This is a genomic window from Allobosea lupini (assembly GCF_900109525.1).
Taxonomy (GTDB): Bacteria; Pseudomonadota; Alphaproteobacteria; order Rhizobiales; family Beijerinckiaceae; genus Allobosea; species Allobosea lupini.
In genome coordinates this window covers 331,180-442,596 of record NZ_FOAN01000006.1, presented here as the reverse complement: position 1 = coordinate 442,596, position 111,417 = coordinate 331,180, and the positions used below count along the sequence as shown (strand labels likewise).

At 67.3% G+C, this 111,417-nt stretch carries 107 protein-coding genes and 2 tRNA genes (1 of these 109 only partly in view); 48 read left to right on the top strand and 61 right to left on the bottom strand.

Going from position 1 to position 111,417, the window contains the following annotated elements; genetic code table 11:
* Positions 1-125: 125 nt before the first annotated feature.
* Positions 126-200, top strand: a tRNA-Val gene (locus BMZ21_RS19950).
* A 62-nt stretch (positions 201-262) separates the two neighbouring features.
* Here BMZ21_RS19950 and BMZ21_RS19945 read toward each other — a convergent pair.
* Positions 263-1,153 carry a LysR family transcriptional regulator gene (locus tag BMZ21_RS19945; protein ID WP_091838101.1) on the bottom strand — a complete coding sequence of 297 codons (891 nt, stop codon included), beginning with the start codon at positions 1,151-1,153 and terminating at the stop codon, positions 263-265.
* 186 nt (positions 1,154-1,339) lie between these two features.
* Between BMZ21_RS19945 and bla the strand changes: the two genes are divergently transcribed.
* Together bla and BMZ21_RS19935 are read left to right on the top strand one after the other, a co-directional pair.
* Entirely contained in the window at positions 1,340-2,209 is an 870-nt protein-coding gene (gene bla, locus BMZ21_RS19940) for a class A beta-lactamase (protein ID WP_091838099.1), read from the top strand.
* Between the two features lie 114 nt (positions 2,210-2,323).
* Positions 2,324-2,575 carry a hypothetical protein gene (locus tag BMZ21_RS19935; RefSeq protein ID WP_425285457.1) on the top strand — a complete coding sequence of 84 codons (252 nt, stop codon included), beginning with the start codon at positions 2,324-2,326 and terminating at the stop codon, positions 2,573-2,575.
* 4 nt (positions 2,576-2,579) lie between these two features.
* Here the strand turns inward: BMZ21_RS19935 and maiA are convergent, their stop codons facing one another.
* The 15 genes from maiA to BMZ21_RS19860 all read right to left on the bottom strand — a co-directional run bounded on the left by maiA (position 2,580) and on the right by BMZ21_RS19860 (position 18,735).
* Positions 2,580-3,212: a maleylacetoacetate isomerase gene (gene maiA, locus BMZ21_RS19930; protein ID WP_091838094.1), complete on the bottom strand. Its 633-nt coding sequence runs from the start codon at positions 3,210-3,212 to the stop codon at positions 2,580-2,582.
* Between the two features lie 37 nt (positions 3,213-3,249).
* Positions 3,250-3,855 (bottom strand): acyloxyacyl hydrolase, encoded by a 606-nt coding sequence (locus tag BMZ21_RS19925; protein ID WP_091838091.1) that lies wholly within the window; start codon positions 3,853-3,855, stop codon positions 3,250-3,252.
* Between the two features lie 99 nt (positions 3,856-3,954).
* The gene (locus BMZ21_RS19920) at positions 3,955-4,143 is read right to left on the bottom strand and encodes a twin transmembrane helix small protein (protein WP_091838089.1); all 189 of its coding nucleotides are present in this window, start codon (positions 4,141-4,143) and stop codon (positions 3,955-3,957) included.
* An 80-nt stretch (positions 4,144-4,223) separates the two neighbouring features.
* Entirely contained in the window at positions 4,224-5,093 is an 870-nt protein-coding gene (locus tag BMZ21_RS19915) for an ABC transporter permease (RefSeq protein WP_244543919.1), read from the bottom strand.
* Entirely contained in the window at positions 5,090-6,148 is a 1,059-nt protein-coding gene (locus tag BMZ21_RS19910) for an ABC transporter substrate-binding protein (protein ID WP_091838083.1), read from the bottom strand. The genes BMZ21_RS19915 and BMZ21_RS19910 overlap by 4 nt, the downstream gene beginning before the upstream one ends.
* A gap of 34 nt (positions 6,149-6,182) precedes the next feature.
* On the bottom strand, positions 6,183-7,235 hold the full coding sequence (locus tag BMZ21_RS19905) for an ABC transporter ATP-binding protein (protein WP_091838081.1): 1,053 nt from the start codon (positions 7,233-7,235) through the stop codon (positions 6,183-6,185).
* Complete coding sequence (locus BMZ21_RS19900; protein WP_208862328.1) at positions 7,235-8,035, bottom strand: ABC transporter permease; 801 nt, start codon at positions 8,033-8,035, stop codon at positions 7,235-7,237. The genes BMZ21_RS19905 and BMZ21_RS19900 overlap by 1 nt, the downstream gene beginning before the upstream one ends.
* A 63-nt stretch (positions 8,036-8,098) precedes the next feature.
* A complete protein-coding gene (locus tag BMZ21_RS19895) occupies positions 8,099-9,334 on the bottom strand; it encodes a metal-dependent hydrolase family protein (protein ID WP_091838078.1) in 1,236 nt (411 codons plus the stop codon).
* Between the two features lie 99 nt (positions 9,335-9,433).
* The gene (locus BMZ21_RS19890; protein WP_091838075.1) at positions 9,434-10,714 is read right to left on the bottom strand and encodes a glycosyltransferase family protein; all 1,281 of its coding nucleotides are present in this window, start codon (positions 10,712-10,714) and stop codon (positions 9,434-9,436) included.
* Between the two features lie 94 nt (positions 10,715-10,808).
* Positions 10,809-11,600 (bottom strand): polysaccharide deacetylase family protein, encoded by a 792-nt coding sequence (locus BMZ21_RS19885; RefSeq protein ID WP_091838072.1) that lies wholly within the window; start codon positions 11,598-11,600, stop codon positions 10,809-10,811.
* Positions 11,597-12,736 (bottom strand): glycosyltransferase family 4 protein, encoded by a 1,140-nt coding sequence (locus tag BMZ21_RS19880; protein WP_091838069.1) that lies wholly within the window; start codon positions 12,734-12,736, stop codon positions 11,597-11,599. The genes BMZ21_RS19885 and BMZ21_RS19880 overlap by 4 nt, the downstream gene beginning before the upstream one ends.
* A 29-nt stretch (positions 12,737-12,765) precedes the next feature.
* Positions 12,766-13,944 carry an ABC transporter permease gene (locus BMZ21_RS19875; RefSeq protein WP_425285453.1) on the bottom strand — a complete coding sequence of 393 codons (1,179 nt, stop codon included), beginning with the start codon at positions 13,942-13,944 and terminating at the stop codon, positions 12,766-12,768.
* Positions 13,941-14,939 (bottom strand): ABC transporter permease, encoded by a 999-nt coding sequence (locus BMZ21_RS19870; RefSeq protein ID WP_091838364.1) that lies wholly within the window; start codon positions 14,937-14,939, stop codon positions 13,941-13,943. The genes BMZ21_RS19875 and BMZ21_RS19870 overlap by 4 nt, the downstream gene beginning before the upstream one ends.
* 5 nt (positions 14,940-14,944) lie before the next feature.
* Positions 14,945-16,858, bottom strand: a complete 1,914-nt coding sequence (locus BMZ21_RS19865; protein ID WP_091838066.1) for an ABC transporter substrate-binding protein — start codon at positions 16,856-16,858, stop codon at positions 14,945-14,947.
* The gene (locus BMZ21_RS19860) at positions 16,858-18,735 is read right to left on the bottom strand and encodes an ABC transporter ATP-binding protein (RefSeq protein WP_091838064.1); all 1,878 of its coding nucleotides are present in this window, start codon (positions 18,733-18,735) and stop codon (positions 16,858-16,860) included. Before BMZ21_RS19860 ends, BMZ21_RS19865 begins: the two co-directional genes overlap by 1 nt.
* Positions 18,736-19,056: 321 nt before the next feature.
* Here BMZ21_RS19860 and BMZ21_RS19855 point away from each other — a divergent pair, with 321 nt between their 5' ends.
* The 3 genes from BMZ21_RS19855 to BMZ21_RS19845 are packed head-to-tail and all read left to right on the top strand — an operon-like array spanning position 19,057 to position 23,994.
* Complete coding sequence (locus BMZ21_RS19855; protein ID WP_143079741.1) at positions 19,057-21,795, top strand: ABC transporter transmembrane domain-containing protein; 2,739 nt, start codon at positions 19,057-19,059, stop codon at positions 21,793-21,795.
* A complete protein-coding gene (locus BMZ21_RS19850; RefSeq protein WP_091838059.1) occupies positions 21,792-22,241 on the top strand; it encodes a cyclic nucleotide-binding domain-containing protein in 450 nt (149 codons plus the stop codon). Before BMZ21_RS19855 ends, BMZ21_RS19850 begins: the two co-directional genes overlap by 4 nt.
* Before the next feature lie 16 nt (positions 22,242-22,257).
* Positions 22,258-23,994, top strand: a complete 1,737-nt coding sequence (locus tag BMZ21_RS19845; protein WP_167561682.1) for an adenylate/guanylate cyclase domain-containing protein — start codon at positions 22,258-22,260, stop codon at positions 23,992-23,994.
* A gap of 4 nt (positions 23,995-23,998) precedes the next feature.
* Here the strand turns inward: BMZ21_RS19845 and BMZ21_RS19840 are convergent, their stop codons facing one another.
* The gene (locus tag BMZ21_RS19840) at positions 23,999-24,604 is read right to left on the bottom strand and encodes a hypothetical protein (RefSeq protein ID WP_143079740.1); all 606 of its coding nucleotides are present in this window, start codon (positions 24,602-24,604) and stop codon (positions 23,999-24,001) included.
* A 24-nt stretch (positions 24,605-24,628) separates the two neighbouring features.
* Between BMZ21_RS19840 and BMZ21_RS19835 the strand changes: the two genes are divergently transcribed.
* From BMZ21_RS19835 to BMZ21_RS19800, 8 genes are all read left to right on the top strand, one after another.
* The gene (locus tag BMZ21_RS19835) at positions 24,629-25,294 is read left to right on the top strand and encodes a hypothetical protein (RefSeq protein WP_091838051.1); all 666 of its coding nucleotides are present in this window, start codon (positions 24,629-24,631) and stop codon (positions 25,292-25,294) included.
* Complete coding sequence (locus tag BMZ21_RS19830) at positions 25,291-26,562, top strand: glycosyltransferase (protein WP_091838049.1); 1,272 nt, start codon at positions 25,291-25,293, stop codon at positions 26,560-26,562. Before BMZ21_RS19835 ends, BMZ21_RS19830 begins: the two co-directional genes overlap by 4 nt.
* Positions 26,559-27,698 (top strand): glycosyltransferase family protein, encoded by a 1,140-nt coding sequence (locus BMZ21_RS19825; protein WP_091838046.1) that lies wholly within the window; start codon positions 26,559-26,561, stop codon positions 27,696-27,698. Before BMZ21_RS19830 ends, BMZ21_RS19825 begins: the two co-directional genes overlap by 4 nt.
* 157 nt (positions 27,699-27,855) lie before the next feature.
* Entirely contained in the window at positions 27,856-28,848 is a 993-nt protein-coding gene (gene cobS, locus BMZ21_RS19820) for a cobaltochelatase subunit CobS (protein WP_091838043.1), read from the top strand.
* A 65-nt stretch (positions 28,849-28,913) separates the two neighbouring features.
* Positions 28,914-29,264: a GFA family protein gene (locus BMZ21_RS19815; protein ID WP_091838041.1), complete on the top strand. Its 351-nt coding sequence runs from the start codon at positions 28,914-28,916 to the stop codon at positions 29,262-29,264.
* 10 nt (positions 29,265-29,274) lie between these two features.
* Positions 29,275-29,712, top strand: coding sequence for a GNAT family N-acetyltransferase (locus BMZ21_RS19810; RefSeq protein ID WP_167561681.1), 438 nt, complete (start codon positions 29,275-29,277; stop codon positions 29,710-29,712).
* Entirely contained in the window at positions 29,709-31,604 is a 1,896-nt protein-coding gene (cobT, locus tag BMZ21_RS19805; protein ID WP_091838036.1) for a cobaltochelatase subunit CobT, read from the top strand. The genes BMZ21_RS19810 and cobT overlap by 4 nt, the downstream gene beginning before the upstream one ends.
* Complete coding sequence (locus tag BMZ21_RS19800; protein WP_091838034.1) at positions 31,601-32,611, top strand: esterase-like activity of phytase family protein; 1,011 nt, start codon at positions 31,601-31,603, stop codon at positions 32,609-32,611. The genes cobT and BMZ21_RS19800 overlap by 4 nt, the downstream gene beginning before the upstream one ends.
* 157 nt (positions 32,612-32,768) lie before the next feature.
* Here BMZ21_RS19800 and rpmB read toward each other — a convergent pair whose 3' ends face one another.
* Positions 32,769-33,056 carry a 50S ribosomal protein L28 gene (rpmB, locus tag BMZ21_RS19795; RefSeq protein WP_091838032.1) on the bottom strand — a complete coding sequence of 96 codons (288 nt, stop codon included), beginning with the start codon at positions 33,054-33,056 and terminating at the stop codon, positions 32,769-32,771.
* Positions 33,057-33,309: 253 nt separating this feature from the next.
* On the opposite strand from rpmB, the gene BMZ21_RS19790 reads away from it, so the two are divergent.
* Complete coding sequence (locus BMZ21_RS19790; RefSeq protein ID WP_091838362.1) at positions 33,310-34,140, top strand: DUF3108 domain-containing protein; 831 nt, start codon at positions 33,310-33,312, stop codon at positions 34,138-34,140.
* 9 nt (positions 34,141-34,149) lie between these two features.
* Here BMZ21_RS19790 and BMZ21_RS19785 read toward each other — a convergent pair whose 3' ends face one another.
* The 3 genes from BMZ21_RS19785 to BMZ21_RS19775 all read right to left on the bottom strand — a co-directional run bounded on the left by BMZ21_RS19785 (position 34,150) and on the right by BMZ21_RS19775 (position 36,020).
* Positions 34,150-34,824, bottom strand: coding sequence for a hypothetical protein (locus BMZ21_RS19785; RefSeq protein WP_091838030.1), 675 nt, complete (start codon positions 34,822-34,824; stop codon positions 34,150-34,152).
* Complete coding sequence (locus BMZ21_RS19780; RefSeq protein WP_143079739.1) at positions 34,821-35,444, bottom strand: hypothetical protein; 624 nt, start codon at positions 35,442-35,444, stop codon at positions 34,821-34,823. Before BMZ21_RS19780 ends, BMZ21_RS19785 begins: the two co-directional genes overlap by 4 nt.
* Positions 35,445-35,696: 252 nt before the next feature.
* On the bottom strand, positions 35,697-36,020 hold the full coding sequence (locus BMZ21_RS19775; protein ID WP_091838025.1) for a hypothetical protein: 324 nt from the start codon (positions 36,018-36,020) through the stop codon (positions 35,697-35,699).
* Positions 36,021-36,208: 188 nt separating this feature from the next.
* Between BMZ21_RS19775 and BMZ21_RS19770 the strand changes: the two genes are divergently transcribed.
* The 5 genes from BMZ21_RS19770 to BMZ21_RS19750 all read left to right on the top strand — a co-directional run bounded on the left by BMZ21_RS19770 (position 36,209) and on the right by BMZ21_RS19750 (position 42,565).
* Positions 36,209-37,099, top strand: a complete 891-nt coding sequence (locus tag BMZ21_RS19770; RefSeq protein ID WP_091838023.1) for an alpha/beta fold hydrolase — start codon at positions 36,209-36,211, stop codon at positions 37,097-37,099.
* Positions 37,100-37,419: 320 nt separating this feature from the next.
* Positions 37,420-40,755: a helicase-related protein gene (locus tag BMZ21_RS19765; protein WP_091838360.1), complete on the top strand. Its 3,336-nt coding sequence runs from the start codon at positions 37,420-37,422 to the stop codon at positions 40,753-40,755.
* A gap of 19 nt (positions 40,756-40,774) precedes the next feature.
* Complete coding sequence (locus BMZ21_RS19760; RefSeq protein ID WP_091838020.1) at positions 40,775-41,086, top strand: RNA-binding S4 domain-containing protein; 312 nt, start codon at positions 40,775-40,777, stop codon at positions 41,084-41,086.
* Between the two features lie 158 nt (positions 41,087-41,244).
* The gene (gene fdxA / locus BMZ21_RS19755; protein ID WP_091838018.1) at positions 41,245-41,580 is read left to right on the top strand and encodes a ferredoxin FdxA; all 336 of its coding nucleotides are present in this window, start codon (positions 41,245-41,247) and stop codon (positions 41,578-41,580) included.
* 388 nt (positions 41,581-41,968) lie between these two features.
* Positions 41,969-42,565, top strand: coding sequence for a CarD family transcriptional regulator (locus BMZ21_RS19750; protein WP_091838016.1), 597 nt, complete (start codon positions 41,969-41,971; stop codon positions 42,563-42,565).
* A 61-nt stretch (positions 42,566-42,626) separates the two neighbouring features.
* Here the strand turns inward: BMZ21_RS19750 and BMZ21_RS19745 are convergent, their stop codons facing one another.
* The 3 genes from BMZ21_RS19745 to BMZ21_RS19735 form a co-directional block, all read right to left on the bottom strand.
* Positions 42,627-43,496, bottom strand: coding sequence for a dienelactone hydrolase family protein (locus BMZ21_RS19745; protein ID WP_091838014.1), 870 nt, complete (start codon positions 43,494-43,496; stop codon positions 42,627-42,629).
* 73 nt (positions 43,497-43,569) lie between these two features.
* Positions 43,570-45,045 carry a M48 family metalloprotease gene (locus BMZ21_RS19740; protein ID WP_091838011.1) on the bottom strand — a complete coding sequence of 492 codons (1,476 nt, stop codon included), beginning with the start codon at positions 45,043-45,045 and terminating at the stop codon, positions 43,570-43,572.
* A 6-nt stretch (positions 45,046-45,051) separates the two neighbouring features.
* On the bottom strand, positions 45,052-45,882 hold the full coding sequence (locus BMZ21_RS19735) for a hypothetical protein (protein WP_091838009.1): 831 nt from the start codon (positions 45,880-45,882) through the stop codon (positions 45,052-45,054).
* A 28-nt stretch (positions 45,883-45,910) separates the two neighbouring features.
* Between BMZ21_RS19735 and BMZ21_RS19730 the strand changes: the two genes are divergently transcribed.
* Positions 45,911-45,987, top strand: a tRNA-Arg gene (locus BMZ21_RS19730).
* 256 nt (positions 45,988-46,243) lie between these two features.
* Here BMZ21_RS19730 and BMZ21_RS19725 read toward each other — a convergent pair.
* The gene (locus BMZ21_RS19725; RefSeq protein ID WP_091838007.1) at positions 46,244-46,432 is read right to left on the bottom strand and encodes a DUF3008 family protein; all 189 of its coding nucleotides are present in this window, start codon (positions 46,430-46,432) and stop codon (positions 46,244-46,246) included.
* A 230-nt stretch (positions 46,433-46,662) separates the two neighbouring features.
* On the opposite strand from BMZ21_RS19725, the gene BMZ21_RS19720 reads away from it, so the two are divergent.
* Positions 46,663-47,406 (top strand): aspartate/glutamate racemase family protein, encoded by a 744-nt coding sequence (locus tag BMZ21_RS19720; protein WP_091838357.1) that lies wholly within the window; start codon positions 46,663-46,665, stop codon positions 47,404-47,406.
* On the opposite strand, the gene BMZ21_RS19715 is transcribed toward BMZ21_RS19720, so the two are convergent.
* Genes BMZ21_RS19715 through BMZ21_RS19705 form a run of 3 tightly spaced genes read right to left on the bottom strand, consistent with a single transcriptional unit; the run spans position 47,403 to position 49,891 of the window.
* Positions 47,403-48,128: a polyamine aminopropyltransferase gene (locus BMZ21_RS19715; RefSeq protein ID WP_091838005.1), complete on the bottom strand. Its 726-nt coding sequence runs from the start codon at positions 48,126-48,128 to the stop codon at positions 47,403-47,405. The two genes, BMZ21_RS19720 and BMZ21_RS19715, sit on opposite strands and share 4 nt — an antisense overlap.
* A gap of 6 nt (positions 48,129-48,134) precedes the next feature.
* Complete coding sequence (locus BMZ21_RS19710; RefSeq protein WP_091838002.1) at positions 48,135-49,370, bottom strand: metal-dependent hydrolase family protein; 1,236 nt, start codon at positions 49,368-49,370, stop codon at positions 48,135-48,137.
* A 41-nt stretch (positions 49,371-49,411) separates the two neighbouring features.
* Complete coding sequence (locus tag BMZ21_RS19705; RefSeq protein ID WP_091838000.1) at positions 49,412-49,891, bottom strand: DUF2938 domain-containing protein; 480 nt, start codon at positions 49,889-49,891, stop codon at positions 49,412-49,414.
* A gap of 159 nt (positions 49,892-50,050) precedes the next feature.
* On the opposite strand from BMZ21_RS19705, the gene BMZ21_RS19700 reads away from it, so the two are divergent.
* Complete coding sequence (locus BMZ21_RS19700) at positions 50,051-51,184, top strand: ROK family protein (protein ID WP_425285452.1); 1,134 nt, start codon at positions 50,051-50,053, stop codon at positions 51,182-51,184.
* A 74-nt stretch (positions 51,185-51,258) separates the two neighbouring features.
* On the opposite strand, the gene BMZ21_RS19695 is transcribed toward BMZ21_RS19700, so the two are convergent.
* The 7 genes from BMZ21_RS19695 to BMZ21_RS19665 form a co-directional block, all read right to left on the bottom strand.
* A complete protein-coding gene (locus BMZ21_RS19695) occupies positions 51,259-52,197 on the bottom strand; it encodes an alpha/beta hydrolase (protein ID WP_208862327.1) in 939 nt (312 codons plus the stop codon).
* Between the two features lie 210 nt (positions 52,198-52,407).
* A complete protein-coding gene (gene soxA, locus BMZ21_RS19690) occupies positions 52,408-53,127 on the bottom strand; it encodes a sulfur oxidation c-type cytochrome SoxA (protein WP_208862326.1) in 720 nt (239 codons plus the stop codon).
* 178 nt (positions 53,128-53,305) lie between these two features.
* Positions 53,306-53,632, bottom strand: coding sequence for a thiosulfate oxidation carrier complex protein SoxZ (soxZ, locus tag BMZ21_RS19685; RefSeq protein ID WP_091837998.1), 327 nt, complete (start codon positions 53,630-53,632; stop codon positions 53,306-53,308).
* 4 nt (positions 53,633-53,636) lie between these two features.
* Entirely contained in the window at positions 53,637-54,131 is a 495-nt protein-coding gene (locus tag BMZ21_RS19680; RefSeq protein WP_091837996.1) for a thiosulfate oxidation carrier protein SoxY, read from the bottom strand.
* Positions 54,094-54,408 (bottom strand): sulfur oxidation c-type cytochrome SoxX, encoded by a 315-nt coding sequence (soxX, locus tag BMZ21_RS19675; RefSeq protein WP_208862325.1) that lies wholly within the window; start codon positions 54,406-54,408, stop codon positions 54,094-54,096. The genes BMZ21_RS19680 and soxX overlap by 38 nt, the downstream gene beginning before the upstream one ends.
* A gap of 236 nt (positions 54,409-54,644) precedes the next feature.
* Positions 54,645-56,834, bottom strand: coding sequence for a xanthine dehydrogenase family protein molybdopterin-binding subunit (locus tag BMZ21_RS19670; protein WP_091837994.1), 2,190 nt, complete (start codon positions 56,832-56,834; stop codon positions 54,645-54,647).
* 78 nt (positions 56,835-56,912) lie between these two features.
* Positions 56,913-57,380 carry a (2Fe-2S)-binding protein gene (locus BMZ21_RS19665; RefSeq protein ID WP_091837991.1) on the bottom strand — a complete coding sequence of 156 codons (468 nt, stop codon included), beginning with the start codon at positions 57,378-57,380 and terminating at the stop codon, positions 56,913-56,915.
* Between the two features lie 434 nt (positions 57,381-57,814).
* Here BMZ21_RS19665 and BMZ21_RS19660 point away from each other — a divergent pair, with 434 nt between their 5' ends.
* Positions 57,815-60,406: a DUF3772 domain-containing protein gene (locus BMZ21_RS19660; RefSeq protein WP_167561680.1), complete on the top strand. Its 2,592-nt coding sequence runs from the start codon at positions 57,815-57,817 to the stop codon at positions 60,404-60,406.
* A 49-nt stretch (positions 60,407-60,455) separates the two neighbouring features.
* A complete protein-coding gene (locus BMZ21_RS19655; RefSeq protein WP_091838346.1) occupies positions 60,456-60,938 on the top strand; it encodes a CAP domain-containing protein in 483 nt (160 codons plus the stop codon).
* 19 nt (positions 60,939-60,957) lie between these two features.
* Here the strand turns inward: BMZ21_RS19655 and BMZ21_RS19650 are convergent, their stop codons facing one another.
* Complete coding sequence (locus tag BMZ21_RS19650) at positions 60,958-61,845, bottom strand: M15 family metallopeptidase (protein ID WP_244543917.1); 888 nt, start codon at positions 61,843-61,845, stop codon at positions 60,958-60,960.
* A 178-nt stretch (positions 61,846-62,023) separates the two neighbouring features.
* On the opposite strand from BMZ21_RS19650, the gene BMZ21_RS19645 reads away from it, so the two are divergent.
* The 6 genes from BMZ21_RS19645 (at position 62,024) to BMZ21_RS19620 (ending at position 67,798) form a co-directional block, all read left to right on the top strand.
* The gene (locus BMZ21_RS19645) at positions 62,024-63,844 is read left to right on the top strand and encodes a glucan ABC transporter ATP-binding protein/ permease (RefSeq protein ID WP_091837985.1); all 1,821 of its coding nucleotides are present in this window, start codon (positions 62,024-62,026) and stop codon (positions 63,842-63,844) included.
* Between the two features lie 80 nt (positions 63,845-63,924).
* Positions 63,925-64,899: a TRAP transporter substrate-binding protein gene (locus BMZ21_RS19640; RefSeq protein ID WP_091837983.1), complete on the top strand. Its 975-nt coding sequence runs from the start codon at positions 63,925-63,927 to the stop codon at positions 64,897-64,899.
* Between the two features lie 141 nt (positions 64,900-65,040).
* Complete coding sequence (locus BMZ21_RS19635) at positions 65,041-65,370, top strand: DUF1330 domain-containing protein (RefSeq protein ID WP_091837980.1); 330 nt, start codon at positions 65,041-65,043, stop codon at positions 65,368-65,370.
* A 128-nt stretch (positions 65,371-65,498) separates the two neighbouring features.
* Positions 65,499-66,671, top strand: coding sequence for a calcium:cation antiporter (locus BMZ21_RS19630; protein ID WP_091837977.1), 1,173 nt, complete (start codon positions 65,499-65,501; stop codon positions 66,669-66,671).
* A gap of 89 nt (positions 66,672-66,760) precedes the next feature.
* On the top strand, positions 66,761-67,234 hold the full coding sequence (locus BMZ21_RS19625) for a nuclear transport factor 2 family protein (RefSeq protein WP_091837975.1): 474 nt from the start codon (positions 66,761-66,763) through the stop codon (positions 67,232-67,234).
* Between the two features lie 6 nt (positions 67,235-67,240).
* Positions 67,241-67,798, top strand: coding sequence for a TetR/AcrR family transcriptional regulator (locus tag BMZ21_RS19620; RefSeq protein ID WP_091837973.1), 558 nt, complete (start codon positions 67,241-67,243; stop codon positions 67,796-67,798).
* A 15-nt stretch (positions 67,799-67,813) separates the two neighbouring features.
* On the opposite strand, the gene BMZ21_RS19615 is transcribed toward BMZ21_RS19620, so the two are convergent.
* The 3 genes from BMZ21_RS19615 to BMZ21_RS19605 all read right to left on the bottom strand — a co-directional run bounded on the left by BMZ21_RS19615 (position 67,814) and on the right by BMZ21_RS19605 (position 71,038).
* The gene (locus tag BMZ21_RS19615; protein ID WP_091837970.1) at positions 67,814-69,127 is read right to left on the bottom strand and encodes an HlyC/CorC family transporter; all 1,314 of its coding nucleotides are present in this window, start codon (positions 69,125-69,127) and stop codon (positions 67,814-67,816) included.
* A gap of 175 nt (positions 69,128-69,302) precedes the next feature.
* Positions 69,303-70,451, bottom strand: a complete 1,149-nt coding sequence (gene aroB, locus BMZ21_RS19610) for a 3-dehydroquinate synthase (protein WP_091837968.1) — start codon at positions 70,449-70,451, stop codon at positions 69,303-69,305.
* On the bottom strand, positions 70,448-71,038 hold the full coding sequence (locus BMZ21_RS19605; protein ID WP_091837965.1) for a shikimate kinase: 591 nt from the start codon (positions 71,036-71,038) through the stop codon (positions 70,448-70,450). Before BMZ21_RS19605 ends, aroB begins: the two co-directional genes overlap by 4 nt.
* A 122-nt stretch (positions 71,039-71,160) precedes the next feature.
* Here BMZ21_RS19605 and BMZ21_RS19600 point away from each other — a divergent pair, with 122 nt between their 5' ends.
* The 3 genes from BMZ21_RS19600 to BMZ21_RS19590 are packed head-to-tail and all read left to right on the top strand — an operon-like array spanning position 71,161 to position 74,102.
* Entirely contained in the window at positions 71,161-72,993 is a 1,833-nt protein-coding gene (locus tag BMZ21_RS19600; RefSeq protein WP_091837962.1) for an aminodeoxychorismate synthase component I, read from the top strand.
* 30 nt (positions 72,994-73,023) lie between these two features.
* A complete protein-coding gene (locus BMZ21_RS19595) occupies positions 73,024-73,170 on the top strand; it encodes a histidine kinase (protein WP_091838341.1) in 147 nt (48 codons plus the stop codon).
* Complete coding sequence (locus BMZ21_RS19590) at positions 73,167-74,102, top strand: site-specific tyrosine recombinase XerD (RefSeq protein ID WP_091837960.1); 936 nt, start codon at positions 73,167-73,169, stop codon at positions 74,100-74,102. The genes BMZ21_RS19595 and BMZ21_RS19590 overlap by 4 nt, the downstream gene beginning before the upstream one ends.
* A gap of 6 nt (positions 74,103-74,108) precedes the next feature.
* Here BMZ21_RS19590 and BMZ21_RS19585 read toward each other — a convergent pair whose 3' ends face one another.
* The 4 genes from BMZ21_RS19585 to BMZ21_RS19570 all read right to left on the bottom strand — a co-directional run bounded on the left by BMZ21_RS19585 (position 74,109) and on the right by BMZ21_RS19570 (position 77,727).
* Positions 74,109-75,899: a cation:proton antiporter domain-containing protein gene (locus tag BMZ21_RS19585; RefSeq protein ID WP_091837957.1), complete on the bottom strand. Its 1,791-nt coding sequence runs from the start codon at positions 75,897-75,899 to the stop codon at positions 74,109-74,111.
* Between the two features lie 124 nt (positions 75,900-76,023).
* Positions 76,024-76,350: a polyhydroxyalkanoic acid system family protein gene (locus BMZ21_RS19580; RefSeq protein ID WP_091837954.1), complete on the bottom strand. Its 327-nt coding sequence runs from the start codon at positions 76,348-76,350 to the stop codon at positions 76,024-76,026.
* 243 nt (positions 76,351-76,593) lie between these two features.
* On the bottom strand, positions 76,594-76,803 hold the full coding sequence (locus BMZ21_RS19575; RefSeq protein ID WP_091837952.1) for a hypothetical protein: 210 nt from the start codon (positions 76,801-76,803) through the stop codon (positions 76,594-76,596).
* A 138-nt stretch (positions 76,804-76,941) separates the two neighbouring features.
* A complete protein-coding gene (locus BMZ21_RS19570; RefSeq protein ID WP_091837949.1) occupies positions 76,942-77,727 on the bottom strand; it encodes an IclR family transcriptional regulator in 786 nt (261 codons plus the stop codon).
* Between the two features lie 155 nt (positions 77,728-77,882).
* Between BMZ21_RS19570 and BMZ21_RS19565 the strand changes: the two genes are divergently transcribed.
* The 6 genes from BMZ21_RS19565 to BMZ21_RS19540 all read left to right on the top strand — a co-directional run bounded on the left by BMZ21_RS19565 (position 77,883) and on the right by BMZ21_RS19540 (position 82,902).
* Complete coding sequence (locus BMZ21_RS19565) at positions 77,883-78,542, top strand: amino acid ABC transporter permease (RefSeq protein WP_091837946.1); 660 nt, start codon at positions 77,883-77,885, stop codon at positions 78,540-78,542.
* Positions 78,539-79,189 carry an amino acid ABC transporter permease gene (locus BMZ21_RS19560; RefSeq protein ID WP_091837943.1) on the top strand — a complete coding sequence of 217 codons (651 nt, stop codon included), beginning with the start codon at positions 78,539-78,541 and terminating at the stop codon, positions 79,187-79,189. The genes BMZ21_RS19565 and BMZ21_RS19560 overlap by 4 nt, the downstream gene beginning before the upstream one ends.
* A complete protein-coding gene (locus tag BMZ21_RS19555) occupies positions 79,176-79,907 on the top strand; it encodes an amino acid ABC transporter ATP-binding protein (protein ID WP_091837941.1) in 732 nt (243 codons plus the stop codon). Before BMZ21_RS19560 ends, BMZ21_RS19555 begins: the two co-directional genes overlap by 14 nt.
* Before the next feature lie 46 nt (positions 79,908-79,953).
* Positions 79,954-80,736, top strand: coding sequence for a transporter substrate-binding domain-containing protein (locus BMZ21_RS19550; RefSeq protein WP_158673482.1), 783 nt, complete (start codon positions 79,954-79,956; stop codon positions 80,734-80,736).
* 184 nt (positions 80,737-80,920) lie between these two features.
* Positions 80,921-81,961, top strand: coding sequence for a succinylglutamate desuccinylase/aspartoacylase family protein (locus tag BMZ21_RS19545; RefSeq protein ID WP_091837936.1), 1,041 nt, complete (start codon positions 80,921-80,923; stop codon positions 81,959-81,961).
* Positions 81,958-82,902, top strand: coding sequence for a threonine ammonia-lyase (locus tag BMZ21_RS19540; protein ID WP_091837934.1), 945 nt, complete (start codon positions 81,958-81,960; stop codon positions 82,900-82,902). Before BMZ21_RS19545 ends, BMZ21_RS19540 begins: the two co-directional genes overlap by 4 nt.
* A gap of 123 nt (positions 82,903-83,025) precedes the next feature.
* Here the strand turns inward: BMZ21_RS19540 and BMZ21_RS19535 are convergent, their stop codons facing one another.
* The 11 genes from BMZ21_RS19535 to BMZ21_RS19485 form a co-directional block, all read right to left on the bottom strand.
* Positions 83,026-83,772 (bottom strand): transporter substrate-binding domain-containing protein, encoded by a 747-nt coding sequence (locus tag BMZ21_RS19535; protein WP_091837931.1) that lies wholly within the window; start codon positions 83,770-83,772, stop codon positions 83,026-83,028.
* A 73-nt stretch (positions 83,773-83,845) separates the two neighbouring features.
* Positions 83,846-85,021 carry a Gfo/Idh/MocA family protein gene (locus BMZ21_RS19530; RefSeq protein WP_091838339.1) on the bottom strand — a complete coding sequence of 392 codons (1,176 nt, stop codon included), beginning with the start codon at positions 85,019-85,021 and terminating at the stop codon, positions 83,846-83,848.
* Between the two features lie 11 nt (positions 85,022-85,032).
* On the bottom strand, positions 85,033-86,088 hold the full coding sequence (locus tag BMZ21_RS19525; RefSeq protein ID WP_091837929.1) for a sugar phosphate isomerase/epimerase family protein: 1,056 nt from the start codon (positions 86,086-86,088) through the stop codon (positions 85,033-85,035).
* 174 nt (positions 86,089-86,262) lie between these two features.
* Positions 86,263-87,462 (bottom strand): HD-GYP domain-containing protein, encoded by a 1,200-nt coding sequence (locus BMZ21_RS30630; protein WP_091837927.1) that lies wholly within the window; start codon positions 87,460-87,462, stop codon positions 86,263-86,265.
* Positions 87,463-87,636: 174 nt separating this feature from the next.
* The gene (locus tag BMZ21_RS19515) at positions 87,637-88,689 is read right to left on the bottom strand and encodes an ABC transporter substrate-binding protein (protein ID WP_091837924.1); all 1,053 of its coding nucleotides are present in this window, start codon (positions 88,687-88,689) and stop codon (positions 87,637-87,639) included.
* Positions 88,686-89,876 carry an NAD(P)/FAD-dependent oxidoreductase gene (locus BMZ21_RS19510; protein WP_091837922.1) on the bottom strand — a complete coding sequence of 397 codons (1,191 nt, stop codon included), beginning with the start codon at positions 89,874-89,876 and terminating at the stop codon, positions 88,686-88,688. The genes BMZ21_RS19515 and BMZ21_RS19510 overlap by 4 nt, the downstream gene beginning before the upstream one ends.
* A complete protein-coding gene (locus BMZ21_RS19505) occupies positions 89,873-91,273 on the bottom strand; it encodes an FAD/NAD(P)-dependent oxidoreductase (RefSeq protein ID WP_091837919.1) in 1,401 nt (466 codons plus the stop codon). Before BMZ21_RS19505 ends, BMZ21_RS19510 begins: the two co-directional genes overlap by 4 nt.
* On the bottom strand, positions 91,270-91,560 hold the full coding sequence (locus BMZ21_RS19500; protein WP_091837917.1) for a (2Fe-2S)-binding protein: 291 nt from the start codon (positions 91,558-91,560) through the stop codon (positions 91,270-91,272). The genes BMZ21_RS19505 and BMZ21_RS19500 overlap by 4 nt, the downstream gene beginning before the upstream one ends.
* A gap of 1 nt (position 91,561) precedes the next feature.
* A complete protein-coding gene (locus BMZ21_RS19495) occupies positions 91,562-92,356 on the bottom strand; it encodes an ABC transporter permease (RefSeq protein WP_091837914.1) in 795 nt (264 codons plus the stop codon).
* A gap of 5 nt (positions 92,357-92,361) precedes the next feature.
* Entirely contained in the window at positions 92,362-93,219 is an 858-nt protein-coding gene (locus tag BMZ21_RS19490) for an ABC transporter permease (RefSeq protein WP_091837912.1), read from the bottom strand.
* Complete coding sequence (locus BMZ21_RS19485; RefSeq protein ID WP_091837909.1) at positions 93,216-94,271, bottom strand: ABC transporter ATP-binding protein; 1,056 nt, start codon at positions 94,269-94,271, stop codon at positions 93,216-93,218. Before BMZ21_RS19485 ends, BMZ21_RS19490 begins: the two co-directional genes overlap by 4 nt.
* A gap of 179 nt (positions 94,272-94,450) precedes the next feature.
* Here BMZ21_RS19485 and BMZ21_RS19480 point away from each other — a divergent pair, with 179 nt between their 5' ends.
* The 3 genes from BMZ21_RS19480 (at position 94,451) to pgi (ending at position 97,949) form a co-directional block, all read left to right on the top strand.
* The gene (locus tag BMZ21_RS19480) at positions 94,451-95,260 is read left to right on the top strand and encodes an IclR family transcriptional regulator (RefSeq protein ID WP_091837906.1); all 810 of its coding nucleotides are present in this window, start codon (positions 94,451-94,453) and stop codon (positions 95,258-95,260) included.
* On the top strand, positions 95,257-96,210 hold the full coding sequence (locus BMZ21_RS19475; protein WP_091837904.1) for a carbohydrate kinase family protein: 954 nt from the start codon (positions 95,257-95,259) through the stop codon (positions 96,208-96,210). Before BMZ21_RS19480 ends, BMZ21_RS19475 begins: the two co-directional genes overlap by 4 nt.
* 110 nt (positions 96,211-96,320) lie before the next feature.
* Entirely contained in the window at positions 96,321-97,949 is a 1,629-nt protein-coding gene (gene pgi, locus BMZ21_RS19470; protein ID WP_091837902.1) for a glucose-6-phosphate isomerase, read from the top strand.
* A gap of 6 nt (positions 97,950-97,955) precedes the next feature.
* On the opposite strand, the gene BMZ21_RS19465 is transcribed toward pgi, so the two are convergent.
* The 3 genes from BMZ21_RS19465 to BMZ21_RS19455 all read right to left on the bottom strand — a co-directional run bounded on the left by BMZ21_RS19465 (position 97,956) and on the right by BMZ21_RS19455 (position 100,728).
* A complete protein-coding gene (locus BMZ21_RS19465; RefSeq protein WP_091837899.1) occupies positions 97,956-99,227 on the bottom strand; it encodes an NAD(P)/FAD-dependent oxidoreductase in 1,272 nt (423 codons plus the stop codon).
* An 86-nt stretch (positions 99,228-99,313) separates the two neighbouring features.
* Positions 99,314-99,694, bottom strand: coding sequence for a cupin domain-containing protein (locus BMZ21_RS19460; protein WP_091837896.1), 381 nt, complete (start codon positions 99,692-99,694; stop codon positions 99,314-99,316).
* Complete coding sequence (locus BMZ21_RS19455; protein ID WP_091837893.1) at positions 99,691-100,728, bottom strand: LacI family DNA-binding transcriptional regulator; 1,038 nt, start codon at positions 100,726-100,728, stop codon at positions 99,691-99,693. The genes BMZ21_RS19460 and BMZ21_RS19455 overlap by 4 nt, the downstream gene beginning before the upstream one ends.
* A 147-nt stretch (positions 100,729-100,875) precedes the next feature.
* On the opposite strand from BMZ21_RS19455, the gene BMZ21_RS19450 reads away from it, so the two are divergent.
* From BMZ21_RS19450 to BMZ21_RS19430, 5 genes are all read left to right on the top strand, one after another.
* The gene (locus BMZ21_RS19450) at positions 100,876-102,153 is read left to right on the top strand and encodes an ABC transporter substrate-binding protein (protein WP_091837890.1); all 1,278 of its coding nucleotides are present in this window, start codon (positions 100,876-100,878) and stop codon (positions 102,151-102,153) included.
* A gap of 5 nt (positions 102,154-102,158) precedes the next feature.
* Positions 102,159-103,187 carry a carbohydrate ABC transporter permease gene (locus tag BMZ21_RS19445; protein WP_091837887.1) on the top strand — a complete coding sequence of 343 codons (1,029 nt, stop codon included), beginning with the start codon at positions 102,159-102,161 and terminating at the stop codon, positions 103,185-103,187.
* The gene (locus BMZ21_RS19440) at positions 103,184-104,236 is read left to right on the top strand and encodes a carbohydrate ABC transporter permease (protein ID WP_091837885.1); all 1,053 of its coding nucleotides are present in this window, start codon (positions 103,184-103,186) and stop codon (positions 104,234-104,236) included. Before BMZ21_RS19445 ends, BMZ21_RS19440 begins: the two co-directional genes overlap by 4 nt.
* Positions 104,233-105,303, top strand: coding sequence for an ABC transporter ATP-binding protein (locus tag BMZ21_RS19435; protein ID WP_425285456.1), 1,071 nt, complete (start codon positions 104,233-104,235; stop codon positions 105,301-105,303). The genes BMZ21_RS19440 and BMZ21_RS19435 overlap by 4 nt, the downstream gene beginning before the upstream one ends.
* Before the next feature lie 152 nt (positions 105,304-105,455).
* Positions 105,456-107,732 (top strand): glycoside hydrolase family 31 protein, encoded by a 2,277-nt coding sequence (locus BMZ21_RS19430; RefSeq protein ID WP_091837879.1) that lies wholly within the window; start codon positions 105,456-105,458, stop codon positions 107,730-107,732.
* A 60-nt stretch (positions 107,733-107,792) separates the two neighbouring features.
* Here the strand turns inward: BMZ21_RS19430 and BMZ21_RS19425 are convergent, their stop codons facing one another.
* The 4 genes in view from BMZ21_RS19425 to BMZ21_RS19410 are tightly spaced (at most 54 nt apart) and all read right to left on the bottom strand, a layout consistent with a single transcriptional unit that may run on beyond the window.
* The gene (locus tag BMZ21_RS19425; RefSeq protein ID WP_091837876.1) at positions 107,793-109,115 is read right to left on the bottom strand and encodes an MFS transporter; all 1,323 of its coding nucleotides are present in this window, start codon (positions 109,113-109,115) and stop codon (positions 107,793-107,795) included.
* Between the two features lie 54 nt (positions 109,116-109,169).
* Positions 109,170-110,246, bottom strand: a complete 1,077-nt coding sequence (locus BMZ21_RS19420) for an Ldh family oxidoreductase (RefSeq protein ID WP_091837873.1) — start codon at positions 110,244-110,246, stop codon at positions 109,170-109,172.
* 43 nt (positions 110,247-110,289) lie between these two features.
* Complete coding sequence (locus tag BMZ21_RS19415; protein WP_091837870.1) at positions 110,290-111,021, bottom strand: SDR family oxidoreductase; 732 nt, start codon at positions 111,019-111,021, stop codon at positions 110,290-110,292.
* Between the two features lies 1 nt (position 111,022).
* A protein-coding gene (locus BMZ21_RS19410; protein ID WP_091837868.1) for a mandelate racemase/muconate lactonizing enzyme family protein crosses the window boundary here: on the bottom strand, positions 111,023-111,417 show its end. Its footprint extends 736 nt past the window's final position; only the last 395 of its 1,131 coding nucleotides appear in the window; its start codon lies off the right edge, out of view; it ends in the stop codon at positions 111,023-111,025.

Here is a 111,417-nt window from a genome sequence, read left to right as displayed (position 1 = left end):
AAGAGCTTCTTGCAAAGAAGCCGACGAAGCGCCTTGCAAGGTGCGCAGGTGTCCGCTATAGCCCCTCCACCTCGCAGCGATATCGCCCTCGGGCCGGTGTCGTTCCGGACGCTTTCGGGCGAAACGGGCGCGTAGCTCAGCGGGAGAGCACTACGTTGACATCGTAGGGGTCACAGGTTCGATCCCTGTCGCGCCCACCATTTTCTCCTTGGATCCAAGGACAGACGGCCGCCCGACAGGGCGGCCGTTTTGCTTTGGCCGGTCACTCCGCCCGGGACGCAATCCCTTTGCGGCTTTCATCGGTGAGCCAGTCGCGGAAGGCCAGCATGGCCGGTGTGAGCGAGCGCGATTGCAGCCAGGTCAGCCAGTAGCTGCCGAGCGAGACCTCGATCGGAAAAGGGCGGAGCAGCCTGCCATCGTCGAAATAGCGCGAGAACAGCAGCGCCGGCACCAGTGCGACGCCTTCGCCGGCCGCAGCGACCTCGGCAAGGGCGATCGAGCTGTCGAAGACCGGTCCGCGGGCCTGCAAGGGCTCGATGCCGGCCGCCTCGCTCCACAGCGTCCACTCATCGGCACGATAGGAGCGAAGCAGGGCATGGTCGGCGAGATCGGCCGGCTGGTCCAGCGCTGCGGTCAGCGCCGGGGCGCAGACCGGCGTCATCGGCGCCTCGAACAGGCGCAGAGCCGCCGTGCCGTGCCAGGCGCCGCCGCCGAAGCGCAAGGCGTAGTCCAGCCCTTCGGCTGCGAGGTCGACGCGGTTGTTGTTGGTCGTGAGGCGCAGGTCGATCTCCGGATGAGCCAGCCGGAAGCCGGCAAGGCGCGGCAGCAGCCAGCCGAGCGCGAAGGTACCGACCGCGCCGACATTCAGGACCTCGACCGGCCTGCCGGTCTCGAAGCGCTCGAGCAGCCCGGCGATGCGGTCGAAGCTCTCACGCAACGTCGGCAACAGACTGCGGCCTTCATCGGTCAGGGCAAGGCCGCGCGGCAGGCGGCGGAAGAGCTCGACACCGAGCCTCTCCTCCAGCCCCTTCACCTGATGGCTGATCGCGGCCTGGGTGACGCAGAGCTCGATCGCGGCCTTGGTGAAGCTGAGATGGCGGGCCGAAGCCTCGAAGGCGCGCAAGGCGTTCAAGGGGAGATGCGGGCGCAGCATGACAAGGCCTTAGGAAATCTAATGGCTCCGTAGAGATATCATCGTTTGCGATTGGGCAAGCTTGCGGCGAGAACGGCGGCGGGCACTGCCCCGCTGCCTCGAACGCGGCGTCCTCCCCAAAACCCATCTCTGCCTGACGCGCCAGCATTCCGCTCGGGCACGAGGGCTCGCGCATGGAGACAACCGATGATCCGACGCCGAGAGCTGCTGATCGGCTCCCTGATGGCCGCTCCTATGCTGGGCTGCCTGCCCAGTCTGGCGCAAGAGCGCGAAGACAAGCTGCGCGAGGGCCTGTTCGCGCTCGACCGCAAGCATGGCGGGCGCCTCGGCGTCGCCATTCTCGACAGCGGCAACGGCCGCATCGTCGCCCATCGCGGCGAAGAGCGCTTCGCCATGTGCAGTACGTTCAAGTTCGTGGCCGCGGCCTGCGTGCTGGCGCGGGTCGATCGCGGCGAAGAGGAGCTCGAGCGGCGCGTGAGCTACAGCAAGGCCGATCTCGTCACCTATTCGCCGGTGACCGAGAAACATGTCGAAAAGGGCCTCACGCTCGCCGAGATCTGCGATGCGGCGGTGACGCTGAGCGACAACACTGCCGGCAACCTGCTGCTCGATTCCTTCGGTGGCCCGAAGGGGTTGACCGCCTATATGCGTTCGCTGGGCGACGACGCCTCGCGGCTTGACCGGCGCGAGCCGGACCTCAACGAGGCCAGAACCGGCGATCCGCGCGATACGACGACGCCGGTCGCCATGGCCGGCGTGCTACGCCAGACCGTTCTCGGAGGGGCATTGTCGCCGGCCTCGCGGCAGCAATTGACGACCTGGCTGGTCGCCAACAAGACCGGCGACAAGCGCCTGCGAGCCGGTGTGCCGAAGGGCTGGCGCATCGGCGACAAGACCGGAACCGGCAACAACAACGCCACCAACGACATCGGGGTGATCTGGCCGCCCGGCCGAGCACCGCTGGTCGTCACGGCCTATTATGCGGAAGCGTCTGCAGCATTCCCCGAGCGCGAAGCCGTGCTGGCGGAAGTCGGGCGGCTCGCCTCCTCGCTCTGAAAAAGCAGGAAAAGCTTCCGAAACAGGCGCTGGTCGCAGGCCGTCCCTGAAAGCTAGCGTCAAAGCGCTGCTTTCATGGCATGATCTCCGCGAATCCCCCACGGCCTGGAGGATCTGAAGATGCGTGCGACATGGCTCATCGCTTTGGGGCTGGCAGCCGCGCTCGGCGGCTGCATGACGGCGGCCGAGCAGCGCAGCGCGGATGAAGCGCGCTGCCGCTCCTACGGGTTCAAGCCGGGTGCGGAGGGCTTCGCCAATTGCCTGATGGAGGTCGATCTCGATCGCTCGGCCTCGCGCCGGGCGCGCCTGGAGGCCTCCGGCTTCTATGGCCCATATTGGGGGCCGTGGCCCTATCGGCGCTGGTGACGCATTATTCTGCGTCGGCCTGACGGTCGGGCGTCGCATCGCGGAAGGCGGCAAGCTCCATCGCGGCCGCCTCCGCCCGCAGCAGGCGCGGGAATTGAGCGACATCGACCTTGAAGCGCCGGGCATTGCCGAGCTGCGGCACCAGGCAGATGTCGGCGAGGCCGGGGCTATCGCCGAAGCAGAACGGGCCGGGAGTGTTCGCCACGAGCTGTTCGCAGGCCGACAGACCGTCGACATTGACGCTTGCCGCCCAGGCCAGGGCCCTGTCGCCATCATGGCCGAGCTCCCGCAGGCGGTTGAGCACCTTGAGATTCTGCACCGGATGGATGTCGCAGGCGATCGCCTGGGCGAAGGCGCGGACTTTGGCGCGCTCGAGAGGGTCCTTCGGCAGCAGGCCCGGTTCCGGAAGGGTCTCGTCGAGCCATTCGATGATGGCGAGCGATTGGGTCAGCGCCGTGCCGTCGTCGAGTTCCAGGGTCGGCACCAGCCCCTGCGGGTTGAGAGCGAGATAGGCAGGGTCGCGCTGCTCGCCATGGCGCAGATGGTGCGAGACGTGCTCGACGTCGAGGCGCTTGAGATTGAGCGCGATCCGCACGCGCCAGGCGGCCGAACTGCGGAAATAGCCATGCAGCTTCATGACGCCGCCTCCCATGAGCCGGCGCCGAATGGCCGGTTCAGAAGGTATAGCCGAGGCGGGCGCCGAAATTCGAGGGGCCGCGCGGATTGCCGGCGTTGACGACGGGGTTGTCGGAGCAGCCGGTGGTGCTGAAATGCTCCAGCGTCGCGATCAGGCTCCAGCGGTCGCTGAGGCGGAAGCCGAGGGCGGCGGCGCTGCGCGCGCCGGCGTTGCAGCCGACATTCAGGCGGTTCTCGGGAACGACGAAGCCGGTCTTGCCATTGTTGACGGCGGCGCCAAGGCTCGCCTCGAGGAAAACCGATTGCGAGACGTCGAAGGTCCAGGTCGCACCGGCATAGGCGTATTGCGTGCCGTTGACGTTGAGGCTGGAGCCGAGATGGAAGCGCGGGACGAAAGCGTTGGCGAGGCGGTCGTTCAGGCTGGCGATGCGCGGCGTCAGGAGTTCGCCGCCGACATTGACCAGGCCGCTCTCGCGCCCGCCGGGATTGGCGGCACCGAGGCCGAAGCGGGCTTCCCAGGCGGGAGCGGGCGCTTCCGTCGCGGGGGCATAGCCGAGCGCGCGGGTGCCGCCGCGGTCGTTCTGCGCCAGCGCGGGCGCGGACAGGACCGAGAGGACAGCGAACAGCGACGCGACGCGAACCATGACAGGGAAACGGGCTTTCAGCGGAGCTTCAAGGATTGGAAAAACGCAGGGAGTAGTGGCCGCAATGTGACGACGCCGCCCTTGCGCACTGCGTCATGATCAACCGGCACGCCACCAGAGCACGCCGAGGATCACCAGGATCGCGATGAACTGCAGCACCACGCGCAGCCGCATCAGCTTTTGCGAGGTGTTCGAGCTGCCGCCGCGCAGCATGTTGATCAGGCCGAGCAGCAGCACGACGGCGACGGCGCCGACGGCGATCGGGACGATGGCGGAGGAAACGTTCATCGCCGTGCTTTAATCCTCGCCGGGGCGGTTGACCAGCAGGGCCGTGGCGGCGAAGCGCCACAGCTCGGGATAAGTCCGGCCTAGCGATAGCGTCGCTGCACGATCAGATTGGCGGCGATCGTGAGCAGCAGCGTCGCCGTCATCAGGATGAAGGAGATCGCGCCGCCAAAGGGCCAGTTGTTCTGCTGGGCGAACTGGCCGTAGACCAGCGGGCCCATGGTCTGGAATTTCGGGCCGCCGAGCAGGACCGGCGTGGCATAGGCGTTCATCGCCAGGATGAAGGTCAGGATCGTGCCGGCGAGGATGCCGGGCATGGCCAGCGGCCAGAGCACGCGGGCGAACATCGCTGCCGGGCCGGCGCCGAGGCTGAAGGCGGCTTCCTCGACATTGCGATTGATGCCCTCGATCACGCTCTGCAGCGTCAGCACCATGAAGGGCAGGTTGACCGCGATGATGCCGATGATCACGGCTGTCTCGGTGAACATGATCTCGAGCGGCTGGTCGATCAGGCCAAGGCCCATCAGCGAGGCGTTGAGCGCGCCCTTGCTGCCGAAGGCGGTCATCCAGCCGGCGGCGCGCACGGCATTGCCGACGAAGAGCGGCAGCACCACCAGCATGATCAGCAGGTTCTTGAAGCGGCTCTGCGTGCGCGCCAGTACATAGGCGAGCGGGAATCCCATGATCAGGCAGACGATCGTGCAGATCACGGCGACGCGGACCGTGCGCCAGAGCACGTTGAGATAGAAGGCGTCGGTGAAGAACTTGACGTAGTTCTCGATCGTCAGCCCGTCGACCATGAACTGGCCGGGGATGAACTGGTTGAGCGAATAGCGGAACAGGATCGCGATCGGGCCGATCAGCCCGATCGCGACGAAGATCGTCGCCGGGACGACGAGCATCCCGGCAAGATTGGTGCGGGCACCCGCGACTGGTTCGGGCGCTGCGCTCACCCCTTGAACACCTTGTCCCACCACTCCTTCATGCCTGCGTCGTTCTTGGCCAGGAAGGCGTAGTCGAGATCCTTGATGCGCTTCTCTTCCTCGGGCGTGAAGCCGATGCGCTTCTGCAGGTCGGGTGCGACGGAAAGGCCGGAGACGGTGCCGTTATAGCCCATGTCGACGGCGAAGGCCTCCTGCGGCTCCTTGGCCAGCATGGCGTTCATATAGGCGTAGGCGTTGTCCTTGTTGGGCGCGTTCTTGGCGATGACGAAGCCGGAGACATAGGCCGGGATGCCCTCGACCGGCGAGACCGCCTCGCAGGGGATGCCCGCGTTCTGCCATTGCACCACGCGCGCCTTCCAGATCGCGCTGATGCCGACCTCCTCGTTCTTCATCGCCTGGGCGAAGGCCTCGTTGGTCGGATAGACGCGCGCGCCGGCCTTCTTGACCGCGAGCAGGATCTCCTTGGCCTTCTCGATGTCGTTCATGCTGGCGCCGTTCGTGGCGGCCATAGAGGCAGCGATCATGATCGCCTGGTACTGGATGTCGATGAAGCCGATCTTGTTGCCCCATTTCGGGTCGAGCCAGTCCTTGAAGCCGGTCGGGGCCGGGCTGATCAGCTTGGGATTGTAGATGACGACGTTGCCTGAATAGATGTGCCCGATGCCGTACGGGTACTTCATCGTCGGCAGGAGGTTCTTGGCGTTCGGGATCTTCGAGTAGTCGAGCTGCTCGGTCGCGCCGGCCTCGTTCATCTCGAACATATTGGCCGCCGAGAAGCCCTGGATGTCGACCGTGCCGCGCGGCAGGCGGCGCTCGGCCACCATCTTGGCGCGGCGCGGCGCGTCGCCGGCCTGGTCCTGCACGACCTCCAGGCCCTTGGGCTTGAGCAAGGGGTCTTCGATGTTCTTGGTCAGCAGGCGGGCATAGTCGCCGCCCCAGGTGCCGACCACGACCTTGCCGGCCGACTGCGCCAGCGCGCGGCCGCCGAGCGCCGGCATTGCAACCGTAGCGCCGGCACCAGCAGCCAGGCCTTTAAGGACATCGCGTCTGTCGATCTTTTTCATGTTCGTTCCCCTGTTGGACGCCTGTCGAGCGGGTTCAAGGCTCGCGCGGATAGACGAGCCCGGCGTCTTCGGCCCAGCCTATCGTGATCATGTCGCCCGGCTTCGGCTCGGCCGCGCCCTGGCGATTGGGCACCTGCAGCAAGATGCGGTCCTGCTCGGTCAGCCGGACGTCGATGTCGAGCAGCGCTCCGAGATAGGAGACGTGCTCGACCCGGGCCGGGAAGTGGTTCGCGCAAGCTTCCGCTTGCGCGCCGATGGCGAGGCGTTCGGGCCGCAGCGCCAGCGTTGCCGGGCCTGCCGCAGCCGTTCTGCAGCTGATGTCGAGGCCGCCGCCGCTGCGGAAACGCCCGTTCGCCGCTTCGCCATCGAGGAAGGCACTGCGGCCGATGAAGCCGGCGACGAAGCGGTCGGCCGGCTTCTCGTAGAGCTCGCGCTGCGTGCCGATCTGGCGGACCTTGCCCTTCTCCATCACCACCAGCCGGTCGGCCATGGTGAGGGCCTCCTCCTGGTCGTGCGTGACCATGATGGTGGTCAGGCCGAGCTTGCGCTGCAGGTCGCGGATTTCGACACGGACCTCCTGGCGCAATTTGGCGTCGAGATTGGAGAGCGGCTCGTCGAGCAGCAGGACATCGGGCTCCACGGCGAGCGCGCGGGCGAGCGCGACGCGCTGCTGCTGGCCACCGGAGAGCTGGCGCGGGTAGCGCTCGTCTAGGCCGGTCAGGCGCACGAGCCGCAAGGCCTCGGTGACGCGCGGACCGCGATCGGCCGGCGCGACCTTGCGCATCTCCAGACCGAAGGCGACGTTCTCGGCGACCGTCATATGCGGGAAGAGCGCGTAGGACTGGAAGACCAAGCCGCAATTGCGCTTCCAGGGCGGCAGGTTGGTGACGTCACGCTCGCCGATGGTGATCTTGCCCGCCGTCGGCTGGATGAAGCCGGCGACCATGCGCAGCGTCGTGGTCTTGCCGCAGCCGGATGGCCCGAGCAGGACGAGGAACTCGCCCTCCGCGATGTCGATGCTGCAATTGTCGACGGCGGTGAACTCGCCATAGACCTTGCGCAGATGCTCGATCGACAATCTGGCCATCAGACCACCCGGCTCAGCTTGACGTAACGGTCGGTGATGATCATCGCCGCTCCGATCAGGACGATCTGGATGACCGAGGCGGCTGCGACCGTCGGATCGATCTTCCATTCGAGATATTGCAGGATCGCGATCGGCAGCGTCGTGCGGCCGGGCCCGACCAGGAACAGGCTCATCTCGAGATTGCCGAAGGAGGTGACGAAACCGAACAGCGAACCGGCGACGAGGCCGGGCCTGATGCTCGGCAAGGTGACGCGGCGAAAGGTCGTCCAGGGGCCGGCGCCCAAATTCTGCGCGGCCTCCTCGATGGTGCGGTCGAAGCCGGCGAGGCTGGCGGTGACGAGCTTCACTACCCATGGAATGACGACGAGGCTGTGGGCGGCGACGAGACCGCCGGCCGAACCCATCACCGGCAGGCCGGTCGCGATCTCGGTCTCGATCTGGAAGACATAGAGCGAGGTGCCGAGCACGATGCCCGGCATCACCAGCGGCAGCAGCAGAAGCGTGTTGATCGCGGGCCCGAGCGCGATGCGATGGCGCATCAATGCGAGGCTGGCGGGCACGCCGAGCACGAGCCCGATCAGGGTAGCCGACACGCCGACCTGCAGGCTGAGGATGAAGCCGTCGACGAAGGGCTTGTTGTTCGCCGCCGCCTGGAACCACTTCAGCGAATAACCTTCCGGCGGGAAGGAGGGGATCTCCTGGCGGAAGAAGGCGAGCCAGAACACGAAGAACAGGGGCAGCAGGATGAAGCCGAGCGAGAGCGTGGCAGCGCCGTTCAGCGCAAGGCGTCCCAGGCTCAAGCGTGCGGCGCTCAAATTCCAGCCCTCTTCATCGCCATGTGCTCGCCCTCACAGGGCTCGCTCTCAATGCAGCGCATTCTTGTGGAAGGCGCCACCCTTCATGATCACAGGCAGCTTCGCGCCCTGATCCTGGAACAGCTCCAGGCTCTTCAGCGGATCGCCGTCGACCAGGATGATGTCCGCATAAGCCCCTGCACGCAGCGTGCCGAGCTTGCCTTCCATGCGCAGCAATTGCGCGCCGATCGTGGTGGCCGAGCGGATGATCTCGACAGGCGACAGCACCTCGCGGCGCAGCAGGAACTCTCGCGACTGGTCGACCTGGAGCTGGCCGAGCAGGTCCGAGCCATAGGCGACCGGCACGCCGGCGCGCTTGCAGATTTCCAGCGACTTCAGGCCGCCGTCGATGACAAGGTCGTTCTTGGCGAGCATCTCGGCATTCATGCCGAACTCGGCGGCGCGCTCGCGCATCGCGTAATAGGCGACGAGGTTGGCGGTCAGGAACATGTTGTTCTCAGCCATCAGCTTCGCCGAGGCCTCGTCGATCAGGTTGCCGTGCTCGATGGCGCGCACGCCGCATTGCGCGGCGCGGGTGATGGCTTCAGGCGTATAGGCATGGGCGCAGACATAGCGGCCGAAGGCCTTGGCCTCGGTGACGGCGGCCGTGACCTCCTCGACCGTGAACTGCATGGAATCGAGCGGGTCGTACGGACTGGCGACGCCGCCCGACATCATGATCTTGATGTGGTCGGCCCCGAGCCGCATCTGCTCGCGCGTCGACTTGATGACGGAGGAGACGCCGTCGGAGACGTTCATCGTGTAGGCCATGGCGTTGCAGCAATGGCAGCGCGCGCCGAAATCGGTGCGCCGGCGCGGGTCGCTGTGGCCGCCCGTCGGGCCGATCGCGGCGCCGGCGATGAACAGGCGCGGGCCGGGGACGTCGCCCTTCTCGACCGCTTCCTTGATGCCCCAATCGGCGCCGCCGGTATCGCGCACCGAGGTGAAGCCCCGGTCGATCATGCCCTTCATCAGGCGGGCGGCGCGGGCGGTGGCCAGCGTCAGCGGCACTTTTTCGAGCAAGGGAATCGAGACTTCCGACAGCATGACGTGGACATGGCTGTCGATCAGCCCGGGCATGAGGGTACGCCCGCCACAATCGATGGCATCAGCCTTGTCGGCCTTGATCGGCTTGTCGGAGACCTCGCGGATCAGCTCGCCTTCGACAAGCAGCTCATAGCCCTTGCGCAGCTCGCCGTGGTCGGGCTCCAGCATCGCGAAATTGCGGAACAGGACCTGAGTCATGGCGGCGTCTCCCAACGGTCGTCGTGATATATTACGAACTTCGTTGGCCCTGTCCATCGCGCCATGCGCGCAATGATTCGCTAGAATCTCCTCATGCGATCAGCCGGCTGCGGCGTTCTGCGCCAGCGCCCGGCCGCGGACCGGCGGCGAGAGATCGTCGGCCAGCGCCCGATTGATCGCCGGCAGCCCGTCGAGCAGGTCCGGCAGGAAGGCCTGCGAGGGTGGCAGGCGCTTGGGCAGCGCGTGCAGCGCCTTGGCCATCTGCCCGGGATCGCGGGCATGCGCGCCGGTCTGGGTCGGGTCGAACAGCACGTCGATCAGGCGCAGGCTGTCGGCGCGCTCGGCTCGGATCGCCTGCTCCAGGCGCGGCCGGACGCGCGGCACGATCAGCGCCGGCTTGTCGAAGGAGAGGATCTCGCAGAAGGTGTTGTAGCCGCCCATGGCGACGACGCAGTGGGCGCGGTTCATCAGGAGTTCGAGACGCGGCTCGAAGCCGATGCTTTCCAGCTTCGGCAGCCTGGCGATGCGCTCGGTGAACTCCTTGCGCTTCTCACGCGACAGGAACGGGCCGAAGACGATTAGCGCCGGCAATTCGATTGTCGGATCGGTTTCATAGGCCGAAATCACCCAGTCGATCACGCCGGCGCCGTCGCCGCCGCCGCCGGGTGTCACCAAGATGAACGGGCCCTTGGTGATGCGCGGGTGCCGGTTCGGCGGCATCGGCGAGGGCACGGCGCGCTTGAGATAGCCGGTATAGCGGATCTTGCTGGCGAAGAGATGCTGGTTCGGCAGCCCCTCGAGCGGCCGGTAGATGCTGTCCAGCCCGTAGACCCAGATGTCGTCGTAGATGGTGGCGAGCGCGTCGAGCGCGCCGCTCTGGCGCCACTCATCATGCAGCTTGGCCGGCTCGTCGAGCACGTCGCGCACACCGAGCACGATGCGGGCGCCGCGCCGGCGCAGGATTTCGAGCGAGGGGATGAGCTCGCCGCGCAGGCCGATCGGCTCCTTGTCGACGATGACGATGTCAGGGTCGAAGGAGAGCACCGTCTGCTTGATCAGGTCGGTGCGCAGGCGGATCGTATCGGCGAGGTCGAGATTGAGATGATGCGGCAGGTAGCGTCCGTCGCTCTGCTTCTCGATGCCGGGAATGCGGACATAATCGACGCCGTCGCCGAACTGGAAACTGGAGATCATCGACGAGCCCGAGACGATGATCACTGATATATGAGGATAGCTCGCGACGAGCGAATTCGCGATCGCCCGGCAGCGGCGGATATGGCCGAGACCGAAGGTGTCGTGGCTATAGATCAGGACGCGCGGCGCATGCGGGCTGCATGGCGGGCGGCGCACCCCGCTATCATCGATCAGACTGAGGCCCATGCGCGCGTCGCGTCCTCTGCTTGAAGGTCAGATGGCCTCCGGGGGACGCAAGGAACGCACCCGAACTGGCCAAAACCATAGCGCCGGCGGCGCGTCAATCCAAGTCCGTTGCCAAGTTTGTTGCAGCGCCGAAGAGCGCATCGGGACTGGAGAATGCGACAGCGGCGTGACCGGAGAGCCGTTCCAGCAGATTCGTGAGAAAGTCCCAGGCCGTGGCATCGTGATCGTGATGGTGCAGCAGCAGGCCGAAAGGCTGGTTCGATCTCGGGTTCGCGCGGCGAATGGCGAGCGTTTGGACCATCTCGGTCAGGAGATCGCCGGGCTGCCGACCGACACGGCCATTGGGCCAGTCGATCAGGTCGAGATCGGTGTTGACGAGGCGAGGGCCGCCGGCTGGCCCGAGCGCGAAACTGCGGAAGCAGGACAGACCGACAAAGCCGAGGCTCGGCAATTCCGCCGCGATATCCGGATGAATGCGATTCCAAGGCGGCACGAAGACAGGGAGGAAGGAACGGCCGAACAGCTCCCGAAGGCGCTCCCGGCTGGCCGCGATCTCGGCGGCGATGTCGGCAGTTGGCCGGTGCAGGCCGAATTCGTTTTTCTTCTCGCCCGGTGGGGCATGGCTGCGGTGCCGGGCGCCGTGCTGACAGGGGCGCAGCAGCGGTGCGGTCTCGAGCCGCCTCGCCAGAGTGTCCTGTGCCATCAGCGGGATCGAGGCCAGCAGTACGGGGATCGTGAAGCGCTCGGCAAGGGCTGCCAGCCGGTCGAGCTGGTCGCTGGGAGCGGTCGCGTCGTCGTCGCGGAGCCAGAGATCGAGGCGTTTGCCGGCGATTGCCCAGCCGTCGAGTTCGGTCACTAGCGCGGACCAGGCGGCATCCTCAGTCACGGCGCGATCTCCAAGGTCTTGCGGCCGTGCCGGGCGATGGTGGCATCCAGCGCGCTGGCGAGAATTTTGCGGGCGCCATCGCCGTTGCGTTCCTGGCGCGCGAACACTTGCGCTGCCGAACCCATGCAGGCGCGAAGTTCAGCATCGCCGATCAACCGTGCGATCGTCGCGGCCAGCGCGGCCTCATCGCCGTGGGGGGCGAGGAGCGCGGTGCGATTGCGGTCCACCACAGCCGGAACACCGCCGCTGTCGAGTGCGGCAACGGCAAGTCCTGCCGCCTGCGCTTCGAGATACACGACGCCATAGGCCTCGTTCAGGCCCGGCCAGACGAAGAGGTCGTGGTTCGTGAGTTCGGTGAGGATGTCGGGGCGGGCCTGCTTTCCGAGGAAACGGACGCGGCCAGGCGGAAATTCAGCGAACGCGGCTTCGATGATGGATCGCTCGGGGCCGTCGCCGATCAGTGTCAATGTCCAGGGCAGGTCGGCCATGTGGGTGAGCGTGCGGGCAAGGAAGAGGTAACAGGCGGCCTTGTTGCCCTGGCGCATCATCGCGACGGCGATCAGCCGGATCGGTTCGTTTCCGTGGCGGGGAGCTATGGAATGCTGCGGAACCGCCTCGACCCCGAGCAGGAAGGGCGGCAGGTCGATCACGCGCTCCGGCTCCGGGATGAGCCGGGCAAGGCCTTCGCGGTCGCGCTCGGTCATGCACAGGTGCAGGTCGGCACGCAGGATCGCGGTGCGGGCGAGCGCGGCGGCCTCCGCCCAGGGGCCGTCGAAGCGCTTTTGCGCATCGCTGGCCTCGGCGACGAGGTAGGGCAGGTCGAAGCGTGCGGCCAAGGCAGGGCCGATCAGGTCCGGGGCGCGGTAGTGGCAGTGATAAGTGAAGATGAGGTCGGGCCGGGCTCGCGGCATCTGCCAGCGCTCTTCCAGCGCGGCAATCACGCCCTGCGCCGCCTGCTTGTGCGCGGTGAGCAAAGCCGGATCGGGCTCGCGCATGAAGCTGCGCTCGGCCGGGACGATCTCGACGGCATGGCCGAGGTCTTCCAGCAGCGCCACCAGCTGGCGCGCCATCAGCCGATCGCCCGAGGGGGCGCCGTCGCCATAGCGGTTGAGCGGCGTGTGGAATGCGATCTTCACGAAAGGTCTTGCGATGGCGCGAGCAGGCTTCAGCGATACGGATCAGCTGCGTCACGCAGGCCGTCACCGAGGAAGTTGAAGGCGAGGATGATGACGATTACCGGGACGCAAGGGTAGAGCAGCCAGGGATAGAGCGCGACGACATTGATGTTCTGCGCCTCGTTCAGCATCACGCCCCAGCTGGTGATGGGCGGCCGCAGGCCAAGGCCGAGGAAGGACAGTGCGGTTTCGCCCAGGATGGTCTTGGGGATCGTGATCGTCGCGGCGGCGATGAGATGGCTCATGAAGCCGGGCACGAGGTGCAGGCCGATGATGCGGGCGGGCTTGGCGCCCATCAGCTGGGCAGCGACGACATAATCCTCCTCGCGCAGCGCCAGCAGCTTCGAGCGCACGGCGCGGGCAAGTCCGGTCCAGTCCATCAGCCCAAGGATCACGGTGATGCCGAAATAGACCAGCAGCGGGCTCCAGGAGGGCGGCATGATCGCCCCCAGCGCCAGCCAGAGCGGGATATGCGGCAGCGACTGCACGATCTCGATGATGCGCTGGACGATGAGATCGACCTTGCCGCCATAGTAGCCGGCGATGCCGCCGATGATGATGCCGAGCACGAAGGAGACACTGACGCCGAGCAGGCCGATGGTCAGCGAGATCCGCCCGCCATAGAGGATGCGCGAGAACATGTCGCGCCCGAGCCTGTCGGTGCCGAGCAGATAGAGCGTGCCGCCTTCGGGTGGGCAGATCAAATGGAGATTGCCGGGGATCAGGCCCCAGAACTCGTAAGTGTCGGCGCGGCAGAAGAAGCGCAGCTTCTGCGGCTTGCTCTCGTCAATGTCGTATTCGCGCTTCAGGTTCTCCATGTTGAGGCGCTGGGCATACGGGTAGACGAAGGGCCCGATGAAGCTGCCCTCGTGGAAGAGATGCAGCTCCTGCCGCGGGGCGCGGATGAAGTCGGTGTTGCGCGTCGTGTAGTGATAGGGCGCCAGGAACTCGCAGATCGCGACCGACAGGTACATCAGCAGGATGACGATGCCGGAGATCACCGCGAGCCTGTGCTTGCGGAACTTCCACCACATCAGCTTCCATTGCGGCGCGAGGTAGACCCGCTCCTGCTCGGGCGACATCTTCTCGATCGCATAGGGCTCGAACGGCGCTGTCGACCAGCGATGCGGCAGCGGCTCGGAAGCCTGCGGGGCGGGAGGCGTCGTCACTTGGTCGCCGTCCCCTGCAGGCGGATGCGCGGATCGAGGATGGCGAGCGCGATGTCGGAGATCAGCACGCCGATCACGGTCAGGAAGGACAGGAACATCAGGAAGGAACCGGCGAGATACATATCCTGGCTCTGCAGCGCCCGGATCAGCAACGGGCCGGTGGTCTGGAGCGAGAGCACGATCGCGACGATCTCGGCGCCGGAGACGATCGACGGCAGGATATCGCCGATATCGGAGATGAAGAAGTTGAGCGCCATGCGCAGCGGATATTTGCGCAGCGCCTTGCCCGGCGGCAGGCCCTTGGCGCGGGCGGTGACGTAGTACTGCTTCTGCAGTTCGTCGAGCAGGTTGGCGCGCAGCTTGCGGATCATGCCGGCGGTGCCGCCGGCGCCGATGATGATCACCGGTATCCAGAGGTGCTCCAGCACCGATTTGAACTTGGCCCAGCTCATCGGCTGGTTGAGATATTGCGGGTCGACCAGGCCGCCGATCGAGGTGCCGAACCAGATATTGGCGAAGTAGAGGAAGATCAGCGCCAGCAGGAAATGCGGTATGGCGAGTCCGAGCATGCCGATGAAGGTGAGGCCGTAATCGCCCCAGCTGTACTGGTGCGTCGCCGAGTAGATGCCGATCGGAAACGCGACGATCCAGGTGAAGATGATGGTGAAGAAGGAGACGATCATCGTCAGCAGCAGGCGATCGCCGACGACGTCGCGCACAGGCAGCTGATATTCGAAGGAATAGCCCATGTCGCCGCGCAGCAGGCCGGTGACCCACCAAAGATAGCGCTCGGCCGGCGGCTTGTCGAAACCGTATTCCTTCTTCAGGAACTCGACGCGGCTCATATCCGCCTTCTCGCCCTGGGCCTGCATTTCGGCGACCATCGTCTCGAAATAGTCGCCCTCGGGGAGGTTGATCACGGTGAAGATCAGGACGCTGGTGACGAACAGCGTCGGGATCATCACCAGAATGCGCTTGAAGATGTACTTCAGCAGCACGATTACTTCCCCTCGAACCAGAACGTGTCCGGCATGTAGCGGCCGAAGAAGGCGCCGGGCTCGAAGCTGTAGAGGCCTTTCTCAGGCAGGTTGCGTAGCGTCCTGGCGACGACGACCGGCTGCAGCGTGGCGTTGACCACGCCGATGGTGAACAATTGCTCGGCGTTGATCTTCAACATCCTCTGCCAGATGTCCCGGCGCTCCTCATGGGTCGCCGAATGCCGCCAGCCCCGGTAGAGCTCGACCAGCTCTTTCGCTTCCGGAATGGTGGGCGCTTCGCCTTCGCGGCCGCCGCTCTCGAAATACTGGCCCCAGCGCGGCCAGTTGAACTGGGCGGGCGAGGTGGGCGCCAGCGCGTCCGGCTCCATTTCGGCGGCGACCAGCGCATTGTCCATGCCGGTCCAGCCGGACATGATCGTCTGGCCGGCGAGGATGCGGCGGCGGAAGACATCGAGCTGGCTCGAACGCGGGTGGATCTTGATGCCGATCGCGATGAAGTCCTGCTTGATCAGGTCGAGGATGTCGGTCTCCTCGGTCGAGGCGCCGGCGGTCTCGATGGTGAATTCCAGGCGCCGCCCGTCCGGGAACAGGCGGATCTGCTCGCTGTCACGCTTGGAAAGGCCGATCTCGTCGAGCAGGCGGTTGGCCTCGGCGAGATCCGGCGTCATGTTGAGCTGCGCCAGTGCGGCATCGTAGAGCGGGCTCTCGGGCAAAGCGGTGTTGCCGCTCTCCTTGGCGAGCCCGAAATAAATGACGCGGTTGATGTCGCGGCGATTGATCGCGAGCGATAGCGCGCGGCGATAGCGCACATCGCGGTTGAGGTCGCGCCAGATGGGATCGATCGCGTTGAGATTGGGCATCAGCGCGAACGAGGCGCCCTCGGCCCGTTTCCACAGCTTGACCTCGAAATTCATCCGCTTCGCAGCGCCTTTGAGGAAAGTGTAGTCCTCGAAGCGCAGATAGCGGGCCTGCAGGTCAGAATCGCCGGCGGCGGTCTTGGCCGGGATCAGCGCCGAGCTGCCGATGGTCAGCGTGACCTCGTCGACATAGGGCAACTGCCGGCCGTTCTCGTCGATCCGGTGGAAATAGGGATTGCGGACGAAAGTGAAGCGCTCGGCCGGGATCGCCGTGGTGTTGCGCCAGGGGTCGAGCGTCGGCAGATCGGGGTTCTCCGGCCGATACTGGCGCGAGAAGCGCTCGTGCAGCGAGCCCCAGTCCTTGACCCGGCCGGCCTTGACCTTCTGCTCCAGCTCTTCCTTGGGGGCATAGCGCTGGTGGAACTGCTTCAGATAATGCGCCGGCATGGCGATATAGAGCGGCTGGGCGCCGGCGAGCGCCGGCAGGAAGACCGGATTCGGCTCGGCCCAGCTGTAGCGCAGCGTCAGCCCGTCGACGATCTCGAAGCGGCAGGTCTGGCCGGAGATCACCATCGCCTGCGGCGGCCCGCCCGGCGAGAGCCGCTTGTTGTTGGCGACGTCCTCCCACCAATAGCGGAAGTCCTCGGCGGTGAAGGGATGCCCGTCCGACCAGCGATGACCGGCCCGCAGCCGCAAGGTGAAGACGCGGCCGCGCTCGACCTCGAAACTCTCCAGCAGATCGGGCGCGAGCTCCAGCTTGTCATCGTAAACGACGAGACGGGTGTAGCCATAGATCGTCATCATGCGGATGTCGCGCTGGTCGCCCATCAGCATGCGCATGGTGCCGCCGTGCCGGCCGGGCGCACGGCCCATCGCCGCCACGTTGATCAGCCGCGGCGATTTCGGCAGGCGCTCGGCGAGACCGGGCAGTTCGCCGGCCGTGACCTTGGCGGCGAGCGCCGGACTGTCGATCAGCGTCTCGACGCCGGCGAGGCCGAGCCGCGGTGCGAGGAGGGCGGCGCCCGACCCGACGAGAAAGCTCCGCCGCGCGATCCGCATCAGGCGAGCTCCCTGACATCGGCGCCCGGCTTGGCGAGAACGAGATGTCCGGCCCCGAGATCGAGATGGGCGAGCGGCTCGCCTTGCGCGTCGGGCTTGAAGGAGGCCGGCCAGTGGCGGGTGTCGGAGGCGCCGCCGGGCGCCGCCAGCTTGAAGTCGAGCTTGCGGTCGAGATCGGCGAAGGGCACCGATTTCAACAGCGCCTTGGTGTAGGGGTGGACCGGCGCGGTAAAGAGCGTATGGCGCGGCGCGAGCTCGACGATGCGGCCGTTCGCCATCACCGCGATGCGGTCGGCCATGTAGTTCACCACGGCGAGATTGTGCGAGATGAACAGGAAGGTCAGGCCGCGTTCGGCCTGCAGGTCCTTGAGCAGGTTGAGGATCTGCGCCTGGACGGAGACGTCGAGCGCCGAGACCGGCTCGTCGCAGATGATCAGCTCGGGATCGAGCGCAAGCGCGCGGGCGATGCCGATGCGCTGGCGCTGGCCGCCGGAGAAGGAGTGCGGGTAGCGCGAGAGGAAGCGCTGATCGAGCCCGACATCGTCCATCAGGGCCTTGACGCGAGCCTTCTGCTCGGTGCCGTCGCCGCGCTCGTGGATGACGAGGGGCTCGCGCAGGAGGTTCATCACGGTCATGCGCGGCGACAATGACGAGACCGGATCCTGGAAGATCATCTGCAGCTTGGGGCGGAAGCGGCGCAGCGCCTCGCCCTGCAGCGAGAGGAGGTCGACGCAGTCCTTGCCGTCGTCGAAGCGGATCTCGCCCGAATCCGGTGTCAGCGCCCGCATGATCAGCTTGCTGAGCGTGGTCTTGCCGCAGCCGCTCTCGCCGACCAGTCCGAGGCATTCGCCGCGCTCGATGTCGAAGCTGACATCGTTGACGGCTGTCACGGTCGAGGTCGTGCCCTTGCCGAAGAAGCGGCTCGAATGGGTCGTATAGGTCTTGTGGACGTTGCGCACGGCAAGCAGCGGTGCCCGCTGATCGCGGCGTTGCGGCGGCGGTCTCGGCGCGGCCGGCGCGCGCGGGCGCGCCTCGCGCAGGGCGACAAGCCGCTCGCCTTCCTGCATGTCGAAATGCGGCGAGGCCTTGAGCAGCGCCTTGAGGTAGGGGTGCTGCGGGCGGCGGAAGATATCCTCGGCCGGCCCGCTCTCCATGATCTCGCCATGGTAGATCACCACGACCTCATCGGCCATGTTGGCGACGACGCCGAGATCATGGGTGATCAGCAGGATCGCCATGCCCATCTCGGCCTGGAGATCGCGCATCAGGTCGAGCACCTGGGCCTGGATGGTGACGTCGAGCGCGGTCGTCGGTTCGTCGGCGATCAGCAGGGCCGGCTGGCAGATCAGCGCCATGGCGAGCATGGCGCGCTGGCGCAGGCCGCCGGAGAGCTCGAAGGCGTAGAAGTCATAGGCGCGGGTGGGATCCTTGAAGCCGACCCGCTTCAGCATCGCCTCGATCAGTTCGCGCGCCTGCGGTTTCGGCATCGGCCGGTGCAGCTGCAGCGCTTCCTCGATCTGGTTGCCGATGGTGTGGACCGGCGAGAGCGAGGACATCGGTTCCTGGAAGATCATGCCGATGCGCCCGCCGCGCAGATCGCGGATCTCCTTGCCTTCGGCGGGAAGGGTGGCGATGTCGGTGACGGCATCGGCCGTCTGTGGGTCGCGGAACAGGATGCTTCCGCCGGTCACGGCGCCGGCGCGCGGCAGCAGCCCCATGATCGCCTGCGAGATCACCGACTTGCCCGAGCCGGACTCGCCGACGAGCGCTACGGTCTTGCCGGCCGGAATCCGGAAATCGACGCCCTTCACGACATCGCGAGCGAAGCCGTGAATGGTGAAGCCGATCCGCAGGTCGTTGATCTCGAGAATATTCATCTGCGGCTGACGCCGTCGTCCCCTGATGTTCGTTGTCCGGACCAACGGCCGAGACCGCCATCCGGATCCATTTCCCGCCCAAGCTTGTTTGCCGCTGCAACGCAGCGCCCTCATTCTCTGCGGTCCCGCCGTCCTTGTCCCGTTCCGATGACGATCTTGCAACAGGGCGGCGCTGCCTGCGCGCCGCATCGTTCGATGCGAACTTGAAACGGCCGGGCTTGTCGAGTCCAGCGGCATGTTGCGCCGCGTCGTGAACTGCCCCCATATGGGGGACAAGCCGGCAGAGTGTTCGCTCGTCCGGATGCGGGATGGGAAAGCCCCTTGGAGAGAAGCCTCTTCCGTTACGTCTGGCAGAAGAGTCGCCGGGAGCAGATCATCGTTCTGCTCGTGATCCTCGTCTCGATCCCGTTCAACTGGCTGTCCTTCGACGTCCCCAAGCGCATCGTCAACGACGCCATCCAGGGCGGCGCCTTCAAGGATGGCAAGACGACGGCGACGGTGTTCGACTGGACGCTGCATTGGCCCGATATCCTCGGCGGCGGCAGCATCCAGATTTTCGAGGGCATCAAGGTCGGCCAGCTCGGCCTGCTGCTGACGCTGAGCTTCTATTTCCTCGCGCTCGTCCTGATCAACGGCGGCTTCAAATACATCGTCAACCTGCAGAAGGGCGTGCTCGGCGAACGCATGCTCCGGCGCATGCGCTACGACCTGTTCAGCCAGCTCATGCGCTTCCGGCCGGAAGAGATCCGCTCGGTCAAGCCGGCCGAGGTCGCCAGCATGATCAAGGACGAGGTCGAGCCGATCGGCAGCTTCGTCGGCGACGCCTTCATCCAGCCGGCCTTCCTGCTCAGCCAGGCGCTGACCGCGCTCGCCTTCATCATGATGCAGAGCGTCTGGCTCGGCTCGATCGCCCTGGTCATCGTCCTGATGCAGGCGGTCATCATCCCGATCCTGCGCAAAGAGCAGCTGCGTCTGGGCCGCGAGCGCCAGATCGCCTCGCGCCAGCTCGCGGGCCGCATCGGCGAGATCGTCGATGCCGGGCCGACCATCCAGGGCAATGGCGCGACCTCCTATATCCAGTCGGACATCGCGGGCCGGCTGGGGACGCTGTTCGACATCCGCTATGCGCTCTACAAGCGCAAATTCGCGGTCAAGTTCCTCAACAACCTGATGGCGCAGATCACGCCCTTCTTCTTCTACGCGGTCGGCGGCTTCTTCGCCCTGCAGGGCCGGCTCGACATCGGACAGCTCGTAGCGGTGATCGCGGCCTATCGCGACCTGCCGCCGCCGATCAAGGAACTGATCGACTGGGAGCAGCAGCGCAATGACGTCACCATCAAATACGAGCAGGTGATCCAGCAGTTCAATCCGAGCGAGGTGGTCACGCTCGAGGAGAAGGGCGAGATCGCGCCGCTGCCGCCGCGCGGCGAGATCAGGCTCGACAAGCTCGAGATGGTCGACAATCGCGGCCAGCCCTTGCTGGCACCGCTGAGCCTGAGCTTGCAGCGACCTGGGGAGGTCGCGCTGATCGGGCCGGCGGGCAGCGGCCGCGACACGCTTGGCCGCATCCTCGGCCGGCAGACGATGAGCTATGGCGGGCGTGTGCTGATCGACGGCGAGCCCCTGTCCGCCATCAGCGTCGAGCGTGCCAGCCATCTGATCGGCTATGCCGGCCCCGAGATCGAGATCATCAACGGCTCGCTGCGCGACAACATCCTGCTGCCGCTGAAGCGCAGACGGCCGGTGGTCAAACCCGACCGCGCCGTCGACCAGGACGAGCATCGCCGCTTCATCGAGGCGCTGCGGGCCGGCAACACGCCATTGCCCTTCGGCGCCGACTGGAACGACTATGAAGGTGTGGGCCTCGACGGCGAGGAGGCGCTGGAAGAGCGGATGCTCGCCGTGCTCGACACGCTCGGCTGCGCCGACGAGATCTATGAGCTCGGCCTCGACGCCAAGGTGATCGCGCCGCTGCCAGAAGGCGCGGCCGAGCGCATCGTCGAGGCGCGCAAGGTCGTCGCGGCCGAACTGACCAAGACCAAGCTCGGCGGATTGATCGAGACCTTCGACCTCGACCGCTACAACGCCAATGCGACGATCGCGGAGAATCTCGTCTTCGGCGCGATGCGCAATGGCCGCCAGCCGGCCGAATTCCTGCTCGAGGACGCGTACGCCCGCTCGGTGCTGCAGGCCGAGGCGCTAGAGGAACCGCTGGCCGAGATCGGCGGGCGCATCGCCTCGACCTTGGTCGAGATCTTCGCCGGCCTGCCGCAGGGCCACGTCCTGTTCGAGCGCTACGCTTTCGGCGGGGAGATCGACCTGGAGAAGCTCGGCGAACTCGCCGAGGCGCTGCGGCGGCATGACCGGCGCAGCCTGCTCGATCCGACTGTGCAGCGCGAGCTCGTCGCGCTCGCGCTCGGCTATATCGAGCCCAAGCACCGGCTCAATCTGCTCGATGTCGCCCTGCGCCGACGGGTGCTGCGGGCACGGCACAGCTTCAAGACCTATCTGCCCGGCGAGAAGGCCGACGAGATCGAGTTCTACGATCCGGCCGATGTGATCCACGGCGCGAGCGTGCGCGACAACCTGCTGTTCGGGCGTATCGGCTTCGGCGTTCCCGATGCCGGTCGCAAGGTGGCGGAGATCGCCCGGGCGGCATTGTCGCGCGCCGGGCTCGACACGGCGGCCTATCGCCTGGGACTGGGTACCGATGTCGGGCTGCGTGGCCGCCATCTGCCGCTGCGGCTGCGGCTGATGGTGCCGCTGGCACAGGCGCTGATCAAGCGACCCGATATCCTGGTGCTCGATCTCGATGCCTTCGCCGTCACCTGTGCTGATCCCGGCGGCCTGATCCAGCGTATCGGCAATTATTGCCAGGACAAGACGGTGTTCCTGCTCTTGACCGATCAGGGGCTGGCTGCCGATATCCCTGAGAAGATCGTATTCAACGGAGCTGTGGCCCGCGTGGGCAGCAAAAGCGGAGCCAGCGACGAGGTGGAGGATCTGCAGGACGATCTGCCGGTTCCCAATGGCGCGGTTCCGATCGAGGCAAGGACATGACGCTCGAGAGCGATATAGGCTGCCTGAAGTCGATCCCCCTGTTCCGCGGGCTGCCGGGGCCGCGGCTGAAGCTGCTCGCCTTGATGGGCGAGCGGCTGCATTTCCCGGCCGGCACCGTCATCACCGAAGAGGGCGACAAGCCGGAGGAGGTCTATTGCGTGCTGGAAGGCGAGGTCGAGCTGTCGCATGAGGCGCCGGAAGGACCGTCAAAGACCTTCCGGCTCGCGAGCGGCAGCCTGATCGGCGATGTGCCCCTGCTCTGCAACCAGACCTATGCGGCGCGGTCCACCGCCAAGACCGACGTGGTCGCGCTGCGCCTGCCGCGGACATTGTTCTTCGAACTGCTCGACAATATTCCGGAGTTCTCGGTCGCGCTGTCGCGCGATCTCGCCGGGCGGCTCTACCGCCTGGCCGACTCCGTCCTGCATGGCGAGAAGACACATTGAAGCGCCGGGTGCGCCGATGACAGCGATTCCGAGCACGCCGGCGGGGCGCAAGCCCGCCTCGGGCTTCGACCAGATGTCGTCCTGGAGCCGCGACGTGCGCTTCGCCTCGGGCTGCATCCTGATGGTCTTCGCGACCACGCATTTCCTCAACCATGCGCTCGGCATCTTCGGCGTTGCGGCGATGGAGGCGGCGCAGGAGTGGCGCTACTGGTTCTGGCACAGCTGGGTCGGCACGGTCGCGCTCTATGGCTCGCTCATCGTCCATCCGGTCTTCGCCCTGCTGCGCGTGGCGCAGCGGCGCACCTTCCGCATGCCGATGCGCGAAGTGATCCAGATCATCCTCGGCGTCGCGATCCCGCTCCTGCTGATCGACCATATCGTCGGCACGAGGGTCCAGGGTTCCCTGTTCGGCCAGGACGAGAGCTATCACGCGGTGCTGCGCCGGCTTTGGCCGGGCCTCGCCTTGTCGCAGAGCTTCCTGCTCCTGCTCGTCTGGACGCATGGCGTGATCGGCCTGCACTTCACATTCCGGGCGCGCGACGCCTATGCGAGCTGGCGCGATCCGTTCCTGCTCGTTTCGATCCTGATACCGCTTCTGGCCATCATCGGCTTTTCGGTGGCAGGCCGCGAAGCCCAGATGATGGCGCTCCCGCCCGAGCTCTATACAGCCAACCAGGTCGACGCCTTTAATCTGCATGTGACCTGGGCCAAGCGGGCCTTCTTCGGCCTGATCGGCGGCTTTGCCGGCTTCGTCGTGCTGCGCGAGCTTCGCGCGCGGGCGCTAGGGGCCATCGCGGTGCGCTTCGTCGGCCACGGCGTGCGCCGCGTCGTTCCCGGCCCGACCCTGCTCGAGATCTTCCGGCGCTTCGGCATTCCCCATGCTGCGCTCTGCGGCGGGCGGGCGCGCTGCGCCACCTGCCGCGTTCTGGTGCTCGACGGCGGAGATGACCTGCCGCCGCCCGCTCAGGCGGAAGCGCGCCTGCTGCGCCGGATCTCGGCCGGCGACCATGTCCGGCTCGCCTGCCAGATCAGGCCGAAGCGCGATCTCCAGGTCCAGATCCTGCTCGCCGCCAAGCAGCGTGGCGCCGGCCCGTCGGGCACTGTCGATCCCGACGACCGGATCGGCAAGAGGGGGCTGACGGTGATGGTCGCAGACCTGCGCGCCTTCACCGCGCTCTCCGAGCGGCAATTGCCGCACGAGCTGATGACCCTGCTCAACCGCTTCTATGACGAGATGTCCCAGGCGATCGCGGCGCATGGCGGACGGATCGAGGCGATCTATGGCGACGGTTTGATGGCGGTGTTCGGCCTTGAGACGACGCCGGGGCGGGCGGGCGCGGCGGCGATCGCGGCGGCCGGCGACATGGTGCGCGCAGTCGATGCGCTCAACCGCGAATACGCCAATGGCCTGCCATTGCCGCTGCGCATCGGCATCGGCATCCATGGCGGCCAGACGATCGTCGGCGCGGTCGAGAACGAGAGCATGGGGCGGCGCGAGATCACCGTCGGCGAAACCGTGATGATCGCGAGCCAGCTCGAGGCGGCGACGCGGCGGCTCCTCTCGGACATCGTCGTCTCCGCCGAGACGGTGAGCGCGACCGGCCGCAGCTATCGCGACACCGTCCCGCACAAGATCGCGGTCAAGGGCCGCGACAAGCCGATGCAGGTCTATGGTTTCGGCAGCACGCCGGCAGGCGCCGCGACTGTTATCGAGTCGGCGCCGGGGGCGCCGGCGGAGCAGAAGCCCATATAATCAGTCAGGGTGCGCCGAATGCGAGCCAGCGGCGGCGATCATAGCCTGCTCGCGCCATCGCCGCGTCATTGATTGTGATCTCGAGATCGATTGTCGGAGCGTCCTCGCGTGTCGCCAGCAGAGTTCCGATGAGGTTCTTGGCCCGGTGGAGGTCGAGCGCGTAGTCGATCACCAGCACGCTGGCGGCTCGCGCCAGCGCCAGCAATTCCGGCGGCATGGCCGCCTTGGCGCCGAACGGCTTCAGCGACAGGCCGAGCAAGACCAGCGCGAAAGGTCGGTCTGGCGGCGCCAGTGGCACCTGTTGCAGCTTCGCGGCCAGGTGCCGGACGCGGCAGGGCGCACCGTTCAGCGTCTCGGCAGCGAAAGCGGGAATCTTCGGGTCGATCACCGTCACCGAGGCTGGGCGATGATGCAGGAAACCGGTGATCGGCAAGCCGGCGCCGCCGATCTCGATCACATGCGGGCAGTGGCGCACGGCATGAGCGGCCAGGACCTGCCGCAATGGCGCGGCTGGATTCGACAGATGCGGCAGCAGCACACCCGGCGCGGCCGCGCTGGCGTTTGTCGGCGGCTGTGCATATGGTCCCGCCGCCCGCAAATCCTCCGGCATCATGGTATTCCGTTCGTCGCCCGCATGATCAGCGCACCGCCTGCCGACACTCTCTATGACATCCTGCGCGGTGTTGCAGCTTTGACCGGCGATGCGGTCGTCGCCGACCTGGCGCGGCTCGTCGGCAAAGGCGTGCCGGCTGATCTCTCGATTGCCTTCAACCATAAGCAGATCGCTTCGAAGCGCTGGTTGGTGGACGAGTTGACCAAAGTGCTGCCGAAGCCGGACGGACCGGTCTTCGTTCTCGGCGCCTGGTACGGTGTCCTCGGCGCCCTGCTGCTGGCCGCGCCGCGCCTCGACATCGCCGAGCTGGTCAGCCTCGACATCGATCCCGATTGCGCGCCGATCGCCGAAATTCTCAACTATCGCCATGTCGCTGCGGGGCGTTTCCGGGCCGTGACCGCCGACATGATGGGGCTCGATTTCGAGCAGGTCGAAGGCGGGCGTCCGGGGCTGGTGATCAACACCAGCTGCGAGCATCTCGATGATGTGCCGGGCTGGATCGCCACCCTGCCGGCCGGGTTGCCGCTGCTGCTGCAATCCAACGACTATGTCCGCGAGCCGGACCATCGCAGCTGCGTGCCCTCGCTCGATGCCTTCAAGGCGCAGGCCGGGCTGTCGGAGCTGTGGTTCGCCGGCGCGCTGCCGACGAAGAACTACACCCGCTTCATGCTGATCGGCCGCAGATGAGCAGCGCCGAGTCCGAAGGGCCGGCGGTCGCGATCGCGATGAAGGGCTATCCGCGCCTGTCGGAGACCTTCATTGCCCAGGAGCTGCTCGGCCTGCAGCGGCTCGGCCTGCCCTTCGCGATCTGGTCGCTGCGTCATCCGACCGATGGTGCGCGGCATATGATGCATCGGGAGATCGCGGCGCCCCTGCACTACCTGCCGGAGTATCTGCATGACGACTGGCCGCGGGTGCTGCGCGGCATTGGGCGAGCCTTCACGCGGCCGAGCATCGTCAGGCTGCTTGGCGTCTTCCTTCACGACCTGTCCCGAGACCGCACGCGCAACCGCCTGCGCCGCTTCGGCCAGGCCTGCGTGATGGCGCGCGAGCTGCCGGCGGACACGCGCCATCTCCATGTTCACTACCTGCATACGCCGGCCTCGGTGATCCGCTATGCCGCGCTGAGCCGGGGTCTCTCCTGGTCGTTTTCGGCCCATGCCAAGGACATCTGGACGACGCCGGACTGGGAGAAGCGCGAGAAGATCGCCGACGCGCGCTGGGGCGTGACCTGCACCCGCGACGGCCATGCCGAGCTCAGCCGGCTCGCCGAGCGGGCGGACAAGGTCGCGCTGCTCTATCACGGGCTCGACCTCGCGCGGTTTCCGGCCCCGCCCGAGGCGCGCGCGCCGCGCGACGGCTCAGATCCGGCTGAGCCGGTGCGGTTCATCACCATCGGGCGGGCGGTGGCGAAGAAGGGCTTCGACGACCTGCTGGCAGCGCTGGCGATCCTGCCGGCCGAGCTGAACTGGCGGCTCATCCATATCGGTGGCGGCGAGATGCTTGCCGCCTTGAAGGCGCAGGCGGACAAGCTCGGCCTCGCGGCGCGGATCGAGTGGCGCGGGCCGCAGGCGCAGGATGCGGTGGTCGCGGCGCTGCGGGAGGCTGATCTCTTCGTGCTACCCTCGAAGCAGGCGGACAACGGCGACCGCGACGGTCTGCCCAATGTGGTGATGGAGGCGGCGAGCCAGGCCCTGCCGATCGTCGCCACCGATTTCGCCGGCATCCCGGAATTCGTGCGGCACAGCCGCGAGGGATGGCTTTTACGGCCGGGCGACGTCACGGCCCTGGCCAAAGCGCTGGAGGGGCTGGCGCGCGATCGGCACTGGCGCGCGAAGCTCGGCGCCGCGGCCTTCGACAGGTTGCGGACCGAGTTCTCGGCACAGGCCGGGCTGGAACGGGTGCATCGGGCGCTGCTGGCGGCGGTCGCCGGTAAGGATGATGGCGCGCCATGAGCGCACGCATCCTGGTTGCGGTCACGCATCTGCTCGGGATCGGCCATTTGGTGCGGGCGCGGCAATTGGCGCGGGCGCTGGCTGGAGCAGGTCACAAGGTGACGCTTGCCAGCGGCGGCATGCTGGACGGCAAGGCGGCGGCGGATTATCGCTTCGTGCAATTGCCGCCGGTGCGCACGCAAGGCACGGATTTCCGCAATCTGCTCGACGAGGACGGAAGGGCCGCTACGCCGGAGCGACTGGCCGCAAGGTGCGAGCAACTGGTCGCACTGGCGCGCGAGATGTCGCCCGATATCGTCGTCACCGAGCATTTCCCGTTCGGCCGGCGCCAGCTCGCCAGCGAGTTCCTGGCGCTGATCGCGGCAGCACGCGATGCCAATCCGGATGCGCTCGTCCTGTCGTCGATCCGCGACGTGCTGGTCGCGCCGCAGCGCCCGGATCGATCGGCCGAGACGGCCGAGCGGATCGCCAAGTTGTTCAATGCGGTGCTGGTCCATGGCGACCCAGGCGTCCTGCCGCTCGAAGCCTCCTGGCCGGTGACGCCGGAGATCGCAGGCAAGCTCATCTATACTGGCTATCTGGCGGAGCCGCCTGGGTCATCGAGCGGAGCCGCCGGCTCTTCAGGGGCGATCCTCGTCTCCGGCGGCGGCTCTGCGGCGGCGCTGCCCCTGTTCGAGACCGCGCTCGCCGCTGCCCGGCTGCTGCCGCAGCGGCCTTTCCATCTCCTGATCGGCCGCGGCGTCTCCGAGGCCGACTTCGCCACCCTGCGACAATCGGCTCCGGACAATGCCGTCGTCGAACGGGCCCGGCCGGATTTCCCCGGCCTTCTCGCCGGCTGCGCGCTCTCGATCAGCCAGGCCGGCTACAACACCGCGCTCGACTTGTTGCAGGCCGGGCGGCCGGCGCTGCTCGTCCCCTTCGACGCCGGCAACGAGACCGAGCAGGCCCTGCGCGCCGCCGCGCTGGAACGGGCCGGGCTGGCTCGCGTCGTGAAACTTGCCGACGGGGCGCAGGCGCTCGCTGCCGCCATCGAGACGGCGCTGGTGCAAGGCGTCCCGCCGGCCGCGACAGTGGATCTCGACGGTGCGGCGGGCACTGTCGCGGCGATCGCGAAGCTGCTCGCGGATCGTCCCTGAGCCGTGCGTGAATGCATGCCGGCGAAGGGACGGCATGCCTCTTGCGAATTGCCGGCCCAAGGCTTTCGCTTTAATGAGGTTCTACACGCCTCCCTTTCGGTCGGCTCCAGGACACCGGATCTTCAGCCGGCCCCTGTCCTGCGCCCGGAGAAGAACGATGACAACGACGACTGCCTCCGCCCCCGGGATGCCCGACATGAAGCTGTCGGTGCGTCAGGTCTTCGGGATCGACAGCGATCTGGAGGTGCCGGCCTATTCGCAGGCCGAGGCGCATGTTCCCGACTTCGACGCGGACTACCGTTTCGACCGCGACACCACGATCGCGATTCTCGCCGGCTTCGCCCATAATCGCCGCGTAATGATCTCGGGCTATCACGGCACCGGCAAGTCGACCCATATCGAGCAGGTCGCGGCCCGCCTCAACTGGCCCTGTGTCCGCGTCAACCTCGACAGCCACGTCTCGCGCCTCGACCTTGTCGGCAAGGACGCGATCGTGCTGAAGGAAGGCAAGCAGATCACCGAGTTCCAGGATGGCATCCTGCCCTGGGCGCTGCAGAACAACATCGCGCTGGTCTTCGACGAGTACGATGCCGGCCGCCCGGACGTGATGTTCGTGATCCAGCGCATTCTGGAGCAGTCGGGCAAGCTGACGCTGCTCGACCAGAAGCGCGTCATCCGCCCGCACGGCGCGTTCCGGCTGTTCGCCACCGCCAACACGGTCGGCCTCGGCGACACCTCGGGCCTCTATCACGGCACCCAGCAGATCAACCAGGGCCAGATGGACCGCTGGTCGATCGTCACCACGCTGAACTACCTGCCCCACGACAACGAAGTCGCGATCGTGCTCGCCAAGTCGAAGCACTACCAGACCTCGCCGGAGGGCAAGGACACCGTCAACAAGATGGTCCGCGTCGCCGATCTCACCCGCAACGCCTTCATGAACGGCGATCTCTCGACCGTGATGAGCCCGCGTACGGTGATCACCTGGGCGGAGAACGCGGCGATCTTCGGCGGCGATATCGGCTTCGCCTTCCGCGTCACCTTCCTCAACAAGTGCGACGAGATGGAGCGCACGCTGGTGGCCGAGTTCTTCCAGCGCTCCTTCGGCAAGGAATTGCCGGAAAGCGCGGTCAACGTCGTTTTGAGCTGAAACGCCCTCGCGAGAGTGGCCCCATTCTCGCGATCGGACCAGGCTCAACCAGCAGGAGGCCGGCCATGGCTCGGTATGAAGGTTCCTGTCACTGCGGGCGGGTCGCCTACGAGGTCGAGGCCGACCTCTCGCGGACGATCACCTGCAACTGCTCCTATTGCCAGCGCCGCGGCTCGGTGCTGGCCTTCAGCCCGGCGACCAGCTTCACCCTGACCAAGGGCGAGGATGCGCTGACCGAATACCGCTTCAACTCGCAGAAGATCCAGCATCTCTTCTGCGAGACCTGCGGCATGGAATCCTTCGCCCGCGCCAACGCGCCGGACGGCACGCCGACCGTCGCGATTAACGTCCGCTGTCTCGCCGGCGTCGAGCCGACCGAGCTGAGCCCGACGATGTATGACGGGCGCTCGCGCTGAGGAGCACGTCGTGAGCGCCGCCGACAGCAAGCAGGCCACGATCCAGCGCGAGGCGGATTTCGCCGCGACGCGCGAGGCCGTGGTGCGCGGCCTCTCCGCCCATAACGAGGCCAGGGTCGGGCCGCGCAGGGCCGAGCCCCTGGCGCTCAGCCTGCGCGACGAGAACGGCGCCATGGTCGGCGGCCTGATCGGCGAGCTGAAATGGGAGTGGCTCTATGTCGACCTGTTCTGGATCGACGAGGCCCATCGCGGCGCCGGCCATGGCGAGGCGCTGCTGGCGATGGCAGAGCAGGCGGCGCGCGATTATGGCGCGCGCGGCGTCTATCTGGGCACGATGAGCATCCAGGCGCCGGGCTTCTACCCCCGCATGGGCTATCGCGAATGCGGCCGCATGGAGGACTATCCGGTCGCCGGGCAGAGCTTCCACCACTTCATGAAGGCGCTATGAGCATTTCCAATCGCAAGCCCGGAACCCCGAAGGAAGCCCCGGCCGAGCCGCTGAAGCGGGCGGTCTCGGGCGCGATGAAGGCGATCGCGCGCAAGCCGGAGATGGAGATCGTCTTCGCCGCCGACAAACCCTCGCTGGTCGGCGAGCGCGCGCGGCTGCCGGAGCCGCCGCGCAAGCTCACCGCGGGCGATGTCGCGATCCTGCGCGGCCATGCCGATTCGATGGCGCTGCGCCTCGCTTGCCACGATGCGGCGGTTCATCGCCGCGCCGCGCCCGAGGGCGATGCGGCCCGCGCCGTCTTCGATGCCGTCGAGCAGGCCCGGGTCGAGAGCGTCGGCTCGCGCCGGATGAGCGGCGTCTCCGGCAACATCTCGGCGATGCTGGAGGACCGCTATCATCGCGGCGGCCGCTATGAGGAGATCACCGACCGGGCCGATGCGCCGCTGGAAGATGCGCTCGGTTTGATGGTGCGCGAGCGCCTGACGGGCCTGAAGCCGCCCAAGGCGGCGGAGAAGCTGGTCGATCTCTGGCGCGAGCAGATCGAGGCCAAGGCGGGCGACGATCTCGACCGGCTGTCGAAGTCGATCGAGGATCAGCGCGCCTTCGCTCGCACCGTGCGCGACCTGCTCGTCTCGCTCGACATGGCCGAGCAGTCGAGCCAGGGCGACGACGCCGAGGAGGACGAGGACGATCAGGACCAGTCCTCCGACGACCAGCAGCAGGAAGAGGGCGAAGCCGAGCAGCAGAGCCAGGGCGAGCGCTCTGAAACCGAGACCAGCGAGGACGCCGCCGAGGAGTTGCAGGAAGGCGCTTCCGAGGCGGCCGATGCGCCGGCCGGCGACTGGGACGAGGAAGACGAGAATTCCGAGGCCGAGGAGGCCGGCGAGGCGCCGCGTCCGCGCGACAGCCGCGCCAATGACCGGCCGCAGACCGACTACAAGGCCTATACCCAGAAGTTCGACGAGATCGTCACGGCCGAGGAGCTCTGCGACGCCGAGGAACTGACCCGCCTGCGCGCCTATCTCGACAAGCAGCTGGCGCATCTTCAGGGCGTCGTCGCCCGGCTGGCGAACCGGCTGCAGCGCCGCCTGATGGCGCAGCAGAACCGCTCCTGGCAGTTCGACCTGGAGGAGGGCGCGCTCGATCCCTCGCGCCTGCCGCGCATCATCATCGACCCGTTCCAGCCGCTCTCCTTCCGGCAGGAATCGGACACGAACTTCCGCGACACGGTGGTGACGCTGCTGATCGACAATTCCGGCTCGATGCGCGGCCGGCCGATCACGGTCGCGGCGACCTGCGCCGACATCCTGGCGCGGACGCTGGAGCGCTGCGGCGTCAAGGTCGAGTTGCTCGGCTTCACCACCCGCGCCTGGAAGGGCGGGCTGTCGCGCGAGAGCTGGCTGCAATCGGGCAAGCCGGCCAATCCCGGTCGCCTCAACGATCTCCGGCACATCATCTACAAGGCGGCCGATGCGCCATGGCGGCGGGCGCGGAAGAATCTCGGGCTGATGATGCGCGAGGGGCTGCTCAAGGAAAACATCGACGGCGAGGCGCTCGACTGGGCGCATAAGCGCCTGCTCGGCCGCCCCGAGCAGCGCAAGATCCTGATGGTGATCTCGGACGGCGCGCCGGTCGACGATTCTACCCTCTCGGTCAATGCCGGCAGCTATCTGGAGCGGCATCTGCGTCATGTCATCGCCGAGATCGAGACCCGCTCGCCGGTCGAGCTGATCGCGATCGGCATCGGCCACGACGTCACCCGCTACTACCGCCGCGCCGTCACCATCGTCGATGCCGAGGAGCTCGGCGGCGTGATGACGGAGAAGCTGGCCGAGCTGTTCGAGGAGGATGCCGCCGGGACAAATTCGCGGGGCTCGCGCCGCCTGCAATGAGCCCCAGCCGTCGCAGCGTCCTCGCCGGCCTCGGCGCGGCGGCTTTCAGCCTGCCCGCACGGGCTCAGAGCCTGGAACCCGGGCGCGTCTCGGTCAGCATCTCTGCCCGGCCGATCGCGAGCTTCGAGCCGGGCAATGCCACGAAGACACGTTTCGGCCAGCTGACCTTTCGTGGCGGGCTCCAGCTCTCCGGCAGCCATCCCCGCTTTGGAGGTTTCTCCGGGCTGTGGCGCTCGCCCGACGGGGAACGGATCGTCGCGATTACCGACAACGGCTTCTGGCTGACGGCAAGGGTCGCTCGCAAGCTGGGCAAGCTCGCGGGGCTGGAGGAGGCGGAACTCGCGCCGATCCTTGGGGCGTCCGGCAAGCCGCTGCATCGCTCGCGCTATTTCGATACCGAATCGCTGGCGATCCAGGGCGGCACGGCCTTCATCGGCGTCGAGCGTACCCATGACATCCTGCGCTTCGACTTCGCGCGCCATGGCGTCGAGGCGCGGGCGCAGCTCGTGCCGGTGCTTCCGGCTGCCAAGCGCCTGCCGAGCAATCGAGGCTTCGAGGCGCTCGGCGTGCTGCCGGCCGGCCACCCGCTTGCCGGGGCGCTGATCGCGATCTCCGAGCGCTCGGGCCGCGAGGACGAGCCGACCACGGGCTTCATTCTTGGCGGGCGCCAGCCGGGTACGCTGCAGGTGGTCCGCCGCGACGGCTACGACATCACCGACCTCGCCTTCCTGCCGGGCGGCGACATGCTGCTGCTGGAGCGCTGGTACAAGCCGCTGCGCGGCGTCGGCATGCGCATCCGCCGCATCGCCGGGGGTGCCATTCGTCCCGGAGCAAAGCTCGACGGGCCGATCCTGATCGAGGCCGATCTCGGCCAGGAAATCGACAACATGGAGGGGATGGCGGTCCACCAGGAGAGCGGGCGGACCATCATCACCCTGATCTCGGACGATAATTTCTCGACCTTCCTGCAGCGGACGGTGCTGCTGGAGTTCGAGCTGGTACCTTAGCCGCTCGTCATGCTCGGGCGTGCCCGAGCGTCTCAGGCAGGATGAGGCGCTGATCGGCGCCTTCTTGCGCTTCGCTTCGCCCGAGAATGACGAGATGAGCCCAAACGAAAAAAGCGGCCTTGCGGCCGCTTCGTTCAGTCCCGAGGGAAACCGGCGCTCAGTTGGCGGCGAGCTTCTTCTCGATGTCGCGCTTCAGCGTCAGCGCGCCGGTCGACAGATCACCGGCCGGAGCCTTGACCAGGAAGGCATCGAGGCCGCCGCGATGGTCGACGGTGCGCAGCGCATTCGCCGAGACGCGCAGGCGGACCGAACGGCCGAGCGCATCCGACTGCAGCGTGACGTTGACCAGGTTCGGCCGGAAGACCGTCTTGGTCTTGCGGTTCGAGTGGCTGACGAGGTGGCCGGTCAGGGTGGCTTTCCCGGTCAGTTCGCAACGGCGGGCCATGATCGTGTTCCCAAAATCTCCGAGTACTCAACGCAAAATGCCGACACGCGACGTGCCGGCAGGCGAGCACCGGAAGTCAAATTGAAGTGGGCGGTCTATAACGGGCCGGTGACAGCCCGTCAAGGCAGGTCGCGCGAAAGCGCCCCGGAAACATCTCGGTAACCATTATCCCGCCAAGCTGACGGGAACCAGTCACGATTCGGACCGAATCCCAGTGCATGCGACGATGTCCGTCGCGCTTCGGAGCCTCAAGATGAAGCTCGCCTTGTCGCCTGCCAGCAGCGCCCTCATCGCGGTGCTGATGCTTGCCCTGCCTGCGCCGGCCGTACAGGCCGCGTCGCTGGATGCGACCTATGACGTCAGCCTGCTCGGCCTGTCGCTCGGCAAGGCCAATCTCGCCGGCGGTATCGACGGCGGCAGCTACAAGCTCGACGCCACCGCCAAGCTGACCGGCCTCGTCGGCAGTTTCACCGGCGGTCGCGGTTCCGGCACTGCGACCGGCAACCTCAACGGCAGCCGGCTCTCGCCGACGGCCTTTGCGGTGTCCTCGGCCAATTCCAGCGAAAGCCGCACGGTGCGCATGGCGCTCGGCGGCAATGCCGTGCAGGCGCTGGCGATCGAGCCGCCGATCGATCCCAAGCCCGATCGCGTCCCGCTCAAGGACGAGCACCAGCGCAACATCATGGATCCGCTCAGCGCCTTCCTGATGCCGGTCGAGGCTTCCGGCCGCAATGGCGGCGCGGCGGCCTGCAACCGCACGCTGGCGATCTTCGACGGCGCGGCGCGCTACGACATCAAGCTGAGTTATTCCGGCACGCGCGAGATCAAGATCGACGGCTATAGCGGCCCGGTCTCGGTCTGCCAGGCGCGCTACGTGCCGATCGCCGGCCATCGCTCCCTGCGCCCCTCGACCAAGTTCATGGCCGAGAACAATGAGATCTCGACCTGGCTCGCCCCCGTCGCCGGCACAAACATGATGCTGCCGGTGCGCATATCCGTGAAGACGATGATCGGCACGGCGGTGATCGAGGCCTCGAGCTTCAAGGTCGATCCGGGCGTGACGGCGACCGCGACGCGGAATTGAGGTTCCCCATCAACGGCTACGGCTGAGTTCGAACGGGAATGGCACCTGCTCGAAGATCGGCAAGACTCCGATCTTCTGGATCGTCTTCATCTCCCAGTCGTGCAACATGGCCGCAATACCGGTTTCGTCTCGCGCTTCCAGTAAGGGAGCGAGATGGTCAACAATGAGCGCATAGCTACCCTCCGACCAGTAGCGAGATTTTCGGGGGTGCAGCGCCATCCAACGCGCGGTCTCGAGCGCATCATCAAAACGCCCCATCGCTGAAGCCAGCTGGACCTTGTGCAGCGGCGAATTGACTGTCTCACGATAGCCAAACTCTCGATTCTGGTCGAAGCTCAGAAGCGCATCGAAGCTTTCGATGGATCTCAGCATCGGTAAGATGCGTTCCTCCACGACTTGGAGGAATGCATCCTTGAAATTCGGTTGCGACCAGTATCGTGGCTGGTCCTGGCCGGTCGAGAAACCCTCGAGCCAAAAGCCTTGCACGGTTGCGCCGGGGTCGCAGGTATAGCCGATCGAGAAGAATAGATCCGGCAGGTCGGATACCCTCGTACGATCGATCGAGACGGAACGGATGATATGGCGTAGTGGCCTGAGGACGACAAACGGTCCATATCGTACCAAGTCATGGTGCCGAGCTACCAATGTATCGAGGAGCTCGGCAATTTGCTTCTTCGATGTCACTTGCTCGGCCTGACTTCGAGGACGACGATGCGACGTGCGCTAGCAAAGCCATATCGCCCTGCGTTCGCCAAAATATCCGAGCGGCGAACGGACAGGCCTCGTCTCCCGGCCTTGAAATCGTAAATGCAAAGTGTTCCGTCAGCCCTCAATTCGTAGGCGTCATAACGCACTGTATCGGGATAACCGTACCGGCGCAGGGTCTCCGAGGTCGGTTCGCTTAACTCCTTCAAGAACGACCGCTCGGCCTTCAGGTCGGGATAGTTCTGCGTCGTGATTTGGTTGCCCATGTTCGTATGCACATACGTCCCGTAAACGGCCGGTGATGGATATTTGCTCGCGGGCCCGACCGTCGCAATGGCGGCGTCGAGGCGGGACTGCAGTTCGGGCAGATTGCGACAGGCTGCTTCCGCTTCGGAGCGGCTGATCTGGCCGACATAGCCAAGGTCGAAGCCAGGCGCTTCGCCGGGCCGATAATCTCGCGCGTTAAAAGCAATGGTCGCTTCCAGCCCATCGGTCTTGTTTCGCGCCGACAGCCAGGTGAAGAGCGTCAGAGCCGATGTGATCGTGACCTCCGCCGCCGCGGGGGCAGCGGGCAGCAATGGAGCGAACGCCTGCTGCACGGTCGCCTCGCGCTCCGGCCCGCGTTCGGTCCAGGTCGAGCGCGAAACGACCTCGCCGTCGGGACCACCATCGCGGATCGTCTGGGTGCGGTCGGCTGTCTCGAAGGTGGTCTTGCCGCCTTCGGGCGAGGTGACGGTGTGCCGCTCGTCCCAGTCGTTCCTGCGGTCGGGCTCGGCGAACTCGGAGTGGATGGTCGAGCCGTCGCGGTTGACGACGGCGCGTTCGGCCAGCGAGCCGTCCGTGCGCGTCCCTTACTGATAGAAAGCCCAACTCTCCTCGCCGCTGGTATCGGCGACGACATCGCCGAAGTTCAGCGCACTCGACAGGGCAGCGCCAAGGTCGCTCAGAAATTCCGTTCCGGCCAACGCCGGGCCGCCCCCGCCTCCACCGCTGGTCCATTGCCCGCCGCCGGTATTGCCAGCCGGCACGCGCGGCTGGTCGGGATTGTATTTGCGGGCGAGCTCATGGCGCAGCAGCCGCGTCTGCGCCTTCAGCGAAACGAGCCCGCGGCGCAAAAGGACGATCTCGCGCCAGCGCGCGCTATCACTGGGTGAATGATACGGCTGATCCGGCATGGCGTGCTCCCCTGTTTTGAGCGCGCCATTCTGAGGCCGCCGGAAGCGCGGGGGATAAGATCGCCGCCCATCCCCGCCGGCAATTCGGCTACCATGCCTTCCCGCGCATGCAGGCTCTGCCCCTGCGTGGATTGCGGAACGCTCGTTCGAGGCGCTAGCCTTCCCGGCGATTCGGTTCCGGAGCCGTCATGTCCAGCGATTTCGCCTTGCCGCCCGGCCTCAGGCACCGCCAGGTCGTCGTGCGGGACACCGTTCTCCACGTCGCCGAGGTCGGCGACGGGCCGGCAGTCCTTCTGCTGCATGGCTGGCCGGAATTCTGGATGAGCTGGCTGCCGGTGATGAACCGGCTGCACGGTGAGTTCCGTCTGATCGCGCCCGATCTTCGCGGTTTCGGCGACAGCGGCAAGTCAGCGACGCCGCGCAGCGATGTCGGCGCCAACGCCCATGCCGACGACATCGCGGCGCTATTGGACGCGCTCGGCACCGGGCCGGTCGGCGTCGTCGGCCACGATGTCGGCGCCTATGTGGCGCAGGGGCTGGCGCGGCGTCATCCGCAACGGGTCGAGAAGCTCCTGTTCTTCAACTGCCCGACGCCGAGTGTAGGCTCGGCCTGGGTCCGCGATGGCCATGTCAACGAGATCTGGTACCAGTCCTTCCAGCAATTGCCGCTGGCGGAGCAGTTGATCGGCTCCAGCCGCGAGGCCTGCGCGCTCTATCTCGGGCATTTCCTGACGCATTGGTGCCATCGCAAGGATGCCTTCGCGCCGGTCTTCGACACTTACGTCGAGAACTTCATGAAGCCCGGCAATCTGCGCGGCGGATTCGACTGGTATCGGAGCCAGAACGCGGCGCGGATCGCCGCGATCGACGGGCACCCGGCTCCCTCCGTGCCGATCCATCAGCGCACGAGGGTCCATTGGGGCCGGCACGACCCGATCCTGAAATCGGAGTGGGCGAGCTTCCTGTCGCATTATTTCGACGATGTGGAGGTGAGCTTCTGCGAGGGCGCCGGCCATTTCGTCCATGTCGAGGCGCCCGATGAGGCGGCGCAGGTCGTGGCCGATGTGTTCGCGGATTAACTGGCGGCTTATTGTCTACCGTATTCCTCGGAGTCCTCTCGCGTTCTGGCGCACAACACCTACATGAGCGAAAGCGGCCCTCGCGCGCGCAAGTCGGCGAAGGATGAAGAATGAGGGCGATTCAAAATCTTGTGGTTTTTGAATCGCTTGCCGCAATATCTCGCCGTGAACGAAACCTGATTCTGTGGGAGTCAGCGATTCGGCCCCGCTTCGTTCCGGACTCGTTCTGTTCACGGATCGGGTTGCCTTCGGGCAGCTCATCCCGTTAGGGCTGGCCCGGCGTTTCGCCGCGCAGGCTGCAGGAAAGCTCCAGCGTCTTGATCCCAACCCGTTCCCTTCCGCCTTCGCTCCGCGCTCGCGGCGTCACGGCGGTGCTCGGACCTACCAATACCGGCAAGACCCATCTCGCCATCGAGCGGATGATCGCGCATCCCACGGGCATGATCGGCCTGCCGCTGCGCCTCCTGGCGCGCGAGGTCTATCAACGCGTCGTCGACAAGGTTGGGCCACATGCCGTCGCGCTCGTCACCGGCGAGGAAAAGATCAAGCCGGAGCGGCCGAGCTTCTGGGTCTGCACGGTCGAGGCGATGCCGCGCGACCTCGTCGTCGATTTCGTCGCCATCGACGAAATCCAGCTCGCCGCCGATCTCGACCGCGGCCATGTCTTCGCCGACCGGCTGCTCAATCATCGCGGCCGCGAGGAGACGATGCTGATCGGCGCCGGCACGATGAAGCCGCTGGTCGAGCAGCTCATCCCCGGCGTCAACGTCGTCTCGCGGCCGCGCCTGTCCAACCTGTCCTTTGCCGGCGACCGCAAGATCACCCGCCTGCCGCGGCGCTCGGCGATCGTCGCCTTCTCGGCCGAGGAGGTCTACGCCATCGCCGAGCTGATCCGCCGGCAGAAGGGCGGAGCGGCGGTGGTGCTGGGGGCGCTCAGCCCACGCACGCGTAATGCCCAGGTCGAGATCTACCAGTCGGGCGATGTCGACTATCTCGTCGCCACCGACGCGATCGGCATGGGGCTCAATCTCGATGTCGACCACATCGCCTTCGCCGGCGACAGCAAGTTCGACGGCCATCACTATCGCAAGCTCAACCCGGCCGAGTTCGGCCAGATCGCCGGCCGGGCCGGGCGGCATCTGCGCGACGGCACATTCGGCACCACCGGGCGCGCGCCACCCTTCGATCAGGACCTGGTCCAGGCGATCGAGGATCATCGCTTCGACTCGGTGCGGCAGGTGCAGTGGCGCAACGCCGATCTCGACCTGCGCTCGATCCCGGGGCTGCTCGACAGCCTCAATATCCAGCCGCAGGAGCCGGGGCTGACCCGGGCCCTGATCGCCGAGGACATGACGACGCTGGAGATCCTGGCGCGCGATCATGACGTCTCGCGGCTGGCACAGGGCAAGCCAGCGGTGTCGCGGCTCTGGGAGGTCTGCGGCCTGCCCGATTATCGCAAGATCGCACCGATGCAGCATGCCGAACTGGCGACGACGCTCTATCTGCGCCTGATGCGCCATGGCCGCCTCGATCCGGACTGGTATGCCGGCCAATTGGCCGCGCTCGACCGGGTCGATGGCGAGATCGACACCCTCTCGGCCCGCATCGCCCAGGTGCGGACCTGGACCTATGTCGCGAACCGTCCGGACTGGTTGCCTGATCCTGAGCATTGGCAGGGGGTGGCGCGTCTTGTAGAGGACAGGCTGTCGGACGCTTTGCACGAACGGCTTGCCAGCCGATTCGTCGATCGGCGCACGAGCGTGTTGATGCGTCGCCTGCGGGAGAATGCAATGTTGGAGGCCGAAGTCACCGCGACCGGCGATGTCCTGGTCGAGGGTCAGCATGTCGGATTGCTGCAAGGCTTCCGTTTCACGGCGGACCCGAAGGCGGGTGGTCCGGAAGCGAAAGCTTTGAACGCTGCGGCGCTGAAGGCGCTGGCTGGCGAGCTCGAGGCACGCGCCTCGCGCGTCGTACTGGCGGGCGACGATGCCTTCGTGCTCTCGCATGATGGGTTGGTGCGCTGGATCGGCGAGCCCGTGGCGCGCCTGGCCGCTGGCGAGAAGGTGCTTGAGCCGCGCCTGCGCCTGATGATCGACGATCACCTGCCGGCGCAGGCCCGCGAGCAGATCGAGACGAGGCTGGCCGCCTGGCTGAAGCATCACGTCACCAAGCTGCTCGGCCCACTCCAGATCCTGGAGAACGCCGAGAGCGTCAGCGGCATCGCCCGCGGCATCGCCTATCAGGCGGCCGAAGCGCTCGGCGTGCTCGAGCGCAGCAAAGTCGCCGAGGAGATGAAGACGCTCGATCAGGAAGGGCGGGCGGGCCTGCGCCAGCTTGGCATCCGCTTCGGCGCCTTCCACCTCTATGTCCCGGCGCTGCTGAAGCCGGCACCGCGGGCGCTCGCCGCCCAGCTCTGGGCGCTGAAACACGGCAATCCGGAGACCGCCGGGCTCGACGACATCTCGCATCTCGCCTCCTCCGGCCGGACCTCGTTCCCGGCCAACAAGGAGATCCCGAAGGGACTCTATCGCGCCGCCGGCTACCGCGTCTGCGGCGAGCGGGCGGTGCGCGTCGATATCCTCGAACGCCTCGCCGACCTCATCCGTCCGGCGATCGCCTATCGACCTGGCGTGACGCTCGGCCAGCCGCCGGTTGGCGCTGCCGATCAGGACGGCTTCGTCGCCACCGGCGCGATGACCTCGCTCGTCGGCTGCGCCGGCGAGGATTTCGCTTCGATCCTGCGCTCGCTCGGTTATGTCTCGCAGAAGCGCCCGGGCCCTGCCATCACGGTGCCGCTCGCTGTTGCGCCCGCGCCGGCCGCGACCACGCCGGCAGTCCCGGTGGAGGCCGTGGCCGAGGCGACTGACGCGCTTGATGAAGCGCATTCCGTCGACGTCGAAGGTGCGGTCGAAAGCACGGACAGCGTCGCTGCCGCGGGTGAAACCCCGGATGCTCCGATCCTGACCGATGCCGAGGTCGCTGCCGCTCCGACGGAAGACGACGTCGCCAGCCCGGCCGAGCCGGTGCCGGCCGATGCGATGTCGATCCTGGCTCTACCGAGCGACGAGCCGGTGGCGGAAGCCGCGTCCCAGCCCCAAACCGAGATGGCCGAGCCTGTCGTTGCCGCCGAGGCGGCAGGCGAGCTTGCCGCTGCGGTCGAGGTGACTGCGCCTGCCGAGCCCGAGTTGATCGAGATCTGGCGGCCTCATCGCCATCAGGGCGGCCGTCGTCCCGAGCAGGGGCAGCGTGGACGCCGGCCCGACCGCCGCGCCGGTGCTGCCGAGGCCGCTCCCGTCACGGGAAGCGGCGAGGGCAAGCCGAGCGGGCAGCGTCCGCCGAATCGCAACCGCTGGCGCGAAGGTGGCTGGAACGGCCCGCGCCCGGCCGGCGGCGAGCCTGCGGCGCAGGACGGTGCTGGTCGCAATGCCCAGGGGCGTGACGGGCGCCCCGAGCGTGGTCCCCGGCCCGAGTTCAAGCGTGATGGCGGCCGCCCCGGTGGTGGTCCGCGTCGCGAGGAGCGTGGCGGCAAGGAGCAGCGCTTCCAGCAGCCGGCGCGGCCGCGCCCGGCCGAGCGCCAGCCCGATCCGGATTCGCCCTTCGCCAAGCTGCTCGCCCTCAAGGCCCAGCTCGAGGGCAATGACGGGCGCAAGCGCTGACGCAGCGTAGGGAGGCTGCTTGCGGGACGATCGGCAACGCCTCGACAAATGGCTCTGGTTCGCGCGCTTCGCGCGGACCCGCCCCGCCGCTGTGCAGCTGGTGGAGGACGGCCATGTCCGCATTGCAAGTAAGCGCGTCGAGAACCCGGCGCTCGGGGTGAAGCCGGGGGATGTCCTGACGCTGGCTTTGCCGCATGCGACGCTGGTGGTGCGCGTCACTGCCTTCGCCGAGCGGCGAGGCTCCTACGAGCAGGCGCAGACGCTGTATGAGGTCCTGAGCGGCGGCGAACGCGGCGTTCCGTCGCTTGCGCCGGAGGAGCCGAAGGGATAACGCGGAGGCTGCGCGGGACGTGTCAGCACGCCTGCGAAAAATCTTCTCGAAACGGTTGTTTCGATGGAAGTTTGATCTCGTTTCCGGTCGTGACAGGGCCTTGAAACATTCTCTCGACCGGCTCTAAAGAAGCGCCGGCCGATTGGAAGGACAGCGCCATGACCTATGTGGTCACCGAGAACTGCATCAAGTGCAAGTACATGGACTGCGTCGAAGTCTGTCCGGTCGACTGTTTCTATGAAGGCGAGAACTTCCTCGTCATTCATCCCGACGAGTGCATCGACTGCGGCGTCTGCGAGCCGGAATGCCCGGCCGAGGCGATCAAGCCGGACACCGAGCCCGGCCTCGACAGCTGGCTGCAGCTCAATGCGAAGTTCGCTGCGAGCTGGCCCAATATCACGCAGAAGAAGGACTCGCCGGCCGACGCCAAGGAGTTCGACGGCGTGCCGAACAAGCTCGAGCTTCTGTCGCCGGAGCCCGGCGAAGGCGACTGACGTTACCCTTCGTCAGAGCCTGATCGAGGTTAACCATGGCCGGCCGCAACGCGGCCCGGCGGCATTCGCATTCCGTTTACCTTTGATTCGGCGCGAATTTTGTGGTATCCACAAGCCACAGTCGAGTTCTTTCCGCCTGCCCCTGCGAGGTTATACAAACGGGGCACTCCCAGAGACGACAGCAGGCCCGACCGGTCAGAATGCCCGGCGTGTTGCTGTCTTCGTGTCTGGTGGCCAGCAAGAAACAACTGACTGAGGGAGCATGTTGTGTCGGGAGAAGAGCCAGAAGGCTTGCCCGTCACGTCAGGCAGAGTGCCGCCGGTCATCCCGGCCAGCGGCTGAAAGTCGCGTCTCCGCTCCGGCGGAGAGATGCAGGAGTCGAAACGGCATGTCCACTGCGAAGAAGACTGTTGTGCGCCAGGGCTTCAAGACGGGCGAGTTCGTCGTCTATCCGTCCCATGGCGTCGGTCAGATCACGGCGATCGAGGAGCAGGAAGTCGCGGGCTTCAAGCTCGAACTCTTCGTCGTCAGCTTCGCCAAGGACAAGATGACCCTGCGCGTCCCCACCGCCAAGGCGGCGAGCGTCGGCCTGCGCAAGCTCGCCGATGCCGACATCGTCGGCAAGGCGCTCTCGACCCTGACCGGTCGCGCCCGTGTCAAGCGCACCATGTGGTCGCGCCGCGCCCAGGAATACGAAGCCAAGATCAATTCGGGCGATCTCGTCGCCATTGCCGAGGTGGTGCGCGATCTCTATCGCTCCGAAGCCCAGCCCGAGCAGTCCTACTCCGAGCGCCAGCTCTATGAGGCGGCGATCGACCGGATGACCCGCGAGATCGCGGCCGTCGAGGAGATCACCGAGACCGAGGCGCTGAAGAAGATCGAGGGTCAGCTCGCCAAGTCGCCGCGCCGCGCCGGCAAGGGCGAGGCCGCCGAGGCGGCCGATGCCGAGGAAGGCGACGAGGACCTGCAGGAGGAGGCTGCCTGAGGCAGCTTTCCGCTATCGGATAGCAAGAGCCCGGCGGATCGCTCCGCCGGGCTTTTTCGTATCAGGCCGCACCGGTCTCTGCCGCCAGGAAAGCCACGGTCCGCTCCCAGGCGAGCTTGGCGGCCGCGGCATTGTAGCGCTCGGCGCTGGTGTCGTTGAGGAAGGCGTGGTCGACGTCCGGATAGACGATCGCCTGGTAAGTGATGCCGGCCGCCTTCAGCGCCGCCTCATAGGCCGGCAGCCCCTCGACCAGGCGCGTATCGCGAGAGGCGTGTTGGATCAGCAGCCGGGCCTTGATCTGCGGCACCTTGGAAAGATCCGGCGAGCGCCCATAGAAGACGACGCCGGCATTGAGCTCCGGCGCGCTGACGGCGAGATCGTTGACCGCGCCGCCGCCCCAGCAGAAGCCGACCGCCCCGACCTTGCCGGTCGTGTCCGGCCGGGCCTTGAGGAAGGCTAGAGCCGCGCGCCCCTGCGCAACGACGTCCTCGGGCTTGAGCTGCGCGAACAGGGCACGCGCCGCGTCGGCATCGGCCGGCGTGCCGCCGAGGGGAGTGAGGAAATCGACGCCGAGCGCAGTGAAGCCGGCGAGCGCGGCGCGGCGGGTGACGTCCTCGATATGCGGATTGAGGCCGCGGTTCTCATGGATGACGAGGACACCGCCCCGCTTCGCCTGGGCCTTCGGGGTGACGAGGTAGCCCTTTAGCCTGACTCCGCCGACCGTCTCATCGATGCGCCTGCTCTCGATGCGGGCGTCGTCGGCCGCGACCTGCTGGGCCTGGGCGTAGTTCGGCTCCAGCAAGGCGAGCGCAGCTTCCGCCGCGGCGGCCGAGCCGGCGATGGCGATCAGCCGGTTCATGAAACTCCGGCGGTCGAGCGGCTTGTGGGTGTATTCGTCGTAGAGTTCGACGATGCGGCGATCGAGCGCCATGGCTGCCTCCCTGTCCTGACGACGGCCGGGAGGCTAGCACAGGGCGCGCCGAAAGCAGCCGGCGCGCTGCGCGCTATTCGCTCACGATCTTGTAACGCTGGCCGGGCGTCAGCCTCGCGTTGCGCTCCAGCCCATTGAGAATCAGGAACTGCTCCAATGGCCGATCGGTCGAGGCCATGCGCTCGGCCAGGCTGGCGGGCGTGTCGCCGGCGCCGGCCGTGACGAGCCGGATCCTCAGGGGGCTGACCGATTGCGCGTCGCTGGCACTGAGATTGCGGAAGCTGTCGAGCAGAGCGCGCATGGCGCGTTCGGGATCGTTCTGGCCCTTGGCGGCGAGGATGAAGCGGTAGACGCGCGGCCCGGCCTGGACCGCCGCAAGGCGGAAAGTCCAGTCGGCGCCCTTGCCGGAGGTCACAGCCGCCGGCAGGCCGCCGACGGTCAGCGACTGCACCTCGGCCGTGGCGACCCCGTCGATCCAGCCCGACGCCACGTAGGATTCCAGCGTCTGGCCGGCCTTCAGCGCGACCGAATCGAAGCGCAGCGCTTGCGAGCCGTCATTGCTGACGCCGACGACCATCTCGCGCGCGGCCTCCAGTTCGAAGCCATCCGGCGCGGTGAAGGCGATACGCAGGGCGCTGTTGAGGTAGCGGCGGCCGCGCACGACGCCATCTGCCGGGTCGTCGCCGAAGGCGACGCCGTCGACCACGGCGAGCCAGCGCGCGGCGTCGCGTTCGCCGAGGCCGGGCGCGCCGATCTGGCGGGCGCCATTGGTGACGGCAGCGACGCGCTCGGGCGTCGAGGGGTGGCTGGAGAGGATGTCGAGCTTCTTGTCGCCGCCGCCCTGCTGGCCGGCGCGGAAGCTGGTGTTGCGGCCGAGCGAGACCAGGAAGCGGCCGGCGCCATAGGGGTCGTAGCCGGCGCGGGCGATGTTGCGCACGCTGATCTGGTCGGCAGTGAGCTCCTGCTGGCGCGAGAAGCGGGCGAGCGAGAGCTTGGAGCTCTGCTGAACGGCGGCTCCGGTCGTCGGATCGTTCAGCACCTGCGCCACGACCTGGCTGACCAGCGCCGATTCCGCCTCCATCTCGGCGCGCTCGACGGCGTGGCGCGCCGTGACATGGGCGATCTCGTGCGCCATCACCGAGGCGATCTCGGAGGAATCGTTGGCCAGCGCAAGCAGCCCGCGGGTGACGTAGAGCCGCCCGGTCGGCAAAGCGAAGGCGTTGACGATCGGCGAATTCAGGATCGTCACCTCATAGGTGCCGATCTGGCCTTCGCCGGCCTTGGCGAGGCGGGCGATGATCGCTTCCAGCTCGGCCTTGACCTGAGGGGCGCGGTATTCGCCGCCGAAGGCCGCAAGCAGGCGCTGGTGCTCGCGGTCGGTGCCTCGCTGCAGGCTGGCGACGCGGGGCGCCGGCTCGCCGCCCGGCTGGTTGAGCGGTGCCAGGACGGAATTCTGGTCACCGAAGCAGGCCGCCAGCAGCAAGGCCGGCAGCACCGCGGCGACGAGGCGCCCCCGGATCGGCTGACGATGTCGCTGAACGTTCCGCATCGGCCCCTAGTCGATCAATTCCAGTGCACTACGCGTCTGCGCCTCGATCAGGAGGCCATCGCGCCCCTCGACCACACCGCTGACGCGCACGCGTTTACCTGTCAGCGCCGACGCGGTCCAGCCGCTGCGCTGCAAGTCACGCCAGAGCGCGCGCGACAGAACGATGCTGCCACCCGCGCCACGCCGCCGTTCGAAGTTGAGATAGGTCCGCTGTGCCCGCTCGCCCACGGCAGCGATACGCCCCTCGACCACGACGATCCGGCCCGCCTGCGCTTTCATCGCGGAGGCATCATGGCCGTCGATGACGGGCATGGCCACTGCGGCAAAATTGCCCTGGGTTGCGGCCGGCGCGAGGCTGCCGGCCTTGCCTGCCACCGCCGGCCGTGGCTCGGCCTTGCGCCAGAGTTCGTTGCAGGCGGCAAGGCCGGGCTCGGGCAGCCGCCGCGCCGCGCCTGCGGCGAGAAGGGCGGCGCTCAGATCGGGCTGGCCGGCGAGCGCATCCGTCCCCTCGGCTGCGAGCAATCGGGCCGGCACACGCCCCCAGCGATCGGGGCCGCCGAGCGGTGCCAGCCGGAATTCGCGCCCATGCCAGCGTGCCAGCTGCGCGGCGAAATGCTCGCGCTCGGTCTCGTTCTGCCGTGGCGCCAGCCCGGCGAGCCTGATGGTCCGTCCATCGGCGAGCTGCGGGTCGCCGTGCCGGTCGAGGCCGGCGAGGCGGACCTGCTCGGCCGCTTCCTCCGGCGCGCAAGCGTCATCTGCCGCCCGCACCATCGAGGCGCATGCGGCCATGACAGCGAGGACGCAGATAATCACTGCAAAGGAAGGCTTCACCTGCATCGGCTTTATGCTAAACGCAAGGACGTGCGTCCCGGTAGCTCAGCAGGATAGAGCAACGGTTTCCTAAACCGTAGGTCAGGGGTTCGAATCCCTTCCGGGACGCCATAAATCCTGCCTGCTCGAAAGTGAGGGGCCGCAATCCTGCGATCGTGTCAGGATTCGTTTAACCTCGGCGTGAAGCGGCAGGGAACTGCAACCTGGCATACTTCATTGCATGCTCACCTTGCACAGGAGGCGAGCATGCAGCTGGTTTTCGCAGTCACTGTCGGCATGGCCCTGATCGCTGCCATCTCATGGGCAGCCGCCGAACGCTGGAAGCTCTGATCTGAGCACCGGGCAAGAGGGCCGATATCTCCAGCGCTCAGTGCTTCGTGACGTGCTCAGGCTTTCCCTTGCGCTTGGTCGAGGCCAACTCGTCGAGTTGCTTCTCGGTCATCGACTTGGCCATCGACTTCGAGGCGCCCTTGAGCTCGCTCTTGGGGATCTCGCCCCGCTTGGCGGCGAGCGCGGCTCCGGCCGCCTTCTGCTGCGCCTTCGATTTGGCTGGCATCGTCCATCCTCCGATGTGAGGGCCGTCGAGCCAGCAACCCGTGCATGCGGCGATGGTTCCGGAGATGAGAGCTCCGAGCCGGCTCGCCTCGCGTGGCGATCTTGCGAACACTGCAGGCTTGCCCTTGCTCGCGAGGCCCTTGCTCGCGAGGAGTGGGCGCGGCAAAGCTCGTGGCACGGCTCTTGATTGAAGCTCCCAAGGCCGGCCAACTCTCGCCCGTTGAGATCATCTTGCGCATCCTCGTCCTCAATCCGAACACCAGCGCCGAGATGACCGAGCTGGTCCTGCGCGTGCTGGCGCCGATGACGCCAGCCGACGTCGAACTCGTGCCGGCGACCGGCCGCTTCGGGGCGCGCTACATCTCCAGCCGCAGCGCCGGCGCCATTGCCGGGCATGCGGCGCTTGACGCCTTCGCCGAGCACGGCGGCGATTGCGATGCGGTCTATCTCGCCTGTTTCGGCGATCCCGGGCTGATGGCGTTGAAGGAAATCGCCAGCGTGCCGGTGGTCGGCATGGCCGAAGCGGCTTGCCGGCAGGCGGCGGCGCAGGGCGGGAGCTTCTCGATCGTCACTGGTGGCGAGCGCTGGGGGCCGATCCTGACCGAGTTCACCGCTGCGCTCGGGCTGGATGGCCGGCTTGCCGCCATCGAGACGGTGGCGCCGACCGGTGGCGACATCGCGGCCGATCCGGACGGCTCGATCGCGCTGCTGGCCGAAGCCTGCCGGCGCACGGTCGCGCGCGACGGGGCACAGGCGGTGATCCTGGGCGGCGCCGGCCTCGCCGGGCTCGCGGCCCGGGTCCAGCCTCATGTCGGCGTGCCGGTGATCTGTTCGGTCCAGGCGGGCTTCGCCGCGGTACTCGACGCGGCGCGCAATCCACCGTCCAAACCGGTTCAAGGCGACCTGGCGCTGCCGGCGCCTGTGCCGAGCATTGGGCTTTCCGCCGGCCTGTCGCGCCTGCTCGGTGAGCGCTAGCGCCGCCTGTTTCCAGCGCCGCGAGTGGGCTGCGCGGCAGTCGCGTTTCCCTTGGGGGCAGCGAGCCAGATCATGTGCTTGGCGCCGCCAGCTCCGGCACGGGCACGCACCGTCTTCTCTTCGACGGCGAAGCCGGCCTGGCGTAGGCGCTGGGTGAAGTTGCGGTCCGGCCCCGCCGACCAGACGGCGAGCACGCCGTGAGACCGTAGTGCCGCCTTCGCAGCCCCGAGGCCGGCATGGTCGTAGAGCCGGTCATTGGCCTCGACCATCAGCCCGTCAGGCCCGTTGTCGACATCGAGCAGGATCGCGTCGTAGCGGCCGGGTCCTTCGCGGATGACTGTGACGACATCGGCTTCGCGCACGCTGACGCGGGGATCGTCGAGGCAGCCGGCGAAGATCGGAGCGAGCGGGCCGCGCGCCCAGGCGATCACCGCCGGGATCAATTCGGCGACCACGATCTCGGCATCGGCCGGAAGCGCGGCGAGCGCCGCCCGCAGCGTGAAGCCCATGCCGAGCCCGCCGATCAGCAGGCACAGGCTCGGGCGCTGGCCGATCCTGTCGATGGCGAGGCTCGCCAGCGCCTCCTCCGAGCCCTTGAGGCGCGAGTTCATCAGCTCGTTATGGCCGAGCGTGATCGAGAACTCGTCCTCGCCGCGGCGCATGAGCTTCAGCGTGCCGCCGCCGGGGATCGGCGCGGCGTCGAGCTGCGTCCAGGGCTTCATGCGCCGTCAGTCCAGCCGGGCGCGCTTGATGAAGGTGCCGGCCTTCATGATGACGGGCATGTGCCGGCCTTGGCGGGTCAGCAGCGCAAGGTCCTGCAGCGGGTCGCCGTCTACGACGATCAGGTCGGCATAGGCGCCCGGTGCCACCGTGCCGATCTTGCCCTCGAGCTTCAGCAGCCTGGCGGCGACATGGGTGGCGGCGCCGATCACCTCATGCGCCGGCAGGGCGCGGCCGCGGATGACGAACTCCTCGGACTGGTGGCGATGCATCTCGCCGAGCAGGTCGCTGCCATAGGCCATGGCGAGCCCCGCCTGTTTCATGATTGCCAGCGATTCCATGCCGGCGGCCCGGACGAACTCGACCTTGGCGACGGAATCGGGTGGGAAGCCGAGCTTGCCGCCCTCGCTGGCGAGCTTGTCATAGGTGACGAGGGTGGGCACCGCGACGGCGCCGTTCTTCGCTGCGAGCTTGGCGGTTTCGGCCTTGATCAGGTTGCAATGCTCCAGCGAATGGACGCCCGCCTCGACGCAGCGGCGGATCGCCTCGTCGGTGTAGACATGGGCGGAGACATAGGTTCCGGCCATGCGGGCCTCTTCGACGACCGCTTCGAGTTCGCCGACCGAGAAGCCGAGGAAATGGATCGGGTCGGTCGGCGAGGCGCAGCCGCCATTGGCCATGATCTTGATGAAGTCGGCGCCGCCCTTGAGTTCCTCGCGCGCGGCCCGTCGAACCTCGGCCTCGCCGTCGCAGATGCGGCCGAGCGCGCCGAGGCGATACCGCGTCGTCGGCGGCAGCCGGTCGTCGTAGCGGCCGCGGAAGTCGGCATGGCCACCGGTCTGGCTCAGCGCCTTGCCGGAGATGACGAGGCGCGGCGTCGGGAAATCGTGTTCTTCAGTCGCCTGTTTCAGGCCGAAATCGGCGCCGCCGACATCGCGCACCGTGGTGAAGCCGCGCAGCAGCATCTCGCGCATGATCACCAGCGAGCGCACCGTGACGAGCGAGTCGGGCAAGGCGGCGTTGCGGCCGAGATCGGCGAGGCCGGCGATGACGTGGACATGGGCGTCGATCAGCCCGGGCATCAGCGTGTGGCCTTTGAGATCGATCACCCTGGCCTTGTCGGAGCGCACGCTCTTGCCGACCTCGCGGATCAACCCGCCCTCGACCAGGACAGAGACGGGCGCGGCGCGCTCGGGCGCGGTGCCGTCGACGATGCGGGCATTGTGGAACAGGGTCGCGGCCATGGGTTTTCCGTCCTTGCCTTTGAAAGTTCGTGAGGCGCAGTTCAGCGCGCCAGCAGCGCGGCGAGCCAGAGGCCCAGCCCGAAAACGACATGGTTGATCAGTCCGATCAGCCGGACCTGGTTGGCGTTCGGCCGTTTGCTGGCGGCGAGGCCGAAGCCCATGCCCGGCTGCAGGATGAACCAGCCGCAGCCGACGGTGACGATGCCGACGATCAGGGCCGGCAGCAGCGTCGGATTGCGGGCCCAGTCGAGCCCCCAGATCAGCAGGACGATCGCGGCGAAGAGCGCACCGATCAGGTAGTGCATGATCCAGCCGATCGCGAGCTCGCGTGCGACCGGCGGCGTGTCGGCGATGGTGTCGTGCATGAAGCGGCCACGCGGCAGATAGGCGAACCAGCGCCCGACCATCGCCCAGTTCGCCAGCGGAATGCCGAAGACGCGGTTGAGGAACAGCGCCCAGAGGTCGAGCAAGGCAGTCGCGCCGATGCCGATCGCGAGCGAGCGGCCGATCACTTCGAGCATCTACAATCCCCCAGGCCGCGAAGCGCGCCGCCGGCTATGGAGGCGAAAGGACGCAGTGGGGTCAATCGCCAGTAGGTTGAATGTCCCGCCCGCAGCGCAGACGGGGCATGCGGCCGCGCGGCGCAGGAACCGCCAGGGGGGCGCGCTCGTTCTCCCCGCGTGACTTTCACGACGGGGGCGGTGATGGCAGTGGCGACGGCGAGCAAGACGAACCCGACCGGGCCGCATGGGGCACAGGAGCTGCCCTCGGTCATCGTCACCAGCTACAATCTCGAAATCCGCGACGGTGACGGCTTCCTCGGCGACAAGGCGAGCCGGGGCGCCTTCATGGATCATCTCGCCGAGTTGCGGAGCCATCTTGCCGAGACCAGCGAGGATCCGCTGGCGAAGGTCGGCAAGACCGTCAGCAAATCGGAGCTCGACAAGCTGCTGACGGAGGGCGAAGCCCGCGAGGCGGCGCTGGTGCTCTCGGCCGTCGAGCGCTTCGCCCAGTCGCTCGCTTTCGTCATCCGTCGCTTCCTGCGCCAGAAGGCCTGGAGCCCGGTCGAGCGCATCGTCGTCGGCGGCGGCTTCCGCCAGAGCCGGATCGGCGAACTGGCGATCGCGCGAGCCGGCATCATTCTGCAGACCGAGGGCTACACCATCGAGCTCGTGCCGGTGCGCCATCACTCTGACGAAGCCGGGCTGGTCGGCAGCGCCCATCTCGCGCCGAAATGGATCTTCGAGGCCTATGACAGCCTGGTCGCGGTCGATATCGGCGGCTCGAACATTCGTGCGGGGATCGTCGAATTGCGCCAGGACAAGGCCTCCGATCTCAGCAAGGCGCGAGTCTGGGAAACCGAGCTCTGGCGCCATGCCGATGAGGAGACGAGCCGCGAGCAGGCCGTGAGGCGGCTCGGCAAGATGCTGCGCGAGCAGATCGAACACGCAGCCAAGGAAGGCCTGCGCGTCGCGCCCTTCATCGGCGTCGGCTGTCCCGGCCTGATCGAGCCGGACGGCGCGATCGATCGCGGCGCCCAGAACCTGCCCGGAAACTGGTCGAGCAGCCGCTTCAATCTGGTCGAGAGCATTCGCGAGATGGCGCCGGAGATCGGCGAGCACGATACCGTCGTCACCATGCACAATGATGCCGTCGTGCAGGGCCTGAGCGAATTGCCGTTCATGCAGGATGTCGAGCACTGGGCGGTGCTGACGATCGGCACCGGGCTCGGCAATGCCAGCTTCCACAATCGGGCGAAGCCGAAGGGCCGGGACAAGGAGAAGCCGAAGGACGGCAAGAGCAAGAAGGATTGATCGTACCCCACGCAGTCGTGGTCATCCCGGGTCTCCCTGCGATCGCCCGGGATGACCTTGTCGTGGGATTGTGCCTAATCCCGCTTCGCCGGTAGCGCCCAGAGCAGCCCGCGCGTCACGATCGCAGGGAAGACGGTGAGATGGTCCTCGCCTGGGATGACCTCGCTCGCGAGCTTGAGGCCCGGATAATTGCGCGAACGCAGCGCCTGCTCGAACTCCCTGAGATCGGCGATCATGTCGGTCTTGCCGTTGTAGCGCGGATCGCCGGACGCTTTGTCGATCGTCTCGTAGGAGGCGATCGACATGAAGACGTTCGCCCTCAATTCCTTGTTGGCTTCGGCATAGCTCCGTTCGCGTTGGAACAGCACCTTCTGGTCGAACCAGAGCGAGGGGCTGCCGATGATGTAGTGCGAGAACAGTTTCGGCTCGGTCAGCAGCACGTAGAGGCCGAACAGGCCGCCATAGGAATGGCCGGCATAGATGCTGCGGGTGGTGTCGGTGCGGTACGTCGCAGCGACGAAGGGCATCACCTCCTCCGAGAGGAAGCGGCGATAGCCCTCCGCTTCGCCGAAGACTGGCGGCTTGCCCGACGGATCGCGTGTCTTCTCGCCGTTCGGCGTCGGGGTGTAGTCGCGCCGGCGGCTGTATTCGGGCGTGTCGCCGACCGAATATGACAGGCCGACCAGGATGAACTCCTCCAGCCCCCTGGCCCGGTTGCCGACCCGGCGGGCGATCGAGCGGACCAGCGGGAAGGTATAGTCGGCATCGGTGACGAATAGCACCGGGAAGCGCCGGCGCGGCTGGCTCTGATAGGATTCCGGCAGGCTGACGAATATCTCGTAGTCGCGCTGCAGCGCCTTGGCCCGGATCGTCCTGACCTCGGTGCCCTTGAGCACGAAGGGCGGCGGTGACGCGGTGGCCCCGGCTGCCGAGGCTGGCGGCTCGGCATCGGGCTCGGCGATGGCAGCGGTGGCGATCAGCATGAAGGCAACGAAGGCAGGCAGGCGAAGCATCCACGACGTCTCCGACAGGACTGTGCCGGGATCGTGACGGCTCGCGTAGCCGTCGCCAATAGCATGTCCCCGATATCCACGAGTCGTCCCGGGCGCAGCGAAGCGAAGACCCGGATCCATTCCGGAACCTCATTCGGAAAGGCTCAGGCGTGGGTCCCGGATCGGCGCCGCTGACGCGGCTTGTCCGGGACGACTCGAACTGGAGAGACGTCAGCGTCTCAGGCCGGGTGCCTCCAGTGCGAGCCCCTTGGCGCGCACGGCGAGATAGAGTTCGAGCGCGAGGTATTCGTCCGAGCCGTAGTCGAACTGCGTCGCCCTGACGCCGAGCGAACAGGCACGCAGGCGCCGGTGCAGCGACCCCAGTCCGTTCCATTCGAGCCGGTAGGCCGGATAGCCGGTGCCGATGCCGTAGCTGATCGTGTCGCCGCGCAGCTTCTGGCCGACCAGACCGTCATGACATTGCGTGCAGGCGAGATTGAGCTGGCCCTGCCGGCGGTCGTAGAAGGCCTTGCCGGTTTCATAATAGGGTTTGGCCGCGCCCTCGGCCGAGACCGTCAGCGGCACGCCCTTCGAAAGCGAGGCGACATAGGCGGTGAGCCCGAGCAGTTCCTGGCTCTCATAGCCGAAGGCGGGCTGCTTCTGACGGTCGACCCGGCACTGCTCGATGCGACCCTCGAGATTGATCAGCTTGCCGCTGGCGGCGTCGACTTGCGGGTGGCGGGCGGCGGCCCCGCGCAGGCTCTGTTTGGGATCGGTGTGGCAGGAGATGCAGGTCGGCGCTGCACCCTCGCGGCGGCTGAACAGCTCCTCGCCCTGCTCGACCCAGAGCCAGCCGGGATTGCGGGCTTCATCCTCCTGCTGGCGCTGCATCGAGGCTGAGAGGAAGGCGCTGCCCGGCTTGATCTCCTCCGCGGTCGCGGCGGTCAGCAACAAGCTGATCAATGCGGTGGCCAGCCAAAAGGCCTTCCCGGAACCATAGCCCTCATCCTGAGGAGCGATCGCAGATCGCGTCTCGAAGGATGGTCCAGTGCGCTCTGGAGCATCCTTCGAGACGCCGCTGGCGCGGCTCCTCAGGATGAGGGCTGTGGGGATCATTGCGGGAATGTGGTCATGTCACGACGAGACGGGCGGTGCGGGTGAAGGTCGCCCCGCCATCCTCGCGCCATTCGAAGGTGAGGTCGCCGGTCTCGACGGCGCGGGTGGTGAAGCTGACGAAGGGATTGGCGGAGACGCCGGTGTGCATGTCGTAGCGAAACACCGGCTCGCCGGCATAGGTCACGGTCAGGCGGTTCAGGATCTTGCGCGGGACGACGCGGCCTTCGGAATCGACCTGGCCGCCGCGATCCATTGGATGGCGCACCAGGACGCGAATCTCGACGATCTCGCCGGCCCTGGCCTCGGCCGGCATGGTGATGCGGGCGTTGAACGATGCCATCGGTTCAGCCTCCGTCGATGCAGGCGCTGAGCGTCACCACGATATCGGCATCGGCCATGACATAGCCGCCGCCGCTCAGCGAGGCAATCGCCACGACCTTCTGCGAAGTCGCGAGGCGCAAGGTGGCGCGGATGTCGGCCCGGCCGCTGCGAGGGGTGAGATTGAAGCGGGCAACATCGGGAAACGGGTTCTTCTCGGCGATGACATGGATCCAGCGAACATGGTCGGCCTGCGTCATCGGGCTCTCGACCTGGATCGCGACATCGACCGAATTGCCGTTCTCGACCAGTTGCGGAATGTCGAAGGTGATCCTGCCGCGCTCGGGCACCGCGCCTTCGGTGATGCGCGCGATCAGCTCGGCGAGAGCGGGAGGCGCGGCCGCCTGGGTGGAAGCGGGCACGGCGGCGAGGGCGAGGCCGGCGACGCCGGCCGCCATCACCTCGCGGCGCGAGAGCGCCGGTTCAGGGCGTGCGCAGGCTGGCGAGATAGGTGACGACATCCTCGATCTCCTGGGCGGTGAGCGCCGGCCGATCGCGAAAGGCCGGCGCAACGTCTCGCAATCCTTGGTTACGAAAATAGGGCGGCATCACCGTCCGCGGGTTGAGCAGGCTGGCATCGACGAGGCGCAGGCGGAGCTGGCCCATGTCGAGCCGGCTCGCGACCCCGGCGAGATCGGGGCCGATCGTGCCCTGGAAGGGCTCGTTCGGCTCCGGCAGCTGGTGACAGATCAGGCAATTGCCCTGCGTGCGATCGAGCACGAGCGCCCGCCCGCGCATGGGATCGCCGACCTTGCCGCCGAGCGGCGCGGGGATCGCGTCGCCGACGACGGTGTAGGCTTCGAGGGCAGTGGCTGGAATGGCTAAGAGCAGACCGGCGAAAATAATCGCTAGTCGTCCCGGGCGACCGAAGGGAGACCCGGGACCTATTCCGGAACCTTTCCGATTGGCGTTCCGGAATGGATCCCGGCTCTTCGCTTTGCTTCGGCCGGGATGACCTTGCCCTTTCACCAATCTCACGCCTTGCGCAGATCCGTATTCTTGAGCGGCAGGTTGCGCACGCGCTTGCCGGTGGCGGCGAAGATCGCGTTCAGCACGGCGGGGGCCGCGACCGCGATGGTCGGCTCGCCGACGCCGCCCCAGAAGCCGCCGGAGGGCACGATGATCGTCTCGACCGCCGGCATGTCCTCCATGCGCACCACCGGATAGGTGTCGAAATTCTCCTCGACCATGCGCCCGTCCTTGACCGTGCACTCGCCGAAGAGCGCGGCCGAGAGTCCATAGACGAAGGAGCCCTCGACCTGGCGCTCGATCTGCGCCGGGTTGACGGCGTGGCCGGGGTCGGTCGCGGCGGTGATCTTGTGGATCTTGAGCTTGCCGTCGGCGTCGACCGAGACCTCGGCGACCGCCGCGACATAGGAGCCGAAACCCATGGTCTGGCAGATGCCGCGATAGACGCCTTCCGGAGCCTTCGTCCCCCAGCCGGCCTTCTCGGCGACGGCATTGAGCACGGCGAGATGCTTGGGGTGGTTCTTCATCAGCGCCCGGCGGAACTCGAGCGGATCCTTGCCGGCGGCATGGGCGAGCTCGTCCATGAAGCATTCGAGATAGATCGTGTTCTGGTTGAGGTTGACGCCGCGCCAGAAGCCCGGCGGCACATGCGGGTTGCGCATGGCGTGGTCGATCAGCAGGTTCGGCACGCCGTAGCCGATCGAAGCCTCCGGTCCGGGCGGGTTGAGCCCCTGGAAGACGGCGGGATCGCGGCCGTTCTGGATGTTCTGCGGGAAGATCCCGGCGACGATCGACTGGCCGGAGATGCGCAGGTGCAGGCCGGTCAGATTGCCGTCCTTGTCGAGCGCGCCGGTGAGCTTGCACTGCGTCACCGGATGGAAGCGCCCGTGCAGCATGTCCTCCTCGCGCGACCAGATCAGCTTCACCGGCGTGCCGGGGATCTGCTTGGCGATGGCGACGACCTGGCGGACCCAGTCGTGGACGGCGCCGCGCCGGCCGAAGCCGCCGCCAAGATCGATCTTGTAGGCCTCGCATTTCGCCAGCGGCAGGCCGGAGGCCTCGGATGCGGCGGCGAGCGCCGCCTCACCGTTCTGCGTGGGCGTCCAGACCTCGCAGCGCTCGGGGGTGTAGAGCGCGGTCGCGTTCATCACCTCCATGCAGGCATGGTTCTGGAACGGATAGGAATAGACCTGCTCGACGACGCGGGCGGCATTGGCGATGGCGGCCTTGACGTCGCCGTTCTGGTTGCCGACCGCGGCTTGCGGCGCGTCGAGCCCTTCCTTCAGCCAGGCGGCGATGCTCTCGCTCGAGACCTTGGCGTGCTCGCCCTCGTCCCAGACGATGGGCAGCGCATCGAGCGCGGTCTTGGCGCGCCACCAGGTGTCGGCGACGACGGCCACGGCGCTGTCGCCGACGGGCAGGACATGCTTGACGCCCGGCATGTCCTTGATCTTGGCGGCGTCGAAGCTCTTCACCTTGCCGCCGAAGACGGGGCAGTCCTTGATCGCGGCGTTGAGCATCCCCGGCAGCTTGAAGTCCATGCCGTAGACCTTCTTGCCGGTGGTCTTGTCAGCGGTGTCGAGGCGCTTCAGCGGCTTGCCGGCAATGGTCCAGTCCTTCGGGTCCTTGAGCGGGACATCCGTTGGCGCCTTGAGCTTGGCGGCTTCGGCTGCGACCTCGCCATAGCGGATCGAGCGGCCGGAGCCCTTGTGGGTGATCACGCCCTTTGCGGCGCTGCATTCGGCCGCCGGCACCTTCCAGCCATCGGCGGCCGCCTGGACCAGCATCATCCGCGCGGCGGCACCGCCCTTGCGGACGTATTCGTGCGATTCGCGGACACCACGGCTGCCGCCGGTCGAGAAATTGCCCCAGACCCGGTTGCGGGCGAGGTTCTGGCCGGGCGTCGGGTATTCGGTCGTCACCTTGGCCCAGTCGCAATCGAGCTCCTCGGCGACGAGCTGGGCGAGTCCGGTCAGCGTACCCTGGCCCATTTCCGAGCGGGCGATGCGGATCACCACCTTGTCGTCGGGATGGACCACCACCCAGGCGTTGATCTCCGGCACCGCGCCTTGCGCCTGCGCCTCCTCGGAGACGGGAATGGCAAAGCCGAAGCTGAAGGCGCCCGCCGCTGCGGCAGAACCTTTCAGGATGCTGCGGCGGGAGAGCTTGGTGTCGGTCACAGAGGCTAGACTCATGGCGTCCTCCTATTGCGGATGGCGCTGCGGCGAGGCTGTGGCGCTCGAGCCGTGCGCAGAAAAATGGGTGAGGTCGGATCAGCCGCGATTCATCTGGCCGCCGGCGGCGACGTCCTTGATGGCGGCCTTGACGCGGTTATAGGTGCCGCAGCGGCATATATTGGTGATCTCGGCGGCGATGTCGGCATCGCTCGGCTTGGGGTTGGACTGCAGCAGGGCAGCCGCGGCCATGATCATGCCGCTCTGGCAGAAGCCGCATTGCGGCACGTCATGCTCGATCCAGGCCTTCTGGATCGGATGGTTGCCGTCCGGCGAGAGGCCCTCGATGGTGACGATCTTCTGCTCGGCGGTGAGGGCGCTCACCGGCATGGTGCAGGAGCGGGTGGCGACGCCGTCGATATGCACGGTGCAGGCGCCGCATTGGGCGACGCCGCAGCCATATTTCGTTCCGGTCAGCCCGATCTGCTCGCGGATCACCCAGAGCAGCGGCGTGTCGTCCTCGACCGTCACGTCAATTGTCTTGCCATTGATGCTCAGCTTAGCCACCGCAAACCTCCCGGTTTCGATCCCAAGGTCGGCGAGAGAGCCAGCGCGCCTCGCCGTTCAGTCAGGCCAGCCCGTCAGAGGCCGGATGTTCCTTGGAAGAATTCAAACCCAGAAGCGCGGCAGCCGCCAGAGGTTGCGTGCTCACCTGCGATCACGGTCGCGTTGAATCGTTTCAGGGTGCGCACATGGCGATCCAGGCGGCTTTCTTCGGCGCTGCCATGATGCTGTCCGGTTTTCTGTCGCAGACACGCAGCGTCAGCTATGCCTGCCTCGGCGTTCTCTCACAGGAATGTGATGCCCTCACACGATCTTTGCCCGGTGGAGCCGTGAAGCCCCGATTCCGGCTGCATCGCCGTTTCGTCGGAGATGCTTGCTTTCGTCACGCGGCAACGGCGAGGCTGCGCGACCATGCGAATCAGCCCGGCAGGACCTCAATGTCGATGATATCCGGCCTCGGACGACGAGCTTTGCACCGCTCCGGCGGCGCCTTGCTGCTCGCGCTGATGCTGCTCGTCGTGCCGCTGGTGGTGCTGGCGCAGACTGCCGACAATACGACCAGCCCGCGCGCCCGCCTGGACTCGATCCGCGGCGAGCTCAGCCAGATCGAGGGCTCGCTCGCCAATCCGAATGTCTCGGACAATGAGCTTCAGCGCCAGCGTCTGCGCCTGCAGCCCTTGCTCGACCAGCTGCGCATCCTCACCGACGAGCAGGCGCCGCGCACCGAGCAGGCCAAGCTCAGGCTCGAGCAACTCGGGGCCAAGCCCGACGCCAATGCGCCGCCGGAGACGCCTGATGTGGCGCGCGAGCGCGAGACGCGCACCAAGACTTTCGCCGAGGCGGACGAGACCCTGAAGATCGGGCGCGCGACGCTGCTCCAGGCCGAGCAGCTGCAGAGCTCGATCGGCGATCTCAGGCGCGACCGCTTCGCCAAGGCGCTTTTCGCGCCGGGTCCCTCGGTCCTCAACCCGGAAGTCTGGTCGACGACGCTGACGGCTCTGCCGTCCGATCTGCGGGCCTCGCAGTTCATCTTCGGTGACTGGCTTTCGGTCTTCACGACGGCGCTGTTCAGCGCCCGCGGATTTCTGGTCGCGCTCTCCTTCCTCGGTGCGATCGCGCTCTACGTGGCGCGCGCCCGCTATATGCCGCGGCTGACGGCGCGGCTGGCGGCGAAGGTCGATTCGACCGACCGTCACATCCTCTACGGGGCACTCATCCGCATCATCGCGCGGACGGCGCCGCCGGCGCTGGCGTCCTGGCTGATCTATGCCGGCCTGAACGCCGCCGGCCTGCTGCCGCCGCGAATCCAGCCGGTGATCCTCGCGGCGGTCTTCGGGCTCGCCCTGTTCGCCTTCGTCCAGGCGCTGGTCGATGCGCTGTTCGCCCCCGGTGAGCCGCAGCGGCGCCTTGCCAGCGTGATGGAATCGACCGCCAAGACGGTGGCGTGGCTTGCCGGCTCGCTCGCCATCGTCATGGCGATCGGCAAGGTCCTTGAGGCCTGGCTGCAGGCGATCGCCGCCGGCCTTACCCTGTCGATCATCGTGCGCGGCGTCGTCGCCACGGTTTTCGCGCTCGTCCTGATCGCCGGGCTCTATCGCCTGCGCGACAACCAGGAGATCGAGCAGGAGGCGTGCCTTGGCCCCTATGTGCCGGTCGACGGCGCCAGCCTCGGCCCGGTGCGCATCCTCGGCTGGGTGGTCGGCATCGCCATCATCTTGTCGCTGCTGCTCGGCTATGTCGTGCTGGGGACCTTCCTGACCGAGCAGGTGATCTGGCTCGGCATCCTCGCGGCCGTCTTCGTGCTGCTGACGCAATTGATCGACCTCGGCATCGTCAGCCAGCTGACCGGCGACGGGCGGTTCGCGCTGACCCTGCGGGCCGGTATCGGCCTTCGTGCCGCGACGCTGCAGAAGATCGCGGTGGTGCTCGCCGGCGCGCTCAAGATCGTGCTCATCGTGGTCACGATCATGCTGGTGCTGGCGCCCTGGGGCCTGGAATCGACGGATCTGACGACCTCGCTGCGGGCCGCCTTCTTCGGTTTCCAGGTGGGCGGGGTCACGGTCTCCTTGTCCTCGATCGTCGTGGCGATCCTGCTTTTCGCACTCGGCCTTGCGGCGACGCGTTCGCTGCAGAACTGGCTCGATGGCAAGTTCCTGCCGACCACGGCGCTCGACACCGGCCTGCGCAACTCGATCACCACTGCGGCCGGCTATGTCGGCTACGCGGGCGCGGCCGCGATCGGCTTCTCTTCGCTGGGCCTGAGCCTGGAACGATTGACCCTCGTCGCCTCGGCGCTCTCGGTCGGCATCGGTTTCGGCCTGCAGTCGGTGGTGTCGAACTTCGTCTCGGGCCTGATCCTGCTCTGGGAGCGGCCGATCCGGGTCGGCGACCAGGTGCTGGTCGGCGACGCCGAGGGCATCGTCAAGCGCATCAATGTCCGCTCGACCGAGATCGAGACCTTCGACCGCTCCTCGGTGATCGTGCCGAACTCGAACCTGGTCTCGGGCGTGGTGCGCAACCGCGTCCGCTCCGACCGGACGGGCCGGGTGCTGATCTCGATCAGCGTGCCGCGTCGGCTCAATCCGACCGAGGTCAGGGCCATGCTGCTCGAGGCCGCCGAAGCGCATGGCGATGTGCTGAAGAAGCCGGCCCCGAACGTGCTGTTCAAGAAGCTCGGCACGGGGACGATGGATTTCGACCTGATCTGCGTGGTCGGCGATGTCGACATCGTCGGGCGCGTCACCAGCGACCTCAACTACGTCATCCACCGGCGCCTGAGCGAACTCGAGACCCCGGTCGCGACCGAACTCACGGTCAAGGGGCTGGAGGGTGTCGAGCACTCGCTGGGCGAGATCGCCGCGGCGGTGTCGAAGGAGATCGGCCGCCGCGCCAGGCCGGCAGGCGGACGGGTCACCGTCAAGCGCTCCGGTCCGGAGCCCGAGGCCGAGGCGGAGCCGGAGGAAACGCCCCCGCCGCCCGCCAAACCAGAACCGGCCGCGAATGGCGGCAAGGACGAGACCAAGGACTGATGCGATGCGTCTTACCTCCGCTCCCACCGCGCGCCAGCGGCTGCGGTCGATGAGCTGTCCCGCCGCGCTTGCGGCAGCCTTGTCGCTGCTGAACCTCGCCGGCTGCACCGAGCCGGTCCGGACCCAGCCCGCCTTCTATCGCGATCTCGGCTCGCCCTCGGCCAGGGTCGATGCCGAGGCGGCCCGCGCGACCATCTCGGCCTATCGGCTCAATGCCGGCCTCGGAACGCTCAAGCTCGATCCGGAGCTGATGCAAGCGGCCGAGCAGGAGGCCGCCGCCATGGCTGCCGCCGACAAGCCGGCGCAGGCTGAAGCCGTGAAGGCGCGGCTGGCGCGGGCGGGGCAGCCGGGCGCCGAGGCCAATCTCTCGGCCGGCTATCGTCGCCTCGCCGAGGCCTTCTCCGGCTGGCGCGACTCGCCGCAGCACGACCGGGTGATGAAGGCGCCGAACGCGACGCGCATGGGCATCGCCTCGGCCTATGCGCCGGGGTCGAAGTACCAGGTCTACTGGGCGCTGTTGGTCGCGCCCTGAGCAGGCGTGGCTGACGCGGTCATTCGATCGCGAAGTCGAAGGGCGTCTTCGGGAACGGCTCCTTCGCCAGCGTGAAGTGCCACCATTCCTTGCCGTAGCCGCGGAAGCCCTCGGCTGCCATCGCAGCGGCGAGGGTTTCGCGATTGCGGCGGGCCTCGCTCGCGACGCCGGGATGGCGGAGCGCGCTGTTGTCCGAGAAGCAGTCGAAGCTCGTGCCGAGATCGAGGCTGGTTTCGCGCGGACGCGTTGCAAGTGGGCCGTCGCAGGGGCCGGCATCCACGGGTGTCGGCAGAGCGGCTTCGCCGGCGCGGACGAGGCCGACATCGACGGTGGAGCCGCGCGAATGGCTGGAATTGCCGGCGATGTAGCCCTTGGCGACGAGATTGCCCCTGGCGATGCCGGGGTGGAAGACGCGCCCGAGATCGGCGGCGTCCGGCCGCTTCACCCACTCGTTGAACGCGGCGACGGCTCGGGCGGGCCGATAACAGTCGAACAGCTTCAGCCCATAGCCTTGCCGGGCCAGGCGCGTTTCGGCGCGGACCAGCGCGTTCGCCGCCTCACGGGTCAGCACGCATTCGGCACGGCCATAGCCGGGCACGGCCGCGCCGGTGAAATTGAACGGCGTCGCATAGCGGATGTCCTGCGCGATCGACGGTGCGAGCTCGCGCAGCCGCACGAAGCCCGCAGGCAGCGGCTCGGCATCGACCGGCCGCGAGACAAGCATGAGCAAGGTGGCGGCCAGTGCCCACCTGCCGGGTGTCGGCCCTGGCATGCCGCGGTACGAGAGCTGGCGCCAGCCGGCGGCGGATCGGCCTCGATCACGATGCCGACGCGGCAATGCCAACCGCTCGGTGAAGATGACGAACCCGCCCTGATCGCCATGGCTACCGCGCTTCTTTTTCGCCATCACCCTGCCTCCGCTCGGATCGCTTCGCCCATCTCGGCGTGAGGGTGGTCGGGCAGACACGCGAGCGGCATCTCGCGCCCAGCGACACGCTTTGCGGAAACCATGAGGAGCTGCGGTTGCAGGAGCGTCAAGGTTTGAGGGCTTGCTCATGCCGCAGCCTCGGCTAAAGCTTTCGGCAATGTCTCTGCTTGCGATCTATGCCCGCGTCCTCGGCGAGCTCGGCCCGGAACGGCGCCTGGGGCTCCTTCTCGCCATCGCCAACGTCGCGCTGGCAGGCGCCGCCTTCGCCGAGCCTATGCTGTTCGGCGCGCTGATCGACAAATTGACCAGCCTGCAGACCGCCGGCACTCGCCCGGGCTGGGGTGACATCAACGTATTGCTGGCCGCCTGGGTCGGCTTCGGCCTGTTCAATATCGCTGCGGGCGTGTTCGTCGCGCTGTTCGCCGATCGGCTGGCGCATCGCCGCCGGCTCGCGGTGATGGCGAACTATTTCGAGCATGCGCTGACCTTGCCGCTCGCCTATCACACGCAGACCCATTCCGGCCGCGTGCTCAAGGTGATGCTGGAGGGCACCAGCGGCATGTGGGCGCTCTGGCTCTCCTTCTTCCGCGAGCATTGCGCCAGCTTCGTCGCGCTCTTCATCCTGCTGCCGTTCACGCTCTGGAAGAACTGGCAGCTCGGCCTGGTGCTGATCTTCCTCGTCGTGCTGTTCGGCACGCTCACCGCCTTCGTGCTGCGCAAGACCGACAAGCTGCAGAGCAATGTCGAGGCCTACCATTCGAGCCTCGCCGAGCGGGCCTCGGATGCGCTCGGCAACGTGCCGGTGATCCAGAGCTTCACCCGGATCGAGGCCGAGGTGCGCGGGCTGCGCAACACCATCACCAGCCTGCTCGAAGCGCAGATCCCGGTGCTGACCTGGTGGGCGGTCGCGACGGTCGCGACCCGCGCCTCGGCGACGCTGACCGTGCTTTCGATCTTCGTGGTCGGCACCTGGCTCTTGATGCAGGGGCTGACCACGGTCGGCGAGATCGTCACCTTCATGGGCTTCGCCACCATGCTGGTCGGCCGGCTCGAGCAGATCGTCGCCTTCGTGAATTTCATCTTCATGCAGGCGCCGAAGATGCGCGAGTTCTTCGAGGTGCTCGACACGCTCCCGGCTGTGCGCGACCAGCCCGGCTCCCCCGATGCCGGTCGGCTCGAGGGCCGGATCACCTTCGATGACGTCTCCTTCTCCTATGACGGCAAGCGCGCCGCCGTCGCCGACGTCTCCTTCGAGGTGAAGGCCGGCGAGACCATCGCCATCGTCGGCTCGACGGGCTCGGGCAAGTCGACCACGCTCGGCCTGCTGCACCGCGCTTTCGATCCGCAATCGGGCCGCATCCTCGCCGACGGCCGCGACATCCGCGAGATCTCGCTGCTCTCGCTCCGGCGCAATATCGGCGTCGTCTTCCAGGAGCCGATGCTGTTCGCGCGCTCGATCCGCGAGAACCTGACCGTCGGCAAGCCGGACGCGACCGACGCCGAGATGATGGAAGCGCTCGACCGGGCGCAGGCGACCGAAGTCATGGCGCGCCAGACCGACGGGCTCGACACCATCGTCGGCGAGCGCGGCCGCACGCTCTCGGGCGGCGAGCGCCAGCGCCTGTCGATCGCCCGCGCCCTGCTGAAGAACCCGCCGATCCTGATCCTGGACGAGGCGACCTCGGCCCTCGATGCAGCGACCGAGGTCAAGCTGCAGAAGGCGCTCGACGAGGTGATGAAGGGCCGCACCACCTTCGTCATCGCCCACCGCCTTGCCACCATCCGCAATGCCGACCGCATCCTGGTGTTCGAGCAGGGCCGGGTGATCGAGATGGGCTCCTTCGAGGAGCTCGTCGCCAAGGGCGGGCGCTTCGCCGCTTTGGCCCGGGCCCAGTATCTGGTCACCGACAAGCCTGCGCCTGCGCTTTCGGAGGGCGAGGCCAGCCCATTGGCACAAAAGCTGCCAGGCGGCGTGTGACAGCGGTGAGCCGGCTTTTGCTCCGATCTGCCTGTCCGGGAGCAAATCCAGCCGCCGCCGATCCACACGGAGACCTGTCCATGCGCCGCCTCCTGCCTGCCCTCGCGCTGGTCCTCGGCTTTTCGCCAGCCGCCTTCGCCCAGACGGTCTGGGAGATGCCAACCGAATACCCGGCGAGCGCCATTCCGGGCGAGGGCGTTGCGACCTTTGCAAAGCTGGTGAACGAGCGCTCCGGTGGGCGGCTGACGATCACCCCGAGCTTCGATGCGGCGAAGGGAATCAAGTCGGCCGGCATGGTCGCAGCGGTGCAGGAGGGAAAGGTCGCGGCCGGCGATGCCTTCGCCGGAGCGCTGGGTGCGGTGCATCCGCTGTTTGGCCTGTCGTCGCTGCCGTTCCTGGCGACCTCGATCGAGGATGCCAGGCGCCTGGCCGATCTTGCCCGGCCGGCCTATGCCAAGGTCTTCGCCGGCTATGGCCAGCGCATCCTCTACACCACGCCGTGGCCGGCTTCCGGCATCTGGTCGAAGGAGCCGGTGACCTCGGCCAGGGACCTCGCCGGCCTGTCGATCCGCACCTATGACGCGACTTCGACCGCGGTGATGGGCAATGCCGGCGCCAAGGCGGTGAACCTGTCCTTCGCCGACGCCATGCCGAAGGTGAAGGACGGTTCGGTCACGGCGGTGCTGTCGTCGGGGGATGGCGGGGCCGGGCGCAATCTCTGGCAGTTCCTGCCGCATTTCAGCGAGGTGAACTATGCGCTGCCGATCTCGCTGGCGACAGTGAATCTCGCCGCCTACGATGCCCTGCCGGCGGATCTCAGGCAGGTCGTCGACGAAGCCGCGGCCGAGACCGAGCGGCGGCAATGGAGCGCGATCAGGACGCGGCTCGACGAGAACTACGCCCGCATGCGCGCCAATGGCGTCACCATCCATGTGCAGCTGCCGGCCGATCTGACCCAGCGGCTCCAGACTGCCGGCAAGGCCGCGGTCGAGGACTGGCGCGGTAAGGCCGGAGCGGAAGGCGCCGCGATCCTCGACGCCTTCGCCAAGCACTGAAGCGCTCGCGCTGCTGCGTGGCTCATCTGCCGAGGCGGCGCGGTTTCGATTACCTGAGGTGTAATCGACCCGCGGTTCCTTGGCGGGCATGGTCTCTCGCGACACCGGCCACACCGGCCGTTTTCGACCGAGGAGAGCACCATGACCGCTTATGCCATCGCCCATCTGCGCGACGTCGACGTCAACGCCGAGATCGTCGATTACATCAAACGCATCGACGAGACCCTCGTGCCGTTCGGGGGGCGCTTCCTGATTCATGGCGTGACGCCGGAGGTCATGGAACGACCGTGGGAAGGCGATCTCGTCGTCATCGCGTTCCCGGACATCGACGCGGCACGCAACTGGTATGCCTCGCCGGCCTATCAGGCGATCCTGCCGCTCAGGACGCGCAATTCCCGGAGCGCCGCGATCATCGTCGACGGCGTGTCGGACGGGTATCGGGCGACCGACTTCCTGGCGAAGCTGGGCTGATCCTCACCTGAGCCCGCGCCTCCGAGAAAAACGGTCAACAATCACGTGTCACGGACCTGCCGTTGTGAGATCATTTTCAGCGTATACGTGCCTGTCTCCTTTTCCCAACGACGGACCCATTGCCTGACATGATGATCGCCCGCCTCGCCTGCGCCTGGGCCTCTGTCGCAGCCTTCCAGATCTTCGGCGACACGCTGCTCGCACAGCTTGGAGCGCCCTTGCCGTCATTGCTGATCTTCGCCTGGCTGCTCGGTGTCATCGTCTGGGCGGCCTTCGGCGTGGTGCACGAGGCCGAGGAGATCGCGCATCGGCTCGGCGAGCCCTATGGCACGCTGATCCTGACGCTCTCGATCGTCATCATCGAGGTGGCGCTGATCTCGGCGGTGATGCTGGGCGCCAAGGGCGCGCCGACGCTCGGGCGCGACACCATGTTCGCGGTGCTGATGATCGTGCTCAACGGCGTCGTCGGCATCGGCTTGCTGCTGGGCGGCCTCAGGCACTTCTCGCAGGGCTACAACCTCAAGGGCGCCTCGGCCTATCTGGCGGTGATCATTCCGCTGACGCTGATCCCGCTTGTCCTGCCGAACTTCACCACCTCGACCGCGGACGGAACGCTGACCACCTTCCAGTCGATCGCGTTCTCGCTCTTCACCCTGCTGCTCTACGGCGCCTTTCTGGTCCTGCAGACCGGCAGGCACAGCGTCTTCTTCAAGGAGCCGGCCGGCGAATCGAACATGCCCTACGGGGCTGCCTACATCCGGGGCAGAATCCAATCGGAAGCCGGGCCGGCATCGCAGCCTGTACCCGACCCTGGTCCGGCCGAGGAGCCGCCGCATCCGCCCTCGGAAGGCTCGACGCGGTCGCATGTCATCCTGCTGCTCGCCAACATCCTGCCGATCGTGATCCTGGCGAAAAGCCTCGCCGTCGTGCTCGACTTCGGCATCGCGCGTCTCGGCGCGCCGGTGGCGCTCGGCGGTATCCTGATCGCCATGGTGGTGTTCACGCCCGAATGCATCGCGGCGCTGCGCGCGATCACCACCAACCAGCTGCAACGGGCAATCAATCTCTGCCTCGGCGCCGCCGCCTCGACGCTCGGGCTGACCGTCCCGGCTGTGTTGGTCATCGGGCTCATCACCGGACAGGAGGTCGTGCTCGGCCTCTCCGGCACCAACATGGTCATCCTGTCGATGACGCTGCTGCTCTCGACGCTGACGTTCACCGGGACGCGCACCACCATGCTGGAAGGGGCCGTGCATCTCTCGGTGTTCTTCGTCTTCCTGGTGCTGGTGTTCAGTCCATGAGCAGGAGGCTCGGCAGCTAGTATTGACGAGGCACGATCCATTCTGTACCGATCGGTTCAGTCTTTACCAATTGGTACAGGAGATCAGCCGTGAGCGAAGCAAGGCCGCCTTTTCCGCCGTTCAGCGAGGATACCGCGATCCTCAAGGTCAGAGCCGCCGAGGATAGCTGGAACGGGCGCAATCCCGCACGGGTCGCGCTGGCCTATACCGAGGATTCGCGTTGGCGGAACCGGGCCGAAATCTTCCAGGGGCGGGCTAAGATCGAAGCCTTCCTCACCCGCAAATGGCAGCGCGAGCTCGATTATCGGTTGATCAAGGAACTGTGGGCCTTCACCGGCAACCGCATCGCCGTGCGCTTCGCCTATGAATGGCGCGACGATTCCGGGCAGTGGTACCGTTCCTACGGCAACGAGAACTGGGAGTTCGCGCAGAACGGCCTGATGGCCCGCCGCCATGCCAGCATCAACGATCTGCCGATCGCGGAAGCGGCGCGGAAATTCCATTGGGACGCCTCCGGACCGCGCCCGGCCGATCATCCCGGCCTGACCGATCTCGGCCTATAAGAGCTGATGGCAAGACGAATCAGCGAGCGGGCCGACCTGCTGCCGGTGCTCGGCGAGATCTTTCGCGACTACGGTTTCGAGGCGGCGAGCCTGTCGGTGATCGGCGAACGCACGGGGCTCGGCAAGGGCAGTCTCTATCACTTCTTCCCGGGCGGGAAGGAGGAGATGGCCAAGGCCGTGCTCGACGAGATCGGCAGCTGGTTCGAGAACGAGGTGTTCCGGCCTCTCCGGGAGGATGGCGACGCCGCAGCCGCGATCGAGGCGATGCTCGTCGCGGTCGACGGCTATTTCCGTTCGGGCCGGCGCATCTGCCTGGTCGGAGCGCTGGCCCTGGCCGATTCGCGCGAGCGCTTCGCGGCACAGATCGCCGGCTATTTCGCGGCCTGGCAGGATGCGCTCGCCGGCGCGCTCGCCCGCAGCGGTCAGGCCGATCCGGACGGGCTGGCGGAGGAAATCCTGGCCCTGATCCAGGGAGGGCTGGTGCTGGCGCGGGCTCGCGACGAGGCCGTGATCTTTACAAGGCTGCTCGCAAGACTGCGCCTCAGGCTGCAGCCTGCAGGCTGAGCGATCCGGCGGTCATTACGTGGCGGTCGCGGGCTCGTGCCCATGGCTGCCGTTGCCGGCGGGGGCCACCCTGAGCGCGGTCAGCCGGTTGCGGCTCTTGCGCATCACCTCGAAGCGGAAGCCGTGGAAGGTGAACGCCTGGCCGGCATCGGGGATGGCGCGGGCCTCGTGGATGACAAGGCCGGCGATGGTCGTGGCCTCGTCATCGGGCAACTGCCAGTCCATCGCCCGGTTGAGATCGCGGATCGGCACGCCGCCATCGACAATGACGCCCCCGTCCGGCTGCTGGCGCAGGCCGGGAACCGCCACGTCGTGCTCGTCGCGGATGTCGCCGACGATCTCCTCGAGGATGTCCTCGAGTGTCACCAGCCCCATCACCTCCCCGTATTCGTCGACCGCGAGGGCAAAATGCGTCTTGCGGGCAAGGAAGGCCTTGAGCTGCTCGGCCAGCGGCGTATTCACCGGCACGAACCAGGTTTCGAGCGCGATGGTCGCGACATCGAGCTTGCAGGCGTCGCCGCCGGCGGCATCGAGCGCGCGCAGCAGGTCCTTGGCGTGCAGGACGCCGACGATGTTCTCCGGCTTGTCGCGCCAGAGGGGCATGCGGGTATAGGGCGAGGCCAGCACCTCGCGCACGATCGCCTCAGGCCCGAGATCGAGATTGATCGTGCGCATCTTGGTGCGGTGGATCATTACATCGGCGACTTCGAGCTGCTTCAGATCGAGCAGGCCGCTGACCATGTCGCCATCTGCCTTGGCGACCGTGCCCTCCTGGCGCATCAGTTCGATCTGGTCGCGCAGGATCTCGTCGATCGCCAGCACCGGGCGCTGCGAATCGATCCGCAGGCCGAACAGGCCGAGCGAGCGGCGCGCGAACCATTGCATCAGCCGGACCGGCGGACCGAGTACGGCAAGCAGGCGTGCCACCGGCCGCACCAGCTTGAGCGCCATCCGCTCGGGGTCGGCAACGGCCGCCATGCGCGGCGCGAGTTCGCCGACGACAACGACGATGAGCGCGACCGCGATCGCGAGGCAGGCCGCGCCGCTGACGCCGAAGGAGGCGAGCGCGGCATAGGCGGCAAAACTCGCCGTCGCGGTCTTCACCAGTGTCCGCGCCAGCAGGAAGACGCCGCTCAGGCGCTCGCGATCGCCGAGCACGCGCAGGACGATCGCGGCGCGGCGGCTCCCGGCCTTTTCCTGCTGGACGAGCCTGGCGCGCGAGATCGCATGCAGCGCCGCATCGGCTGCGGCCAGGAAGCCTGTCAGGAATACGCCGAGCGCGACGATGGCGATGGCGAGCCAGGGATCGAGGTGCGGGATGGCGACCATGGAGGAAGCGCTCAGGTTCCCGCTAGTGGTCTGATTCCGACATTCGCATCTTCCCAATGCAGAGCGGCGTAGCGAATGTCGGAATCATTAAGACCACTAGCAACTCTTTGATCGTCTAGTGGAACTGATGAATTTGACATTTGCTTCCCGCTTGATGTCAGGCCAGAGGCAAATGTCAAATTCGTTCCACTAGTTCGCTCTCGATGAAGTCGTGCGCCGTCTCGGTGGCGACGCCGGGCGCGATGAAGCTCTTGCCGATGCCATGCGCCAGGATGAAGGTCAGTGCGCCGCGCTTGACCTTCTTGTCCTGGGTCATCGCCTCGACGATGTCAGACGCCGTGCCGGCTCCGCCGGGAACGTCCTGCAGCCTGGTCGGCAGGCCGACGGCAGCGAGATGGGCGGCGACGCGGCCGGCATCCTGGCCGGAGCAGAGACCGAGCCGCTGCGAGAAGCGGAAAGCGAGGCTAAGCCCGATCGCGACGGCTTCGCCATGAACGAGGCGGGCGGAATCGTAGCGGGTCAGGCGCTCCAGAGCATGGGCGAAGGTGTGGCCGAGGTTGAGGAGCGCACGGTCGCCATCCTCGCGCTCGTCGCGGGCGACGACAGCGGCCTTGGCCCGGCAGGCGGTCGCGACCGCATGGTCGCGCTCGGGGCCTCCCTCCATGACGCGGCGCCAGTTGACCTCGCACCAGTCGAAGAAGGCGGCATCGTCGATCAGCCCGTACTTCACCACCTCGGCATAGCCGGCCTTGAACTCGCGCTCGCTGAGGGTGTCGAGCAAAGCGGTGTCGCAGACCACCAGCGCCGGCTGGTGGAAGGCGCCGATCAGGTTTTTTCCATGGCTCGAATTGATGCCGGTCTTGCCGCCGACCGAGGAATCGACCTGGGCAAGCAGGCTGGTCGGGATCTGGACCAGGCGCACGCCGCGGCGCAGCACCGAGGCGGCAAAACCCGAGAGATCGCCGACGACGCCGCCGCCGAGCGCGATGACGAGGTCGTTGCGCTCGATCTTGGCGGCGAGCAGGCCGTCGCAGAGCTCGCTGAAGCGGGCATAGGATTTGGAGGATTCGCCCGGCGGGATGGTCAGGCGCGTCGCGGTGACGCCGGCCTGCTGCAGGCAGGATTCGAGGGCGGGCGCGTGCAGGGTGGCGAGGTTCGTGTCGGTGACGATGGCGGCGCGGGCGCCGGGAAAGCGGCTGGCGATCACCTGCGCGGCCTCGCAGAGCTGGTGGCGGCCGATCAGGATGTCATAGGAGCGTTCGGCCAGCGCGACCGGCACGACGATGCGTTCCGCTGCAGGGGCAGCCTCAGCCAAAGCGTTCATTCCTTGCCTTCCTGGCGCAGCCGCCGGTCGAGCGCGGCCACGGCGTCCTCGATGACGACCTCATGGGGATCGTCGCGCGAGATCAGCGTGATGTCGGCGAGCGCATAGATCGGCTCGCGCTCGGCCAGCAGGCGCCGCACGGTCGCTTCGGGATCGGCGGTCTGCAGTAGCGGGCGGTTGCTGCGCTTGCGGACGCGGCGCATCAGCACGTCCGGCTCGGCCTTCAGCCAGATCGAGATGCCGAGCTCCGCGATGCGGGCGCGGGTGTCGGCGTTCATGAAGGCGCCGCCGCCGGTCGCCAGCACCAGCGGTGCGCGCGTCGTCAGGATGCGGGAGATGACGCGGCGCTCGCCATCGCGGAACTCGCTTTCGCCGCGCTGCGCGAAGATCTCCGGGATCGTCATGCCGGCGGCGGTCTCGATCTCGGTATCGGCATCGACGAAGGGCAAGCCGAGCCGGGCGCTGAGGCGCTTGCCGACCGAGCTCTTGCCCGAGCCCATCATGCCCACCAGCACTATCGCCCGCGCTCCGAGGGCGGCGCGCAGGGCGATGCGATCCACCTGTTCGATCGTTTCCGCCATCGTCATCAAATGAATTCCTTGCGCCCGCTCTAGCATGAGGATCGCGGTACCGCCATGTGCGATGCAGGGGCGCTTGACCGCGGCCACGCAGTCGGGCTCGTAGCGCCGCGACGGGGGCGAAGGGCGTGATGCCGGTGGCTGGAGCAAATTGCGGGATCGCCGGTCTGCGGTCGCCTTTCGTGCTGCTGGAAGATCGCAGTGAGACAGGCAAGGCGCTGCTCTTCGCCGAGCCCGCCGAGATCGTCTCGGCCAGCGAGCCCTCCGGCATTGTCGCTGCATTCGGCCGCATCGAGGCCGGTCTGGCGCACGGTCTGCACGCGGCCGGCTTCCTCTCCTACGAGCTCGGCTATGCCTTCGAGCCACGGCTGGCAGGGCTGTCGCCGAGCGAGCCTCGGCTGCCATTGCTCTGGTTCGGCCTGTTCGAAGAGCCCCGCCGCATCGAGCCGGCGGCGCTTGATCGAGATCTTGCGGCGCGCTGTCCGCCGCCGCTGGACAATCTGGCGTTCGATCTGGACGAAGCGGCGCATGCGGCGGCGGTGCAGCACGTGCTCGACTATCTCCACGCCGGCGACGCCTATCAGGTCAACCTGACCTTCCCGATCCGCTTCCGCTATCCCGGCGATCCGCTCGCGCTTTACGGTGCGCTCAGGGCGAGCCAGCCGGTCGGCCATGGCGGCCTGGTCGCGACAGGCGAGGCGAGCATCGTCTCGGTCTCGCCGGAGCTGTTCATCGAGACGGCAGACGGGCGCGCGGTCACCCGGCCGATGAAGGGGACCGCAGCGCGCGGCGTCGATGCGCAGGCGGATGAGGCGGCGAAGGCAGCGCTCCGCGCCGATCCGAAGCAGCGGGCCGAGAACCTGATGATCGTCGATCTCCTGCGCAACGACCTCAGCCGGATCAGCGAGCAGGGCTCGGTCGAGGTTCCCGCGCTGTTCAGCGTCGAGACCTATCCGGGTTTTCATACGCTGACCTCGACGGTGACGAGCCGATTGCGGCCCGGCCTGTCGCTGCTTCAGCAGATGCAGGCGCTGTTCCCCTGCGGCTCGGTGACGGGCGCGCCGAAGCTGCGGGCAATGGAGATCATCCGCGAGCTCGAAGCCGCGCCGCGCGAGGTTTATACCGGTTCGCTCGGCATGATCGCGCCGAACGGCGATCTCAGCTTCAACGTCGCGATCCGGACCGCGACACTGCTGCCGGGGGGCGAGGGCGTCTACGGCGTCGGCGGCGGGATCGTCGTCGATTCCAGGCCGGCTGAGGAATATGCCGAATGCCGGCTGAAGGCGCGGGTGCTGACGGATCTCGCCGGGGATTACGGGTTGATCGAGACGCTGCGCTGGTCGGGTGGCTATGTCCGGCTGGCGTTGCATCTCGAGCGTCTGGCTGCGTCGTCCGCGGCGCTCGGCTTCCGGTTCGACCGGGAGCAGGCGCTGGGGCAACTCGTAGAGGCTGAGACATCGTTTCCTGCCGGGGAGGAACGCCGTGTGCGTTGCGAGTTGCGTCGCGACGGCACGCTTCAGATCACGACTGCGCCGATGCCGGTCGTGGCAGGCGGCCCGGTCCGGATCGCCATTGCGACGCAGCGGGTCGACGCCGGGGATCCCTTCCTGCGCCATAAGACGACGCGCCGGGCGATCTATGAGCGAGCTTTTACCGAGGCATCGGCACAAGGTTGTGACGATGCCCTGCTTCTGAACCGGCAGGGCTTCGTCACCGAGACCAGCCGCAGCACCATCTTCGTCGAGCACGACGGCGTGCTGCTCACGCCGCCGCTGGAGCACGGTCTGCTGCCGGGCGTGCTGCGCCGCGAACTCATGGAAAGCGGTGATGCCCGCGAAGCGCCGCTGCGGCTCGACGACCTCAGGCAGGCCGGGCGCTGGTTCGTCGGCAACAGCCTGCGCGGGTTGCAACCTGCAGAGATCGCCGGTTCCGCGCTTGCGTTCGATACCCCCGATCAGAAATAACGGGTTGGGGTGCATGGGGAATCGCCGGCCGTGCCGACGCTGTTCAAGTTCGTGACGTTCCTGGCTGTGATTGCCGGGCTGGTCTATGGCGGCATGCTCGCGCTGGTCACCTTCGTGAAGCCGGAGCCGCGCGAGATCGTCGAGATCGTGCCGCCCTCGAAGCTGCAGCAGAAATGAGCAAGCAGGCGCGCTCCTGGCTCAACGGCTTCCTCGACATGCTGGCGGCCGAGCGGGGGGCGGCCAAAAACACGCTCGAGGCCTATGAGCGCGACCTCGAGGATTATCTCGGCTTCGCCGTCAGCCAGGGTGGCCCCGCCGCGGCCACGGCCGACGATGTCCGGGCCTATCTGGTCGAATTGTCCGAGCGCGGGCTGAAGGCCTCCTCGGCCGCTCGGCGGCTTTCAGCCGTCAGGCAGTTCCATCGCTTTCTCTATACCGAGGGCCTGGTGGGAGGCGACCCGACCGCCGCGATTGAGGGCCCACGGCTCGGCCGGCCATTGCCCAAGGTGCTGAGCGTCGCCGAGGTCGACAAGCTGATCGGTACCGCCCAGCAGATGGCGGAGCAGGAGGGGCTCTCGCCCGCCGCGCGCGCTCGTACGGTCAGGATGCGCTGCCTGATCGAGATGCTCTATGCCACCGGCCTGCGCGTCTCCGAGCTGATCGCGCTGCCGCTCTCGGCCGCGACGACGCGCGAGCGCTTCCTGGTCGTGCGCGGCAAGGGCGACAAGGACCGGCTGGTGCCCTTGAACGAGGCGGCGCGCGTCGCAGCCTCGGCGCATCTTGCCCTGCTGCGCGAGCAAGGCGCGGCTGACGGGCGCTGGCTGTTTCCGTCAGACGGCGAGAGCGGGCACCTGACCCGCCAGGCCTTCGGACGCGACCTCAAATCGCTGGCGGCGGTGGCTGGCCTGTCGCCGGCCAAGGTCTCGCCGCATGTGCTGCGCCATGCCTTCGCCAGCCATCTCCTGCAGAACGGCGCCGATCTGCGCGTCGTGCAGGAATTGCTGGGCCATGCCGACATCGCGACGACGCAGATCTACACCCACATCCTCGACGAGCGGCTGAAGAGCATGGTGCGCGACCTGCACCCGCTGATGGATGGCGAGGGGTAGCCTCGCTCAGGCTGCGTTCGGCGTGCTCGGAGCAGGCTCCTCGCCCTTCCTGCCGCAGAGCGCCAGCATGGCGCGGGCGATCTCGGCCTCGCCCATGATGGTGCGGCTGGCGCCGCAACCCTTGAGGTGCTCGACCTCGGCGAGGGAATGGGCGCGGGCGACGATCGGCAGGTTCGGGTTCTGCCTGCGCGCCTGCTCACAGACCTGGCCGGCCTCGAAACTGCCGGGGATGGCGACGAAGAGGCGCTTCGCCCGCGCAAGGCCTGCGGCGCCGAGCACCTCCGGATCAGCGGCATTGCCGACCAGCACCTCGGCACCGTCGCGGCGGGCGGCAGCGACGCCGTCATCCTGGTCCTCGATCACCAGGAGCTTCTCGCCCATGGCTGCGAGCCCCGCGCCGAGCAGCGAGCCGACGCGGCCATAGCCGACGACGACGATGTGGTCGGAGAGCTCGGTCGGGGCGATGTCGCGTTCGGGGGTGGACACTGGCTCGGTCTCCGGCGTCGCGGCCGGCGCTTCCGGCTGAGGGAGAGGCGCGGGCTCGGCCGGCTTCGGTTCTGCCGGCCTGGGCTTGGCTGGCGCCGGGTCGGGCGGGGCGAAGCGGTCGACCAGCTTGAACATCAGCGGATTGAGCACGATCGAGAAGATCGCACCGGCAAGGATCAGGTCGCGGCCCTGTTCCGGCAGCAGTTTCAGGGAGACGCCGAGCCCGGCGAGGATGAAGGAGAATTCGCCGATCTGCGCCAGGCTCGCCGAAATCGTCAGCGCGACCTGATCGGGCTTGCCGAAGGCGCGCACGATCAGCCAGGCCGCCAGGGTCTTGCCGAATAGGATGATGGCGATGGTTGCGATCAGCGGCAGTGGCGCGCGCAGCAGGATACCGGGATCGAACAGCATGCCGACGGAGACGAAGAAGAGCACGGCGAAGGCATCGCGCAGCGGCAGCGATTCCTCGGCGGCGCGATGGCTGAGCGGCGATTCGCTCAGGATCATGCCGGCGAAGAAGGCGCCGAGCGCGAAGGAGACGCCGAACAGGCTGGCGGCGAGATAGGCGACGCCGAGCGCGATCGCCAGCACGGCGAGCCGGAACAACTCGCGCGAGCCGGTATGGGCGACCCAGTGCAGGATCCAGGGGATCAGCCGGCGCCCGACGATCAGCATGAAGGCGACGAAAGCGGCGACCTTGGCGAGCGTCAGGCCGAGCACGCCCCAGAGGCCGAGATCGAAGCGCGTCGCCAGCGGGCCGCCGCCTGCGGCGGCTCCGGAGCCGCCGTTCAGCACATCGGCGACCGCCGGGATCATCACCAGCGCCAGGACCATGGCGAGGTCCTCGACGATCAGCCAGCCGACGGCGATCTTGCCCTTCTCGGTCTGGACGATGCGACGTTCCTGCAGGGCGCGCAGCAGCACGACGGTACTGGCGACCGAGAGCGCCAGGCCAAAGACGAGGCCGGCCGGCACGCTCCAGCCGAGCAGCAAAGCGAGCCCCAGGCCAAGCAGGGTCGCGGTGCCGATCTGCACCAGCGCGCCGGGCACCGCGATGGCTTTGACCGAGAGCAGGTCCTTCAGCGAGAAATGCAGGCCGACGCCAAACATCAGCAGGATGACGCCGATTTCAGCGAGGTCGTTGGCGAGCCCCTGGTCGGCGACGAAGCCAGGGGTGAACGGGCCGACCGCGACGCCGGCGAGGAGATAGCCGACGAGCGGGGAAACCCTGAACTTCTGTGCCAGCGCCCCGAACACGAAGGCGAGGCTGAGGCCCATGACGATGATGGCGATCAATGGGCCGTGATGCATGGGTCTCCGGTGGGGCAGGCGGGAAGGGGCGCCTGCGACTTTGCGGATCGCGGCGGGGGAATTCAACCTTGTATGGTGAACAAAAGTCGCAACGAGGCTGCGACACGGTGTGCCGAGGCGCAGGTCACGCCTTGGTTGGCTTGTGCTCCAGCAGGATCTTGGCCTGCTTCTCGACGCCGAGCTTCAGCTTCTCGGCGAAGATGGCGAGCATCAAAGGCAGCATCACCTCGACACGCACGAGCGCATCCTCGACCTCGATCTTGCCGCTGACGGTCTGGCCGAGGGCGGCGACGCCGAACTGCAGCGTGTCGCCCTGCCAGCTCTCCTCGACGAGCTGCATGCCGAAGCCACCGAGCTTGTCGCGGACCTTGCCGACGCCGTCCTGCAGCCGCTGGCGCGCCGCCTCGCGGCCGAGCGCATGCGAGATGGTGATGGTAACGGGGCGTTTCATGCGTCAGGTCCCGGAAGCGTGAGCGAGCTGGCGTAGCGCTGAGATGGGCTGCGCGGCCGGCGCTTGCAACCGTCCGACGCTCGCCGACCGGTCCGACATTGGAACGAGTCGTGCCGGGCGACCGCAGGGAGACCCGGGACCCATCCCGGAAGCTCTATCGGAAAGGCTCAGGAATGGGTCCCGGATCGGCGCGGCTGCGCCGCTTGTCCGGGACGACCAGGTTGAGTGAGTGACGTGGGAGGATCAATGGCTGCGGGCTTCGAGTGCCTGCTGGCCTTCCGGGGTGACCTTCCAGAGCTCGTCGCCGGGCTCGGCCAGGCCGCGGCCCTGAAGCAGACGCAGCATCGCCTCGCCGAAGATGAAGCGGCGGGTTTCCTCGTTGATGCTTTCCAGCGCGATCCATTCCGGATCGGTCATCACGATGTTCTGCGGGTTCGTCGCGGTCTCGGCCATATCGTCCTCCTCCGTGGCGGTTGCTCCGATCAGAGGCAAAATCGCGAGCAATCTTGGAGAGTATATGGCCGGCTTCGGGTGGCGCTGCGGCAATTGCGCGGGTTTTCCGGGTTAGCCCGTGGGTTTACCGGATCAGTGCTAGCCAAAGGGCAGGCGCAGCCCCGCCTCGGTGGCGCAGGCCTTGAGTGCGAGCAGGATGGCGCTCTCGTCGGTCTCGACGCCGTGGCGTTGCAGGCAAGGCACCAGGATCGCTGCCTCGGCATGGCCGGCCGGGCCGATCACCGGGCAGGCGATATCGGTGACTGCGAGGATGTCGCGGCTCGGCGCGATGCGGTGGCCGAGCGCCCGGATCTCGGCGAGGGCGGCCTGCGTCGCCGGTTCGTCGAGGCGCTGCCTGGTCTCCGGCGGAGCCTCGCCCATCAGTCCGCGCCGGCGCGCCTCCGACTGGAAGGCGAGGATCAGCAGGCCGGAATTGGCGTCGAGCGCCGGGCGGCCATAGCCGGGGCGGACGATGACGCTGGCGTCGAGATGGCCGGCTGTGGTGGCGAGCACCACGGTCTGCGCCCGGCTGAGCACCACGAGATGGGCCGCCTGGCCGCTTTCCTCGCTGAAGCGCTCCATCAGGGGCAGCACGACTGAGGTGAGCTGCTTGCCGCCGGGCGTCCTGATGCCGAGGTCGAACAGGCGGCGCGACAGGCCGAGCCGGTCGGTCCCCGGCTCGCGCTCGAGATAGCCGCGCTGCTGCAGCACGAAGACCATGCGGAAGATCTCGCTCTTCGAGCGCTGCAGCCGCTCGGCGATCACGCGGGTCGAGAGCGGCTCGCCTGTCTCGGCGAGCAGTTCGAGGATGTCGAGGCCCTTTTCCAGAGCGGGGGCGGCATAGGCCGCCTTCTCGTCGGTGTCGGCTTCGGGAAGAACGCTCATGCTGCGCCTGTTTCATATATGAAGCTTGACATCAAATAAGAAGCCAATTTAGCCTCCGGGTAAAGAGGGAGACACATGAGCGCATCGCCGCGACATCCGTCCAGCGCATCCGGCCGGCGGGACTTTGGTCCGCAGGCCCTGGACGGCTGACGGCGATGAAGTACGGGCTCCAGTTTCGCGACGTCTTTGCGGCCTGGGAGTCCATTCTCGACGGCGTCTGGATCACGCTCCTGCTCTCGGGTGTCGCGATGGTCGGCGGGCTCCTGATCGGCATCCTGTGTGCCGCCGGGCGTACCTATGGCCCGGCCTGGCTGCGCGGCATCGTCGGCGCCTATGTCGAGATCATCCGCAATACGCCGCTGCTGGTGCAGCTCTTCCTGATCTTCTTCGGCCTGCCAAGCTTCGGCGTCAGGCTCGACGGGCTCACCGCGGCGATGATCGCGCTGGTGATCAATCTGGGCGCCTACACCACGGAGATCGTGCGTGCGGGCCTGGAGGCCGTCCCGAAGGCGCAGGTCGAGGCCGGGCATTCGCTTGGGCTCTCCGGCCTGCAGGTCTTCCGCTACATCATCGTCTTCCCGGCGCTCAAGGCGATGTTCCCGGCGCTCGCCAGCCAGTTCGTGCTGCTGATGCTGGCGACCAGCGTCGCCTCGCAGATCTCGGTGCAGGACCTGTTCCATGCGGCGTCGATCGTGCAATCGCGCACCTTCCGCGATTTCGAGGTCTATACGGTGATCGGTGTGCTCTATCTCGCGCTCGCCATCGGCTTCCGCGGGCTGTTCGCCCTGATATACCGCCTGGTGTTCGTGCGATGATCCGGGAATTCGGCCTCATCGACGTGATGTACCTGATCGCGGCGGCGCGCTGGACGATTGCGCTGACCGCAGTCGCCTTCGCCGGCTCGGCCGTACTGGGGCTCGGGCTCGCGATCCTGCGGATCCTGCCGCTCGCGCCGCTGCGCTGGTTCGCGGCGACCTATATCCAGCTGGTCCAGGGCACGCCGCTCCTGGTCTGGCTGTTCCTGATCTTCTTCGGCCTGCCGCTCGCTGGCATCTCGGTCAATCCCTGGATCGCGGCGGCCGTCGCCTTCTCGGTCTATGGCTCGGCCTTCCTCGGCGAGATCTGGCGGGGCGCGCTGGTCTCGATCGCGAAAACGCAATGGGAGGCGGGCGCCTCGCTCGGGCTCTCGCTCGGCGAGCAGCTGCGCTACGTGATCATCCCGCAATCGATCCGGATCGCGATCCCGCCGACGGTCGGCTTCCTGGTCCAGCTGATCAAGAACACCTCGCTCGCGGCGGTAATCGGCTTCGTCGAGCTCACCCGCGAGGGCCAGCTCACCGCGGCCGGCACCTACAAGCCCTTTGCCGTCTACATCACCGTCGCCTGCATCTATTTCGCGATGTGCTTCCCTCTCACGCAATGGAGCCGCTCGCTCGAGCGGAAGCTCGATGTCGCTCGTTGAAATCCATGACGTCAGCAAGAGTTATGGCGCCAACCAGGTGCTGAAGGGCGTCTCGCTCGATATCGACAAGGGCGAGGTCGTCGCCGTGATCGGCCGCTCGGGCTCAGGGAAAAGCACGCTCTTGCGCTGCGTCAACGGCCTGGAGCCGGTGCAGGCCGGCACGATCCGCATCGACGGCGTCAAGGTCAACGACCCCGCCACCGACTTGCGCAAGCTCCGGCAGGAGGTCGGCATCGTCTTCCAGCAGTTCAACCTGTTCCCGCATCTCTCGGTCAGCGACAACATTACGCTCGCCCCGCGCGTCGTGAAGAAGCAGCGGCCGGAGGAGGCGCGCGAGGTCGCCCGCGAGGTGCTGGCCCGCGTCGGGCTGGCGGACAAGCTCGACGCCTATCCCTCGCAGCTTTCCGGCGGCCAGCAGCAGCGCGTCGCGATCGCGCGCTCGCTCGCCATGCGGCCGAAGCTGATGCTGTTCGACGAGGTCACCTCGGCGCTCGATCCGGAGCTCACCGGTGAGGTCCTGAAAGTGCTCGAATCCGTGGCGCAGGAGGGCATGACCATGATGCTCGTCACCCACGAGATGGGCTTTGCCCGACGGTTCGGCTCGCGTGTCGTCTTCATGCACGAGGGTCGCATCCACGAAGAAGGCCAGGCTGCGGCGGTGCTCGCCGAGCCGAAGACGCCCGAGCTCACGACCTTCCTCAGCGCGGTTCTGCACTGAGGCAATGACGATCCGTTCCAGTAGCGGTCAACAAGGGGAGAGACAGATGCGTAAACTGTTTGCAGGGCTCGCGGCGATGGCGATCGCTGCGTTCGGCGCGGTCGAGGCCAAGGCCGACAAGCTCCAGGACATCCTGTCCAAGGGCGTGGTGCGGATCGGCGTGCCGCTCGACGCGCCGCCCTTCGGCTCGCAGGACGCCAACCGCAAGGCGGTCGGCTTCGACATCGAGCTCGCCGAGATGGTCGCCAAAGGCCTCGGCGTGAAGCTGGAGATGCAGCAGATCACCGGCGCCAACCGCATTCCGTTCCTGCTGACCGACAAGGTCGACATCGTAATCTCGGTGATGGGCCTGTCGCCGGAGCGCGCCCGGCAGATCATGTTCACCGCGCCCTATGCCAACACCTTCCTGGCGGTCTACGGGGCGAAGTCCGCCGCCGTCAGCAGTCCGGAGACGCTGGGCTCGGCCCGCATCGCCGCCGCAAAGGGTACGACGCAGGAACTCGCCATCACCGAAGCCGCACCCAAGGCGAATGTGATGCGCACCGAGGACGACGCGACCGCGGCCGCGGCCTACATCACCGGCCAGGCCGACCTGCTCGCGACCAACTCGATCGTCGCCCAGGCGCTGGCCAAGCAGAACCCGAACAAGGAATTCGAGCGCAAATTCGTCATCCGCCGCAGCCCGGCGCATATGGGCGTGCAGATGGACCAGCATAATCTCGTGCGCTGGCTCGACAGCTTCATCTTCTACGCCTCGATGAACGGCGAGCTCGACCGGCTGCACAAGAAGTACCTGGACATGCCGATGGACCCGCTGCCGACGCTGTGACGGATCTTCGCTGCCGTCATTCTCGGGCGAAGCGGAGCGCAGACCCGAGAATCTCCTGACCAGAAGGCTCTGACCGGAGCCTCACCTGCCTGAGATGCTCGGGGCAAGCCCGAGCATGACGACCCGTCTCGACCTTCCCTCGTTGCGGGGAAGGCTTCCCAAGCCACGTCCGATCGAGCCCCCCATGACCAGCCCCCGCCAGAAGCCGACGCCGCGCGCGTCCTCCGCCTTCCTCACCGTCGATCCGGAGAAGGACGGCAAGCAGGTCGGCTTCCTGATGATCCCGCATTCGCCGCATGACGACGCCTGGGGCGCGACGCGGATCCCGATCGCGATCATCAAGAACGGCTCGGGGCCGACCGCGATCCTCGAGGGCGGCAACCATGGCGACGAATACGAGGGGCCGATCGCGATCTGCGACCTGATCCGCGATCTCGATCCCGGCCGCGTGCAGGGCCGGCTCATCCTGATGCCGGCGAACAATGTCCATGCCGTTATCGCCGGCCAGCGGACGTCGACGGTGGACGGCCTCAATTTCAACCGGACCTTCCCCGGCGATCCGCGCGGCACCATCACCCAGCAGATCTCGGCCTTCGTCAGCGACCACATCCTGCCGCTCGGCGACGCCTTCCTCGATCTGCATTCCGGCGGTTCCTCGCTCGACATCATCCCGAGCGCGATCGTCGAGCCGACCGACGATCCCGGGCTGCACAAGCGGAATGTCGCGGCGGTGCAGGCGTTCGATGCGCCGATGACGGTGGTGATCGCCAATCTCGGCGAGCCGCGTACCGCGACGGCGACTGCCTGCCGGCAGGGCCTCGTCACGGTCGGCACCGAGATGGCGGGCGCCGGCGCGGTCTCGCTAGAGGCGTTAAAGATCTGCCGCCGCGGCGTTGCCAATGTGCTCGACCATCTCGGCATCGTCGCCCGCGACAAGCCGGAGCCGCGCCGCGGCGATGGGCAGGTGCTCGAACTGCCGGGCACCGCCGCTTACGTCTACGCCACGGCCGACGGCATCTTCGAGCCGTTCCATGCCAATGGCGAAAAGGTCAGCGCTGGCCAGCCGGCGGGCAAGATCCATTGCACCTGGGACCCGACCCGGCCACCGGAGATGCTGCATTACGCCGCCGACGGCATCCTCTATGGCAGGCGTCAGCCGGGCCGGGTCCGGCCGGGCAATTGCTGCCTGATCGTGGCGGCGCCCTATCGCGGCGTGCTCTCGTGATCGGCCTCGACGACATCCGCGCGGCGCGCTGGCGAATCCAGCCGCATATCCGCAAGACGCCGATCCTGCCCTATGGCCAGCTCAGCTCGCGCGAGGATTTCGGCGGCACGGTGACGCTGAAGCTCGAATTGCTGCAGGCGGCGGGCTCGTTCAAGGCGCGCGGCGCGATGAACCGCCTGCTGACGCTCTCGGCCGAGGAGCTGGCGCGCGGTGTCGTCACGGCATCCGGAGGCAATCACGGGCTCGCCATCGCCCGCTCGGCCCATGTGCTCGGCGTCAAGGCGAAAATCTTCCTGCCGTCCAATGTCGTGGCCGACAAGGTCGCCAAGCTGAAGAGATGGGGCGCCGAGGTCGAGATCGTCGGTGCGGTCTGGGACGACGCCAATGCCGCGGCGCTCGCCTACGCCGAAAAGACCGGCGCGACCTATGCCCATCCGTTCAGCGATCCCGTGGTGGTCGCCGGCCAGGGCACGCTCGGCCTCGATATCCTCGACGAGCTTCCCGATGTCGATGTCATCCTCGTCGCGATCGGCGGCGGCGGGCTGATCACCGGCCTGTCGACGGCTGTGAAGGCGCTCAGGCCGGAGACGCGGATCATCGGCATCGAGCCCTATGGCTCGCCGACGCTGCATGCCTGCCTCGAAGCCGGCAAGCTGGTCACGCTCGACAAGCTCGAGACGCGGGTCGCGACGATGTCATGCCGGCGCACCGACCAGGCGATCTACGAGGCCGTCGCGAAACATGTCGACGAGATCGTGCTGGTCAGCGACGCGGAGATGGAGCAGGCAGCCCAATCGCTCTGGTTCGAGTTCGGCATCGCCGCCGACCTTTCGGGCGCGGCGGCGGTCGCGGCGCTGCAGGCGAAGCGCTTCGTGCCTGCGCCCGGCAGCAGGGTCTGCGCGCTGGTCTGCGGTGCCGGGACGGACGGGACAGGGGCTTAAGCCGCGCCGGGGGCGAGATATCGTCATTGCGAGGAGCGTGGCGACGAAGCAATCCAGAGGACGTAGAGCTCTGCCGCCCTGGATTGCTTCGCTGCGCTCGCAATGACGGGAAGCGATCTGACTCTACCGCGCGACGCTCAGCCCCTGCACGCCGTGCCTGGCGATCAGCGCCGCGACGAAGCCGGATTCCTTCGCTGCTGCGACGAATTTCGCGAGATAGTCTGCCGCCTCAGCCTTGGCCTTGGGCACGCCGATCGCCTGCTGCACGGTCATGAAGTGGCCGTCGAGGATGCGCGTGCTGGGAATGACGGCAACATCCTTGAGCAGGCGCGGGCGCAGGCCCGCGAGCGCGTCGAGTTCCTTCGAGACGAAATCGGCAGCGGAATCGTCGAGCGTGCCGGAGCGGACGAGCTCAGCCGTGCGGATATTGCGATCGAGCCAGAGGCCATAGGCGGCCCGGCCACTGACCGCGATACGGACGCCCTCAGCATCGACATCGGCGATCTCGCGCAGCGGCGAGGCATCGCGGACGAGAAAGGTCGCCTCGATCTCGGCATAGGCCGGCGTGAAGCTGATCGCCTCGGCCCGCTGCGGCTCGGCGCCAATCAGCCCGACATCCCATTCGTCGCAAGGCGCGGCGTCGGCGAGCAGGCCAGGATTCTCGTAAGGGACATAGCGCAGGCCGGTGCCGAGAAGATCGGCGAGGGCGCGGGCCATGTCGGGCGAGACGCCTTGCGGCTCGCCCTGCGGGCCGCGGCTCGACACCAGCAGGAAGTTCGAGAGGTTGATGCCGGCGCGCAGCAGGTTGGCCGGCGCCAGATGCTCGCGCACGGTCGGCGAGAGCTGGCCGATATCGGGGCGGAATTCCATGGCGTCGTCCTCCCTGTCGTCGGCGCTGCTTATGCCGTGTAGCTGATGGGAAGGACAAGCGGGATCGAGATCGTCAGAGTTCCAGCCAGCGCGCACCCCTGGCCGAGGACCGCACCGCCGCCTCGATGAAGCGGACGCCGCGGACGCCGTCGGCGACGGTCGGCACCAGCGTCGAGAACGGGGCGGGCTCGCGCCCCTCGATCCGGGCCGTGACCTGCTCGGCGATATCGGTGTAGAGCTGGGCGAAGCCTTCGAGATAGCCCTCGGGATGGCCAGCGGGGATGCGCGAGGCGGCGTTGGCGACGGGATCGGCGCCGGCGCCGTTGCGCCGGATCAGCCGCGGCGGCTCGCCGAGCGGCGAATGGATCAGCAGGTTCGGATTCTCCTGCTGCCATTCGAGCCCGCCCTTTTCGCCATAGAGGCGGATGCGCAGGCCGTTCTCCTGGCCGGCCGCGACCTGGCTGCACCAGAGCATGCCGCGCGCCCCGCCCCTGAAACGCAGCAGCATATGGGCGTTGTCGTCGAGCCGGCGGCCCTCGACGAAGACATGGGCTTCGGCCGCGAGCGCCTCGACCTCGTCGTTCGCGATGAATTCGGCGAGGTTGAAGGCATGGCTGCCGATATCGCCGATCGACCCGGCGGGGCCTGACCTCGCCGGGTCGGTGCGCCATTCCGCCTGCTTCTGCCCGCTCTCCTCGAGCTTGGTGGCGAGCCAGTCCTGTGCGTATTCGACCTGGACGACGCGCAGCTTGCCGAGTGCGCCCTCGGCGACCATGGCGCGCGCCTGCCGGACCAGCGGGTAGCCGGTGTAGTTATGCGTGACCGCGAAGATCAGGCCGCTGTCCTTGGCCAGCTTCGCCAAGCTTTCCGCCTCGCGCAGGCTCGTCGTCAGCGGCTTGTCGCAGATCACATGGATGCCGGCCTTGAGGAAGGCTTTTGCCGCCGGCGCATGGGCATGGTTCGGCGTGACGATCGCGACCGCATCGATGCCATCCTTGCGGCGTTTCTCGCGCTTGGCCATCCCGGCGGCGTCGGCATAGAGGCGGGCGGGGTCGAGCAAGAGGTCCTCGCCGGAGAGGCGCCCGCGCTCCGGATCGGAGGAGAGAGCGCCGGCGACGAGCTGCCAGCGATCGTCGAGCCTTGCAGCGATGCGATGCACCGCGCCGATGAAGGCGCCGCGCCCGCCGCCGACCATGCCGAGGCGGAGACGGCGATTGAGTTTTTGCGTCGTCGAGCCCTCGATCGCCATGGCCATCCCCTTCAGGCGAGGCCCAGCATGCGCCGGTTCGCCGCCTCGTCGGTGCCCCCGGCGGCAAAGTCGTCGAAGGCACGTTCCGTCACTCGGATGATATGGGCTGCGATGAATTCCGCACCTTCGCGCGCGCCGTCCTCAGGGTGTTTCAGCGCGCATTCCCATTCGAGCACGGCCCAGGACTCGTAATCATACTGCGCCAGCTTCGAGAAGATGCCGCCGAAATCGACCTGGCCGTCGCCGAGCGAGCGGAAGCGGCCGGCGCGGTCGATCCAGGGCTCGTAGCCGCCATAGACACCGACACGCCCGTTGGGATTGAACTCGGCATCCTTCACATGGAAGGCCTTGATCCGCTCATGGTAGATGTCGATGAAGGCGAGATAGTCGAGCTGCTGCAGCAGGAAATGGCTGGGGTCGTAGTTGATGCAGGCTCTGCGATGGCCCCCGACCGCATCGACGAAGCGCTCGAAGGTCGCCCCGTCATGGACGTCCTCGCCCGGATGGATTTCGTAGCAGAGGTCGACGCCGGCCTCGTCATAGGCGTCGAGGATCGGGCGCCAGCGCCTGCCGAGCTCGGCGAAGGCGGTCTCGACCAGCCCCGCCGGGCGCTGCGGCCAGGGGTAGACGAAGGGCCAGGCGAGCGCGCCGGTGAAGCTGACATTGGCTGTGAGGCCGAGCCGGCGCGAGGCTTTGGCTCCAAGCTTCATCTGCTCGACTGCCCATTCCTGCCGCGCCTTCGGGTTGCCGCGCACGGCAGGCACTGCGAAGCCGTCGAAGGCCTCGTCGAAGGCTGGATGGACGGCGACGAGCTGGCCCTGGAGATGGGTCGAGAGCTCGGTGATCGACAGGCCGTACTGGGCGAGCGTGCCCTTGACCTCGTCGCAATAGGCGTCGGATTCGGCGGCCCTGGCAAGGTCGAACAGGCGGACATCCCAGCTCGGAATCTGGACACCCTTGTAGCCGAGGGACGCCGCCCAGCGGCCGATCGCGTCGAGCGAGTCGAACGGCGCCTCGTCGCCAGCGAACTGGGCGAGGAAGAGCCCGGGCCCCTTCATGGTCTTCATCGCGACCCTCCCGCTGGTGCGGCCCCTTGCCGGAGCTCGCGATCGACCGCCTGATCGGTGATGTAATCGATTGCAGAAATGTAGCGAGGCAGGCTTGCCTGTCAAATCCGGAGCCGGCAAGCGCAGGTTCGGGAGGCGCCGGCCAGGCAGCGGTCAAGCGCGCTGCCGGCAGGCTCAGGCCGGCTTGCCGAACTGCTCGCCGATCTCCTGGAAGACCGGAGCGATCTCCAGGAAGACATCGACCAGCGCCGGATCGAAATGGCGCCCGCGCTCGCTTTCGATCACCTTCACCGCCTCGGCGTGCGGGATCGCCGCTTTGTAGACGCGGTCCGACACCAGGGCGTCGTAGACGTCGGCGATCGCCATGATCCGCCCGCAGAGCGGTATCGCTTCGCCGGCCAGGCCTTCCGGATAGCCCTGGCCGTCCCAACGCTCATGATGGGAATAAGCCATCTCCTTGGCGATCGTCAGGAAGCCTGTGGTGCCACCGAAATAACGTTCGGCATTGGCGATGGCGTCGCGCCCAAGCCTGGCGTGGGTGCGCATGATCGCGAATTCCTCGGCATCGAGCTTGCCGGGCTTGCGCAGGATGGCGTCGGAAATGCCGACCTTGCCGATATCGTGCAGCGGCGCCGATTTGTAGATGAGCTCGATCAGCTCGGCGTCGAGCTGCGGCTGGTAGAGACCGTGCCGACGCGCCGCCTCGGCCAGCGCGCGGACATAGTGCTGGGTGCGGCGGATATGGTCGCCGGTCTCGTTGTCGCGGGTATCGGCGAGCGCGGCCATGGCGAGGATCAGCGCGTCCTTGGCGCGCACCGCCTCCTCGCGCGCGGCGTTCAGCGAGGAGAACAGCGCGACATTGGTCATCGCGACCGCGGCGCTGTTCGCGATGCGCTTGAGCATCTCGACGCTTTCGTCGGACGGCTTGTGCGGGCGCGCCCAATAGGCGCCGATCGCGGCGACGGGATCGTCGGCGTGCACGGGCACCATGACGAGGCTCTGCACGAAGGTCGGCCGGTAGGCGGCGTGCGGGATACGATCGTCGGCGTAGACGTCCTCGATGACGACAGCCTCGCCATGCAGCATCGCCCAGCCGGAGATGCAGCGGTCGAGCGGGAAACGCTGGCCCTTCCAGAGCGGGCCGATCGCGTCCTCGTCGGCATAGAAGCACTTGTCGCCCTCGCGCAGGACGAAGCTGATGCCGTCGGCGCCGACGAGCCTGCGGGCGCCGCCGCGGACGACCCGCAGGATCTCTTCGACCCCGCGCGCCTTGGCGAGACGCGTCGTCAGTTCCTCGAGGCCGGTCTTGGCCATGACCTCGATCTGCTCATCCCCGCCCGGGGCTGGCGAGGCCAGTGCGGCCGACTGCGTCATCCCACCACCATGTCGCTTCGCTTCAGGGCAGGCAGGGCCGCACCGATTTCGATGCAATCATGGACGGCAAACCTTAAAATGCAAGGAATGCGTGCAGTCTAAAAGTATCTGATGGCACGAAACCCGCCGCCAGGGCCTTTCCCTTGCGGCGGGCCGTTCGCAGATGGGCTCGGATCAGCGCTCGATCATCTTGTTCCAGCGGCTGTTCCATTCCGGCCGCTTGGCATTGATCTGGTCCCAGTCGAGGGTGACGGCGCTCTTCATGTTGGCATGGAAGGCCTCGAGCTTCTTCTCGGCCTCGGGTGTCGTAGCCTTGGCCTTGGTGTTCGAGGGCACGATGTTGCCGGCGGCGAGCGCCTTGGACTGAGCCTCGGGCGAGAGCAGATAGGCGGCGAGCTTCTGTGCCAGCTCCGGCTCGGAGTTCTTGGCGATGACGCATTCGGCGACCATCAGCACGACCGAGCCTTCCTTGGGCTGGGCGTATTCGACTCCGATGCCCTTCTCCTTCAGCGTCGAGATTGCAGTCGGCGTCAGCGGGAAGATCGCCGCCTCGCCGGTCTGGGCCATCTCGGCGATCTTGGCCGAGCTCGGGATGAATTCGAGGACGTTCTTGCCGATGGTGTCGCGGAACTTGCTGAAGCCCGGCTCGACATTGGCCTCGGTGCCGCCCTGGATGCGGTTGAACATCAGGAAGGCGTGCAGGCCGAAGGAGGAAGCCGAGGCCGACTGGAACACGACCTTGCCCTTGTACTTGGGATCGGCGAGGTCCATCCACGAGGTCGGTGCCGGCCAGCCCTTCTCGTCGAACAGCTTCTTGTTGTAGCCGAGGCCGGTCATGCCGAGGTCGATGCCGACGGCCATGTCGTCCTTCATGCGCGAGCCGGGCGTGAGGTCGGCGAGCTCCGGGCCAGGCTTCAGCTTCTCGCAGAGGCCGGCGCCGATGGCGCGGACCATGACGCCGTCATCGAGGAACATGACGTGCATCTGCGGCTTGTCCTTGGCAGCCGTCGCCTTGGCGAGGATGTCCGAGGAGGTGCCGGGCACGACCACGACCTTGACGTCGTTGGCCTTCTCGAAGTCCGGGAAGACGGCCTGGGTAAAGGTCTTCTCGAAATTGCCGCCGTTCATGCCGACATAGAGCCTCTTCGACTGGGCGAAGGCGCTGCCGGCCGCGGCGAACGCGATAGTGGCGACGCCGGCTGCCAGGATGGTGCGATGGCTGGTCATGGTCTCAACTCCCCTGCGTTGTGCGGCTCTTGGTTTTGCCCCGCACCCGAGCCAGCGTCGGTGCGGGCGGAATCCTGCTTGAACCGGCCGATCGAGAAGGCCGCGATCGGGGTCTGCGTCTCGCCGTCCCGGACGAGTTCGGCCAGAACCTCGCCGACGCCCGGCGCGATCTGGAAGCCGGCGCCGGTGAAGCCGAAGGCGTGGATCAGGCCGGGCGTCGTCCCGCTCGGGCCGATCACCGGGTTCCTGTCGGGCATGGCGCCTTCGGTCCCGCTCCAGAAGCGGATCGCCTGGGCATGGCGCAGGCCGGGGAACAGCGCGGCGGCGTTGTTCATGATCGCGATCGCGCCATCGCCGCGCGGTCGCGAGAAATCGGCATCGGCCAGCGGCAAGGCGCGCTCGCCGCCGACCACGACATTGCCGCGCTCGACCTGGCGGGCATAGATGCCGCCGCCCTCCATGCCGATATTGACCGACATCACCTGGTCCATCGGCTCGGTGACGATCATGGAGGGGTAGATGCGCGAGAGCGGCACCGGCTCGCCGAAGCTTTCGGCGAAGGGACCGGCCCAGGCACCGGCGCTGTTGATGACGAAGCGGGCGCGCAGCGACAGGTTGTTCGCGGCCTCGAGTGCGAAGCCCTCGCCATCGCGGGTTACGTCGTCGACCGCCGTGTTCTCCAGCACCTCGACGCCGGCCCGGCGCGCCGCAGCGGCGAAGCCGATCGAGACCAGGCGCGGATTGGCATGGCCGTCGCCTGCACAGAAGGAAGCACCGACGACGTCGTCGCCGATCCAGCCGAAGCGCTCGCGCAGGCCGTTATGGCCGATAAGCTCGAGGTCGAGGCCCTGCTCCGCGACGGCGTCCGCATAGGCTTCGAGCGCGGCCATGTCGGCGTCGCCGCGGGCGAGCTTGAGATGGCCGGAGCGCAGGAACTCGCCGTCGATGCCGATCAGCGCCTTGAGCCGCGGCCAGATCGCATGCGCGCGCTGCGACAGCGGCAATTGCTCGACCGGCCGGCCCTGGCGGCGCACGCCGCCATAGTTCACGCCCGAGGCCTGCGCACCGCAAAAACCCTTGTCGAGCAAGGCGACGGAAAAGCCCATGCCGCGCAGCGCCAGCGCGGCCGAGGAGCCGACGAGGCCACCGCCGATGATCGCGACGTCGACGGACAGGCGCCGGCTCATTCCGCCGCCTCCTGCTCAGCTGCGAGCGCGAGCGTCAGCGGCACGGGCTTGACCGGTGCCTGGCCGCGCAGGCGGCCGACGGCCTCGATGCCGCGGCCGGTTTCATGCGCCAGCAATTCGGCGGCGGCGGCGCCGCAGATGCGCCCCTGGCAGCGGCCCATGCCGACGCGGCTGACAGCCTTCAGCCGGTTGAGCTCGTGCACGCCGAATTGGCTGATGGCGGCGCGGATATCTCCGGCAGAGACCTCCTCGCAGCGGCAGAGAATGGTGGTGTCGGCGATCTCCCGCGCCCAATGCACCGGGAAGGGGAAGGCGGCTTCCAGCACGTCGCGGAAGCGGCCGATGCGGGCGAGCTCCGTCTCCAGAGTCGCGGCGCGGGTGGCGTCGTGCGGCAGGCCGCGATCCTGCAGCAGAGCGAGCCCGGCCCGTTCGCCGGCGCGTTCGGCCGCATCCGCCCCGGCGATGCCGGCGCCGTCGCCGGCGAGATAGACGCCGGGCACGCTGGTGCGGCCGGCGGCGTCGCGCTCGGGCAGGACGGCGCGGTCGCGCTGATTGAAGGCGAAGCGGCAGCCGGCGAGATCGGCTGTTTGCGTTTCGGAGCGCAGGGCAAGACCGTAGCCGATGCCGTCGCAGGCGAGGCGATGCTCCATCCCGTCCTGGCGCCAGGCGATCGCTTCGACCGCATTCTTGCCCTCGATGCGGACATCGCCGACGTCGTAATGCAGGCCGACGCCGCCCAGCTTCAGCTCTGCGGTCATCCGCATGCCGCGCAGCACGATGCCCGGGAAGAGCGGCAATCCGCGCAACAGGTTGAACTTTGCGGCGAAAGGCGCGGTGTCGAGCACGGCCGCGACCTTGGCGCCGGCCTTCATATACTGCCAGGCGACGAGATAGAGCAGCGGCCCGGAGCCGAGGAAGACGATTCTCGCGCCGATGGCGCAGCCCTGGCTCTTCAGCGCGATCTGGGCGCCGCCCAAAGTGAAGACCCCCGGCAGGGTCCAGCCGGGGATCGGCAGGATGCGGTCGGTCGCGCCGGTCGCGAGGATCAGGCCGTCATAGGCGACCTGCCGGCTCGTGCCCTCGACCATGATGTCGGCCCCGTCGGCGCGGAGGTTCCAGAGCAGCGCCTGCGGCCAGTAGTCGAGCTTGCCGTCGAGCGCGGCGAAGTCGCGATGCAGCGCCTCGGCCTTCTGCGCTTCTGAGCCGTAGAGGTCGCGGGTCGAGCGTCCGTCCGGCACGAGTCGCTGGCGGTAGATCTGGCCGCCGCAGGCGGGTGCCTCGTCGACCACGAGCGGACGCAGGCCGGCCTTGACCAGCCCCTCAGCGGCCCGGATGCCGGCCGGCCCGGCGCCGACGATCAGCGGCTGCGGGCGCTCGCTGGGCGGTTGCCCGCTCATGCCGTCCTCGCGCGGCGGGTGAGGATGCGCATGCCGGCGGTCAGCGCGGTCGAGCAGGCGCGCAGGCGCTCGCCGTTCTCGAGCACGACCCAGCAATCCTGGCAGGCGCCCATCTGGCAGAAGCCGGCGCGCGGCGAGGCCGAGAACTCGGAGAGGCGCAGGCGCTCGACCTTGGTCAGGATCGCTGTCAGCACGGTGTCGCCCGCGCGGCCCTCGCAAGGCTCGCCGTCGAGGGTGAAGGCGATGGCGGGATGGTCGGTGCGGACGAGGCGGTGCAGGAGCGGCATGTCATTTCTGCCCGACGAGAATCTTGTCGAGGCCGAAGGCGCGGTCGAGCACCAGCATGGCGACAGCGGTGAGCGCGATCATCAGCGCCGAGACGGCGGCCATCATCGGATCGATCGATTCGGTCGCGTACATGTACATCCGCACCGGCAGCGTCACGGTCTGCGGCGAGGTCACGAAGATCGACATGGTGAGTTCGTCGAAGCTGTTGATGAAGGCGAGCAGCCAGCCGCCGGTGATGCCCGGCAGGATCATCGGCGCGGTAACGCGGCGGAACACCGTCCAGTGCGAGGCCCCCAGCGTCATCGCCGCCTGCTCCGCCGAGCGGTCGAGCCCGGTGAAGGCGGCCATCACGAGGCGCAGCACATAGGGTGTGATCACCACGACATGGCAGGCGACAAGCCAGGCGAAGCTGCCGGTCGCGCCGATCAGCGCGAAGAGCCGCAGGAAGGCGACGCCGAGCACGAGGTGCGGGATGATCAGCGGCGAGAGGAAAAGGGCGTTCAGTGCATTGCGGCCGGGAAAGTCGTAGCGGTCGATGGCGAGCGCCGCCGGCACCGAGATCGCGACCGAGAGCGTCGCGGCGAGCGTCGCCAGCCAGAGGCTGTTGACGAAGGAGGCGACGAAGTCGGGGTGCTCGAAGATCGCCTTGAACCAGCGCAGCGAGAAGCTGGTGGTCGGGATCGAGAGCGTGTTCTCCGGCGTGAAGGCGACCAGGCAGATCACCGCCAGCGGCGCCAGCACGAAGGAGACGACGAGGGTGTGGAAGAGGAGCGCGACGGGGCCGTTCTTCTGCATCGAACTCACCCCAAGGTCTTGCGGGCGCGCGTCTCGATGACGCGGTTATAGGCCAGCATGATCACGAGATTGGCGGCGAGGACGATGATCGCGATCGTCGCGCCGAGCGGCCAGTTCAGCTCGTGCATGTATTCGTCGTAGACCAGCGTCGCCGCCATCTTGAGCCGGCGCCCGCCGAGCAGGCCGGGGATGGCGAAGGCCGAGGCCGAAAGGCCGAAGACGATCAGGCTGCCTGAGAGCATGCCGAGCGAGACCTGCGGCAGCACGACCCGGCGCAACGCGGTGAAGTGCGAGGCGCCAAGGCTCCAGGCGGCGGCCTCGACCATCGGATCGAGCTTCTGCAGCGCGGTCCAGACCGGGATCACCATGAAAGGCAGCATGACGTGGACGAGCGCGATCACGATCGCGGTCTCGGTATAGAGCAGGCGCACGCTTTCGAAGCCGAGCCCCTGCAGGGACTGGTTCACGAGTCCGGTCGAGCCGAGCAGCATGCTCCAGCCGAACGCGCGGACCACGACCGAGACCAAGAGCGGCCCGATGATCACCAGGAGGAAGACCGAGCGCCAGGGATCGCGCATCCGCGACAGGATATAGGCCTCGGGCGCGCCGATGACGGCGCAGATCAGCGTGGTCAGCGCGGCGAGGCGGAGCGTGCGCCAGAAGATGCCGAGGTAGTAGTCGTCCGAGAATACGGCCGCGTAGTGGGCGAGGGTGAACTCGTTCTTGATGCCGGTGGTGTGGTCATAGGCGTGGAAGGACAGGATCACCGTCAGCACGAGCGGCAGGACGATGAGCCCGAGGAAGACCAGCGCGCCCGGCCCGGCGAGCCAGAACGGTGTCGCCGCTGAGCGCCCGACACTCATGCCGCCGCTCCCTGCGCGAGCGGCTCGATGCGCAGGCTGGCCGGAGCCCAGTCGAGCGCGACCCTGGCGCCTTCGCGGGCCGGCTCCTCGCCGTCGTTCGGCGCCGAGACCAGGATGGCACCCGCCGGCGTCTCGACCGTGAAAAGCCAGGAGCCACCGAGGAAGAAGCGATTGGCGATGGTGCCGTCGAGCCGGCTTTGCCCTGGCGGCTTCAGCGCGATCTTCTCCGGCCGAATCGAGAGCGCGATCGCCTGTCCTTCCTGAAGACCACTGGCCTCCGCCGGCAGGGCGATGCCGGCAACCTCCGCCGCGCCCTTGCGCCAGACACCGTCCAGCCGGTTCATCTTGCCGACGAAGGTGGAGATGAACGGCGTCGCCGGGTTCTCGTAGAGCCTGTAGGGCGCGTCGACCTGCGTCATCCGGCCCTGCTCCATCACCACGACGCGGTCGCTGATCGAGAGCGCCTCGGCCTGGTCGTGCGTCACCATGATCGTGGTGGTGCCGACGCGCTGCTGGATGCGGCGCAATTCGAACTGCATCTCCTCGCGCAATTTGGCGTCGAGATTGGACAGCGGCTCGTCGAGCAGCAGCACCGGCGGCTGGATGACGAGGGCGCGGGCGATGGCGACGCGCTGGCGCTGGCCGCCGGAGAGCTGGCGCGGATAGCGCTCGGAAAAGCCGCCGAGATGCACGAGCCCGAGCATGGTCGCGACGCGCTCGTCGCGCTCGGCCTTGGCGACCTTGCGCATCTCCAGGCCGAAGGCGACATTCTCGGCCACCGTCATGTGCGGGAACAGCGCATAGCTCTGGAAGACGATGCCGAGGCCGCGCTTGTTCGGGGTCTCGCGGGTGATGTCGCGACCGTCCAGCGTGATCGTGCCCGTGGTCGGCTCGACCAGCCCGGCGATCATCTGCAGCGTCGTGGTCTTGCCGCAGCCGGAGGGACCGAGCAGCGAGACGAACTCGCCCTTGGCGACGCTGAGGTCGATGTCGCGCGCTGCGGCGAAATCGCCGTAGACCTTGCTCAGCTTGTCCAGCGTCAGGAAGCCCATGACCTCTCCCGCTCGGCTTGCCCCGCCCACTCATCGGGGTCTTTTGCCCTCATGCGTTCCAGAAGCCGGAGCGGTGGAATTTCGTCAACGCATAATTCCATCTGAGAGAATTTTTATATTATAAATTCCTGCATATGAAATTTATTGCGAGCATGTGCTGGAATGATTAGCGTAGGCGAATGACTGATTCCGCCGAGCCTCTTTCCAGCCTGCGTCGCGCGCTCGGACTGCTGCGCCTGGTCGGGGCGGCGGATGCCGGCGGCATCCGCCTGAAGGACCTCGCCGAACAGGCTGGCTGCAGCCAGCCCACGGCGCATCGCGCCTTGCAGGACCTCGCCGCCGAAGGCTTCGTCGAGCAGATCGGCAAGCGCTACCGGCTGGCGCTCGACTTCTTCGTGCTGGCGGCCCGCGCCGGCCATGCCGACGGCCTGCGCGACCTCGCCAAGCCGGTGCTGCTGCGCCTGTCGGCGACGCTGACCGACACGATCTTCCTGCTGGTGCGCAACGGCTATGAAGCCGTCTGCCTCGATCGCATCGAGGGGCCGTTCCCGATCCGCTCCTTCACCGGCGATATCGGTGGCAAGGTGCCGCTTGGGCTCGGTCAGGGCAGCCTTGCCATCCTCGCCCATCTGCCCGAGGCCGAGCGCGAAGCGGTGATCCGTTTCAACGTGCCGCGCCTGCTCGACCGCGGCTTCCTCGACGAGGCGGCGCTGCGGGTCGAACTGGAGAAGGCGCGCGCGCAGGGCTGGGTCAATCTCAACACCGGCCTGATCCCGGGCATGGCGGGTCTCGGCGTGCCGGTTTTCGATGCGCAGGGGCGCGCCGTCGCGGCCCTCAGCGTCGGCACGCTGGCGGATCGCTTGCGGCCCGAGCGACTGCCCGGCGTCGTCGCCATCCTCAGGGCGGAGGCAGCGACATTGGGCGCGATGCTCAATCCGTTCGACACGGCCCTGCGCCATCCCTCGCGCAGCCTGAGCGCGGTGGCATGATCCTGGTCTGCGGCGAGGCGCTGGTCGATCTCTTCCTCGATCCGCCCGAGGGAGCCGAAATGGCCGGGCGCGCGGTGGCCGGCGGTTCGCCTTTCAATGTCGCGATCGGCCTGGCGCGGCTCGGCCTGCCGGTCGGCTACCTCGGAGCGATTTCGCGCGACGGCATCGGCGCGATGCTGGCGGGGCGGCTGAGGCAGGAAGGCGTCGATCCCCGCTTCATCGTCCGCAGCGACCGGCTCTCGACGATATCGGCCGTCACGACAGGGACGGACGGGCAGCCCAGCTACGGTTTTCACGGCGAGGGCGCGGCCGACCGTTTCCTGATGCCGGCCGATCTGCCGTCCCCATTGCCGCCTGAGATACGGGCGCTGACCTTCGGTTCCTACAGCATGGTGGTCGAGCCGACCGGTGCGACGCTGGCTTCGCTGGCCGCGCGCGAGCATGGCCGGCTCGTGATCAGCGTCGATCCCAACCTGCGACCGAGCGTGGTGCCGGACATGGCGTTGTGGGCTCGCGCTGCCGAACGCTTCTACCGCACCGCGACGATCATCAAGGCGAGCGAGGAGGATGTCCGCATCGCCTGGGGCGGGAAGCTGTCGCTGCAGGAGGCTGCCGCCTATTGGCTGGGGCTCGGCGCGAAGCTGGTGACGATCACGCGCGGCGCGGATGGCGCGATCGGCTTCTGCGCCGGGGGAAGTGTCGAGGTGCCGGCCAAAATGGTCAGCGTCCGCGATACCGTCGGCGCCGGCGACAGTTTCCATGCCGCCTTGCTGGGGCGGCTGTCGCAAACGGATCGATTGAGCATCGAAGATGTCGCCGGGCTCGACCTGGCAATATTGGGCGATGCGCTGAACTACGCCGCGACTGCTGCGTCCATCACGGTCGGTCGCCGCGGCGCCGATCTGCCGAAAGCGGTAGAGCTGGAAGCGCAACTCGCCCGTTCGGGCTGACGATCCTCCCTCTGCATATCCGTCCTGCCCGGCTCCAGCCGTGACCTTGCCGCCATCGATATGCTACTTCGCATTGTCGCTGCGGCGGCCGGTCGCAATCGCCACGGAGAATGATCGTGCTGGAGAAGGCCTGGGCGGATCTTGCCGCGCATCGCACCCGAACCGTCTCGCAGCATCTGCGCGAGCTCTTTGCCGCCGACACCAATCGCTTCCAGACCTTGTCGGCCCGGCTCGAAGACCTCCTGCTCGACTATTCCAAGACGGCGGTGACGGCCGAGACGATCGAGCTACTGCTGGCGCTCGCAGAGGCGGCCGATGTCGAGGCCAAGCGCGACGCGATGTTCGCCGGCGAGCCGATCAACACGACGGAAGGGCGGGCCGTGCTGCACACAGCGCTGCGCAACCAGTCCGGAAAACCGGTCATGGTCGATGGCGTCGACGTGATGCCCGAGGTGAACGCCGTTCTGGAGCGGATGTCCGCCTTCGCCGATGGTATCCGCAGCGGCAAGATCGCGGCTGCCGATGGCGGGCGCTTCACCGACGTCGTCAATATCGGCATCGGTGGTTCCGATCTGGGACCGGTGATGGCGACGCTGGCGCTGGCGCCCTACCATGACGGGCCGCGCCTGCATTACGTCTCCAATGTCGACGGCGCCCATATCGCCGACACACTGGCGAAGCTGGATCCAGCCCGAACGCTGGTGATCGTGGCATCAAAAACCTTCACCACGATCGAGACCATGACCAATGCCGCGACGGCGCGGCGCTGGATCGCAGGGGCGCTCGGCGAAGACGCCGTGGCCAGGCATTTCGCCGCTGTCTCGACCGCGCTCGACAAGGTCGCGGCCTTCGGCATCCAGCCGGACCGGATCTTCGGCTTCTGGGACTGGGTCGGCGGCCGCTATTCGGTCTGGTCGGCGATCGGCCTGCCGGTGATGATCGCGATCGGGCCCGAGAACTTTCGTGCCTTCCTCGCCGGCGGGCATGCGATGGACGAGCATTTCCGCACCGCGCCGCTGGCGCAGAACCTGCCGGTGCTGTTCGGCCTGATCGGCCTCTGGCATCGCGAGACCTGCGGCTACCCGGCTCGCGCTGTCCTGCCTTACGACCAGCGCCTCGCAAGGCTGCCGGCCTATCTGCAGCAGCTCGACATGGAATCGAACGGCAAGCGCGTGCACAAGGCAGGCGGCGCGGTGACGCGGCCGACCGGGCCGCTGGTCTGGGGCGAGCCCGGTACAAACGGCCAGCACGCCTTCTTCCAGCTGCTGCACCAGGGCACCGACATCGTCCCCTGCGAGTTCCTCGTCGCGGCCGAGGGGCACGAGCCGGAACTCGCCCATCAGCACCGCCTGCTGCTCGCCAATTGCCTCGCCCAGAGCGAAGCGATGATGAAGGGCCGCACGCTGGAGGAGGCGAAGGCGCAATTGACGAAGCAGGGGCTGTCGCCGGAGGCGATCGAGCAGCTCGCGCCGCACAAGGTCTTCCCCGGCAACCGGCCGAGCGTGACCATCGCCTATCGCAAGCTCGATCCGTTCACGCTCGGGCGGCTGATCGCGCTCTATGAGCACCGCGTCTTCGTCGAGGCGGCGGTGTTCGACATCAACGCCTTCGATCAATGGGGCGTCGAGCTCGGCAAGGAGCTGGCGACGGCGCTGCTGCCTGTGATCGAAGGCAAGGCGCCGGCCGAGGTGCATGACGCCTCGACGGCGGGGCTGGCGCGCTATCTGACCGGGCGTTGAGCACCATCAGCCGCGTTCATCGCGCTTCACGTCGCGCTGGGTGATCAGCCTGGCGCTGCGCTGGTCGCGGGCGTGGATCCAGAGCCAGCTCAGCGCGACGCTGAGCCGGTTGCGCACGCCGATCAGGAAATAGATGTGCGCCAGGCCCCAGAGCCACCAGGCTAGCCAGCCTTTCAGCTTGACCCGGCCGAAATCAATGATGGCGACGCGCTTGCCGACGGTCGCAAGGCTGCCGGCATGGCTGTAGGCGAAGGGTCGCGGCGCCTTGTCGCCGGCGAGCCGGCGCTTGATCGTCGCGGCGACATGGCGGCCCTGCTGCTTGGCAGCGGGCGCGATGCCGGGCACCGGCTTGTCGTCCTGATCCATGACGCTAGCGGTGTCGCCGATCACGAAGATCTCGGGATGGCCGGGCACGCTGAGATCGGGCTCGACCTCGACACGGCCGGCGCGGTCGGTGCGGGCACCCAGCCAGGCGCCGGCCGGCGAGGCGCGCACGCCGGCGGCCCAGATGACGGTCGCTGCCGGCAGGTGCTCCTCGCCGATCACGACGCCGTCTGGCGTGCAGGCGGTCACCGGCGCGCCGGTGCGGACCTCGACGCCGATGCGCTGCAATTCGCGATGCGCATAGTCTGCAAGATCGGCATCGAAGCTGGGCAGGATGCGCGGGCCGGCCTCGACCAGCACGACCCGGGTTGTGCGGGTATCGATCCGGCGGAACTCCTGCGGCAAGGTGGCCCGCGCCAATTCGGCAATCGTGCCGGCGAGCTCGACGCCGGTCGGGCCGGCGCCGATGACGACGAAGGTCAGATGTGCCGCGCGACGTTCCGGATCGGCCTGCGCCTCGGCATGCTCGAAAGCGGTGAGGATGCGGCGGCGGATCGTCGTCGCGTCCTCGAGCGTCTTCAGGCCGGGTGCGTAGGGCTCCCAGTCGTCATGGCCGAAATAGGCATGGGTCGCGCCGGTGGCGACGACGAGCGTGTCGTAAGGCAGGACCTCGCCGGTCGAGAGCGCGACCTCGCGCCTCACGGTGTCGATGCCGGTGATCTCGGCGAGCAGCGTGGTGACGTCGCCACGGCGCCGGAACAGATGCCGGATCGGCCAGGCGATCTCGGAGGTGGCCAGCGAGGCGGTGGCGACCTGGTAGAGCAGGGGCTGGAAGAGGTGATGGTTGCGCCGGTCGACGATGGTGATGCGCACGTCGGCGCCGGCGAGACGATGCACGGTCTCCAATCCGGCGAAGCCGCCGCCGATCACCACGACATGATGCGGTCCGCTCATCGGCCATCCCTCGTTGCGGCAGGACAACGGTTTTGTAGCATGACTGCAGGGCCGGGGCTGTAGCTGGCTCTTCGCACCTGTCCGTTTCAGGGAATCCAGCGTCGCGACTGCTCGGCGCGGTCGTCATAGCTCGCTTCGAAGATCGGGGCGGCGAGCGTGGCGCGGACCTTGAGGATGCCGCGGCCGATATTGCGGAAGCCGTGCCTGGCGCCGGCCGGGATCACAATGGACTGGTTGGCTCGCAAGGTCAGACTCTCGCCGCGGAGCGTGACCTCGGCTTCGCCTTGCATCACTTCCAGCACCTCCTCGACGGCGTGGAGATGGAGGGGAGCGCCGAGACCGGGATCGCAGAACTGCTCGAAGATGCAAAGCTGGGACGAGCGCACCAGCGCCGAGACCCGCATCAGCGTCATCACGCCCTCGCGCCATTGCTCGAGCGGCTGAGTCTCGTGGTCGAGCAGGGTCATGCCGTTGCCTTCTGTGCGAGCCCGACCATCGGGGGCTCATGCGGGATGCGGACCTCCGACGTCGGTTCACCGCTCCAGAGCGATTCCAGCTGGGCGACGACATGCCCGCCGAAGCTCTCATAGGGGATGCGGATCGAGGTCAGCCAGGGGGCGATCCAGTGGTTGAGCGCATTGCCGTCCACCCCGACCAGCATGCAGCGCTGCGGGATCTGCACATTGCTCTCGATCGCCAGCCGATAGGCGCCATAGGCGATCATGTCGCTGACGCAGAGCGCGCCTTCCGGCCAGCCGCCCTGCTGGACCAGCGCCTTCGCGGCGGCATAGCCGATCTCGATATGCGACAGGCCGGGGCCGCTGGCGCGGCGGATCGCGTTGTCCGGTATACCGTGTGCGACGAGCCGGTCGATGAAGCCGGAGGCGCGCTCCTGCGTGCTCGAGACATTCTGGGCCGCCATCAGCACGGCCGGGCGTTCGATGCCGCGCGCCAGCATGAAGTCGGCGGCATCGGCTCCTGCGGCTCGGTTGTCGATGCCGACATAGGCGCCGCCGCCGAGCGGGTTATGGCGGGCGACGAAGACCATCGGGTCGCCGCGCCGCAGTGTCTCTTCCAGCCCGCGGCTGCGCACCGCGCTGACCATCACATAGCCGGCTACGAACTGCTCGCGCATCGCCTGGAGATAGTCGTCCTGCAATTCGGCGCGGTCGTGCGTGTCGCAGAGGATCATGACATAGCCGGCAGCGCGCAGCGCTGCCTCGGTCGAGACCGCGATCGCTGCCATCGCCGGGTTGTCGAGATTGGGGGAGAGCATCGCCACGACCCGGCTGGCACGCTGGCGCAGCGCGCGCCCGACCGGGTTCGGCCGATAGCCCAGCCGCGCGATCGCCTCCTCGACGCGCGCCACCGTCTCGGGCGAGGCCCGCCCGCTCTCGCCGTTGACGATGCGCGACACCGTCGAGATCGAGACGCCGGTATCCTCCGCGACGGTGGTGAGCGATACCGAACCGTGATGTGCCCTGGCGGCCCTGGTCTTCATCGCGCTCCCATCCCCGATTCTGCGCCTAGTGAACCGGCTCCCAAGAGATGCCGGCTCACTTCGGGATTGACAAGTTAGGCAAACGTTTGCCTAAATGATTGTCAAGGTGCTCATCGAGGCACCGGTTCAAGCGGGGATGGAACGCTCATGCACAGCAAGCATTGGATTTCGGCGCTCGCCTTGACGGCCGGCCTCGTCATCGGCGGTTTCGCGCAGGCCCAGACCACGGTGCGCATCGCCTGGTATTCCGACGGCAATGAGGGCGAGGTCATCACCGACCTGCTCAAGCGCTTCGAGGCCCAGAACAAGGACATCAAGGTCGTGCTCGACCAGGTGCCCTACACGGCCATCACCGAGAACCTTCCCGTCCAGCTCGCCTCGGGCCAGGGCCCCGACATCGCCCGCGTCGTCGATCTCGGCGGCATCGCCCGCTATGCGCTCGACCTGCGGCCCCACCTCAAGGACGCGGCCTACTGGGAAAAGAATTTCGGGCCGTTCCTGCCCTGGATGCGCCCCGAGGGGGACACCAAGGCCATCACCGGCTTCATGACGCAGCTCACCGTCACCGGCCCCTTCGTCAACAAGACGCTGTTCGAGCAGGCCGGCATCGCCATGCCATCAGCCAAGGCGACCTGGGAGGAGTGGGGCAAGGCGGTCAAGGACGTCGCGACGAAGGTCCAGGCGCCGTTCCCGCTGGCGATGGACCGCTCCGGCCACCGCTTCTTCTCGGTCGCGGTCTCCGAGGGCGCCAAGGTCTTCGACGCCAAGGGCGAGCCGGCTGTCATCGACGACGGTTTCAAGCGCGGCGCCAAGCTGGTCTATGACTGGCACAACAACGGCGTGATGAAGAAGGAGCTCTGGGGCTCGGTCTCCGGCACCGCCTATCGCGGCGCCAATGACGAGTTCAAGAACGCCCAGGTCGTGATGTACCAGTCGGGCTCCTGGCAGATCGCCCAGTTCGACAAGACGGTGGGCGACGCCTTCGACTGGATCGCGGTTCCCTCGCCCTGTGGCGCCGGCAATTGCTCGGGCATGCCGGGCGGGGCCGGTCTCGTCGCGATCAAGACGACCAAGAGCCCGGAAGCCGTCGCCAAGGTGATGGATTACCTCGCCAGCGAGCCGGTGCTGAGCGAGTTCTACGCCCGCTCGCTGTTCGTGCCCGGCCATCTCGGCATCGCCGCAAAGGGCCTCGACTATCAGGGCGCCAGCGCGCCGGCCAAGGCCGCGCTCAAGGTCTTCTCGGACCAGGTCGCGCAGCTCTCGCCGGTTGCCTATCAATTGCAGGGCTATACGAGCAACCGCGTCATCTTCAACGCGGTGATCAGCCGGCTCGGCCAGGCGATCTCGGGCGAGGGCAGCCTCGACGAGGCCTATAAGCGGATGGAATCCGACATCGCCCAGCAGATCGCCGAGCGCAAGAAGTAAGGCGGATGGCCTCCGACGCTCCCATCCCCGCGGCGCAGCCGGACCGCGCCCGCGCAGCGAGCCTGTTCGCCGCGCCGCTCGCGATGCTGATGCGCCTGATCGACTGGCCGATGCAGGCTCTGCAGCGGCTGATCGGCGAGCGGCGGATGGCCTATGTCTTCCTCCTGCCCAATCTCGTTTTCTTCTCCCTCTTCGTCTTCCTGCCGCTCATCATCAACTTCATCTTCTCGGTGACGGGCGGAGCGGGGCTTTTCCCCTCCGAGCGGCCTTATGTCGGGGCGCAGCAATACGCCTATCTCTTCGACTGCGGCTCGTTCCTGGATCCGTCTTCCTGCCGCGAGGATCATTTCTGGCGCGGCGTCTCCAACACCGCCCGCTTCACTGTCTTCCAGGTCACGGCGATGGTGCTGTTCTCGCTGCTGACGGCGGTGGTGCTGAATATGAAGATCAGGGCGCGCGGCTTCTTCCGCGCGGTCTATTTCTTCCCGGTGCTGCTTTCGCCGGTGGTGGTGGCGCTGACCTGGAAATGGATCCTGCAGCGCGACGGCCTGCTCAACGCCGCGATCACCTCGCTCGGCGGCGAGCGCATCCTGTTCCTGGTCGATCCGAGCTGGGCGATGTTCTGGATCGTCTTCGTCTCGATTTGGGCCCATATGGGCTTCTACACGCTGATCCTGCTTGCCGGCCTGCAGGCGATACCCGCCGATCTCTATGAAGCCGCCGAGATGGATGCGACGCCGCGGTGGCGCACGTTCTGGCGGATCACCCTGCCATTGCTCTGGCCAAACATGATCGTCGTGATCGTACTGGCGCTGATCCGCGGCGTGCAGACCTTCGACGAGGTCTTCGTCCTGACCGGCGGCGGCCCGGGCACCGCGACCTTGATGGTGGTGCACTACATCTACGAGACTGCCTTCGCCAACCAGGTCCAGAATTTCGGCCTGGCAGCGGCGGCCTCGGTGGTGCTCGGCGTCGTGCTGTTCGCGCTGACGCTGGCCCAACTCGCGGCGAGCCGCCGCAAGGGGGCGGCATGAACAGGCTCGCCCGCATGGCGACGGCCCGGCGCAATCCCGGCCGCTGGCACTGGACCGATATCGCGGCCTACGCCTATCTCGGGCTCGGCGTCGTGCTGATGTTCGGGCCGGTGCTCTGGCTCGGGCTCTCTTCCTTCAAGACGCAGGCCGGCCTGCTCGAATTCCCGCCCTCGCTGCTGCCGATGTCGCAGAAGGAGGTCCGGGTCGAGGGCCATGCCCAGCCGCTGCCGCTCTTCGAGGTGACGATGGAGGACGGCAGCAAGCGCGTGCTGGCGCAGGTCCGCCGCATCGGCATCCAGGCGCAGATGATCGACCCGGCCAATCCCGGCCAGAGCATCCGCGTGCCGATCGACAAGCGCACCCCGGTGCGTGAGTTCAAGCTCGCGACCGAGAACTACACCGAGCCGCTGGAGCGCTTCGCCTTCACCCGCTTCTTGTGGAACTCGGTTTTCGTGACGGCAGTCGCGACGCTGATCACCCTGGTGATCAACTCGATGGCGGCCTATGCGCTCTCGATCTACGAGTTCCGCGGCAAGACGGCGGTGATGCTGATGGTTATCGGCACGCTGATGATCCCGATCACCATCATCCTGGTGCCGGTCTATCTCGTCATCACCAAGCTCGGCCTGGTCAACTCGCTCTGGGCGGTGATCCTGCCCGGCGCTGCAACGCCGACCGGCGTCTTTCTGCTGCGCCAGTACATGCTGACCCTGCCGCGCGACCTGATCGAGGCAGCGCGCATGGACAAGGCTTCGGAGTGGCAGATCTACTGGCGCATCGTCATGCCGCTGGCTATGCCGGCGCTGGCCGTGCTCGCGATCTTCTCGATCATGTGGCGCTGGAACGAGTTCCTCTGGCCGCTCGCGGTACTGACCAAGACCGAGGCCTATACGCTGCAGATCGGCCTCAATGCCTTCCAGGGCGAGTTGCAGACGCAGTGGCACTACCTGCTCGCGATGACGGTGGTGACGCTGCTGCCGGTCGCGCTGGTCTTCGTCTTCCTGCAGCGCTTCATCACCACCGGCATCGCCAATACGGGAATGAAATAATGGCGGGACTGAGCCTATCCGGCGTCCGCAAGGCCTATGGCGCGACCACGGTGCTGCACGGCATCGACCTCGACGTCACTGACGGCGAATTCGTCGTCTTCGTCGGCCCCTCCGGCTGCGGGAAGTCGACGCTGCTGCGCTCGATCGCCGGGCTGGAGACGATCACCGGCGGGTCGATCGCGATCGACGGCGCAGATGTCACCGGGCTGCCGGCCTCCGAGCGCGGGCTCGCCATGGTGTTCCAGTCCTATGCGCTCTACCCGCATATGAGCGTCTACGCGAACATGGCCTTCGCGCTGGAGAACATGGGCTTCAAGCGCGACGAGATCGACAGGCGGGTGAAGCGCGCCGCCGGCATGCTGCGCCTGACCGACTATCTCGAGCGCAAGCCCAAGGCGCTCTCCGGCGGCCAGCGCCAGCGCGTCGCCATCGGCCGCGCCATCGTGCGCGATCCAAAAATCTTCCTGTTCGACGAGCCGCTCTCGAACCTCGACGCCGAACTGCGCGTCGCCACCCGCAAGGAGCTCGCCGCGCTCCATGCAGAGATCGGCGGCACGATGATCTACGTCACCCACGACCAGGTCGAGGCGATGACGCTGGCGCACCGCATCGTCGTGCTCCATGGCGGCAAGATCGAGCAGGTCGGCACGCCGCTGGAGCTCTACAACCGGCCCGACAACCTCTTCGTCGCCGGCTTCATCGGCTCGCCGCGCATGAACCTGCTGCCGGGCAAGGTGATCCGGCCGGGCACCGTCGCGATCGGCGCGGCCGGGCATGAGGTCGGCTGTCAGACCGGCAGCCTTGCCGCCGGCGCTGCTGTCACGCTCGGCATTCGGCCGGAGCATCTTGCGCTGGCGGCGCAGGATGGCGGCGTGCCGCTCGCCATCGAGCTGGTCGAGCGCCTCGGAGGCGAAAGCTATCTTTACGGCGCCTCGCCCGGCCTGCCGCAGGTCACGCTCCGGCTCGACGGCCAGAGCGAGCATCAGCGCGGCGCCAGCGTCGCGCTCGCCTTCCCGCAGCAGCATCTGCACCTGTTCGATGACGCTGGCAAAGCGGTTCGGGTTTGATTGTTCGCACTGTCATCCCGGACGGAGCGAAGCGCAGATCCGGGATCCATTCCTGAGCCTCTATCGGAAAGGCTCTGGAATGGGTCCCGGGTCTCCCTTCGGTCGCCCGGGACGACGGCGTGGTTGAGATTGAGACGTTCGGAGATCAGTTGATGAAAGCCCTGACGCAAGGCCGCTATCTCGGCCGCGACGGCGAAGCCGCCTTGTTCGATGTCGGCCTCGGCGCGACGATCGCCATCCGCATCCTCGAAGGCGATATCGGCCGGGTGACGCTGAAGCCGCAGGATGGCTATCGCCTCGACCGCGGCTGGTCGATCGCACCGGGCGGGCTCGAGCCGCCTTATGAGGGGCGCCCGCGCGATGACCTCTCCGGTTTCACCTGCCCAAAGGCGAGCGTCAGCGAAGGCGAGGGCAAGGTCACGCTCTCGGCCGGCGGCCTCTCCGCCGAGGTCACGCTCTCGCCCTTCGGCATTGCCTGGCGCCGCGACGGCAAGGCCGAGCCTTTCCTGCAGGATCGCACGACGCAGGCCTATCTGATCTCGCCGCGCACCGGTGCGGTGGCGCATTTCATGGCGCGCGACTATGCCGAGCGGCATTACGGGCTCGGCGACAAGGCCGGCCCGCTCGACCGCACCGGGCGGCGCTTCGCCATCGACGCGGTCGATCCCTGCGGCTTCGATGCCGAGCTCTCCGACCCGCTCTACAAGATGCTGCCCTTCTTCATCGTCGACGGGAAGGCCGGCGCCCATGGCGTGTTCTACGACAACCTTTCGACCGGCAGCGTCGATCTCGGCTGCACGCTCGACAATTATCACGGCCTGTTCCGCTCCTGGAAAGGCGATGACGGCGACCTCGACTACTACGTCATGGCCGGTCCGACCGTGCCGGATGTGGTCAAGCGCTTCTCATGGCTGACCGGCGGCCAAGCCTTTGCGCCGCGCTGGTCCTTCGGCTTCGGCGTCACGTCGATGGCGATCGCCGATGCGCCCGACGCCGATGCAAGGATCAGCGACTTCATCGCCAAGTGCCGCAAGCACGCGATCCCTTGCGACAGCTTCCATTTCGGTTCGGGCTATACCCAGATCGGCCAGCGCCGCTACGCTTTCAACTGGAACCGCGACAAGTTCCCGGATCCGCTGGCGACGATGAAGCGGCTGAACAAAGCCGGCATGCACACGGTCGCGAATCTCAAGCCCTGCCTGCTCGACGACCATCCGCGCCTCAAGGAAGCGCTCGACCAGGGCTTCCTGGTCAAGGATGCCAAGACCGGTGAGCCGGCCGTGGCGCAGTTCTGGGACGGGCTCGGCTTCCATATCGACTACACCAACCCGAAGGGCCGAGCCTGGTGGCGCGCCGGCATCGAGAGCGCGCTGCTCGACCACGGCTTCACCACGGTCTGGAACGACAACAACGAATACGAGATCTGGGACGAGGACGCGGTCTGCGACGGCGACGGACGTCCGTTCCGGCAGGCGCTGGCGCGCCCGGCGCAACCGCTCTTGATGACCAAGCTCTCCTATGAGACGCAGGCTGCGCGCGAGCCGGGCAAGCGCCAGTATTCGATCACGCGCGGCGGCTGCGCCGGCATCTCGCGCTACGCGCAGACCTGGTCGGGCGACAACGAGACCGCCTGGAAGACGCTGCGCTACAACCTGACCCAGGGGCTGAATATGAGCCTGTCGGGCATGTTCTCGATCGGCCACGATGTCGGCGGCTTCCATGGGCCGACGCCCGGGCCGGAGCTGTTCGTCCGCTTCAACGAGTTCTGCGCACTCTGGCCGCGCATGGTGATGAACTCCTGGAACGATGACGGCGTGGTCAACCTGCCCTGGATGTATCCGGAGATGGTGCCGCAGGTGCGCGAGGCGATCGGCCTGCGCTACCGGCTGATGCCCTATCTCTACACCCAGATGTGGCGGGCGAGCCGCGACGGCATCCCGGCCGTGCGCCCGCTGCTCTACGATTTCCCGCAGGATGCGGCGGCGATCGCGGTCGACGACGTCTTCATGCTCGGGCCGGACGTGCTGGTCGCGCCGGTGCTGGAGGAAGGCGCGCGCGAGCGCGCCGTCTACCTGCCGCAGCACGAGGGCGGCTGGTATGATTGGCACAATGGCGAGCACTATCCCGGCGGCGTCACCGTGACGGTTCCGGCGCCCCTCGGCCGTTTGCCGCTGTTCGTGCGGGCCGGCGCGCTGATCCCGCTCGGCGATGCCAAGGGCATCAGCGATGAGCGCGAGGTGCTGGTCTGCGGCGTGGTCGAGGGCGCGTCCGGCGAGCTCTACGAGGACGATGGCGAGACCGCAGACTGGCGCGGCGCCGGCGCGACGCTGATCCGCTTCCATGTCCGCAATGGCGAGGTCGCGATCGAGCAGCAGGGCGACGCCAAGCCGCGCGTCAACAAGATCGCGATCCGGCAGATCGGGCAGTAGCTCAGCAAGGTTGGCTCTGGGCCTGCGGCATCTGCTGCAGGCCCAGTCGAGTCTCGGTCGTCATTCGCTGCCGCGCTCATAGGAGCGCGAGCGGACGGCGAGGATGGCGATCGCCGTCACGGCGCAGCACAGCATCAGATACGCGACGACATAGCTCGGCTTGCCGCCGCCGGCCGTGACCAGCGCCGCTGCGATGAAGGGCGTCGGCCCGGCGATCGCGACGCTGTTGAGTTCGCGGGTCATGGCGATGCCCGAGAAGCGGTAGCGGGTCGGGAACAGGTTTGCGAGGAAGGCGCCCTGTGCGCTGGCGAGGCCGCCGAAGCCGATGCCGTAGCCGATGCTGAGGGCGATCGTGCAGAGCAGGAGGTTTCTGGTGTCGAGCAGGGCGAACATCGGGAAGGCGTAGCAGAAGACGAAGATCGCGCCGAACAGGTAGACTTTTGCATGCCCGACGCGGTCGGCGATGGCGCCCATGATCGGCGTCGTGACGATACCCGTCAGGGTCGCGATCATCACCGCGGTGAGCGAGTCGGTGCGGGTCATGCCGAGCGTGTTGGTCATGTAGCTCAGGCTGAAGGCGCTCAGGATATAGGCGTTGGCGTTGTGACCGGTCACCGACAGGAAGCCGAAGAGCAGTTCGCGCGGGCTCTTGGAGAGGAGCTCCCCGAGCGGGACCTTCGCCTCATGGCGCTGCTCGGCCGCCTTCTCCATCGCCGCGACATATTCCGGGGTCTCGTCGAGATGCTTGCGGATGTAGAGGGCGACGAGGAACAGCAGCGCCGAGACCAGGAAGGGCACGCGCCAGGCCCAGCCGAGCAGGGTCTCTTCCGGCAGATAGGAGACGAGCAGGAAGCTCAGCGTCGCGAGCATGATGCCGACCACCGTCGCGGCCTGGAGATAAGCGGTGTAATAGGCCTTGCGCTCCGGCGGCACGTATTCCGCGACGAGGGTGACCGCGCCGGCATATTCGGCACCGGCGCCGAAGCCCTGCAGCAGGCGCAGGATCACGAGCAGGATCGGCGCCCAGATTCCGGCCTGGGCATAGGTCGGCAGAAGGCCCATCGCCACGGTCGAGGCACCCATCAGGGCGATGGTGAAGATCAGCGCCGGCTTGCGGCCGAAGCGGTCGCCGATATGCGAGATCACGATGCCGCCGAGCGGCCGGCTGAAGAAGCCGACGGCGAAGGTCGCGAAGGCGGCGAGCACGCCGGCCGACTCCGAGAATTGCGGGAAGAACAGCTTGTTGATGATCAGGCCGGCAGCCGCGCCATAGAGCGCGTAGTCGAACCATTCGATGACGGTGCCGATCGTCGCCGCCGTGACCGCGCGCCGGATGTTCGCTTGTTCGGCCGGTGTCGTTCCGGCCGCGATCGCCTGGGACATGGGGTTTCCTCGAAGCTTCGTTGTTCTTGGGGATGACGGCCGGCGGCCACGCGCTCAGGCGATGGCGACTGGCATGGGACAGTCGAAGCGCGCCGCGCTCTCGGCGAGGCCGGCGACGATGCCGGCGGAGAGTTGGACGCCGTCGCGCAACTGGCGCTCGCGCCGGGCAAGCCCATGGGCGCCCGGCAGCTCGACGTGGTCGAAGCCGGGGCGGGGCTGCGCCGCATGGCAGCGTTCGGCCAGGACCGCGACCTGGCGGTCGAAATTCTCGGTGCCGCCGAAGGCGGCCGGATCCATCACCAGGATGAAGACCGCCGCGCTCCAGCCATCGCCGCCCTCGGCGCGGCCGCGCCCGGCGAGGCAGCCGGTGAGGAGCTCGACGATGAGCCCGATCGAGAAGCCCTTATGGCCGGCTTCCAGCCCGCCGAGCGGCAGGATCGTGCCGGGCGGGTCGGCGGCGATGACGTTCGGATCGGTCGAGGGCCGGCCCTGAGCGTCCATCAGGAAGGGATGCGGCAGGCTTTCGCCGCGCTGGCGGTAGGCGGCGACGCTCCCATTGGTCATCAGGGCCGTCGACATGTCGATCAGGATCGGCGCGTCCGGCGCGGGCGCGCCGAAGGCGATCGGGTTCGAGGTCAGCACCGGCGTGACGCCGCCGAAGGGCGCGACGCTGCTGTGGCCGGGATCGGTCAGCGTCAGCAGCATCAGGCAGCCGGCGTCGATCGCCGGTTGGAGATAGGTGCCGAGGCAGGCGGTGTGGTGACTTCGCTGGATGGCGACCGCCCCCAGGCCGAAGCGCCTGGCCCGGGCGATCGCCTCGGCGGTGGCGCGGCGCGCCAGCCAGGGGCCGGGCAGCTTGCGCCCGTCCCAGGTCTGGCAGGCGCCTATATCGTTGAGGATCTCGGGCTCGCCGGCGGCGGTCATGCCCCCGCTCTCGATCTCGCGCAGATAGAGCGGCAGCAAGGCAAGGCCGTGCGTCGACTTGCCGAAGAGGTCGCCCTCGACAAGGACCTCGGCCACGTCATTGGCCTTGTCCGGCGGCAGCCCGGCACGCTCCAGCAGGCTGCGCGCCAGTGTTGTGAGATCGTCGGCGCGATAGCGGGCCGTGCCGCGCGCGGAAGGCTGGCTCATGCGAAATCCTCCTGTCGCCCGCTGCCGTTAGGTCGTCGGGTCTTCAGATCGTCCAGCCGCCGTCGATGATGTGGGCCTGGCCGGTGGTGTAGGTTGCGCCCGCCAGGTAGACGACGAGATCGGCGATCTCCTGCGGCGTGCCGATCCGCCCGATCGGCTGGCGGGCGACGAAGGCGGCGCGGGTCGCCTCATAGTCGCCCTGCGCACTCAGCCGCTGCTGCAAGGACGGGCTCTCGACCGTGCCGGGGCAGATCGCGTTGCAGCGGATGCCGTGGGCGACATAGTCGGCGGCGATCGACTTGGTCAGGCCAAGAACGGCCGCCTTGGTCACGCCATAGGCGAAGCGGTTCGGCACGCCCTTCAGGCTGGAGGCGACCGAGGCCATGTTGACGATGCAGCCGGATTTGCGCTCAAGCATGCCAGGCAGCGCTGCCTTGATCGTACGCACCATCGCCTTGACGTTGAGGTCGTAGGCGAAATCGAGATCGGCCTCGCTGGCGTCCAGCACCGTGCCGCTCTGGACGATGCCGGCGCAGTTGAAGAGCACATCGACCCGCCCGATCTCCGCGAAAACGGCGGCGACGGCGGCGGCATCGAGCACGTCGAGCCTGCGGCGCTGCAGGTTCGGCCCGGCTTCGATCGCGGCCAGCGCGTCCTCGCTGATGTCGGTTGCCCAGACGCTGGCGCCGGCGCGGTCGAAGGCCTCGGCGGTGGCGCGGCCGATGCCCTGCCCGGCGGCGGTGATGACGACGATCTGTCCTGCGAGCGCGCTCATCTCAGGCTCCCGTCCTGAGGGCGGGGGCCGCGCCATGGCTCCTGCGGTGGACGATCGTTCGCTCCAGCGCCTGCCAGTCCCAGTCGATGCCGAGGCCGGGCTGGTCCGAGGGTATCGCCTTGCCGTTCTCGATGCGGATCGGCGAGGAGGTCACGAGGTCGAGCTGCGGAATGTATTCGAGCCAGCGGCTGTTGGGCACGGCGCAGCACAGGCCGAGATGGATCTCCATCAGGAAGTGCGGGCAGACCGGCACGTTGAAGGCTTCGGCCATGTGCGCGACCTTGAGCCAGGGCGTGATGCCGCCGATGCGGCCGACGTCGACCTGGACGATCGAGCAGGCGCCGGCCTCGAGATAGTCCTTGAACTGCGAGAGCGAATACATGGACTCGCCGACCG

Excerpts from the sequence above, each read along its gene's own strand:
- BMZ21_RS19945 (WP_091838101.1), bottom strand. The coding sequence starts at position 1,153 with ATGCTGCGCCCGCATCTCCCCTTGAACGCCTTGCGCGCCTTCGAGGCT.
- bla (WP_091838099.1), top strand. The coding sequence starts at position 1,340 with ATGATCCGACGCCGAGAGCTGCTGATCGGCTCCCTGATGGCCGCTCCT.
- maiA (WP_091838094.1), bottom strand. The coding sequence starts at position 3,212 with ATGAAGCTGCATGGCTATTTCCGCAGTTCGGCCGCCTGGCGCGTGCGG.
- BMZ21_RS19925 (WP_091838091.1), bottom strand. The coding sequence starts at position 3,855 with ATGGTTCGCGTCGCGTCGCTGTTCGCTGTCCTCTCGGTCCTGTCCGCG.
- BMZ21_RS19920 (WP_091838089.1), bottom strand. The coding sequence starts at position 4,143 with ATGAACGTTTCCTCCGCCATCGTCCCGATCGCCGTCGGCGCCGTCGCC.
- BMZ21_RS19910 (WP_091838083.1), bottom strand. The coding sequence starts at position 6,148 with ATGAAAAAGATCGACAGACGCGATGTCCTTAAAGGCCTGGCTGCTGGT.
- BMZ21_RS19905 (WP_091838081.1), bottom strand. The coding sequence starts at position 7,235 with ATGGCCAGATTGTCGATCGAGCATCTGCGCAAGGTCTATGGCGAGTTC.
- BMZ21_RS19895 (WP_091838078.1), bottom strand. The coding sequence starts at position 9,334 with ATGACTCAGGTCCTGTTCCGCAATTTCGCGATGCTGGAGCCCGACCAC.
- BMZ21_RS19890 (WP_091838075.1), bottom strand. The coding sequence starts at position 10,714 with ATGGGCCTCAGTCTGATCGATGATAGCGGGGTGCGCCGCCCGCCATGC.
- BMZ21_RS19865 (WP_091838066.1), bottom strand. The coding sequence starts at position 16,858 with ATGCGGATCGCGCGGCGGAGCTTTCTCGTCGGGTCGGGCGCCGCCCTC.
- BMZ21_RS19860 (WP_091838064.1), bottom strand. The coding sequence starts at position 18,735 with ATGAATATTCTCGAGATCAACGACCTGCGGATCGGCTTCACCATTCAC.
- BMZ21_RS19850 (WP_091838059.1), top strand. The coding sequence starts at position 21,792 with ATGACGCTCGAGAGCGATATAGGCTGCCTGAAGTCGATCCCCCTGTTC.
- BMZ21_RS19845 (WP_167561682.1), top strand. The coding sequence starts at position 22,258 with ATGACAGCGATTCCGAGCACGCCGGCGGGGCGCAAGCCCGCCTCGGGC.
- BMZ21_RS19840 (WP_143079740.1), bottom strand. The coding sequence starts at position 24,604 with ATGCCGGAGGATTTGCGGGCGGCGGGACCATATGCACAGCCGCCGACA.
- BMZ21_RS19835 (WP_091838051.1), top strand. The coding sequence starts at position 24,629 with ATGATCAGCGCACCGCCTGCCGACACTCTCTATGACATCCTGCGCGGT.
- BMZ21_RS19830 (WP_091838049.1), top strand. The coding sequence starts at position 25,291 with ATGAGCAGCGCCGAGTCCGAAGGGCCGGCGGTCGCGATCGCGATGAAG.
- BMZ21_RS19825 (WP_091838046.1), top strand. The coding sequence starts at position 26,559 with ATGAGCGCACGCATCCTGGTTGCGGTCACGCATCTGCTCGGGATCGGC.
- cobS (WP_091838043.1), top strand. The coding sequence starts at position 27,856 with ATGACAACGACGACTGCCTCCGCCCCCGGGATGCCCGACATGAAGCTG.
- BMZ21_RS19815 (WP_091838041.1), top strand. The coding sequence starts at position 28,914 with ATGGCTCGGTATGAAGGTTCCTGTCACTGCGGGCGGGTCGCCTACGAG.
- cobT (WP_091838036.1), top strand. The coding sequence starts at position 29,709 with ATGAGCATTTCCAATCGCAAGCCCGGAACCCCGAAGGAAGCCCCGGCC.
- BMZ21_RS19800 (WP_091838034.1), top strand. The coding sequence starts at position 31,601 with ATGAGCCCCAGCCGTCGCAGCGTCCTCGCCGGCCTCGGCGCGGCGGCT.
- rpmB (WP_091838032.1), bottom strand. The coding sequence starts at position 33,056 with ATGGCCCGCCGTTGCGAACTGACCGGGAAAGCCACCCTGACCGGCCAC.
- BMZ21_RS19790 (WP_091838362.1), top strand. The coding sequence starts at position 33,310 with ATGAAGCTCGCCTTGTCGCCTGCCAGCAGCGCCCTCATCGCGGTGCTG.
- BMZ21_RS19775 (WP_091838025.1), bottom strand. The coding sequence starts at position 36,020 with ATGCCGGATCAGCCGTATCATTCACCCAGTGATAGCGCGCGCTGGCGC.
- BMZ21_RS19770 (WP_091838023.1), top strand. The coding sequence starts at position 36,209 with ATGTCCAGCGATTTCGCCTTGCCGCCCGGCCTCAGGCACCGCCAGGTC.
- fdxA (WP_091838018.1), top strand. The coding sequence starts at position 41,245 with ATGACCTATGTGGTCACCGAGAACTGCATCAAGTGCAAGTACATGGAC.
- BMZ21_RS19750 (WP_091838016.1), top strand. The coding sequence starts at position 41,969 with ATGTCCACTGCGAAGAAGACTGTTGTGCGCCAGGGCTTCAAGACGGGC.
- BMZ21_RS19745 (WP_091838014.1), bottom strand. The coding sequence starts at position 43,496 with ATGGCGCTCGATCGCCGCATCGTCGAACTCTACGACGAATACACCCAC.
- BMZ21_RS19740 (WP_091838011.1), bottom strand. The coding sequence starts at position 45,045 with ATGCGGAACGTTCAGCGACATCGTCAGCCGATCCGGGGGCGCCTCGTC.
- BMZ21_RS19735 (WP_091838009.1), bottom strand. The coding sequence starts at position 45,882 with ATGCAGGTGAAGCCTTCCTTTGCAGTGATTATCTGCGTCCTCGCTGTC.
- BMZ21_RS19725 (WP_091838007.1), bottom strand. The coding sequence starts at position 46,432 with ATGCCAGCCAAATCGAAGGCGCAGCAGAAGGCGGCCGGAGCCGCGCTC.
- BMZ21_RS19715 (WP_091838005.1), bottom strand. The coding sequence starts at position 48,128 with ATGAAGCCCTGGACGCAGCTCGACGCCGCGCCGATCCCCGGCGGCGGC.
- BMZ21_RS19710 (WP_091838002.1), bottom strand. The coding sequence starts at position 49,370 with ATGGCCGCGACCCTGTTCCACAATGCCCGCATCGTCGACGGCACCGCG.
- BMZ21_RS19705 (WP_091838000.1), bottom strand. The coding sequence starts at position 49,891 with ATGCTCGAAGTGATCGGCCGCTCGCTCGCGATCGGCATCGGCGCGACT.
- BMZ21_RS19695 (WP_208862327.1), bottom strand. The coding sequence starts at position 52,197 with ATGCTTCGCCTGCCTGCCTTCGTTGCCTTCATGCTGATCGCCACCGCT.
- soxZ (WP_091837998.1), bottom strand. The coding sequence starts at position 53,632 with ATGGCATCGTTCAACGCCCGCATCACCATGCCGGCCGAGGCCAGGGCC.
- BMZ21_RS19680 (WP_091837996.1), bottom strand. The coding sequence starts at position 54,131 with ATGTCGTCACCTATCTCGCCAGCCTGCGCACGCCCTGAACCGGCGCTC.
- soxX (WP_208862325.1), bottom strand. The coding sequence starts at position 54,408 with ATGCGCGGGCGGGCGCTCGTGCTCGATCGCACGCAGGGCAATTGCCTG.
- BMZ21_RS19670 (WP_091837994.1), bottom strand. The coding sequence starts at position 56,834 with ATGAGTCTAGCCTCTGTGACCGACACCAAGCTCTCCCGCCGCAGCATC.
- BMZ21_RS19660 (WP_167561680.1), top strand. The coding sequence starts at position 57,815 with ATGTCGATGATATCCGGCCTCGGACGACGAGCTTTGCACCGCTCCGGC.
- BMZ21_RS19655 (WP_091838346.1), top strand. The coding sequence starts at position 60,456 with ATGAGCTGTCCCGCCGCGCTTGCGGCAGCCTTGTCGCTGCTGAACCTC.
- BMZ21_RS19650 (WP_244543917.1), bottom strand. The coding sequence starts at position 61,845 with ATGGCGAAAAAGAAGCGCGGTAGCCATGGCGATCAGGGCGGGTTCGTC.
- BMZ21_RS19645 (WP_091837985.1), top strand. The coding sequence starts at position 62,024 with ATGTCTCTGCTTGCGATCTATGCCCGCGTCCTCGGCGAGCTCGGCCCG.
- BMZ21_RS19640 (WP_091837983.1), top strand. The coding sequence starts at position 63,925 with ATGCGCCGCCTCCTGCCTGCCCTCGCGCTGGTCCTCGGCTTTTCGCCA.
- BMZ21_RS19635 (WP_091837980.1), top strand. The coding sequence starts at position 65,041 with ATGACCGCTTATGCCATCGCCCATCTGCGCGACGTCGACGTCAACGCC.
- BMZ21_RS19630 (WP_091837977.1), top strand. The coding sequence starts at position 65,499 with ATGATGATCGCCCGCCTCGCCTGCGCCTGGGCCTCTGTCGCAGCCTTC.
- BMZ21_RS19620 (WP_091837973.1), top strand. The coding sequence starts at position 67,241 with ATGGCAAGACGAATCAGCGAGCGGGCCGACCTGCTGCCGGTGCTCGGC.
- BMZ21_RS19615 (WP_091837970.1), bottom strand. The coding sequence starts at position 69,127 with ATGGTCGCCATCCCGCACCTCGATCCCTGGCTCGCCATCGCCATCGTC.
- aroB (WP_091837968.1), bottom strand. The coding sequence starts at position 70,451 with ATGAACGCTTTGGCTGAGGCTGCCCCTGCAGCGGAACGCATCGTCGTG.
- BMZ21_RS19605 (WP_091837965.1), bottom strand. The coding sequence starts at position 71,038 with ATGACGATGGCGGAAACGATCGAACAGGTGGATCGCATCGCCCTGCGC.
- BMZ21_RS19600 (WP_091837962.1), top strand. The coding sequence starts at position 71,161 with ATGCCGGTGGCTGGAGCAAATTGCGGGATCGCCGGTCTGCGGTCGCCT.
- BMZ21_RS19590 (WP_091837960.1), top strand. The coding sequence starts at position 73,167 with ATGAGCAAGCAGGCGCGCTCCTGGCTCAACGGCTTCCTCGACATGCTG.
- BMZ21_RS19585 (WP_091837957.1), bottom strand. The coding sequence starts at position 75,899 with ATGCATCACGGCCCATTGATCGCCATCATCGTCATGGGCCTCAGCCTC.
- BMZ21_RS19580 (WP_091837954.1), bottom strand. The coding sequence starts at position 76,350 with ATGAAACGCCCCGTTACCATCACCATCTCGCATGCGCTCGGCCGCGAG.
- BMZ21_RS19575 (WP_091837952.1), bottom strand. The coding sequence starts at position 76,803 with ATGGCCGAGACCGCGACGAACCCGCAGAACATCGTGATGACCGATCCG.
- BMZ21_RS19570 (WP_091837949.1), bottom strand. The coding sequence starts at position 77,727 with ATGAGCGTTCTTCCCGAAGCCGACACCGACGAGAAGGCGGCCTATGCC.
- BMZ21_RS19565 (WP_091837946.1), top strand. The coding sequence starts at position 77,883 with ATGAAGTACGGGCTCCAGTTTCGCGACGTCTTTGCGGCCTGGGAGTCC.
- BMZ21_RS19560 (WP_091837943.1), top strand. The coding sequence starts at position 78,539 with ATGATCCGGGAATTCGGCCTCATCGACGTGATGTACCTGATCGCGGCG.
- BMZ21_RS19555 (WP_091837941.1), top strand. The coding sequence starts at position 79,176 with ATGTCGCTCGTTGAAATCCATGACGTCAGCAAGAGTTATGGCGCCAAC.
- BMZ21_RS19550 (WP_158673482.1), top strand. The coding sequence starts at position 79,954 with ATGCGTAAACTGTTTGCAGGGCTCGCGGCGATGGCGATCGCTGCGTTC.
- BMZ21_RS19545 (WP_091837936.1), top strand. The coding sequence starts at position 80,921 with ATGACCAGCCCCCGCCAGAAGCCGACGCCGCGCGCGTCCTCCGCCTTC.
- BMZ21_RS19535 (WP_091837931.1), bottom strand. The coding sequence starts at position 83,772 with ATGGAATTCCGCCCCGATATCGGCCAGCTCTCGCCGACCGTGCGCGAG.
- BMZ21_RS19530 (WP_091838339.1), bottom strand. The coding sequence starts at position 85,021 with ATGGCGATCGAGGGCTCGACGACGCAAAAACTCAATCGCCGTCTCCGC.
- BMZ21_RS19525 (WP_091837929.1), bottom strand. The coding sequence starts at position 86,088 with ATGAAGACCATGAAGGGGCCCGGGCTCTTCCTCGCCCAGTTCGCTGGC.
- BMZ21_RS30630 (WP_091837927.1), bottom strand. The coding sequence starts at position 87,462 with ATGACGCAGTCGGCCGCACTGGCCTCGCCAGCCCCGGGCGGGGATGAG.
- BMZ21_RS19515 (WP_091837924.1), bottom strand. The coding sequence starts at position 88,689 with ATGACCAGCCATCGCACCATCCTGGCAGCCGGCGTCGCCACTATCGCG.
- BMZ21_RS19510 (WP_091837922.1), bottom strand. The coding sequence starts at position 89,876 with ATGAGCCGGCGCCTGTCCGTCGACGTCGCGATCATCGGCGGTGGCCTC.
- BMZ21_RS19505 (WP_091837919.1), bottom strand. The coding sequence starts at position 91,273 with ATGAGCGGGCAACCGCCCAGCGAGCGCCCGCAGCCGCTGATCGTCGGC.
- BMZ21_RS19500 (WP_091837917.1), bottom strand. The coding sequence starts at position 91,560 with ATGCCGCTCCTGCACCGCCTCGTCCGCACCGACCATCCCGCCATCGCC.
- BMZ21_RS19495 (WP_091837914.1), bottom strand. The coding sequence starts at position 92,356 with ATGCAGAAGAACGGCCCCGTCGCGCTCCTCTTCCACACCCTCGTCGTC.
- BMZ21_RS19490 (WP_091837912.1), bottom strand. The coding sequence starts at position 93,219 with ATGAGTGTCGGGCGCTCAGCGGCGACACCGTTCTGGCTCGCCGGGCCG.
- BMZ21_RS19485 (WP_091837909.1), bottom strand. The coding sequence starts at position 94,271 with ATGGGCTTCCTGACGCTGGACAAGCTGAGCAAGGTCTACGGCGATTTC.
- BMZ21_RS19480 (WP_091837906.1), top strand. The coding sequence starts at position 94,451 with ATGACTGATTCCGCCGAGCCTCTTTCCAGCCTGCGTCGCGCGCTCGGA.
- BMZ21_RS19475 (WP_091837904.1), top strand. The coding sequence starts at position 95,257 with ATGATCCTGGTCTGCGGCGAGGCGCTGGTCGATCTCTTCCTCGATCCG.
- pgi (WP_091837902.1), top strand. The coding sequence starts at position 96,321 with ATGATCGTGCTGGAGAAGGCCTGGGCGGATCTTGCCGCGCATCGCACC.
- BMZ21_RS19465 (WP_091837899.1), bottom strand. The coding sequence starts at position 99,227 with ATGAGCGGACCGCATCATGTCGTGGTGATCGGCGGCGGCTTCGCCGGA.
- BMZ21_RS19460 (WP_091837896.1), bottom strand. The coding sequence starts at position 99,694 with ATGACCCTGCTCGACCACGAGACTCAGCCGCTCGAGCAATGGCGCGAG.
- BMZ21_RS19455 (WP_091837893.1), bottom strand. The coding sequence starts at position 100,728 with ATGAAGACCAGGGCCGCCAGGGCACATCACGGTTCGGTATCGCTCACC.
- BMZ21_RS19450 (WP_091837890.1), top strand. The coding sequence starts at position 100,876 with ATGCACAGCAAGCATTGGATTTCGGCGCTCGCCTTGACGGCCGGCCTC.
- BMZ21_RS19445 (WP_091837887.1), top strand. The coding sequence starts at position 102,159 with ATGGCCTCCGACGCTCCCATCCCCGCGGCGCAGCCGGACCGCGCCCGC.
- BMZ21_RS19440 (WP_091837885.1), top strand. The coding sequence starts at position 103,184 with ATGAACAGGCTCGCCCGCATGGCGACGGCCCGGCGCAATCCCGGCCGC.
- BMZ21_RS19430 (WP_091837879.1), top strand. The coding sequence starts at position 105,456 with ATGAAAGCCCTGACGCAAGGCCGCTATCTCGGCCGCGACGGCGAAGCC.
- BMZ21_RS19425 (WP_091837876.1), bottom strand. The coding sequence starts at position 109,115 with ATGTCCCAGGCGATCGCGGCCGGAACGACACCGGCCGAACAAGCGAAC.
- BMZ21_RS19420 (WP_091837873.1), bottom strand. The coding sequence starts at position 110,246 with ATGAGCCAGCCTTCCGCGCGCGGCACGGCCCGCTATCGCGCCGACGAT.
- BMZ21_RS19415 (WP_091837870.1), bottom strand. The coding sequence starts at position 111,021 with ATGAGCGCGCTCGCAGGACAGATCGTCGTCATCACCGCCGCCGGGCAG.